The sequence below is a fragment of the Dermatophilaceae bacterium Sec6.4 genome (genome assembly GCA_039636865.1).
Lineage (GTDB): Bacteria > Actinomycetota > Actinomycetes > Actinomycetales > Dermatophilaceae > Allobranchiibius.
Map to the genome: position 1 here is coordinate 457,283 of CP144172.1, position 115,343 is coordinate 572,625.

Annotated in this window: 105 protein-coding genes, 2 tRNA genes and 1 riboswitch (2 of these 108 running past the window's edge); of the genes, 49 read left to right on the plus strand and 58 right to left on the minus strand. The window is 65.0% G+C overall.

Annotated elements, in window-relative coordinates:
* The 5 genes in view from V3G39_02290 to V3G39_02310 are tightly spaced (at most 31 nt apart) and all read right to left on the minus strand, a layout consistent with a single transcriptional unit that may run on beyond the window.
* Positions 1-365 carry the 5' end (the start) of an ABC transporter ATP-binding protein gene (locus V3G39_02290; protein ID XAS76889.1) on the minus strand. Its footprint begins 400 nt before the window's first position, so 365 of the gene's 765 nt are visible here — the first part of the coding sequence; its start codon is at positions 363-365; the stop codon falls past the left edge of the window.
* Positions 358-1,089 (minus strand): ABC transporter ATP-binding protein, encoded by a 732-nt coding sequence (locus V3G39_02295; protein ID XAS76890.1) that lies wholly within the window; start codon positions 1,087-1,089, stop codon positions 358-360. Before V3G39_02295 ends, V3G39_02290 begins: the two co-directional genes overlap by 8 nt.
* A 2-nt stretch (positions 1,090-1,091) precedes the next feature.
* Complete coding sequence (locus V3G39_02300) at positions 1,092-2,075, minus strand: branched-chain amino acid ABC transporter permease (protein XAS76891.1); 984 nt, start codon at positions 2,073-2,075, stop codon at positions 1,092-1,094.
* Positions 2,068-2,955: a branched-chain amino acid ABC transporter permease gene (locus V3G39_02305; GenBank protein ID XAS76892.1), complete on the minus strand. Its 888-nt coding sequence runs from the start codon at positions 2,953-2,955 to the stop codon at positions 2,068-2,070. Before V3G39_02305 ends, V3G39_02300 begins: the two co-directional genes overlap by 8 nt.
* 31 nt (positions 2,956-2,986) lie before the next feature.
* Positions 2,987-4,258, minus strand: coding sequence for an ABC transporter substrate-binding protein (locus V3G39_02310; GenBank protein ID XAS76893.1), 1,272 nt, complete (start codon positions 4,256-4,258; stop codon positions 2,987-2,989).
* 129 nt (positions 4,259-4,387) lie between these two features.
* On the opposite strand from V3G39_02310, the gene V3G39_02315 reads away from it, so the two are divergent.
* The 5 genes from V3G39_02315 to V3G39_02335 all read left to right on the plus strand — a co-directional run bounded on the left by V3G39_02315 (position 4,388) and on the right by V3G39_02335 (position 8,467).
* Positions 4,388-5,089 carry a GntR family transcriptional regulator gene (locus V3G39_02315; protein ID XAS76894.1) on the plus strand — a complete coding sequence of 234 codons (702 nt, stop codon included), beginning with the start codon at positions 4,388-4,390 and terminating at the stop codon, positions 5,087-5,089.
* Positions 5,090-5,164: 75 nt separating this feature from the next.
* The gene (locus tag V3G39_02320; protein ID XAS76895.1) at positions 5,165-6,034 is read left to right on the plus strand and encodes a branched-chain amino acid ABC transporter permease; all 870 of its coding nucleotides are present in this window, start codon (positions 5,165-5,167) and stop codon (positions 6,032-6,034) included.
* Positions 6,031-6,990: a branched-chain amino acid ABC transporter permease gene (locus V3G39_02325; protein XAS76896.1), complete on the plus strand. Its 960-nt coding sequence runs from the start codon at positions 6,031-6,033 to the stop codon at positions 6,988-6,990. The genes V3G39_02320 and V3G39_02325 overlap by 4 nt, the downstream gene beginning before the upstream one ends.
* Positions 6,987-7,769 (plus strand): ATP-binding cassette domain-containing protein, encoded by a 783-nt coding sequence (locus tag V3G39_02330; GenBank protein ID XAS76897.1) that lies wholly within the window; start codon positions 6,987-6,989, stop codon positions 7,767-7,769. Before V3G39_02325 ends, V3G39_02330 begins: the two co-directional genes overlap by 4 nt.
* Complete coding sequence (locus V3G39_02335; GenBank protein XAS76898.1) at positions 7,769-8,467, plus strand: ATP-binding cassette domain-containing protein; 699 nt, start codon at positions 7,769-7,771, stop codon at positions 8,465-8,467. Before V3G39_02330 ends, V3G39_02335 begins: the two co-directional genes overlap by 1 nt.
* Here V3G39_02335 and V3G39_02340 read toward each other — a convergent pair.
* Genes V3G39_02340 through V3G39_02360 form a run of 5 tightly spaced genes read right to left on the minus strand, consistent with a single transcriptional unit; the run spans position 8,451 to position 13,568 of the window.
* Positions 8,451-9,761 carry an ABC transporter substrate-binding protein gene (locus tag V3G39_02340; GenBank protein XAS76899.1) on the minus strand — a complete coding sequence of 437 codons (1,311 nt, stop codon included), beginning with the start codon at positions 9,759-9,761 and terminating at the stop codon, positions 8,451-8,453. The genes V3G39_02335 and V3G39_02340 overlap by 17 nt on opposite strands.
* A gap of 6 nt (positions 9,762-9,767) precedes the next feature.
* On the minus strand, positions 9,768-10,610 hold the full coding sequence (locus V3G39_02345; GenBank protein XAS76900.1) for an aldo/keto reductase: 843 nt from the start codon (positions 10,608-10,610) through the stop codon (positions 9,768-9,770).
* A 20-nt stretch (positions 10,611-10,630) separates the two neighbouring features.
* Complete coding sequence (locus V3G39_02350) at positions 10,631-11,542, minus strand: glycosyltransferase family A protein (GenBank protein ID XAS76901.1); 912 nt, start codon at positions 11,540-11,542, stop codon at positions 10,631-10,633.
* Between the two features lie 15 nt (positions 11,543-11,557).
* Entirely contained in the window at positions 11,558-12,517 is a 960-nt protein-coding gene (locus V3G39_02355; protein ID XAS76902.1) for an arginine deiminase-related protein, read from the minus strand.
* A 10-nt stretch (positions 12,518-12,527) separates the two neighbouring features.
* Complete coding sequence (locus V3G39_02360; protein ID XAS76903.1) at positions 12,528-13,568, minus strand: ornithine cyclodeaminase; 1,041 nt, start codon at positions 13,566-13,568, stop codon at positions 12,528-12,530.
* 213 nt (positions 13,569-13,781) lie between these two features.
* On the opposite strand from V3G39_02360, the gene V3G39_02365 reads away from it, so the two are divergent.
* A complete protein-coding gene (locus V3G39_02365; protein XAS76904.1) occupies positions 13,782-14,219 on the plus strand; it encodes an Lrp/AsnC family transcriptional regulator in 438 nt (145 codons plus the stop codon).
* 134 nt (positions 14,220-14,353) lie between these two features.
* Here the strand turns inward: V3G39_02365 and V3G39_02370 are convergent.
* From V3G39_02370 to dnaA, 12 genes are all read right to left on the minus strand, one after another.
* Positions 14,354-14,426: transfer RNA gene (locus V3G39_02370), tRNA-Ala, on the minus strand.
* A gap of 15 nt (positions 14,427-14,441) precedes the next feature.
* Positions 14,442-14,567 carry a DLW-39 family protein gene (locus tag V3G39_02375; GenBank protein ID XAS76905.1) on the minus strand — a complete coding sequence of 42 codons (126 nt, stop codon included), beginning with the start codon at positions 14,565-14,567 and terminating at the stop codon, positions 14,442-14,444.
* 57 nt (positions 14,568-14,624) lie between these two features.
* Positions 14,625-14,701, minus strand: a tRNA-Ile gene (locus V3G39_02380).
* 114 nt (positions 14,702-14,815) lie between these two features.
* Positions 14,816-15,166, minus strand: coding sequence for a DUF3566 domain-containing protein (locus V3G39_02385; GenBank protein ID XAS76906.1), 351 nt, complete (start codon positions 15,164-15,166; stop codon positions 14,816-14,818).
* Between the two features lie 227 nt (positions 15,167-15,393).
* On the minus strand, positions 15,394-17,976 hold the full coding sequence (gene gyrA / locus V3G39_02390) for a DNA gyrase subunit A (GenBank protein XAS76907.1): 2,583 nt from the start codon (positions 17,974-17,976) through the stop codon (positions 15,394-15,396).
* Positions 17,977-18,085: 109 nt separating this feature from the next.
* On the minus strand, positions 18,086-20,212 hold the full coding sequence (gyrB, locus tag V3G39_02395) for a DNA topoisomerase (ATP-hydrolyzing) subunit B (GenBank protein ID XAS78160.1): 2,127 nt from the start codon (positions 20,210-20,212) through the stop codon (positions 18,086-18,088).
* A gap of 245 nt (positions 20,213-20,457) precedes the next feature.
* The gene (locus tag V3G39_02400) at positions 20,458-21,138 is read right to left on the minus strand and encodes a hypothetical protein (GenBank protein ID XAS76908.1); all 681 of its coding nucleotides are present in this window, start codon (positions 21,136-21,138) and stop codon (positions 20,458-20,460) included.
* A gap of 66 nt (positions 21,139-21,204) precedes the next feature.
* A complete protein-coding gene (locus V3G39_02405) occupies positions 21,205-21,777 on the minus strand; it encodes a DciA family protein (protein ID XAS76909.1) in 573 nt (190 codons plus the stop codon).
* Complete coding sequence (gene recF, locus V3G39_02410) at positions 21,774-22,958, minus strand: DNA replication/repair protein RecF (protein XAS76910.1); 1,185 nt, start codon at positions 22,956-22,958, stop codon at positions 21,774-21,776. The genes V3G39_02405 and recF overlap by 4 nt, the downstream gene beginning before the upstream one ends.
* A gap of 37 nt (positions 22,959-22,995) precedes the next feature.
* Positions 22,996-23,904, minus strand: a complete 909-nt coding sequence (gnd, locus tag V3G39_02415) for a decarboxylating 6-phosphogluconate dehydrogenase (protein ID XAS76911.1) — start codon at positions 23,902-23,904, stop codon at positions 22,996-22,998.
* Positions 23,905-24,091: 187 nt separating this feature from the next.
* The gene (gene dnaN / locus V3G39_02420) at positions 24,092-25,222 is read right to left on the minus strand and encodes a DNA polymerase III subunit beta (protein ID XAS76912.1); all 1,131 of its coding nucleotides are present in this window, start codon (positions 25,220-25,222) and stop codon (positions 24,092-24,094) included.
* Positions 25,223-25,836: 614 nt separating this feature from the next.
* Positions 25,837-27,234, minus strand: a complete 1,398-nt coding sequence (gene dnaA / locus V3G39_02425) for a chromosomal replication initiator protein DnaA (protein ID XAS78161.1) — start codon at positions 27,232-27,234, stop codon at positions 25,837-25,839.
* Positions 27,235-27,718: 484 nt separating this feature from the next.
* On the opposite strand from dnaA, the gene rpmH reads away from it, so the two are divergent.
* The 8 genes from rpmH to V3G39_02465 all read left to right on the plus strand — a co-directional run bounded on the left by rpmH (position 27,719) and on the right by V3G39_02465 (position 33,184).
* On the plus strand, positions 27,719-27,856 hold the full coding sequence (rpmH, locus tag V3G39_02430) for a 50S ribosomal protein L34 (protein ID XAS76913.1): 138 nt from the start codon (positions 27,719-27,721) through the stop codon (positions 27,854-27,856).
* Positions 27,857-27,877: 21 nt separating this feature from the next.
* Complete coding sequence (locus V3G39_02435) at positions 27,878-28,240, plus strand: ribonuclease P protein component (GenBank protein ID XAS76914.1); 363 nt, start codon at positions 27,878-27,880, stop codon at positions 28,238-28,240.
* A 5-nt stretch (positions 28,241-28,245) separates the two neighbouring features.
* The gene (yidD, locus tag V3G39_02440; GenBank protein XAS76915.1) at positions 28,246-28,527 is read left to right on the plus strand and encodes a membrane protein insertion efficiency factor YidD; all 282 of its coding nucleotides are present in this window, start codon (positions 28,246-28,248) and stop codon (positions 28,525-28,527) included.
* A 47-nt stretch (positions 28,528-28,574) separates the two neighbouring features.
* Positions 28,575-29,729, plus strand: coding sequence for a membrane protein insertase YidC (gene yidC / locus V3G39_02445; protein XAS76916.1), 1,155 nt, complete (start codon positions 28,575-28,577; stop codon positions 29,727-29,729).
* Positions 29,730-29,772: 43 nt separating this feature from the next.
* Positions 29,773-30,327: a R3H domain-containing nucleic acid-binding protein gene (locus tag V3G39_02450; protein ID XAS76917.1), complete on the plus strand. Its 555-nt coding sequence runs from the start codon at positions 29,773-29,775 to the stop codon at positions 30,325-30,327.
* Between the two features lie 12 nt (positions 30,328-30,339).
* Positions 30,340-30,984: a 16S rRNA (guanine(527)-N(7))-methyltransferase RsmG gene (gene rsmG, locus V3G39_02455; protein ID XAS76918.1), complete on the plus strand. Its 645-nt coding sequence runs from the start codon at positions 30,340-30,342 to the stop codon at positions 30,982-30,984.
* Positions 30,985-31,293: 309 nt separating this feature from the next.
* Positions 31,294-32,184: a ParA family protein gene (locus V3G39_02460; protein XAS76919.1), complete on the plus strand. Its 891-nt coding sequence runs from the start codon at positions 31,294-31,296 to the stop codon at positions 32,182-32,184.
* Positions 32,177-33,184 (plus strand): ParB/RepB/Spo0J family partition protein, encoded by a 1,008-nt coding sequence (locus tag V3G39_02465; protein XAS76920.1) that lies wholly within the window; start codon positions 32,177-32,179, stop codon positions 33,182-33,184. The genes V3G39_02460 and V3G39_02465 overlap by 8 nt, the downstream gene beginning before the upstream one ends.
* A gap of 793 nt (positions 33,185-33,977) precedes the next feature.
* Here V3G39_02465 and V3G39_02470 read toward each other — a convergent pair.
* The 9 genes from V3G39_02470 to V3G39_02510 form a co-directional block, all read right to left on the minus strand.
* The gene (locus V3G39_02470; protein XAS76921.1) at positions 33,978-35,213 is read right to left on the minus strand and encodes an IS256 family transposase; all 1,236 of its coding nucleotides are present in this window, start codon (positions 35,211-35,213) and stop codon (positions 33,978-33,980) included.
* Positions 35,214-36,521: 1,308 nt separating this feature from the next.
* Complete coding sequence (trxA, locus tag V3G39_02475) at positions 36,522-36,848, minus strand: thioredoxin (GenBank protein XAS76922.1); 327 nt, start codon at positions 36,846-36,848, stop codon at positions 36,522-36,524.
* A gap of 111 nt (positions 36,849-36,959) precedes the next feature.
* Complete coding sequence (trxB, locus tag V3G39_02480) at positions 36,960-37,931, minus strand: thioredoxin-disulfide reductase (protein XAS76923.1); 972 nt, start codon at positions 37,929-37,931, stop codon at positions 36,960-36,962.
* A 115-nt stretch (positions 37,932-38,046) separates the two neighbouring features.
* Complete coding sequence (locus V3G39_02485) at positions 38,047-38,793, minus strand: hypothetical protein (protein ID XAS76924.1); 747 nt, start codon at positions 38,791-38,793, stop codon at positions 38,047-38,049.
* Between the two features lie 87 nt (positions 38,794-38,880).
* Positions 38,881-39,456, minus strand: a complete 576-nt coding sequence (gene sigM / locus V3G39_02490) for an RNA polymerase sigma factor SigM (GenBank protein ID XAS76925.1) — start codon at positions 39,454-39,456, stop codon at positions 38,881-38,883.
* Positions 39,453-41,102, minus strand: a complete 1,650-nt coding sequence (locus V3G39_02495; GenBank protein XAS76926.1) for a protein kinase family protein — start codon at positions 41,100-41,102, stop codon at positions 39,453-39,455. Before V3G39_02495 ends, sigM begins: the two co-directional genes overlap by 4 nt.
* 74 nt (positions 41,103-41,176) lie before the next feature.
* Positions 41,177-43,117: a lipid II flippase MurJ gene (locus tag V3G39_02500; GenBank protein XAS76927.1), complete on the minus strand. Its 1,941-nt coding sequence runs from the start codon at positions 43,115-43,117 to the stop codon at positions 41,177-41,179.
* Between the two features lie 24 nt (positions 43,118-43,141).
* A complete protein-coding gene (locus V3G39_02505) occupies positions 43,142-45,655 on the minus strand; it encodes a DUF6049 family protein (GenBank protein ID XAS76928.1) in 2,514 nt (837 codons plus the stop codon).
* Position 45,656: 1 nt separating this feature from the next.
* Positions 45,657-46,142 carry an NUDIX hydrolase gene (locus V3G39_02510; GenBank protein ID XAS76929.1) on the minus strand — a complete coding sequence of 162 codons (486 nt, stop codon included), beginning with the start codon at positions 46,140-46,142 and terminating at the stop codon, positions 45,657-45,659.
* A gap of 70 nt (positions 46,143-46,212) precedes the next feature.
* Between V3G39_02510 and V3G39_02515 the strand changes: the two genes are divergently transcribed.
* The gene (locus V3G39_02515; GenBank protein ID XAS78162.1) at positions 46,213-47,691 is read left to right on the plus strand and encodes a CCA tRNA nucleotidyltransferase; all 1,479 of its coding nucleotides are present in this window, start codon (positions 46,213-46,215) and stop codon (positions 47,689-47,691) included.
* A gap of 55 nt (positions 47,692-47,746) precedes the next feature.
* Here the strand turns inward: V3G39_02515 and V3G39_02520 are convergent, their stop codons facing one another.
* A complete protein-coding gene (locus tag V3G39_02520) occupies positions 47,747-47,965 on the minus strand; it encodes a biotin/lipoyl-binding carrier protein (GenBank protein XAS76930.1) in 219 nt (72 codons plus the stop codon).
* Positions 47,966-48,140: 175 nt separating this feature from the next.
* On the opposite strand from V3G39_02520, the gene V3G39_02525 reads away from it, so the two are divergent.
* Both V3G39_02525 and V3G39_02530 read left to right on the plus strand, forming a co-directional pair.
* Positions 48,141-49,121, plus strand: coding sequence for a hypothetical protein (locus V3G39_02525; protein ID XAS76931.1), 981 nt, complete (start codon positions 48,141-48,143; stop codon positions 49,119-49,121).
* A 133-nt stretch (positions 49,122-49,254) separates the two neighbouring features.
* Positions 49,255-49,890, plus strand: a complete 636-nt coding sequence (locus V3G39_02530) for a TetR family transcriptional regulator (protein XAS76932.1) — start codon at positions 49,255-49,257, stop codon at positions 49,888-49,890.
* Positions 49,891-49,966: 76 nt separating this feature from the next.
* On the opposite strand, the gene V3G39_02535 is transcribed toward V3G39_02530, so the two are convergent.
* The gene (locus V3G39_02535; protein ID XAS76933.1) at positions 49,967-51,046 is read right to left on the minus strand and encodes an inositol-3-phosphate synthase; all 1,080 of its coding nucleotides are present in this window, start codon (positions 51,044-51,046) and stop codon (positions 49,967-49,969) included.
* 2 nt (positions 51,047-51,048) lie between these two features.
* A complete protein-coding gene (locus tag V3G39_02540) occupies positions 51,049-51,726 on the minus strand; it encodes a PadR family transcriptional regulator (GenBank protein ID XAS76934.1) in 678 nt (225 codons plus the stop codon).
* Between the two features lie 94 nt (positions 51,727-51,820).
* Between V3G39_02540 and V3G39_02545 the strand changes: the two genes are divergently transcribed.
* The 6 genes from V3G39_02545 (at position 51,821) to rplI (ending at position 57,593) form a co-directional block, all read left to right on the plus strand.
* Positions 51,821-54,124, plus strand: coding sequence for a transglycosylase domain-containing protein (locus tag V3G39_02545; protein ID XAS76935.1), 2,304 nt, complete (start codon positions 51,821-51,823; stop codon positions 54,122-54,124).
* Between the two features lie 103 nt (positions 54,125-54,227).
* A complete protein-coding gene (locus tag V3G39_02550; protein ID XAS76936.1) occupies positions 54,228-55,571 on the plus strand; it encodes a hypothetical protein in 1,344 nt (447 codons plus the stop codon).
* 221 nt (positions 55,572-55,792) lie between these two features.
* A complete protein-coding gene (rpsF, locus tag V3G39_02555) occupies positions 55,793-56,080 on the plus strand; it encodes a 30S ribosomal protein S6 (protein ID XAS76937.1) in 288 nt (95 codons plus the stop codon).
* Between the two features lie 56 nt (positions 56,081-56,136).
* The gene (locus V3G39_02560) at positions 56,137-56,787 is read left to right on the plus strand and encodes a single-stranded DNA-binding protein (protein XAS76938.1); all 651 of its coding nucleotides are present in this window, start codon (positions 56,137-56,139) and stop codon (positions 56,785-56,787) included.
* Positions 56,788-56,889: 102 nt separating this feature from the next.
* Complete coding sequence (gene rpsR, locus V3G39_02565; protein ID XAS76939.1) at positions 56,890-57,126, plus strand: 30S ribosomal protein S18; 237 nt, start codon at positions 56,890-56,892, stop codon at positions 57,124-57,126.
* A gap of 17 nt (positions 57,127-57,143) precedes the next feature.
* Positions 57,144-57,593, plus strand: a complete 450-nt coding sequence (gene rplI / locus V3G39_02570; protein ID XAS76940.1) for a 50S ribosomal protein L9 — start codon at positions 57,144-57,146, stop codon at positions 57,591-57,593.
* Between the two features lie 83 nt (positions 57,594-57,676).
* On the opposite strand, the gene V3G39_02575 is transcribed toward rplI, so the two are convergent.
* Positions 57,677-58,255, minus strand: coding sequence for a TerD family protein (locus V3G39_02575; protein XAS76941.1), 579 nt, complete (start codon positions 58,253-58,255; stop codon positions 57,677-57,679).
* Between the two features lie 101 nt (positions 58,256-58,356).
* Positions 58,357-59,685 carry an MATE family efflux transporter gene (locus tag V3G39_02580; protein XAS76942.1) on the minus strand — a complete coding sequence of 443 codons (1,329 nt, stop codon included), beginning with the start codon at positions 59,683-59,685 and terminating at the stop codon, positions 58,357-58,359.
* A 349-nt stretch (positions 59,686-60,034) separates the two neighbouring features.
* Between V3G39_02580 and V3G39_02585 the strand changes: the two genes are divergently transcribed.
* From V3G39_02585 to V3G39_02600, 4 genes are all read left to right on the plus strand, one after another.
* A complete protein-coding gene (locus V3G39_02585; protein ID XAS76943.1) occupies positions 60,035-60,751 on the plus strand; it encodes an NlpC/P60 family protein in 717 nt (238 codons plus the stop codon).
* A gap of 479 nt (positions 60,752-61,230) precedes the next feature.
* Positions 61,231-62,223 (plus strand): NlpC/P60 family protein, encoded by a 993-nt coding sequence (locus tag V3G39_02590; GenBank protein ID XAS76944.1) that lies wholly within the window; start codon positions 61,231-61,233, stop codon positions 62,221-62,223.
* A gap of 484 nt (positions 62,224-62,707) precedes the next feature.
* Positions 62,708-64,078 (plus strand): replicative DNA helicase, encoded by a 1,371-nt coding sequence (gene dnaB / locus V3G39_02595; GenBank protein XAS78163.1) that lies wholly within the window; start codon positions 62,708-62,710, stop codon positions 64,076-64,078.
* Positions 64,079-64,233: 155 nt separating this feature from the next.
* On the plus strand, positions 64,234-65,562 hold the full coding sequence (locus tag V3G39_02600; protein XAS76945.1) for an alpha/beta hydrolase-fold protein: 1,329 nt from the start codon (positions 64,234-64,236) through the stop codon (positions 65,560-65,562).
* 28 nt (positions 65,563-65,590) lie between these two features.
* Here V3G39_02600 and guaD read toward each other — a convergent pair whose 3' ends face one another.
* From guaD to V3G39_02645, 9 genes are all read right to left on the minus strand, one after another.
* Positions 65,591-66,868: a guanine deaminase gene (gene guaD, locus V3G39_02605; GenBank protein XAS76946.1), complete on the minus strand. Its 1,278-nt coding sequence runs from the start codon at positions 66,866-66,868 to the stop codon at positions 65,591-65,593.
* Between the two features lie 48 nt (positions 66,869-66,916).
* On the minus strand, positions 66,917-67,756 hold the full coding sequence (xdhC, locus tag V3G39_02610; protein ID XAS76947.1) for a xanthine dehydrogenase accessory protein XdhC: 840 nt from the start codon (positions 67,754-67,756) through the stop codon (positions 66,917-66,919).
* 3 nt (positions 67,757-67,759) lie between these two features.
* A complete protein-coding gene (gene xdhB, locus V3G39_02615) occupies positions 67,760-70,228 on the minus strand; it encodes a xanthine dehydrogenase molybdopterin binding subunit (GenBank protein ID XAS76948.1) in 2,469 nt (822 codons plus the stop codon).
* Between the two features lie 58 nt (positions 70,229-70,286).
* Complete coding sequence (locus V3G39_02620) at positions 70,287-71,726, minus strand: FAD binding domain-containing protein (GenBank protein ID XAS78164.1); 1,440 nt, start codon at positions 71,724-71,726, stop codon at positions 70,287-70,289.
* Between the two features lie 283 nt (positions 71,727-72,009).
* A complete protein-coding gene (gene uraD, locus V3G39_02625) occupies positions 72,010-73,917 on the minus strand; it encodes a 2-oxo-4-hydroxy-4-carboxy-5-ureidoimidazoline decarboxylase (protein XAS76949.1) in 1,908 nt (635 codons plus the stop codon).
* A 277-nt stretch (positions 73,918-74,194) separates the two neighbouring features.
* The gene (pucL, locus tag V3G39_02630) at positions 74,195-75,094 is read right to left on the minus strand and encodes a urate oxidase (protein ID XAS76950.1); all 900 of its coding nucleotides are present in this window, start codon (positions 75,092-75,094) and stop codon (positions 74,195-74,197) included.
* 5 nt (positions 75,095-75,099) lie between these two features.
* Positions 75,100-75,438 carry a hydroxyisourate hydrolase gene (gene uraH / locus V3G39_02635; protein XAS76951.1) on the minus strand — a complete coding sequence of 113 codons (339 nt, stop codon included), beginning with the start codon at positions 75,436-75,438 and terminating at the stop codon, positions 75,100-75,102.
* Positions 75,435-75,947 carry a 2-oxo-4-hydroxy-4-carboxy-5-ureidoimidazoline decarboxylase gene (uraD, locus tag V3G39_02640; GenBank protein XAS76952.1) on the minus strand — a complete coding sequence of 171 codons (513 nt, stop codon included), beginning with the start codon at positions 75,945-75,947 and terminating at the stop codon, positions 75,435-75,437. The genes uraH and uraD (V3G39_02640) overlap by 4 nt, the downstream gene beginning before the upstream one ends.
* A gap of 113 nt (positions 75,948-76,060) precedes the next feature.
* A complete protein-coding gene (locus tag V3G39_02645) occupies positions 76,061-76,825 on the minus strand; it encodes an IclR family transcriptional regulator (protein XAS76953.1) in 765 nt (254 codons plus the stop codon).
* 182 nt (positions 76,826-77,007) lie between these two features.
* On the opposite strand from V3G39_02645, the gene V3G39_02650 reads away from it, so the two are divergent.
* The 11 genes from V3G39_02650 to V3G39_02700 all read left to right on the plus strand — a co-directional run bounded on the left by V3G39_02650 (position 77,008) and on the right by V3G39_02700 (position 90,569).
* Positions 77,008-78,255: an aldolase/citrate lyase family protein gene (locus V3G39_02650; protein ID XAS76954.1), complete on the plus strand. Its 1,248-nt coding sequence runs from the start codon at positions 77,008-77,010 to the stop codon at positions 78,253-78,255.
* Positions 78,256-78,411: 156 nt separating this feature from the next.
* Positions 78,412-79,371 carry a DUF559 domain-containing protein gene (locus tag V3G39_02655; protein ID XAS76955.1) on the plus strand — a complete coding sequence of 320 codons (960 nt, stop codon included), beginning with the start codon at positions 78,412-78,414 and terminating at the stop codon, positions 79,369-79,371.
* A gap of 160 nt (positions 79,372-79,531) precedes the next feature.
* Positions 79,532-80,464, plus strand: coding sequence for a TIM barrel protein (locus tag V3G39_02660; protein XAS76956.1), 933 nt, complete (start codon positions 79,532-79,534; stop codon positions 80,462-80,464).
* Entirely contained in the window at positions 80,461-81,345 is an 885-nt protein-coding gene (locus V3G39_02665) for a 2-hydroxy-3-oxopropionate reductase (GenBank protein ID XAS76957.1), read from the plus strand. Before V3G39_02660 ends, V3G39_02665 begins: the two co-directional genes overlap by 4 nt.
* Positions 81,342-83,120 (plus strand): glyoxylate carboligase, encoded by a 1,779-nt coding sequence (gene gcl, locus V3G39_02670; protein XAS76958.1) that lies wholly within the window; start codon positions 81,342-81,344, stop codon positions 83,118-83,120. Before V3G39_02665 ends, gcl begins: the two co-directional genes overlap by 4 nt.
* 2 nt (positions 83,121-83,122) lie before the next feature.
* Positions 83,123-84,235: a glycerate kinase gene (locus V3G39_02675; protein XAS76959.1), complete on the plus strand. Its 1,113-nt coding sequence runs from the start codon at positions 83,123-83,125 to the stop codon at positions 84,233-84,235.
* Entirely contained in the window at positions 84,232-85,593 is a 1,362-nt protein-coding gene (gene allB, locus V3G39_02680) for an allantoinase AllB (protein XAS76960.1), read from the plus strand. Before V3G39_02675 ends, allB begins: the two co-directional genes overlap by 4 nt.
* A gap of 105 nt (positions 85,594-85,698) precedes the next feature.
* Positions 85,699-86,634 (plus strand): glycosyltransferase, encoded by a 936-nt coding sequence (locus tag V3G39_02685; GenBank protein ID XAS76961.1) that lies wholly within the window; start codon positions 85,699-85,701, stop codon positions 86,632-86,634.
* An 83-nt stretch (positions 86,635-86,717) separates the two neighbouring features.
* Positions 86,718-88,973 carry a hypothetical protein gene (locus V3G39_02690; protein ID XAS76962.1) on the plus strand — a complete coding sequence of 752 codons (2,256 nt, stop codon included), beginning with the start codon at positions 86,718-86,720 and terminating at the stop codon, positions 88,971-88,973.
* Between the two features lie 95 nt (positions 88,974-89,068).
* Positions 89,069-89,971 (plus strand): oxidoreductase, encoded by a 903-nt coding sequence (locus V3G39_02695; protein XAS76963.1) that lies wholly within the window; start codon positions 89,069-89,071, stop codon positions 89,969-89,971.
* Between the two features lie 43 nt (positions 89,972-90,014).
* A complete protein-coding gene (locus V3G39_02700; GenBank protein ID XAS76964.1) occupies positions 90,015-90,569 on the plus strand; it encodes a TIGR00730 family Rossman fold protein in 555 nt (184 codons plus the stop codon).
* 16 nt (positions 90,570-90,585) lie between these two features.
* On the opposite strand, the gene V3G39_02705 is transcribed toward V3G39_02700, so the two are convergent.
* The 4 genes from V3G39_02705 to V3G39_02720 form a co-directional block, all read right to left on the minus strand.
* Positions 90,586-91,023, minus strand: coding sequence for an SRPBCC family protein (locus tag V3G39_02705; protein ID XAS76965.1), 438 nt, complete (start codon positions 91,021-91,023; stop codon positions 90,586-90,588).
* A 106-nt stretch (positions 91,024-91,129) separates the two neighbouring features.
* Positions 91,130-92,170, minus strand: coding sequence for a YhjD/YihY/BrkB family envelope integrity protein (locus V3G39_02710; GenBank protein ID XAS76966.1), 1,041 nt, complete (start codon positions 92,168-92,170; stop codon positions 91,130-91,132).
* 15 nt (positions 92,171-92,185) lie between these two features.
* Positions 92,186-92,806 carry a class I SAM-dependent methyltransferase gene (locus tag V3G39_02715; GenBank protein ID XAS76967.1) on the minus strand — a complete coding sequence of 207 codons (621 nt, stop codon included), beginning with the start codon at positions 92,804-92,806 and terminating at the stop codon, positions 92,186-92,188.
* Positions 92,807-92,869: 63 nt separating this feature from the next.
* Complete coding sequence (locus tag V3G39_02720; protein XAS76968.1) at positions 92,870-93,532, minus strand: GAP family protein; 663 nt, start codon at positions 93,530-93,532, stop codon at positions 92,870-92,872.
* An 84-nt stretch (positions 93,533-93,616) separates the two neighbouring features.
* Here V3G39_02720 and V3G39_02725 point away from each other — a divergent pair, with 84 nt between their 5' ends.
* Positions 93,617-94,522: an LLM class F420-dependent oxidoreductase gene (locus V3G39_02725; protein ID XAS76969.1), complete on the plus strand. Its 906-nt coding sequence runs from the start codon at positions 93,617-93,619 to the stop codon at positions 94,520-94,522.
* A 65-nt stretch (positions 94,523-94,587) separates the two neighbouring features.
* Here V3G39_02725 and V3G39_02730 read toward each other — a convergent pair whose 3' ends face one another.
* From V3G39_02730 to V3G39_02740, 3 genes are all read right to left on the minus strand, one after another.
* A complete protein-coding gene (locus tag V3G39_02730) occupies positions 94,588-95,313 on the minus strand; it encodes a peptidase E (GenBank protein ID XAS76970.1) in 726 nt (241 codons plus the stop codon).
* A gap of 117 nt (positions 95,314-95,430) precedes the next feature.
* Entirely contained in the window at positions 95,431-95,580 is a 150-nt protein-coding gene (locus V3G39_02735; GenBank protein ID XAS76971.1) for a GPGG-motif small membrane protein, read from the minus strand.
* Positions 95,581-95,736: 156 nt separating this feature from the next.
* Positions 95,737-96,519: a PIG-L family deacetylase gene (locus V3G39_02740; GenBank protein ID XAS76972.1), complete on the minus strand. Its 783-nt coding sequence runs from the start codon at positions 96,517-96,519 to the stop codon at positions 95,737-95,739.
* Between the two features lie 73 nt (positions 96,520-96,592).
* Between V3G39_02740 and V3G39_02745 the strand changes: the two genes are divergently transcribed.
* From V3G39_02745 to V3G39_02755, 3 genes are all read left to right on the plus strand, one after another.
* Positions 96,593-98,056, plus strand: a complete 1,464-nt coding sequence (locus tag V3G39_02745; protein XAS76973.1) for a cytosine permease — start codon at positions 96,593-96,595, stop codon at positions 98,054-98,056.
* Complete coding sequence (locus tag V3G39_02750; GenBank protein ID XAS76974.1) at positions 98,053-98,505, plus strand: nucleoside deaminase; 453 nt, start codon at positions 98,053-98,055, stop codon at positions 98,503-98,505. Before V3G39_02745 ends, V3G39_02750 begins: the two co-directional genes overlap by 4 nt.
* A gap of 156 nt (positions 98,506-98,661) precedes the next feature.
* Positions 98,662-99,906 (plus strand): hypothetical protein, encoded by a 1,245-nt coding sequence (locus tag V3G39_02755; GenBank protein XAS76975.1) that lies wholly within the window; start codon positions 98,662-98,664, stop codon positions 99,904-99,906.
* A 2-nt stretch (positions 99,907-99,908) separates the two neighbouring features.
* Here V3G39_02755 and V3G39_02760 read toward each other — a convergent pair whose 3' ends face one another.
* Positions 99,909-100,547: a nucleoside/nucleotide kinase family protein gene (locus V3G39_02760; protein XAS76976.1), complete on the minus strand. Its 639-nt coding sequence runs from the start codon at positions 100,545-100,547 to the stop codon at positions 99,909-99,911.
* A 124-nt stretch (positions 100,548-100,671) separates the two neighbouring features.
* Positions 100,672-100,944, plus strand: a riboswitch (cobalamin riboswitch).
* A 127-nt stretch (positions 100,945-101,071) separates the two neighbouring features.
* Between V3G39_02760 and V3G39_02765 the strand changes: the two genes are divergently transcribed.
* Complete coding sequence (locus V3G39_02765; protein XAS76977.1) at positions 101,072-103,495, plus strand: ribonucleoside-diphosphate reductase subunit alpha; 2,424 nt, start codon at positions 101,072-101,074, stop codon at positions 103,493-103,495.
* A gap of 47 nt (positions 103,496-103,542) precedes the next feature.
* Entirely contained in the window at positions 103,543-104,601 is a 1,059-nt protein-coding gene (locus tag V3G39_02770; protein ID XAS76978.1) for a ribonucleotide-diphosphate reductase subunit beta, read from the plus strand.
* 35 nt (positions 104,602-104,636) lie between these two features.
* On the opposite strand, the gene V3G39_02775 is transcribed toward V3G39_02770, so the two are convergent.
* The gene (locus V3G39_02775) at positions 104,637-104,960 is read right to left on the minus strand and encodes an Lsr2 family protein (GenBank protein ID XAS76979.1); all 324 of its coding nucleotides are present in this window, start codon (positions 104,958-104,960) and stop codon (positions 104,637-104,639) included.
* A 149-nt stretch (positions 104,961-105,109) separates the two neighbouring features.
* Here V3G39_02775 and V3G39_02780 point away from each other — a divergent pair, with 149 nt between their 5' ends.
* Complete coding sequence (locus tag V3G39_02780; protein XAS76980.1) at positions 105,110-106,486, plus strand: FAD-dependent oxidoreductase; 1,377 nt, start codon at positions 105,110-105,112, stop codon at positions 106,484-106,486.
* A gap of 59 nt (positions 106,487-106,545) precedes the next feature.
* Complete coding sequence (locus tag V3G39_02785) at positions 106,546-107,172, plus strand: GNAT family acetyltransferase (GenBank protein XAS76981.1); 627 nt, start codon at positions 106,546-106,548, stop codon at positions 107,170-107,172.
* Between the two features lie 54 nt (positions 107,173-107,226).
* On the opposite strand, the gene V3G39_02790 is transcribed toward V3G39_02785, so the two are convergent.
* The 3 genes from V3G39_02790 to V3G39_02800 all read right to left on the minus strand — a co-directional run bounded on the left by V3G39_02790 (position 107,227) and on the right by V3G39_02800 (position 111,112).
* The gene (locus tag V3G39_02790) at positions 107,227-107,796 is read right to left on the minus strand and encodes a dienelactone hydrolase family protein (protein ID XAS76982.1); all 570 of its coding nucleotides are present in this window, start codon (positions 107,794-107,796) and stop codon (positions 107,227-107,229) included.
* Between the two features lie 108 nt (positions 107,797-107,904).
* Entirely contained in the window at positions 107,905-109,878 is a 1,974-nt protein-coding gene (locus tag V3G39_02795; protein ID XAS76983.1) for a S53 family peptidase, read from the minus strand.
* A 211-nt stretch (positions 109,879-110,089) separates the two neighbouring features.
* A complete protein-coding gene (locus tag V3G39_02800; protein ID XAS76984.1) occupies positions 110,090-111,112 on the minus strand; it encodes an ATP-dependent 6-phosphofructokinase in 1,023 nt (340 codons plus the stop codon).
* A gap of 218 nt (positions 111,113-111,330) precedes the next feature.
* On the opposite strand from V3G39_02800, the gene V3G39_02805 reads away from it, so the two are divergent.
* The 3 genes from V3G39_02805 to V3G39_02815 all read left to right on the plus strand — a co-directional run bounded on the left by V3G39_02805 (position 111,331) and on the right by V3G39_02815 (position 114,382).
* A complete protein-coding gene (locus V3G39_02805) occupies positions 111,331-112,152 on the plus strand; it encodes an alpha/beta hydrolase (GenBank protein XAS76985.1) in 822 nt (273 codons plus the stop codon).
* A 48-nt stretch (positions 112,153-112,200) separates the two neighbouring features.
* Entirely contained in the window at positions 112,201-113,598 is a 1,398-nt protein-coding gene (locus V3G39_02810) for a glucose-6-phosphate dehydrogenase (GenBank protein XAS76986.1), read from the plus strand.
* 97 nt (positions 113,599-113,695) lie between these two features.
* Entirely contained in the window at positions 113,696-114,382 is a 687-nt protein-coding gene (locus tag V3G39_02815) for an alpha/beta fold hydrolase (GenBank protein XAS76987.1), read from the plus strand.
* 69 nt (positions 114,383-114,451) lie between these two features.
* On the opposite strand, the gene V3G39_02820 is transcribed toward V3G39_02815, so the two are convergent.
* Positions 114,452-115,343: the 3' portion of a geranylgeranyl reductase family protein gene (locus tag V3G39_02820; protein XAS76988.1), read on the minus strand. Its footprint extends 260 nt past the window's final position; the window shows 892 of its 1,152 coding nt (coding positions 261-1,152); its start codon lies beyond the right edge, outside the window — the gene reads right to left on this strand; the stop codon is at positions 114,452-114,454.

The following is a 115,343-nucleotide window of genomic DNA, read 5'->3' on the forward strand; positions in this document are numbered from 1 at the left end:
TCGAGCCGGAAAGCCCCCAGCAGGAGGTTTTCACGCACCGATAGTTCCGGGAAGATACCGGTCTCGGTCATGTATCCGATTCCACACGCGATCCGTCGGTCGGTCCGCATCGTGGTGATCGGTTCACCGCGCAGCCGGACCGATCCGCCGGTGGTCGGCAGCAGCCCCAGTATCGCTCGCAGCAGCGTGCTCTTGCCGGCACCGTTGGCGCCGAGTAGGACAACACGTTGCTGGATGGCGACGGACAGATCGACGCCCCACAGCACCTGCATGACTCCGTACCCTGCCTCGATCCCCTCAACCGCGAGCAGGGGCTCCTGCGAGATCGGCGCCGTTTCGGATGTGACTGTTCGTGATTCATCCACCGATGAACACCCTCACTACTTCGTCGTCGGAGATCGCATCGGCCAGCGATCCGGAGAAGATGACCTGACCGGCGTTGAGAACTACGACCCGGTCGGTGACCTTGCCGAGGAAACCGAGCAGGTGCTCGACGACCAGCAGCGAGATACCGCGCTCCTGCACCAGGCGACGGAGCACCGCCGCGAGGTCGTCGAGCTCGGACACCGACAATCCGGCCCCGAGTTCGTCCACGAGCAGCAGTCGCGGGTTCGTGGCGAGTGCTCGGGCCAGGTCGAGACGTTTCTGATCGGCGGCCGTCAAGGTGGCCGCTAACCGCTGCTGGACACCGACCAACCCCACGAGCTCCAACGTGTCCTCGATCGAGACGTCCGTACCGGAACGAATGGCAACCTGCAGATTCTCCTGGACCGTCAGGGTCCCGAACGGCTTCGGTATCTGGAACGTGCGATTGATCCCGCGCCGCGCAATCCGGTACGAGGAGTGACCCGATACCGTCGCGTGCTCGAAATCGACCTGACCCGAGGTGGGTTTCAGCAGGCCGGAGATCACGTTGATCAAGGTGGTCTTGCCGGACCCGTTCGGTCCCACCAGCCCGAGAACCTCGCCGGGAGCGAGCGTGAGATCGACACCGTCGAGCGCCCGGAAGGCACCGAAGACCTTCACGATCGAGTCGACGACCAGCAGGTCCTTCTGGGTGGTGGACACGGTCTTGTTCGGCGGTGTCATCACTACACATCTCCTGCCGGTAGCGGCTCACCAGGGTTGCGTCCGAATCGCTTCGTGACCCACTGCCGCCATCGCGGTCCGACCAGGGAGGCCAGCCCCCCGGGCAGGAACATCGCCACGGCGACGATCAGTGCCCCGTAGATCAGCTGGAAATACTGCGGCTGGGAGACGCCGATGGAGTTGTAGACCTCGTAGAGGACCACCGCACCGATGACCGGGCCCAGCGTGGAGCCGACCCCGCCGAACAATGCGAAGACGATCGCAAACAATGAAATCGTCGTGGCGAATACCGCGTCGGGATAGAAGACCGACAATGCCCACGCGTAGACCGCACCGGCGAAGCCGGCGATCGCCGCGCTGAGCAGCCAGGCAATCGAACGCATCAGCACCACGTTGATACCCGCCATGCTCGCGCTGGTCTGATCGGCCCGGATGGCCCGCAATGACAGTCCGAACCGGGATCGTTGCAGGAAGACGACCACTATCAGAGCGAATGCAACAAGGACCACGCCTGCGTAGTAGCTGCCGTTGACGCTGTATATCTTGCTGAGGTCGGCGCCGTACGGACCATTGGTGATCGACTTCAGATCGGGGTTACCGATCAGCGCACTGAGAACCAATGCCGCCGCGAGGCTGGCAATGGCGAAATACGCACCCTGCAGACGTAACAGTGGGATCAGAATGATCGCCACCACGACAGAGAAGAGTCCACCCAGTATTACCGCGACCAAAGCACCGACGTGCAGGTGTGCCACCGCAATGTACGTGCCGTACGCGCCGGCGCCGAAGAATCCGACATACCCGAACGGCAGATATCCGGTGAATCCGTAGATCACGTTGACACCCTGTGCCAAGGCGACGTAGACCATCATGTTCACCAGGAGCAGAGTGTTGCCCTCGAAGCTCGGCGCGAAGGCAAAGATCAGCGTCGGAACGGCGATGGCCGCCAGATCGCCGGCGCGGCGCAGCCAGATTCTGTTAGGCATATCGAACTCGCTTTCCGACCAGGCCGGTGGGTTTGACCAGCATCACGATCAACAACAGCAGGTAGGGCACGAGGTTCGCCCATGACGGTGCGTAGGTCTGGGCGAACTGGAACGTCAGCCCGTAGACAAGCCCACCGACCAGGGTTCCGGCAGGACTGCCGAGCGCGCCGATGATGATCACGGCGAACGCGGTGGTGGTGATGTCCACCCCCTGGGTGGGGTTGGTACCGCCGAGGATGAAGTTACTGAGCGCGCCGGCGGATGCGGCCAGACCGAGCGCGATCCCGAACGAGATCGCGCTGGTGCGTCCGACGTTGATACCGACCGCCATCGCATCGTCCCGGCTGCTCATCAGAGCCCGGGTGGCGAGGCCGAGGCGGCTTCGGTACAGGTAGTAGAAGACCAGGGCGATGACGGGAATCGAGACAAGGGCTGCCAGGACGTATTCGCGGGGAATTGCCTGACCCAGGATGTGCACCGGTCCGCTACCGAACGAGCTCGCGGAGATCGTTTTCTGGTTGTTGCCGAAGACGACTGTCTCCAGGGCCTCGATCACCTGCGAGATCCCGAAGAACAAGATCAGCGAGAGCATCTCCGGATCTGCTGACTTCCCGAGGGCGGGTGCGATCGCGTAATAGATCAACAGACCCAGAATCACTGCCGGAGGAACCGCGAGCAGCATCCCGAGGAGCGGATTGAGATGCGCCTTGGATGAGAGCTCGTAGGCGATATACGCCCCGAGCACGACAATGTCACCATGCGCAATGTTGACGACCTGTAGGACGCCGAAGCCGAGGTTCAGACCGAGTGACATGAGCGCGTAGAAGAAGCCGAGCAGGATTCCGGCAATCAGCGCGTAGAGAAACATTATCCGGGGCAACTCCCGTCTTTTCGAAGCCGGTTTTCAGCGATCACGGCGCCGGGTACTTGGCCTGGAAGTTCGCCGCAGAGGCCGGGTAGACCACCTTGATCTGAGTGCCGCCCCCGCCGGGGATCATCTGTGACAGCGGGAAGAACTCGCCGGTCTGAGCACCGGTCTTGTCGATCTGGAACTGGCCGAGAATTGTGCTCAACTTTCCCGACTGCGCGGTCAGCGCGTCCCGCATGTCCAGCTGGGTGAACTTCGTCGCGTTGGCCAGCGCCGACTGGACGACCAGGCCCGTGGCATAACCGGAGGTGTTCAGGAAGTTGATGTCACCGCCGTACGCCTTGGCGAACTGCGCCGTCGTCATGCCGAGGGTCACCTTGTTGTGCTCGACCTGGGGCGGGAAGCCGTAGGAATAGGTGTATTCCAGAGCCTTGGTGCCGACGTTGCTTTGCAGCAGAGTGTGCAACTGGCCGGGGAAGGCGGTGAAGACCATCTTGTATTTCTGCCCCGACGCCGACAACGCCTTCAGGAAGGCGATGTCGTTGTTCTGGTATCCGAGCTCGACAACAGCATCGGGGTGTTGAGCGGAGATGGAGTTCAGCAGCGTGCCGTACGTCGTGGTGTCGGTGGGTGTGGACTGGTAGTAGACGGGTGTGACGCCGTTCTTGGCGAGGCCCGCCTTGATGGTGGCTGCCTGGGCGCCGTCGAAGTCGTTCGCGCCGTAAACGATCGCGACCCGCTTGATTTTCTTGCTGACCATGAAGTTCGTCAGCGGGTCGGGCCACAGACTGGAGGAACGGATCCCGGACATCACGATGTACGGGTTGTCGGCGGTGAACAGTGAGGTCCCGCTGGCGGTTGCGTCGAAGAGCAGTTGCTTGTGCTCCTTCGCGATGGAGACAGCCGCGGCGGTGAGCACCGAACCGAAGTCGGGCACCATCACGTCGACGTGGTCCTGGGTGATGAGCTGGTTGTAGAGGGTTCCAGCGGTGCTTGCCGAGCTCTCGTCGTTGTAGGAGACCAGCTTCACCGGGATCTTCTTGTTGTACGCCTTGACGAAGACGCCACCGTCGGCGTTGACCTGCTTGATCCAGAACTTCAGCCCGTCGTACTGCGGTATCGACGATGCAGCGAACTGACCCGAGGACGCGTACAACGTTCCGACGGTGATCTGCTTCGGCGCTGTTTTGGCGCCGCCCGTCGGCGACGTACTCGATGATCCGGACACTCCGCACGCAGTCAGACCGAGCGCTGCCGCACCCATTACTGCGATTCCGGCGCTCCGGCGAACGCGATGCACTTGACGCCAACTCATAACGACTCCTCGGGATCCTGCACTGTGACCTTGGTTACACAAGGCTGACCGGATTCACCGTAGCGTGTGTATACACCTTCTACAAGAGCTACTAGTTATCTGCCACCATGTGGGGAATACACTCCTGAGGTGCCCACCAACTTGCGCCCCGATCAGTTGGTCACTCTGCTGCGCCGAGCGATCCGGGAGCGGATGCTGGTGCCGGGTCAGTCGCTGAACCAGGACGAGCTGGCTCGCCGGTTCGGCGTGAGCCGGATCCCGTTACGCGAGGCGTTACGCACCCTGACCGGAGAAGGCCTGGTGGTCATGCGCCCGGGAATCGGGGCAGTGGTCACAGAGCTGCATGCCCAGGAACTGACCGAATTGTTCGATCTACGGATGCAGATAGAACCAGCGCTGACCGCAGCCACCGTCGGACGCGTCAGCGCCACCGAACTGGCGGAGCTTCGACTGCTCGCGGCCCGGATCGACCAGTTGGCAGCCAGCGGCAGTGATGTCGACGCATGGTCCACCCAGCACTACGCCTTCCACCGCCGGTTGTTCGAGCTCGCCGGGCGGCGACACGCATTACGGCTGGTGATGCAGGTCGTGAACCTGATGGAGCCGTATGCGCGACTGAGCATGTCCCTGGACCAGGGGCAGGACCACGCCCACCAGGAACACAGCACGTTGCTGGACGCCATCGAGGCAGGCGACCCGGACCTGGTGGCCGACGTGGTCACGAAGACGATAGGAATGTCCCGACAACGGCTCTCAATCGCAGTGGAGTCCGATGCGGCGGCGGCGGATCCACTTGCTGCTCTGCTGGTGGACCTGCAGGACGAACGGTAACGACCTCATGCACGCGGGCAGCCGCAGGCGGCGCAGGATCTTCGCCCGTTTCGGTTATCCGCTGTGATCGCCTCGGTGCTGAGCGGTCTGCTCACCGGCGGGCTACTCGGGCTCGCGGCTGCCGGATTCACCCTGCTCTGGCGGATCACTGGTCTGCTGAACCTGGCACAGGGCGCGATGATCCTGCTCGGCGCATATGTAGCGTGGTTTGTTGCCGTTCCCCTTGGCGCCGGGCTGGTGGCAGCAGTACTCGTAGCAATCCTGTGCGGGTTGGCGCTGGGGTACGTCGTACAGCGCTTCCTACTGAATCTGCTGGTGGGCGGACCGTCGTACCTGGCGGTGCTCGCCGCATACGGCGTCGGGTTGGCGATCGACGAAGCGTTGGCACTGCTGTTCACCGACAACTACCGCACCATCCCCTCAGTACTTGCCGACACTGACCTTGCGCTCGGTCCGCTGCGGGTGCTGTGGGCGGACGCGCTGGCCCTCGCTGTATCCGTGCTGGGCGTCGTCATCCTCGGACTGGTCCTGACACGTACCCGGCTCGGCCTCGGTCTGCGCGCGATCAGCATGGACCGCGACGCCGGCCGGTTGATCGGACTGCCCGCGGCCACGTTGTTCGCACGGGCAGCAGCGCTGAGTGGGGCCGCTGCCGCAGCAGCCGGCTCAGTCATCGCCATCGGGTCCCCGTTCACGGCAACCCAGGGCAATCACCTGCTGGTTCTGGTCTCCACCGCGGCCGTCATAGGCCGGTTGGGCAACCTCTGGGGTGCCTTCGCGGGCGGAATGGCATTGGGCGGCCTGCAGAGCCTCGTGACGTTGTATGCACCCTTGCAGCTCACCGATGTCGTGGCGCTGCTCGTGCTACTCGGCCTGCTCGCTATCCGCCCCGTCCGTGCTCCGATGATGGTTCGTGGCCGCTCACAGCATCAGGCACGCGGATGACCGCCCGGCTGCGGATCGGGGTGTGCCTCGGCTCGGTGGCCGCGTTGGCGATCGGTTGGGCACTCGCGCCGTCGTCGGCGATCACTACTTTGTGCCTCTATATCGTGGTGGCACAGTCCTGGAATTTGATCGGCGGCCTGACGGGATACGCCAGTTTCGGTCAGGTCGTCTTCTTCGGTGTCGGTGGTTACGCCGTGGGCCTACTGATGGTCGAGGGCGGGTTGAGCTTCTGGTTGGCGCTGCCCCTGGGCGCATTCGTTGCGGCGCTCTACGCAGTAGTGCTGGGTCTACCGCTGCTGCGCCTGCGGGGCGACTATTTCGCAGTTGCGACGCTTGTGGCTGCCGAAGCCACTCAGGCACTGGCCGCCTGGCAACCGGCGATCCTGGGCCAAGGTGCCGGACTGACGATCACCACAGTCGGGGAACACCGCAACACCCACTACCTCGGCAGCGCAGGTTTCGCCGCGCTGTCCGCAGTGTTGGCGCTGGTGACCGTCGTGGTCGTGGCCGGGGTTCGGCGCAGCCGATTCGGCGCCGGACTGCGAGTCATTCGGGACGACGAGCAACTGGCGGGGGCCCTCGGTGTCAAAGCGGGCCGCAGCAAGCTGCTCGTTTTCGCACTGTCCGGCCTGCTCGCCGGCCTCGCGGGTGGTGTCGAGGCGTTTCGCGCCGTCGTCCTGACCCCAGGGCAGATGTTCGACCCGAAAATCACGGTCCTCACCATCGCGATGGTGGTGGTGGGTGGTGTCGGCACCACTTTCGGACCGGTCGTGGGCGCCGTCGTCCTGACGCTGCTCTCCGCCGCGATCGGCGCCGTGCTGCCATCGGCCGGTGACTTCGTCCTGGCAGTGATCATCGTCGCAACGGTCGTGGTGACCCCGCGCGGCCTGCTCGGTAACGGGCTTGCATTCCGTGCGCTCTGGTCGCCGAATCGAACTGATGGGGCGACGCCGTGACAATCGGTGCAACCCAGGTGCGACGGGAGCGCCCCAAGGCCATGCTGCAGGTCACCGACCTCTCATGCGAACTCGCTGGTCACCTGGTCCTGGAGGGAGTGTCCCTCACGGTCCTACCCGGCCAGATCACGGTGCTACTGGGTCCCAACGGCGCCGGTAAAAGCACTCTGGTCGACGTGATCGGGGGCCAGCTCCGCGCAACCAGCGGCACCGTCGTGTTCGACGGACGGGATGTCACCGCATTACCCAGCAGCGTGCTGACACATGCCGGCCTGGCCCGGACCTTCCAGGTTCCACGACCTTTGCGGCACTGCACGGTCTGGGACAACGTCTTCGTCGCCGCTACCCACGGCCGTAGCCCGAGCCGACACCGCCGACGGATGGCGGCCCGCGCCACCGATGCGGTCCTGGCCCGGGCTGGGCTGACCACGAGCGCCCGGCAGCTGGCGGGTCGATTGCCACCGGCGCAGCTGCGCCGGCTGGATCTGGCCCGCGCCATGGCGTTGGATCCGCTTGTACTCGTCGTAGATGAGCCGATGGCCGGCCTGGACGATCTCCAGATCGACCAGACGGTGCAGCTGCTGCTGCACCTGCGCGAGGAAGGGGTGAGCATCCTCGCCGTCGAGCACGTCATGCACGCAGTCCTGGCAGTAGCGGATACCGCGGTCTTCCTGCACTGCGGCACTGTCCTCAAACACGGACGCCCCGACCAGGTGCTGGCCGACGCCGATGTGATGGACGCCTACCTCGGCGCGCCACCCGGCTGGGGACCTCGCTGATGGTGCTCTCAGTACAAGCCCTGTCGGTACGACGGGGTGGATCGACGGTGTTGGACAACATCGATCTGGAGCTGCGACCTGCCGAACTCGTGGCGCTCATCGGCGCCAACGGTTCGGGCAAAACCACCCTGCTGCGAGCGCTGTCGGGCACCATCGACCCCAGCGGCGGCGCGGTGGTGCTGCTCGGCCAGGACGTCACACACGCCGCCGCCGAAGCTGCCGTCCGAGGTGGCCTCGCACACGTCCCCGAGGGCCGTCGACTCTTCGAAGGACTCACGGTCCGGGAGAATCTGATCCTGGGTGGTTGGCGAACCCGGACAGACGATATCGAACCGGCGTTGAGCATCCTGCCCGAGTTGATTCCACTGTTGGGACAGCGGGCGGGCACCCTCAGCGGCGCGCACGCGCAACTATGCGCGGTGGGCCGCGCGTTGGTCGCCGACCCTGCCGTCCTGCTCATCGACGAGATATCCCTCGGGTTGGCGCCACAAGCCATCGCGCGCCTGCTGATGCTCCTTCCCGATCTGGCGTCGCTGGGTGTCTCTGTGCTCTTCATCGAGCAGGACGTCGGACGGGCGCTGTCGATCGCGGATCGCGTCTACCTGCTGGATCGGGGGCACGTCGCTCGGAGCGGGCAACCGGGTGAGCTGCTCGCCGACCCCGATTTCGTCCGATTGCACGTCAACGGCTTGTTCTGACGTCGGGTAGTGCGGCCGGATTCAGCGCGGCTGCGGCCTGGGCGCGGTCCCCTTCGACGGCTTTCGGGGGTGTAACGATGCGCAGCGTCGTTGACTCGGGTCCATTCGGCACGATCTGCGCGACGGGTAGAGCCTCCCCGATCTGCGCGCCCTGAGCGTCGATACGGAAGGTTCCCTCCAGGGTCTGCAGGTGACCCGACAACCGCGAGAGGGCCGTACGTAGACCCAGTTGGCCGGTGGTCCGCGCCCCGGCGAGCGCAGCCTGGACAATCAGGCCGGTGTTGTATCCGGCGACGTCCAGGAAGCTGACGGTATCCGGATACTGCGGATTCAGCGCCTGCGCGAACGCGGCTGCGGTGAGTCCGGCGTTGACCACCGAGTGCTGGACGTACGGCGGGAAGCCATACGTAAATGTCCCGGTGAGCGCCGCGCTTCCCACGGACTGCTCCAGCAGTTTGTGCAGCTGGCCCGGGAAGGCGGTGAATACGAACGGCGGGTGCCCGCCGCCTTTGACGTGCAGTTGACGCAGGAACGCGACGTCGTTGGCCTGATACCCCAATTCGATCACTGCGTCGGCGCGCGACGCGGTGACCGCGTGCAACACCCCGGAGTAGTCGCTGCTCTCGGTCGGAACCACCACATTCAGCACCGGCGCCGTGCCAACTCGGGTCAGAGCCGCAGCGATTGTCTGGTCCTGAGAAGCATCGAAATAGTTGTCGCCGTAGACGAGCGCGACACGACGTAGCTTCTGCTGGATCAGGAAGCTCGTGAGCGGGATCGGCCATACCGCCGACGTGGGCACGTCGCACAACACGATGTAGGGGTTCTGACCGTTGAAGAACTGTGCGCCCGAGCCAGTTTGGTCGAAGAGCAGCACCTTGTCCCGTTGGGCGACCTGGATAGCGGGCGCCGTGAGCACCGAGCCGAAGTCCGACACCAGAATGTCGACGTGGTCCTGCTCCACCAGGCGGTGGTACAGCACCCCCGCCTGCGCGGCCGAGCTGTGGTCGTCGTAGGCGACCACTTCGACTCGTTTCCTGCGATGCAGCGCCGTTACCCACAGTCCGCCCTGGGCATTGGCGTGCGCTGCCCAGAACTGCAGGCCGGCGTACTCGGGACCCGATGAGTCAGCGAACTGACCGGACCCGGCGTACAGGGTGCCGACCTTGATCGGCCCATCCGCACTCATCCGGCTTCCAGGCGCCGCCGCGCAGCTCGTCAGGCCGGTCGTCAGAGTCAACCCGACCAGCAGGGCGCCCCGTCGAGCGCGTCGTCCTGCCGTCGTCGCAGCCATGCTGGTCTACATCTCCTCGTGACTGTCCGGGTCGCCGCCGAAAAGCCGCCCGTCCGGTCGTCCCAGTGCCGTAATCGCAGTCACTTCCGCGTCGGTGAGCTCGAAGCCGAAAATATCCAGATTGTCGCGCTGCCGCTGTGGGGTGGCTGATTTCGGGATCGGCAGGCTGCCGAGCTGGAGGTGCCAGCGCAGGATCACCTGACCCGGGCTCACGTCGTACTTCTGTGCCGGCCCACGCACCGAATCTTCGGCGAACGGCGCCTGTCTCTTGCCCATCGGGCTCCAGGCCTGTGTCCGGATACCGAGCTCGGCGTTGACCGCGCGCATGCCTTCCTGCGGGAAGTAAGGGTGCATCTCGATCTGGTTGACCGCCGGGGTGACGCCGGAGTCGTCGATGACCGCGCGCAGGTGCTCGGCCGTGAAGTTGGAGACCCCGATCGATTTCACCAGGCCCTCCCGCTGTGCATCGACCAGTGCCCGCCACGCCTCGACATACTTGCCGACACTGGGATTGGGCCAGTGGATCAGGTGCAGATCGATGTAGTCGACCGCGAGCGTTTGCAGGGACGTGCGGATCGAGGCCCGTGCGTCGTCATACCCATGGTGGCGCCCGGGGATCTTGGTGGTGACCTGTTGCTGCTCGCGCGGGACGCCGGAGCGCCGAACCGCTTCGCCGACCTCGGTCTCGTTCTCATAATTCACTGCGCTGTCGAGCAACCGGTATCCCGATTCGATCGCCGCCAACATGGCTTCGAGGCCCTCCTCATCCCTGAGAGGGTAGGTGCCGAAACCGATCACCGGCAGGGTGTTGCCGTCGTTGAGGGTGTAGGTCGGGATGTCTGCAGGCATGCCCCTCACGCTACGCGCGCTCAATGCAGCGACGCAGCGCCCGCCGCTTCGATGAGCAGAGCAGCCACCTTGCGACCGGCCTTCGGGGGAAGGTGGTTCACCGCGTAATCCGCGGGAGTACCCCACCGATGGACTGCCCGCTGCGATCGCATCGTCCCGGCAACAGTGCGCACGGCTACGTTCCAGGGTGAGCCCGTCGGCGCAGAGTCCGACAGGACCCCGGAACCATGTTTTTCCGAGAACACCGCACGGGACTCGCCTGATGCGAACGCCTTGGATGCGCGCAAGGAGGCGGTCGGTGCCGGATTGAGATGCTCGACCTCCAACTCCGGACGGAGAACGACCGGTACCCCGGCCAGGTGCAGCCGGTAGCCGTAGTCGATGTCCTCCCAGCCGTACTGGGTGAAACGTAGATCGTAGGGACCTATCTGCGACCAGAGATCCTGGGTAATGGAAACGTTGGCGCCCCATCGACGCCACATGCCCTGCTCCGGCATCGAATAGGTCAGCTGCCGCATCGAGTCGCGCGCCGTGCGGCCGTACGCGAGCGCGAAGGCCGTGTCCTCGAAGACATCCAGACACATGCCCACCGCGCCGACGGACCTGCCCTCGTGCGTCGCCACATGCTCGGCGATGAACTGGGGTGGCGGGCGAAGGTCGTCATCGCACCTGATGAGTACGGTGCCGTGGGCGGCTTCGTGCCCGGCATTGAGCGCTGCAGATCGGCCCCGGTTCTCTTCGAAGACCACTGCTCGCACTGGGATGCGGTCACTCCAGGCCTGCACAACAGCTGCTGATCCGTCCAGGTCGCCGTCAATGGCGACAATGCACTCGTAGGAGGTGTTGGTCTGTTTCTCCAGCGCCGCGAACAGTCGGGGAAGCCGCATGGCGCCGCGGAAACTGGGCACCACGATCGACGCGTCAAGTGTCATGGCGGAAGGCTAGCCTCAGCCCGCCGATCGCTTCGGCAGGTGGATCCCGGCGATCATGCAGCGCACCGACCCACCGGACAGTTCAATGGTGGGCACCGGCACCGGCAGCAGCGTCACGTGCAGTTCGATCACGTCGCGCTGCGCCTGTTGCAGGCTGTCGTAGGCCCGCTGCGACAGGGCAAGCATTGGACCTTCAGCACCTTGTAACTCGATGACGTTCCCGGCGAAGTTGTCGATCTGCTCGTGCGTCAGCTCGATCACGGTCCGCCCACTCGCCGTCAGACGTCGATGGACAGTGGCGCGCTCAGCCGCGTCGGTGACGGCGTCCAGGCCGACCATCGCGATGTCGGTACCCACCGACATCATCACGTTAGTGTGATAAATCGGTATCCCACGGACGTCGGCGGTGCTGAAGACAATGGGCTCATAGCCGAGGTCCTGGCAGAACCGTCGAGCGGTGTCCTCGTCGGCCCGGTTCGACCGCGCGATGTACGCCGTGCGCTCCAGGTGGTCCAGCACCATCGCGCCCGTCCCCTCCAGAAAGGCGCCCTGGCTCTCCAGCCCCGAATAGTCGACGACGTCCGTTACCTCGTAGGTATCGCGCAGCTGGTCCATGACGTCGGATCTACGCTCGCCCCGCCGGTTCGGGCAGTACATCGGGTAGAGCACGACGCGCCCGTCGTGGTGGGTGGAGAACCAGTTGTTCGGGAAGACACTGTCGGGAAAATCCTCGCTGCTGTCCTCGAACAGCCGAACAGTCACCCCATGGGACCGCAGGGCCTGTACGAGGTCGGTCACCTCGCGGTACGCCGAGGCGGCGACCTCGCGCGGATCGCGGTCCAGCACGCGGGCCTGAAAGGGGTTGTCATCGGCGGAGAGCGGGTTGACGTGGAATGCAACGGGCCGCACCATCACCACATCCGACGGCGCCTGACGCGATCGCAGCGCCGTCGCGCCGTCCGTCAACTCAAGCATTGCTCCCGGATCAAGCATCGACCGTGCGGTTCGCCGGAGCCACCATCCCGAACAGGTTCTTCGGGTCGGCAGGCTCGGCGACCAGGTCGAGGTAACTGACGTAGTCACTGCCCTTGACGGCCTCGTAAGCAAAACACAACGCCGTGAAGTCCTCGATCGCGAAACCGACGGAATCGAATACCGTAATCTGCTCGGCCGAATCGCGACCAGCGCTGGCCCCGGTGATGACCTGCCACAACTCGGTCACGGGGAAGGACGGATCGCACTGCTGGATCTCACCCTCGATGCGGGTCTGTTCTGGGTACTCCACAAAGACCTTCGCCCGGTCCAGGATCCGGCGATCCAATTCGGTCTTGCCGGGGCAGTCGCCGCCGATCGCGTTCAGGTGCATGCCGCTGCGGACCATGTCGTCGCTCAGCACTGTGGCATTCGCCTTGTCCGCCGTGCAGGTGGTGACGATGTCGGCACCGGTGACGGCCTCGGAGGCGCTGCTGCAGACGGTGACGTCGAAGCCGAGCGCGCGGGCGTTGCGGGAAAACTTGTCCATCGCGCCAGCGTCGGTGTCCCAGACCCGCAGCGTGTTGATCCCGAGGACAGCCCGGAAACCGAGCGACTGGAATTCAGCCTGAGATCCGGCGCCGATCAAGGCCATCACGCTGGCGTCGGGTCGAGCAAGGTAGCGGGCCGCGAGCGCAGAGGTGGCCGCGGTACGTAGGGCCGTGAGGATGGTCATCTCGGTGACGAAGACCGGATAACCGTTGTGCACCTGCGACAGCACGCCGAAGGCTGTGACCGTCTGAAAGCCGTTTGTGGGATTGGCCGGATGCCCGTTGACGTACTTGAAACCGTAGGTGACCCCGTCACTGGTCGGCATGAGTTCGATGACGCCGTCCCGGGAGTGGGCAGCGACCCGGGGTGTCTTGTCGAACGAGGGCCAACGGGCAAAATCCCGCTCGACTGCACCGGTCATCCCCTGGATGAGCTGCTCGGCACCGCGATCGGAAACCCAGCGGATCATGCGGGGCACGTCCAGGAAGGCGACAGCACTCATGATCAGATCCTCTTCGCGAGGCGAATGCAATAAGTGGCGGTGACGGGGGTCTCTCGGTCCACAACGGGTGTTCTCATCTACGTCCTCCTGAAATTAACGCGTACCCCATCAACATATCCACCGATAGAGTGCCCTTCAATCGCAATTCGTTGCGGAGAAGGCGCCAATTCGTTCGATATCTTCGCTATCACCATCGAAACCACCAGGAGTGCCGTGGACGCTGTCAACCGAGAGATCGTCGGGCATCTTCTCAAAGACGGCCGGGCGACCTACCACGACATCGGAGCGAAGGTCGGCCTGTCCGCACCGGCGGTCAAGAGGCGCGTGGATCAGATGATCGCGCGCAAGGAAATCGCCGGCTTCACGGTGCTGATCGACCCTGCATCGCTGGGGTGGGACACCGAGGCGTACGTCGAGATCTACTACCAGGGCAACGTATCGACCGATCGACTCAGGAAAGACCTGGAGTCCATTCCCCAGGTCATCGGTGTCTGGACGGTCTCCGGGGACGCCGACGCGCTCGTGCACGTCATGGCATCGAACATGGCCGAGGTCGAACACACCGTCAAACTGATGCGTGCGAGTGCCAACGTCGATCGCACCCGCAGCGCCATCGTGATGTCACGCGTGCTGCAGCGACCCAGGTCCTGAGGCGAAGAGAGCGCTGACGCGAAGAGCACGCTGACGCGAAGAGCACGCTGACGCGAAGAGCACGCTGACGCGAAGAGGCCCCGAGTCAGAGACTCAGGGCTTCTATCGCCGAGGATGAGGCGAGTCATCTCGAGTGGAGCATAGCGGGTTCGAACCGCTGACCCCCGCCTTGCAAAGGCGGTGCTCTACCAGCTGAGCTAATGCCCCGTGTTCAGTTGTCGATCAGGCGGTCGGCTTGTCGGCCGCCTGGGCCCACAGGTCCTTACCGGCCTGGTCCTGGTCACGCTTCTTCTTCACGAAGGCAACCACGGCAGCTACACCGGCCAGTACGACGATCTTCTTCAGCATCGGTCCTCCTGGACATGTGAAATTCGGGTGAGCCAGTCACCGTCGGACGATGGCTGGTGGTGGGCCTAACAGGACTTGAACCTGTGGCCTCTTCCTTATCAGGGAAGCGCTCTAACCGACTGAGCTATAGGCCCTTATCACCGCAACGCGCCCACCCGCGATTTCGCGAGACGAGCGCGTGCTGAGATTACCTCAACCTACGGCGGGCAGCCAAAACGTCGCAGCTACGGGGCCGCCCGACCGCAGGGTCACTCGTCGGTCAGGGTCAGGTGCACGCCGCCGACCAGCGAGGAGCAGATGTTGTAGAGGAACGCGCCCAGCGTGGCGATGGCGGTCATCAGGAAAATGTCGATCACCCCGATCACCACTGACAGGGACATCACCCGACCGAAGCCGATGTAGCTCATCAGATCGAAACTGGAGCCCTTGCGGTCCATTGAGCGCAGCAGGTCGTTCAAATTGGAGAAGACCCCCATCCCCGACAGCACAGTCCACAGCACGCCGACCATCACAACCAGCGCGATGGCAATCGCCACCGACAGCAGGAAGGAGATCTTGAATACCGACCATGGGTCCATCCGGGACAGCGACAATCGCACCCGACGCGGCGTGGCGCGCCCTGGACGAGCAGGCCTTGCCGTCCGCGCGGCAGCACCGGACGTCGGCCCATTGGGACGCACAGCAGTGGCAGAACTTCCGCTGGGACGCTGACCCCCGCTTGCGCCGGCGGATTTCGACGTCCTGGGTAGCTTCGCCGCCGGACTCTCGGCGACGGGACGTGCTTGGCCGGTTTCAGACCGCGTCGTGTCGTTGGGCGTATCAGTGCTCACTCAGGATCTCCAGACTCCTGCGGATCTGTAAACACAGTCCCGCCGGGCTCACTGCTTCCATGAGTCGACGCTACGGCATCATCGGCCAATTCTTCGACCTCAGCCTCCGCATTTCGGGCAACTGCCACGATCGAGTCACCCTTACCGGGGGTCGCGAACTGCACACCCTGGGTGGATCGTCCGGTGCGCCGTACTTCACCGACCCGCGAGCGCACGATCTTGCCCTTCTCCATCACCACGAGCACTTCGTCGTTCTCGGTGGTGATCAACGCGCCGACCAGGTCGCCGCCGCGTTCGGAGATGTTGGCGACCTTCACCCCGAGCGTCGCGCGACCCTTGGTGGGGTAGTCCGAGGCGAGCGTCCGCTTGGCCAGGCCGTTCTCGAAGACCACGAATACGTCCAGCGTTTCGTCCTCGCCGTTCGGGACGACATTCATCGCGAGCAGCTCATCGCCGGTGCGGAACTTCATGCCGGTGACACCCGAGGTCCCGCGCCCCATCGGTCGCAGACTCTCATCGGTGGCGCGGAACCGCACCGCCTGGCCCTTGCGCGACACCAGCAGCACGTCGTCCTGCGCTGACGCCAGCCCGGCTGCCACCAACTCGTCTCCGTCCCGCAGGTTGACCGCGATCAGACCGCCGGAACGGGGCGAGTCGTACTCCGTGAGCCGGGTCTTCTTGACCAGGCCGCGCCGCGTGGCGAGCAGGAGATAGGGGTCGGTGGTGTAGTCGCGCAGCGCCAACACCTGGGCGATCTGCTCACCGGGTTGGAAGGCGAGCAGGTTCGCCACATGCTGGCCCTTCGCCTCCCGAGAGCTTTCCGGCAACTCGTACGCCTTGATGCGGTAGACCCGACCGGTGTTGGTGAAGAAGAGCAGCCAGTGGTGCGTGGAGGTGGTGAAGAAGTGCGAGACCACGTCATCACCGCGCAACTGCGCACCGCGCACGCCCTTGCCACCGCGGTGCTGGGAGCGGTACTCCACCATCTTGACCCGCTTGGCGTAGCCGCCGCGGGTGACGGTGACGACCACGTCCTCCTCGGGAATCAGGTCCTCCATCGACATGTCGCCGTCGAAGGGCACGATCTGGGTACGCCGCTCGTCGCCGTACTTCTCGACCAGCTCGGTCAGCTCGGCGCTGACGATGTCGCGCTGCCGACCGGGCTTGGCCAGGATGTCCTGGAAGTCCTCGATCTGACGTTGCAGCTCGTCGTGGTCGTCGGTGATCTTCTGTCGCTCCAACGCCGCGAGACGCCGCAGCTGCAGGTCCAGGATCGCCTTCGCCTGCAGTTCATCGACGTCCAGCAACTCCATCAGGCCGCTGCGGGCCTCTTCGGCGGACGGGCTGCGCCGGATGAGCGCGATGACGTCGTCCAGCGCATCGAGCGCCTTCAGGTAGCCGCGCAGCAGGTGGATCTGCTCCTCGGCCTTGCGCAACCGGTATTCGGTGCGGCGACGGATGACCTCGACCTGGTGGTCCACCCAGTGCCGGATGAACGCGTTGACCGGCAGGGTGCGCGGCACTCCGTCCACCAGCGCGAGCATGTTCGCGCCGAAGTTCTGCTGCAGCTGGGTGTGTTTGAAGAGGTTGTTCAGCACCACCTTCGCTACCGCGTCACGCTTCAGGACAACGACCAGGCGCTGGCCGGTACGCCCTGAGCTCTCGTCGCGCAGGTCAGCGATGCCGGCGATCTTGCCGTCCTTGACCTGGCTGGCGATCTTCTCAGCGAGCGCGTCGCGGTTGACCTGGTACGGCAGTTCGGTCACGACCAGGCACTGACGACCCTGGATCTCCTCCACCTCCACGACAGCGCGCATAGCGATCGACCCGCGACCGGTGCGGTAGGCGTCCTCGATGCCGCGGTGGCCCAGGATCAGACCGCCGGTCGGGAAGTCGGGGCCGGTGATGCGTTGCAAGCACTCCGCCAGCAACTCCTCGCGGGTCGCGTCGGGGTGCTCCAGCAGCCAGAGTGCAGCGGAGGAGACCTCACGCAGGTTGTGCGGTGGGATCTGCGTCGCCATCCCGACTGCGATACCGGCCGATCCGTTGACCAGCAGGTTCGGGAAACGCGCGGGCAGCACGACCGGCTGCATCGTCTTACCGTCGTAGTTCGGCTCGAAGTCGACGGTGTCCTCATGGATGTCGCGTACGAGCTCCATCGACAGCGGGGTCATGCGGCACTCGGTGTACCGCGGCGCGGCAGCGCCGTCGTTCCCCGGCGAGCCGAAGTTGCCCTGGCCGTCGACCAGTGGGTAACGCATCGACCACGGCTGCACCAGGCGCACCATGGCGTCGTAGATAGCGGTGTCGCCATGCGGGTGGTACTGACCCATCACGTCACCGACGACGCGGCTGCACTTGTTGTAGCCGCGGTCGGGCCGGTAACCACCGTCGTACATCGCGTAGACGATGCGGCGGTGCACCGGCTTCAACCCGTCCCGCACGTCGGGCAGCGCGCGGCTGACGATCACGCTCATCGCGTACTCGATGTAGCTGCGCTGCATCTCCGCGTTGAGATCGATCGGTTCGATACCGATATGGCCCTCGGGGCCATCCGGTGGCAACGTCACGTCAGACATGAATTCCCTTGATTCTCAGTGGTTCGTTCTACGTCAGTGGCTGACTCGGTTGTCCGCGTTTTCGTGCGTACGGGTGCACGAAAACGCGGACAACCGGATGGAAAGTGACTCAAATGTCCAGGAACCTGACGTCGCGTGCATTGCGCTGGATGAAGTTGCGTCGCGACTCGACGTCCTCGCCCATCAATATCGAGAAGATTTCATCGGCCGCCGCCGCGTCGTCCAGCGTGATCTGCAGCAGGGTGCGGTGGTCGGGGTCCATCGTGGTATCCCACAGCTCGTGGTCGTTCATCTCGCCCAGGCCCTTGTACCGCTGGGTGGGGTTCTCCTTGGGCAGTCGCCACCCCTTGCTCTGACCCTGCGCGATCAGCCCGTCCCGCTCGCGGTCGGTGTAGGCGAACTCATGCTCATGGTTGCTCCACTTGATCCGGTAGAGCGGCGGCTGGGCGAGATAGACGTACCCGGCCTCCACCAGCGGACGCATGAAACGGAACAGCAGCGTCAGCAGCAAGGTGCGGATGTGCATACCGTCGACGTCAGCATCGGCCATCAGCACGATCTTGTGATAGCGCGCCTTGGCAAGGTCGAAGTCTTCGCCGATACCGGTGCCGAACGCCGAGATGAGAGCCTGCACCTCGTTGTTCGCCAGCACGCGGTCGATACGGGCCTTCTCCACATTCAGGATCTTGCCGCGGATCGGCAGGATGGCCTGGTTGTGCGGGTTGCGCCCCTGGGTGGCCGAACCACCCGCAGAGTCACCCTCGACGATGAAGACCTCGCTGATCGTGGGGTCCTTGGACTGGCAGTCACGTAGCTTGCCCGGCAGACCACCGGACTCCAGCAGGCCCTTGCGCCGGGTCGCCTCGCGTGCCTTGCGAGCCGCCATCCGCGCCGCGGCCGCCTGCACCGATTTACGCACGATGTTGCGACCTTCGGCGGGGTGCTGCGCCAGCCAGTGACCCAGTTCGTCGGTCACCGCACGCTGGACGAAACCCTTGACCTCGGAGTTACCGAGCTTGGTCTTGGTCTGACCCTCGAACTGCGGCTCACCGAGCTTGACCGAGATCACGGCGGTCAAGCCCTCGCGGATGTCGTCACCGGTGAGGTTGGTGTCCTTCTCCTTGAGTAACTTCTGGTCGCGGGCGAAGGTATTGATCAGGGTTGTCATCGCGGCGCGGAACCCCTCTTCATGGGTGCCGCCCTCGTGGGTGTTGATTGCATTTGCGTAGGTGTGCACCGATTCGGAGTACGCCAGCGTCCATTGCAACGCCACCTCGACGGACAGGAGCCGGTCTGAATCTTCGTGCTCGAACCAGATGATCTGCTCGTGCACCGGTTCGTTTTTCTTGGAGGAGTTCAGGTACGCCACATAGTCCAGCAGGCCGTTGTCGTAGCAGTATTCGATCCGCGTCGGCGCTCCGGTGGGCGCCTCCTTGCCCTCGGCGATGGCCTCATCGGTCGCACCCTCATCGACGTCCTCCGCATGGCCGGGACGCTCATCGGTCAACGTGAGTGTCAGGCCCTTGTTCAGGAAGGCCATCTGCTGGAAGCGTGCGCGCAACGTGTCGAAGGTGTATTCGACAGTGTCGAAGATCGTGTCGTTGGCCCAGTAGGTGATCGTGGTGCCGTGATCTTCGGGGGTGACGGTGGGACCGACATCCTCCAACGGGGCCAGCGGTACCCCGTCCGCGAACTCCATCACCCAGCGGCGGCCGGCCTGGCGCACCTCGGCGATCAGGCGGGTCGACAGGGCGTTGACCACCGAGGACCCGACGCCGTGCAGTCCGCCGGACACCTTGTATCCGCCGCCGCCGAACTTGCCGCCCGCGTGCAACTGGGTCAGTACAACCTGAACTGTGGAAACGCCTTCGGTCGGGTGGATACCGACGGGGATGCCGCGGCCCTGGTCGACAACGCGCACCCCGCCGTCCGCCAGCAGAGTGGTGTCAACGCGGTCATTGGCACCGGCGAGCGCTTCGTCCACCGCGTTGTCGACGATCTCGTAGACCAGGTGATGCAATCCGCGTTCACCCGTGGACCCGATGTACATGCCCGGGCGCTTGCGGACGGCCTCCAGGCCTTCCAACACCTGGATCGAGTCGGCGTCATACACCGATTCCTCGGCAACAGCTGCGGTAGGTGCGGCAGGTGCGGCCGGACTCGTCGCCTCGGGAGTGTCGCGTGATGTGTCGTGCGGTGTATCCAGAGCGTGGTCCTGCGGACCGTTCTCTGACATGGGGGGCTGCGACACGTCGCTCCTTCTTACGGTGACAGAACAGTGACCCCCCGACGCGACTGAATCCGACCATGAATATCGGATCAACAGGATCGTGGGATCGACTCCTTAGTCTACCCTCCGCGGGGCCCGGATGACGCCCTCCACAGCTATTAAAACGGCATTTGCGGACACATTCGTCCAGCAGATGACCACCCGTACAGCTCAGGGTGGCTGAAGCCGTGCTGACGCCGTTGGGCGTACGTCTACTTCCGCATCACATAGATGTAGGTCGGCGTCGAGCCGTTGGCTCCCGGGAGGGAACATTCGAGGTAGGCCGCGACCGTGCAGCGCACGTCGTAGCTCTTCTTGGTCGCGGCGCTCACGACCGTTATCTGGAATGCGTCGCCCGTGGCGTTACCGGCCTGCTGGGCCGCCTTGGTGGCCACATCCGCCACGAAGGGACACGTCGTACCCGAGCCCGTGACCTTGTAACCGGTGTCGGTGCCCGCGCACTGGACAAAACCCGGTGGCGGGGCGGTGGCGGGTGGCGGGGCGGACGCCGAACTACTCGAGGAGGACGGACTGGATGGCGTGCTCGACGATGAACCAGACGACGTGCTCGGGGCTGGATCGGTACTGGCGGAAACAGTCGTCACCGGCTGACTGGCGGCAGTATTGGGCTTGGTTCGCTGCCCGCGCAACAACATGAAACTGACGACCGCGATCGCCAGGACCGATGCCGCGATGATGACCCAGGGCAATAGCAAGCCGGCTCGCCGCGGTGGAGGAGGCGAGCCGACATATCCCATGCTCGCCCCGTCAGTGGCCGCCGCGCGGGGCTCAGGCGCCGCTTGGCGCGCTCGCGATCCGCCGTCGGCGGGAAAGAGTTCGTCGAAGGTGTCGTCGCCGAGAGCTGGTTTACGTCGATCGTCGTTGTCTGGCACGGTGCAAACAATCCTGCCGTCGCGTACGGGTGGCTCTACAAGGTAAACGGATCACACCGGACCAGGTCAACCGTAGGTATCGCGCGGGCCGCGTCCCGGCGCCCGGCGGAATCCATGCGACCACGACGGTGCACCCGGTCCGGTAACCCGTAGTTCCAGGACGACGTCAGCACCGACGAGCTGCTCCATCCTGCCCAACATGGTGGATGACAACAGTCGCAACTGGGTAGCCCAGGCAGTCGAATCGGCCTTGACCGTCAGGACCCCGTCGGCGTAGGTCACCGGTTCACTGTGCGCGGCGACCTCCGGCCCGACGATCTCGCGCCAGCGCCCCATCACGGTGCCTGCTGCAACATCCAGCTGCCACCCGCGCTCGGCGAGCAACCGGTCGAACTGGGCGCCGAGAAGCCCGGGATCCCTGCCGCCGTCCCGGAAATGACCGCGACCGATGTCGCCGGCCTTGGGTCGTCGTTTCGGCAGCGGTGCACCTGGCCGGAAGCCTTGTTGAGCTGCTCCGGCGCGCGCTCGCGCCAGGGCGTCGCGCGCGGCGTCGATCCGATCGATCGGGTCTGCTGACCAGCCCTCGGTGTTCTCCTGCCCACCCTCGGGCGGAAGGTCGCCCGTTGCGTCTTCGGTCATGATGTAGCGACTTTCCCTTCCGGTATCACGACGGCTCCGCGAGTGACCTCGTACACCCTGCCCGCGAGTCGGCCCGGTACGTCATCGCGCACTGCCGCCGTGATCAGAACCTGTTCGCAGTCCTCGATCAGCGCCGCCAACCGTGACCTGCGACCCGCGTCGAGTTCGGCGAAGACGTCGTCCAGCACCAGCACCGGATCCGTCGCCACATCGGCGCGCAGCAGCTGAAAGGCCGCCAGCCGCAGCGCCAGAGCGAACGACCAGGACTCGCCGTGGCTGGCATACCCTTTCGCGGGCAGTTCACCCAGCATCAGGCTGAGGTCATCTCGATGTGGCCCCACCAGGGTGATTCCACGTTCTCGTTCCCTGGACCGCAGCTGCGCGAAACCGGCGTACATCGCCGCAGTGATCTGATCGACGTCAGGCACCTGCGCAGTGCAATTCGCATCGACAGCTATTCCCTCCAGCGCCGACTCGTAGCCGATGCGTGCACCGGACACGCTGTCGCTGACCTGGTCATAAGCCTGCTGCACGTAGGGGGCCAGATCACCCAACAACCGCAGCCTCGCGTACACCAGGTTGGCGCCAGTTGCAGCGAGGTGGGTGTCCCACACCGGTAGTGAGTCAGCGACAGCCGCATCGGCGGCTGCAGATCCGCCGGCCCGCCCGGACTTCATCCCGGACTTCAGCAGCGCATTGCGCTGCTTGAGGATCTTGTCGTAGTCCGCTCGAGCCGCCGACCAACGAGGTTGCCGCGCCACCAGCAGATCATCCAGGAAGCGTCGACGCCCCGCAGGATCACCTTTGACGAGGGCGAGATCCTCCGGCGCGAAGAGCACCGTACGCAGGCTGCCCAGAACATCCCTGGGTCGCACCGGCGAACCCCTCCCGAGACGTGCCCGGTTGGCGCGACTGGGGTTGATCTCCAGCTCGATGCCCTGATCGCGACCATCGCGCACGACGATCGCGCGGATGACCGCCTGCTCGGTGCCGGCCCGCACCAGCGGGTGATCGGTCGCGACGCGGTGCGACCCAAGACTCGCCAGATAACCCACGGCCTCGACAAGGTTCGTCTTGCCTTGCCCATTACGTCCGACCAGAGTGGTGATGCCCGGCTCGAAATCGAGCTCGACCTGCTCGTACGACCGGAAGTCGCTCAAGGTCAGCCGCCGCAGGTACACCAGGGAAGTCTAGGGAGCACCGAAGCCGTCTGAACCCTCAGTGGTCGGTGACAATGCCCTTCTCGCCCTTTTTGGTGACGGCGTGACCGCCGAACTCATTACGCATCGCCGCGACTGCTCGCATGGCGGGGGAGTCATCCTGACGCGACACGAAACGCGCGAAGAGCGACGCTGAGATGACTGGCATCGCCACGCCGTACTCGACCGCTTCCTGCACAGTCCAACGGCCCTCACCGGAGTCGTTGACGAAACCGGAGATGTCGTCGAACCCCGGGTCCTTTTCCAGCGCACTGGCCATCAGTTCCTGCAGCCAGGAACGCACGACGGTGCCGCGGGTCCACGCCTTGAATGCGGCGGGGACGTCGGTCACGATCTCTTTGGCGGCCAGCAGCTCGTAACCCTCGGCGTAGGCCTGCATCATTCCGTACTCGATGCCGTTGTGGACCATCTTGACGTAGTGACCAGAGCCGACATCGCCGGCGTGCACCCAGCCCTCGTCGCGCGGTCCCTCGGGTCGTAGCGCGTCGAAGATCGGCAGGACGCGCTCGATGTCCTCGTCGCTGCCCCCGCACATCAGGCCGTACCCCTCTTCTTTGCCCCACACCCCACCGGAGACGCCGCAGTCCACAAAGGCGATTCCCTTCTCATGCAGCTCTGCCGCATGCCGCTGGTCGTCGGTGAACTTGCTGTTGCCGCCATCCACGATCAGGTCACCCTCGGCGAGCAGCTCGGACAGATCGTTGATCACTGCATCGGTGACCCGGCCGGCCGGCACCATGACCCAGACGGCTCGCGGAGCGTCAAGTTTGGCGACCAGGTCTGCCAGATCCTTGGTGTCGCTGACCTTCTGGTCGGTGTCGTAGCCAACAACCTCATGGCCGGCAGCGTGCATCCTGTCGCGCATGTTGCCGCCCATTTTGCCCAGCCCGATCAAACCAATCTGCATGCGAACTCCTCAAACATCGTGACGTTAGCGGGTGCTTCAGGCACCCGCAGATTCTTCTCCCGACGCTACTCCCGTGCGCAGCTGCGCTGTACATCACTCAGTTCGCTGCACTTTCGTTCGCTACCTTCGATCGACTTCGCTGCGGGCGCACCTCGCTGCGCTCAGCACACCCTGCGCGCCGTCTCTCTCAGTTCGCGAAGCGAACGGGCATCAGGACGTAGCGGTAACTTTCGTCCGCGTCGCTGTCCTCCTGCGCCTGCCCTGACAACACTGCGGGCCGACTCGGCTGGGTGAAAGACAGGCGTGCGTAAGGCGTACCGATGGCTCCCAGTCCGTCCAACAGGAACTGCGGATTGAACGCGATTTCCAGCTCCGGTCCGGTCAGGTTGCACTCCACAGCCTCACTGGCCTGGGCGTCGTCGCCCTGACCGGCCTCGATACCTACCTGACCCTCGCTGAACCGCAGCCGGACGGCGGCGTTGCGCTCGGCAACCAGCGCTACCCGCTTGACGGCCTCGGCCAGGGTCGCTGTCGACAACACCGCGACCGAATCGACGCTGGTCGGGAAGATCGCCGTCACCTTCGGGTACTCCCCGTCCAGTAGCCGACTCGTACTGCGACGCCGGCCCGCCTCAAAACCTACGAGTCCCTCACCACCGGCAGCGTGACCCAGCGCGATATCGACGGTTCCGGACGCTCCCAAGGCCTTCGCGGTGTCGGACAACGTGCGGGCCGGGATGAGAGCGACATGTGCTGCATCGGAGGTCGCCGGGTTCCAGGTCAGTTCCCGCAAAGCGAGGCGGTAGCGGTCAGTGGCCAGCAGGCTGAGCTTGTCGCCGTCGATCTCCATCCGCACACCGGTCAGGATCGGCAGGGTGTCGCCCTTGTCCGCAGCGATAGCAACCTGGGCAACGGCCTGGGTGAACACATCACCCTGCACCGAACCGCTGGGTTCGGGGGAGATCGGCAGGGTGGGGTAGTCAGCTGTCGGCATCTGCTGCAGAGCGAACCTGCTGGATCCACACGTCACCGTCAGTTTGGTGCCGTCAAGTGCGAGGTTGACCGGCTTGGAGGGCAACGAACGGGAGATCTCCGACAACAACCGACCCATTACCAGCGTCTTGCCCGGTTCTTCCACCTGTGCCGCGATGGTGATACGCGCCGATACCTCGTAATCGAAGGCGCTCAAGGTCAGCGAGTCTTCCGAGGCTTCGAGCAGCACACCGGCCAACACCGGTACCGGCGGACGGGTGGACAGGCCACGGACCGCCCAGGTCACAGCTTCGGCAAGCACATCGCGTTCGACCTGGAGTTTCACGACACGGACCGTCCTTGATGGCGATTTGTGATGGGTGGTTGATTGTGAGGGAGAGCAACTGCCCGTTCTAATGCTCGACAAGTCTGTCGTGCTGGGCGCAGAACGACCCTAGTCGGCGACGGCGCGACCGCCAACCACTTCGAAAGTTGTCGTTCTCCCCAGGCTGTCGGGGCTGACCTGAATTCTAGGAGACGTTCGTAGTAGTAGTAGGGGCTGTGGATTCTGTGGACAACTGACCCGATCGCCCGGATCGGCGGCCTCTCGCGCGGGATCCGGATGTGGACCAGTTGTGGTCAACGGCTGGGGACCGATTGCTCCACCGGTGGACAAACTAATCGTCCCCACAGGTTGTGCACCGGCGAGGGTGCCGCAACAGCCGGTTGTCCACCGTTTCGGTGGATCTGTGCACAGCTCGGTGGATAGTTTTTCGCGCCGGACCTGATCGCAGCAGGGAATCTTCGAACGTAGTTACCCACAGACTTGTCCACCGATTGTGGATAACTACTCGGCAGGAAGATGCCCAAATGTCCGCTGAGCGCGTTGAGTCGACGGATTCAGGGTTCTGGACGGCCGGTTATCCCCAGAATCTGTGGACAACCATGTGGATAACCGACTCAGTTGGTGGCGCGTCGAATCTGCAGCGTGAGTTCGCTGATCTGGTCGTACAAGTGACGACGATCGCCCATCTGGGTGCGAATCTTGCGGTCCGCGTGCATGACGGTCGTGTGGTCGCGACCGCCGAACTGCTGACCGATCTTCGGCAGCGACAGGTCGGTCAGCTCACGGCACAGGTACATGGCGATCTGGCGGGCATTGACCAGGGTGCGACTACGCGAGGACCCGCACAGATCGTCGATGGTGAGATCGAAATATGCCGCCGTCGTGGTCATGATCGTGGACACACTGATCTGACCGGCGTTGGCCCCGGGCATCAGATCCTTCAGGACATGCGAGGCAAGGTCCATCGTGAGGGGCTGACCCGACACGGACGCGTAAGCCGTCACCCGAATGAGCGCGCCCTCGAGCTCACGGATGTTGCTGGGCGCTTTGCTCGCAATCAGGCTCAGGACCTCATCCGGAATGGCCATCCGGTCGGCCACTGCCTTCTTACGAAGAATCGCGATACGCGTCTCCAGATCCGGCGGGGTGACATCGGTGGTCAGTCCCCACTCGAAGCGCGACCGCATCCGGTCCTCGAGCCCGCTGAGCATCTTGGGCGGCTGATCGCTGGTCAGCACGATCTGCTTCTCGCTGTTGTGCAGAGAGTTGAAGGTATGGAAGAACTCCTCCTGGGTACTCTCTTTACCTTGCAGGAACTGCACATCGTCGATCAGTAGAACGTCGACGTCATCGCGATAGCGCTTTTGGAAGCGGCTGGCATTGTCGTCGCGGATGGAGTTGATGAAGTCATTGGTGAACTCCTCGGAGTTCACATAGAGCACGCGAAGATGTGGATAGTAGCTGCGCACATAGTGACCGACCGCGTGCAGCAAATGGGTCTTTCCCAGACCCGAGTCGCCGTAGATGAACAGCGGGTTGTAAGACCTGGCCGGCGTCTCGGCAACTGCCTGAGCGGCCGCGCAGGCGAATCGATTGCCGGCGCCGATCACGAACGTGTCGAAGGTGTATTTCGGGTTCAGCCGCGGATCGTTTGTCGCGACCGGGCTGGCGACCGTTGAGCGCGGTGCGGGCGGGAGGTGTCCGATCTGCGGTCCGCCCGGCTCGAGCGCTTCGACAGGAAAGAGTTCTGCAGCCTCGGCGCTCTGGTCCGGTGGCTGCAGGGACTCATCGACCGTCACCGCCAGCGTGACGGTTCGATTCAGCTGCTCACTGAGCGCAGCTGACACCGAACCGATCAGATCGGTCTCGACGATCCGTTTGGTGTGCTCGAACGGTACGGCCAGTACCGCGGTCTCACCGACGATCCCGATCAGCCTCGCCAACCGCAGATAACCGCGGTCACGTTGGGCGATTCCCGAATCTTCCAGGGTGAGGAGCGTGGAGTGCCACACGAAAGCAAGGTCGTGTTCGGAGTCACTCACAGTTGGCCCACTCCTTGTTGCCTGGTCAGCTGCACGGTGCTGGACCGGAGCAGTGTCGATGAGGGGCGATGAGATGTCACAGGGCAGCGTATCGGCGTTCGTCCACAGGTTTCTCCACAGGCTGTGAATAAGATGCACCTCGGAGCGGTGACGACCGTAACAAGCCCTATTGCGATGAAGCAACCTCACAGCCGAACAAACTTGGTAACGCTGCGGCGTGTCGGCTGGAATACCGGTGAAAAATCAGATCAAGTGAGCGGCTGGCGTATTGCCGCTGGCGCCGGTGTACACACCCCACGTGGTGAGTTTGACCGGCATTACCGTCCGAACGTAAGCTCTCCAGTGTCTCGTGCCCTGCGGCTGCCGATGGGTGGCGCGCACTGGAGACCATCCGACCAGGTAACACCACGCACTATCTGGGCCATCCGGCTCAGGCATCCGACCGGAGTGACACGTGAGCAAGCGCACCTTCCAGCCGAACACCCGCCGACGGTCCAAGACGCACGGCTTTCGCCTGCGCATGCGCACCCGCGCTGGCCGCTCGATCATCGCCTCTCGCCGCCGCAAGGGCCGCGAGAAGCTGACGGCCTGATTAGGCTCGTATCCGCAGCTCATGTTGCCGGTGGCGCATCGGCTGCGCCGACCGGCGCAGTTCACTGCAGTGCTTCGCAACCGGCGTGCCGGTCGCAGTGGCAGTGACCTGCTTGTGGTGCATGCCGCGCACGTTCCCCGCCCGGCTGGCATTTCGCCAGTACCCAGGGTGGGTTTCGTTGTTTCCAAAGCAGTCGGCAACTCGGTCATCCGGTCGCGGACTGCTCGGGTCCTGCGCCACCTTGTCGCACAGGAGTTACCCGTCATTCCCGTCGACGTCGATGTCGTGGTCCGTGCCGGGCCTGCTCTCCCGGCGGCGACGAGCCAGCGGGTACGAGTTGCCCTCCACGCGCAGTTGCGTGATGCCATCTCGCGGGCCCGGTGACTTCGATGAGGTCAGTACCCGCGAGGTCACTGAACCAGTGGTTGGCATGGCCGCTGGTCACGCTGGTGCGGCTCTACCAACGCTTCATCTCCCCGCTGTTCCCGCCGTCCTGCCGGTTCACGCCGTCCTGCTCGGCGTACGCACTGACAGCACTGCAACGCTTTGGTCTTCTCAAAGGCACCTGGCTGGCCGGCCGTCGACTGCTGCGCTGCAACCCCTGGAACGACGGGGGCGTGGACCACGTTCCACAGAAGAGACCATCGGACGACCTTCGCCACGCGGCGTAGTCGCCCGGCTGCACTGACCAGCTCACCCGAGACACACCGAGGACATCATGTTGGACACCCTGCTCTTCCCGCTCGAGTGGTTCGTTGCTCTGGTGATGGTGGGCTTCCACGACGGGCTCACCGCGATCGGTCTGAGCGCGACCTCAGGGCTGACCTGGGCTCTCGCGGTCGTGGGCCTGGTCGTGGTGCTACGGATTCTGTTGATTCCGCTGTTCGTCAAGCAGATCAAGACATCACGGCGGATGCAGTTGATCCAGCCGCAGATGCAGGCGATCCAGAAGAAGTACAAGGGCAAGAAGGACGCCGAATCCCGTCAGAAGATGACGGAAGAGACCATGGAGCTCTACAAGCGGACGGGCACCAACCCGTTCAGCTCGTGCTTGCCGATCCTGCTGCAGGCACCGTTCTTCTACGCGTTGTTCCGGGTGCTGAATCACCTGGGGGACATTGCAAACCTCAAGAAGGACCCCGTCGGTCTGATGACTCAGGCCGCGGCACGGCAGGCTGAGCAGTCGTCTCTGTTCGGCACCCGGCTGTCGGACTCGTTCCTGCACACGAACGGATCGGGTTCGGCGAAAGTCGTGGCCATGGTCCTGATCGTGGCGATGGCCGGAACGATGTTCCTCACGCAGCGTCAGCTGATGCGCAAGAACATGCCTGCTGCGGCCTTGGACAACCCGATGGCCAAGCAGCAAAAAATCATCATGTACATCATGCCGCTGTTCTTCTTCGTCACCGGCCCGAGCTTCCCCATCGGTGTGCTGCTCTACTGGCTGACCACAAACGTATGGACCATGGGACAGCAGTTCTATGTCATCCGTCGGATGCCCGCACCCGGCTCGGAGGCCGAAAAGGCCTTGGAGGAGCGCCGTCGTGCCAAGGGCAAGTCACCCCTGGGTGAGGCCGTGAGTCTTGACAAAACGGCCGCGATCGCGGCGGCCGACCTTGGAAATGACAGTGAATCGGACACCAAGCAGAGCCGCCAGCGGGTGCAGCCCAAGAAGGGTCAGCGTCGATCCCCAGCAGCGTCATCGCTGGTCGATGACCTGAACGGCGTGGCGACGAGCGGTATCGACCTGAACAGGTCATCGCCGGCTTCAAGGGCTCCGGGAGCCCCCGTCAAGAAGAACGGTGCCGCTAAGAACGGCGTCGCTGCTGGGAACCTCTCGCCCTCTGCAGCCAAGAACAAGCGCAAGCGGTGATGCCGACCGTGTGCGACCACCTCGCAGTAGATCTGGAGTTTTGATGACCCACGACACCACCCAGCCTGAGGCGCTCATCGAGGACGTCGCGGAGGCGTCCGACGAGGCACCTTCGACCACCAGCAGGGCATCCGGACTGGACCGTGAGGGGGAGATTGCGGCCGACTTCCTGGAAACGCTGCTGGACATTGCAGATCTCGATGGCGACATCGATGTAGACGTCGACGGTGGTCGCGCAGCAGTTGCCATTGTGGACTCTGAAGAGGGGCGGGTGCCACGCCGCCTGGTGGGCCAGGACGGCAAGGTGCTGGAGGCGTTGCAGGAACTCACCCGGCTCGCCGTGCAGGCGCAGACCGGCGAGCGCAGCCGGTTGATGCTGGATGTGGCGGGACATCGTGCCGCTCGTCGGGTAGAGCTGACGGTCATTGCCAAGGAGGCAGCCCAGACTGCGCAGCAGACCGGCGAGCCGCAGCCGCTGGATCCGATGAGCGCCTTTGAGCGCAAGGTCGTGCATGACGCGGTGCTGGCTGAGGGCCTCGGTTCAGAATCTGCTGGAGTGGAGCCGCGGCGTTACGTCGTGGTGTTACCGAAGGCTTAGGTTCCGTTTCACGTGGAACCGTCCGCACGGAGTGAGCTACCTGCACCGCCACTGGTAGCCGAGTCGCTCTTCGGTGATCGTCTCCCAGCTGCGGAGCACTACGCGTACCTGTTAGCCACCACGGGTGTGGACCACGGACTCGTGGGTCCGCGCGAAGTGCCGATCCTGTGGGATCGGCATATTCTCAACTGTGCCGTCCTCGGCGAGGTGATCGCGCCCGACGCCAGAGTTGCTGATGTGGGTAGTGGCGCGGGCTTGCCCGGGTTGGTCCTGGCGGTACTTCGCCCCGACCTGGATCTGGTCCTCGTTGAGCCGCTGCAGCGACGGGTTACCTGGTTGGAGAATGCCATCCACGAGCTTCGGCTGCCGAACGTGCAGGTGCGCCGGGCTCGTGCACAGCAGGTGGTCGGACTCGAAGCTGACGTCGTGTGTTCACGTGCGGTAGCAAGGTTGTCGAAATTGCTGGGTTGGAACCTCCCACTACTTCGGCCCGGTGGCCAGATCCTGGCTCTCAAGGGTGCTTCCGCACAGGAGGAGCTCGATGAAGCCAGTGCGCAACTTCGACGCGCACGCGTTGTATCGAGCGATGTCCTGCGGTGTGGCGTGGGCGTTGTCGATCCGCCCGCAACAGTGATCCGGGTCGTCACTGCCGGGTAATCGAGCACGTGCATCCAACGACGACGGCACACCACAAGGAGAGATGCAGTGACCGAGACCGGCCACGACACATTGGCGTCCCCCACCTTCGAAGCTCCTACCGGCTGGCCCCTGCGGACGACGTCGAGCGGGGTGAATGAGCCAACTACTCACTGCCCCACTGCAGTTGGCTGGCATGGATTAGTGCACACAGTCGCAGACCCGCCTGCCGCCAGCATCCTGGTGAGCGCTCATGCTGTAGATGTTGGTGACGCTGCACCGGTTGATTCTGCGCCGACATCGGAGTTTTCACTGGACGAACTGAAACTGATGAACAGTCCGATCGCGGCCTCCCTGGCGAGCACCACGCGTCGGCGCGATGTCGTGGATGCAATGGCCGTTCGTCGGCCGGCGAAAACGCGCATTTTTACGGTCGCGAACCAAAAAGGTGGTGTCGGGAAGACGACGACGACGGTCAACGTGGCAGCTGCATTGGCTCAGTCGGGCCTGCGCGTTCTGGTGATCGACATCGACCCGCAGGGAAACGCCTCGACTGCGCTCGGCATACCGCATCACTCCGAGATTCAAGGCACCTACGAGATGGTCGTGGATGGGCTCGCGCTGAGCGAGGTCCTCCAGCCGTGTCCCGATGTCGAGAACCTGTGGTGCGTGCCGGCCACCATTGATCTGGCAGGCGCGGAGATCGAACTGGTCTCGATGCCGTCACGTGAACATCGCCTACGAGCGGTGCTCCAGGACTACTTCGACAACTGCACGCCCGATGAGGTGTTCGACTACGTACTGATCGACTGCCCGCCGAGTCTCGGGCTACTCACGGTCAATGCATTCGTGGCGGCGAATGAAGTCTTCATCCCGATCCAGTCTGAGTATTACGCGCTGGAAGGTCTGTCGCAGCTCGTCCACAACGTCGAACTCATCAAGGAGCACCTCAACCCGTCATTGCAACTGAGCACGATTCTGCTCACAATGTACGACGCGCGCACCCGACTGTCGGCCCAGGTCGCCCAGGAAGTACGCAACCACTTCCCCGACCAGGTACTGAAGGTATGGATCCCGCGATCGGTGCGTATTTCAGAGGCTCCAAGCCATAGTCAGACAGTGATGACGTATGAGCCATCCTGCACCGGCGCTCTGTCCTATCTGGAAGCCGCCAAGGAATTGGCCGGTCGCGCTGACGGGTACCGTTCTGTCCATGACTGACAAGCGACGTGGCCTAGGCCGGGGTCTGGGCGCGTTGATTCCACCGGCTCCCAGCGACACCGCCATCGGGCGGCCCTCCGATGTTTTCTTTGCGCAGCGCACCGAAGGTTTCACGGGAAACACTGGACTGGACAACGCGGTCGATGCGGACACCACGATGTTACGAGCGGTGCCTGGTGCGCAGTTCGCTTTTTTGAACGTCGCAGAGATCACCCCCAATTCGCGTCAGCCCCGCCAGGTGTTCGACGACGATGACCTCGCCGAGCTGACGCACAGCATTGCTGAGATCGGTGTGCTGCAACCCATCGTGGTTCGCGAGATTGCGGCCCAGGATCGCGTCGAGGGTGGACCAGCATATGAACTGATCATGGGCGAGCGGCGGCTCCGCGCGAGTAAGGCTGCCGGCAATGAGGCAATCCCATCCATTATCCGCAGCACAGCGGATGATGACATGTTGCGCGACGCTCTCTTGGAGAACCTGCATCGCGCCGCACTGAACCCCCTCGAGGAAGCGGCGGCGTACCAGCAACTACTCGATGATTTTGCGTGTACGCATGAACAACTCGCCGCAAAAATCGGACGATCCCGCCCGCAGATCTCGAACACGATCCGACTGTTGCGATTGCCTCCCCTCGTCGCACGTCGCGTTGCGGCGGGAGTGCTCAGTGCGGGTCACGCGCGCGCGCTGCTGTCCCTACCGGATCAGAGTGCGATGGAAAGCCTGGCACAGCGCATCGTTGCCGAAGGCCTGTCGGTGCGCTCAACAGAGGAGGTAGTCGCGCTCGGTGTCAGTGACACCGTCGGTATCCGATCCACGCCGACGGCTGGGAACCGTCATCCGGCCCTCGATGACATTGCATCGAGCTTGTCGGATCATTTGGACACTCGAGTCACAGTTCAGCTGGGTAAACGTAAAGGCCGCATGGTGGTGGAATTCGCGAGCATGCAGGATCTTCAGCGCATCATGCAGACGTTGGGCGTAGCCGCTTCTGACCAGTAATCGAATATGGTGAACGACCGGCTACCTCGCCGTTTCACGTGAAACATATCGTCGGCCAGTTTGCTGCCGGAATGGTACCCAGGGGCGAGAGCTTCGAGGCTGGGATCGGGCGTGAGGTGGCCCAGTCGTTGACGCCGAGGCTCCCCCGAGGTGTGTCTGTGGGCCAGTGACTTCTAACTTGACGGGTTTCAGGTCGGGCTGCGCTTCGCCCAGCCGCGTTCGCCGCTCACTGAAAGAATTGTGCCCAGATGCCGCCCACGGTCATGGTCAAGCAGGTGGAATGGTCGGGTTCGAGGGACGTTAGCCACCAGTCGTCGACAACTCAAAGTTCACAACCGTGCGTCCAAGTGCATGGCCGAGCGCGCCGACTACTACCTTGAAATGTCGTTCAAGGCGGGGTGGCGCTCACAGCGATCTTTGGATGGTCAGGTCGTTTCGATGCTGCCTGGGCGACCTGCACATGTCCGATAGTGCGGCGGAGCTCAGGTGGCCTTCGATCGCTGCCGCTGGTTTGTTGGACAGCGGGGTCTGACGGCTGGGTGACCGCCTGGTCAATCCATGCGCGATCGGACAAATGGTGCAGCTGAATCCGACCTCGAATACGCCAGGATCACACGCCAGCGCCGCCTCACCGACGTCACGTTTCACGTGAAACGTCGAGCCGCTCCTGCAGTGCTGACGCGGCTGCTCTTGTTGCGTTCGCTGATCGGCGACTTGGGGGCCGGATTCCGGTAGGGTGACGCCCCGCTGAGTGGTGGGGTTTCGTCACACCGTGCGGGTTAGTGGGTTCAGGTTATGCGGCGTTGATTTCTGGGGCGGTGGTGGCCTCCTTGTCGGGGTGGCGTGGGGCGGTCAGTTCGGTCATTGAGGCGGCGGAGAAATAGCGGCGGTCGGCGGCTTCCCATTCGTCGTGTTGCTCGACCAGAACAGCGCCAGCCAGGCGTAGTAGGGCGGCGGGGTTGGGGAAGACACCGACGACGTCGGTGCGGCGTTTGATCTCTTTGTTGACTCGTTCCAACGGGTTGGTGGACCAGATTTGGCGCCAGTGTTTCATCGGGAAATCGGTGAATGCGAGCAGATCGTCTTTCGCGTCGGTGAGCATCACGGCGACCTGGGGGTGAGACCGGGCCAGCATCCGGGTGACTTCTTCGAACTGGGCCAGCACGTGCTTGGCGTCCGGTTGAGCGAAGATCGTTCGGATAATCGAGGCGACCATGTCCTGGTTATTCCTGGGCACGACGGCGAGCACGTTGCGCATGAAATGGACCCGGCACCGTTGCCACGCCGTTCCCTGCATGACCGTGGAGATGGCCTTCTTCAACCCGGTGTGAGCATCAGAGATGACCAGCTGCGCCCCGTGCAGCCCTCGGGCTTTCAGCGACCGAAGGAACGCGGCCCAGAACGGCTCGGACTCGGTGTCCCCGACGTCGAACCCCAGTACTTCGCGGCGCCCGTCCGCCGCGACACCGATCGCTACGACGATCGCTTGGGACACCACACGGTGGTTGACCCGGGCCTTGCAATAGGTCGCGTCCAAGAACACGTAGGGAAAGGCCATCGCGGACAGGTCCCGGCCGGTGAACGCACCAACTTCCAGATCCAAGTCAGCGCAAATCCGTGACACCTCGGACTTGGATATCCCGGTATCGGCGCCGAGAGCTTTGACGAGGTCATCAACTTTCCGGGTCGAAACCCCGTGTAGGTAGGCCTCCATCACCACCGCGAACAACGCCTGATCCACTCGGCGCCGTCGTTCCAGTAGCGAGGGAAAGAAGCTCCCACGTCGCAGTTTCGGGATCCGCAGTTCCAGGTCACCGGCCGTGGTCGACAACGTCCTGGGCCGGGTCCCATTGCGTTGGGTCGTGCGCTCATCGCTGCGTTCATACCTGCCCGCGCCGATCACGGCCGCGGCCTCGGTATCGATCAGCTCCTGGTAGAGCGCTTCGGTGATCGAACGGATCCGATCCGAGACATCCGTCAGTTTCAGTTGGGCCAACAGGTCAAGCAGGGCAGACTGGTCAAGAGCCATCGTGCGTGTGTCCTCTCGTGAGATTCCTAGACAGTTCTCACTGACCATCGCACGATGGCTCACCTCATTCAGGACAAGCCCGGAACTACACCACTCGACGGGACGTCACCTTCCGGTAGATGACCCACTGCGGTGGCAGTCGTGCTCCAGGAGCAAGCGGAGCTTTTGATTCGCACCACCGTCGAAGCGCTGGTGGGGCCAGCTTTAGCGCTGGTCAAAGGGGTGTTGTCCGGCTGAATGACAGGCCCCGGGCGCGCGTTCGGTCAGTTTGCGAGAGGTTGCGCCCGAAGTACGTCGGGATGGCGCGGTATGGCTGAGCTGCGCACTGATGGCGATGGCGGACAGCACGTTGTATGTCGAAGCCGAAGGCGAGCACGCGTTGCGGGAGGTGGGGTTCCCCAAAGAGCGCCGTGTGCACTGACGAGTCGTGGTCAGGCTGCTCGTCAGCCGGCACGGGGCCCCCTCAAAAATAGGGTGCATCGAACGTAACAAAGTTTAGAAGCGGGCGAGGGTGCCGATCGCGACCCAGGTCATTTACCGGCATAACCTGGCAGACCGGGTTTGATGCGGACGCGCACGCAGAGATGGTCTCTACAACCGGAAAGCGTTGGGCCAAGGGAACCTGCGGCATGGTGTCGGATCCCGGAGCACGAGGCACCGATTGACCTTGGGTCCTATGTGCGGTGGTACGGCGACGCCTTCGACGATGGCTCCGAACCTTCGCCTCGCTCCGTAGCGTGGCTCCAGTGGGATCGACACGGTGACGCCGAAGTTCGGACGTCACCGGGGGGACAACACCAACTCGAGGCCGAGCCGATGTAGGACCCGACGAAGCATGAGGTGTCCCAGCGGGCGGTGTGGGCGTACTGGCACATGGGCCCGGTTCGCGACTACAGAATCCTGGGGTTGCAGGAGGAGAAGGGACGGGGTGGTCGTCGCGGGCAAAAGGGCCGCACAAGCCGAGATCCGTCACAACCGCGGCCAGGCACGTGTGCTGGACGAGGCATCTATGGCTGGGGCGACCGGCTGGTCGGGTTGAGCAGATACGTCATCACCATGCCCGCCGAGTGCGCGTCATCGATGTGTCGTTTCACGTGAAACATGGAGTGGCTGCCACAGTTCCGATGCGGACGCGCTCCGCAAGTTTGCCGATCAAAACCCCAAGCCCGCCCGTTGGCGGACACTCCATCCCTGGGGCGTTAGCGCTACCGCAAGGGTGCGCACAATTTCGACTAGTCGACGAGCACACGCAAAACGGCCGCTCCATCTGACGATGGGGCGGCCGTTTCACGTGAAACATGACTGACGTCAGTTGAGGAACGGCTCCAACTCACGCAACAGCTTGGGCTTGGGAAGTGCGCCCACAAGGGACTTCACAACTTCGCCGTTGACGTAGACGTTCAGCGTCGGGATCCCGGTGATGCCGTACTTTGCGGCGATCTTCGGGTTCTCGTCGGTGTTGAGCTTCACGACGTCGATCTTGTCGGCATGGGCAGCAGCGACCTCTTCGAGGATGGGAGCCACGGCTTTGCACGGCCCGCACCAGGGTGCCCAGAAGTCGACGAGAACTGGTTTGGTGTTCTGTAGGACGTCGGCCTCGAACGAAGCGTCGTTGGTTTCCTTGGTTGCACTCATGTGTTCAGCCTTTCTGTGGGTGCTGACGAAGGCGACACCGGCAGGTGCCGGTCGCCATTGATTCAGCGAGATCGTTGGTAGGTAGTGAAATCGACGATCCGATGAGATTCACTACGCTGTGGCCAGCTGTGCACCCTGCGACGCAGCATCGTGGTCGGCGAGGAAGCGTTCGGCGTCCAGACTGGCAGCGCAGCCGGAACCCGCAGCGGTGATCGCCTGCCGATAGGTGTGGTCCACCAGATCGCCGCAGGCAAAGACACCCTCCACGTTGGTAGCGGTCGAACCGTCCTGGGTGAGCACGTAGCCTTCATCGTCGGTATCGACAACCCCGAGCACGAGCTCGTTGCGCGGTAGATGACCGATGGCCACGAAGATGCCAGTGACCGCTAGTTCCCGCTCGGTGCCGTTGACGGTGTCGCGCAACGTCACGCCGGATACCTTGGCATCGCCGTGAATTGCGACGACCTCACTGTTCCATGCATAACGAATCTTGGGGTTGGCAGCTGCCCGATCAGCCATGATCCGGGAGGCTCGCAGTTCGCCGCGTCGATGGATCAGGGTGACGGTTGACCCGAAACGGGTCAGGAAGGTGGCCTCTTCGATGGCTGAGTCTCCGCCGCCCACTACAGCAATGTCCTGCTCGCGGAAGAATGCCCCATCACACGTCGCGCACCAGGAGACTCCGTGTCCGGATAGTCGCTGTTCATCGGCCAACCCCAGCTGACGGTAGGCAGACCCCATGGCGAGGATGACGGAATGGGCTCGATGCACCACTCCCTCGCCATCGGTCACAGATTTGACGGCGCCGCCCAGGTCGACGGCAGTGACGTCGTCGCGGATGAGTTGCGCGCCGAACCGCTCGGCTTGTGCGCGCATGGACTCCATTAGATCCGGGCCCATCACACCGTCGGTGAACCCAGGGAAATTCTCGACCTCGGTGGTGTTCATCAAGGCGCCACCCGCTGTCACAGAACCCTCAAAGATAACGGGGGCCAGGTTGGCTCGTGCGGCATAAATAGCTGCGGTGTAACCGGCTGGGCCGGACCCGATGATGATGACATTGTGGACGGTTTCAGCGGTCACAGAACGAGGTCCTCGCAGCAGGGGAGCGCCCGGTCGGGTCGCTTCATAGTCTCAACCGATACTAGATGAGGCTTGTTCCCCTGCGGTCTGGATCGTGGTGCTCGCCGACGCGAACTCAGGTGGTGACGCTGGCGGGGCCGGCCAACGGTGTGGACGTACTACTGCAACTACGGCTGACTACCCAGGCCGTGTTCGTGGTGCCTTTGGTGAGCACGACGGCTACTGCCGGCGACCCGTTGTACCGGGCGAAGTCGACGACGATGCGATCCGGGTTGCCCGCAAGTGCCGAACCCAGGGACCCCAGACAACCGATGATGCCTTCCGAGGTGGCCATTGCACCGTACTGCTGTACGACGCGAGGAGGTACGTTCGTTCGCAGTGGACTGTTGAGTAAGGTCACCGCCTGAGTGGGTAACCCGGCGCGCGTGTAGTCCTGTCCGGTCTGGGCTACCGATATCCGGTTTGCGAGATTGCCGACCTGCACCGGGGCTTGGGCAACCGGCGCGTGCGGGGTGTCCAATGCGGCGTAGCCGACCGCACCTGCGCCCAGCAGCACCACGGCCGCAGATGCAGCAATCACCATTACTCGCAGCGGATTTCGCGATTTTCTGCGGCGAGCTCGATGCGCGGCGAGCTCGTCGACATGTCCCGGGGCGCGGCGACGCTGTTCATCAGCCAGTACAGCCTGAATGCGGTCCGCTACGGACGTAGGCATCGGACCCGGATCGTCCACCCGTGCCAATAGGGCGCGGATACGCTCTTGCTCCTGCTTCGTGCTCGTCCGGTCCTGACCGTGCTGATCGGCCGATTCGTCGCCGTCGTGGGAGTCACCGGTAGACCCCTGCGCATCATGAAGCGTCATCGGGCCCTCCTGTCATTTCAGTTATGACGTTCCCCGACGTGACGCGGTTCCCTGAACCTGACAATGAATCGAGAGGGCAGGCCGATGTCAACGCCGCGCCCCGTACCCGTTGTTGTAGCCGCCGTCATTGCGGTCACGCAGCAACTCGGCCAGTGCGCTGCGGCCACGCGCACAACGGGACTTCACAGTTCCCTCTGCCACTCCCAGTAGCTGCGCGGTTTCACTTACCGACATGCCTTCCATGTCCACCAACGTCAGGGCCAGCCGCTGACCCTCCGGTATCGCACCCAGGGCCTGCTGCACATCGAGCTGTACCTCCAGGCTTGAGTGGCGATCGTGCCGATCGACCAACTCGTACTCGGGCAGCTCGCTGGTCGGTTTGATACGGCGCAGCCGGTCCAGGCAGGCGTTGACAACGATCCGATGCAACCAGGTGGTGACTTTCGCATCGCCGCGGAACGACTCAGCGCGCCGGAACGCCGAGATAAAACCATCTTGGACCGCATCTGCGGCCATTTCCGGATCACGGGTGGTGCGCAGCGCCACGGCCCACATCCGGTCCCTGTGTCGTCGGAACAACTCGCCGAAGGCGTCGACGTCACCGCGCACATGGGCGGCCAGCAGCTGCTCATCGCTGACGGTGTCGTCGTCGGAGACGCTCACGACGTGACCTTGACCTGCGCGATCTGATCGCGGTACCCGTTGGTCAGGAACTGGCTCAGCGACGTGATCCAGACGATCACGTAGCGCCCGGTGGTCGGCGTGCCGGTCACCTTCTGATTTCCGGAACCGTTGTTCAGCGTGCCGAACGGGGTGGCCCCGGTGATGCTCTTCTTGTCCGTGACGAAGACCTGCAGCGTGGTCGGGTTGCCGACGACGTTGATTTCGACGCTTCCGACCTGTTTGCTGGCGCCGAGGTCGAGCAGTAGTCCGGCGCCCTTCTTGATCCCGCTGAACTGGGCGGTCCGGTAGATGTGGGTCACCCACATGGTGCTGTCGTTGCCGTCGATCACCAGCGGGGCGAGCTCGTTGTGCTCGTTGTTGTTGCCCTCAGGATCGAAGCCGGTGGCCGAGACCACCTTGATCGGGGTCCCTGCGGGCGTCGTACTGCTGGTGGCTGCGGCGGATGACGCGGGCGCCTTCTTCGACGAAGTGACGGCAGAGGTGCTGGACGTAGGCCCAGCTGTGGGCGAGCTGCCGCCGCCGAGGCCGCGCAGCCCGTAGAAGGCCGCAACCACCGTCAGTACCAGCAGTAGAGCGACGATTCCCAACGCCAATCCGCTGGTACGACGATCAGGCTCGTCCAGCCCGGAGGGTAGGTAGGGAGCCGGTGGTTCCAGCGCTACATCGCTGGGGTCACGTTGTGAGCGCAGGATGGGCACGTCGCCTGCGTCGTGGAACTGGGTCTCGTCGCCATCGGAGTCCACCAGTCCTGCTGATGCGCCCGCACTCTCGAAGTACCGCACTGTCGACGTGGTGGGGACGGGTTCGGCCTGCTTCTCCCCATGACCGGTGGCCCCGATATCGCGCCCACCGGCACCGTGCACCCGCTCGGCGGACCACGGCGACAGCAACCTCGCCAGATCACCGGGCGTGCTCGGTCCGGAACCGTCGATGAGTACCTGGCGGCAGACGGTGTCCAGGTCGGACGGGACCCGGGTAACGACGGCGGCAGGGGCGGCCAGGACACCCTTGGCATCCCTCGTGGCCGCGGGTAGGTCAGGCACTGCGTCAGGACCTGGCCACCGTCCGGTGAGGGCGGTGTAGAGAATCTGGACCAGTGCCTCGGCATCCGTACGCGACGCCTGCCCGGCCGGGACGTCGTCGAGGCCGGTCAGGGCACTGTCGGTAGCCACTCCGAGGACGGTGACCGAGCCGTCGCGTGAGCGCACGATGTCGTGTGGGGTCAGGCACAGATGATGCAGGCCACGCGCGGCGGCGGTGTGCAGACCGGCGGCTGCCTCACCGACGATGCGTCGTGCCTCCTCGGGGGGCAGGGTCTGGAACTGCAGCAGCTCGGTGACCGACTCGGCATCGTGCAAACGCTCGGTGACCACGTAGGACCAGTCGCCCTCGACGCCGACGTCCAGGATGCGTAACAGGTGGTGATCATCGACGCCTGCTGCGCGACGGGCGCTGTCCAGCGCCGCCTCGGCGTACGGATCGTCGGAGGGGAACGTGATCGCGGTCACCGAGCGGTCCAGGGTGCGGTCGGTGGCGTGCCACTGGCGGTGGTCACCGACCGTGCCGACGCACGTGACCAGCTCGTACCGCTCAGCGAGCGCGACGCCCTCGCTCAATTCCTGCACACCTGCTCCTGCTTCGTCGTGGTCGGTCGTGATCCGGCGTTGATCGGCGCAGAAACCGCGCGTTCCGGGGAAGTCTAGGCGCGACCACCGCTGAGGCGACCCAGGCGGCTGGTGACAGGGGCCAACAGGGCCTCGATCTCACCGACCCGGAGCAGGCGGGCCACGATCAGGTAGGTCGCGAGGAAGGCTATGAAGCCCACCGACAGCCCTGACAGAGCGGCTGCCCGTTCACCGGAGATCATCCTCCCGACCACCCATCGCGCGGCGAACGCGGCCACGGTCGCGGCACCCGCAGCGACCGCAAGCCGACCGTAGGTACGCGCGACTCCGGGCATCGGTAGTCCGCCGAGGCGTCGACTCAGCCAGTAGTACCCCGCGCCGGCCTGGGCGCAGTAGCTGATCGACTGCACGAGAGCTACTCCGGCGCCGACCCACTTGTAGGGCAGCAGCAGGCACAGCAGTGTCAGCGGCACGGCGACGGCAGTGCCCCATACCTGCATCAGTAACGGTTTCTTGGCGTCCTCGTACGCGTACAGGGTGCGTTGCACGATCACATTCAGCGCCAGGGGGAAGCTGCCCAGCATCATCGCGATCGTCGCCGTGGAGAACGCGCTGACGGCGTTGGGACCGAGCCCGTTACCGAGCAGAATCGCGACCGGCGGGATGAGCGCGAACGCGCCGATCGTCACCGGGATCACCGCCACACCGCACAACCGGACGGCGGTCGCGACGTCATCGGTGACCCGCTTGGTATCGCGCTCATGGGCGGCTGTGGAGATGCGGGTATAGAGCGCAGTGATCAGGCTGACCGTGATCAGTGAGTGCGGGAGCATGAACAGCAGGAACGCAGTCGACTGCACGAGGCGTCCGCCGTACTGCCCCGGAACGCGCATGAGGACGTTGGTCGTGACCACCAGCCCGCCCTGCTGGATCAGGATCGCCGCGAAGGCCAGGACCGCGATCTTGCTGGTCGAGCGCAACCCGACACCCCGGAAGTGCATGTTCGGGTGGTAGCGGTAGCCGATCCGGCGCAGCGGGAGGATCAGGACCAGAGCCTGCGCCATGACCCCGAGCGTCGCGCTGCCGCCGAGGACGAGAACCATCGACGTGGTCCAGTTGCCCGGAGCCGTATTGGGAGCGAAATGGGCCAGGAAGTAGAGCAGACCGCTGATGGAGGCGACGTTCGCCAGCGCAGGAGACCACATGAAGGCGCCGAACTTGCTGCGGGAGTTCAGCACTTCGCCGAAAACCGTGTAGACGCCGTAGAACAGGATCTGGGGCAGACAGATGAGACTGAAGAGCCAGCCCAGGTGCAGCGCTTCGGAGTTACCGCTGAGGTCGTACACGCGGTACAGCGGATAGGCGAAGACCACGCAGGTCAGCGTGATGCCGCCGAGGATCAACAGCGCAAGGGTGACCAGCCGGTCGGTGAAGGCCTTTCCACCGTCCGGGTCCTTCAGAGCACGTGTCAGTTGCGGTATCAGGACGGCGTTGAAGACTCCGCCAGCCAGCAACAGGAAGACCATGTTCGGCAGCGTGTTGGCGGTGTCCCAGATATTGCCGGCGTTGGCCTGCCCTTTGGCCCGGCCGATCGGGTTCACCGCGCCGACGGCCGCGATGAGCATGACCTGACGAACGAATCCGAGCCCTCGCGACACCAACGTCCCGGCGGCCATGATGGCGCTGGACCGGGCGACCTGAGCGTCCGACCCGTCTTTGGCTACGGTCCGGGAAACGCTGGGGTCCGGCTGCGCGTGCTGCCCACCAGAGGACGCGGGCAGAAGAGGTGGTGTGGACGGACCGGCTGCCTGGCGTACAGCGCGCGCCGATCGGGTGTCGACCAGGCGCGGCTCCAGGATGACGGTGCCGGAGAAGAGATCGAGGGAGGATTCGTCCGTGCGGGCGTGGGAGTAGAGCCCCCCCAGGGTGGCGGCCGGCGCCCGCTCGTCCTGCTGGTGGTGACCGGTGGCCGCGTCGTACTGCCGACCGAGGCTCCCGCCGCCGTGCTCACTCATGTCGGTGTTCACTCATCCCGGTATTCATTCGTCGTGGTCATTCTCATTGATGCCCGGATCGGGCGACGGCTCGCGGGTAGGACCGGCTACGACGGTATCCGGCCCGGTGCTGCCAGCGGGCTCGACATCCTGTTCGGCTCCACGCGGACCACGGCGGATGCTGCGGATGACGCCGAGCAACAGGATGAGGGCGGCCACCCCGCCGAGGACCCAGTAGATCCACGTCGCGGTGGGCCGCACGTTGACCTCCAGGTTGGCCTGACGAACGGGGGGTTTTCCCAGGCGGACCCCGTTCGCGGTCTCCACGAGGACGTCGACGGCCACCGCGCCGGACCCGGCCGCAGCCAGTTGCGGTCTGACAAGGCCACGGGAGGAGGCGCCGAGGGACACCGGCGCGGGTTGACGCTCTACTTTCAAAGCGATCGCCCGGGGGCGCAGCAGCACCTGGACTCCCTGGACCCGCCGGCTCAGCGTGTTCACCACGGTGATCGCGATGCTTCCTCGATCGGTGAAGAAGTTGACCGGGGACGGTGCCACCGAGACCGATTCCAAGATCCTGCTCATAGCATCGCTGCTGAAACGAGAGGCATTCCGCGCACCCGCCACGTGGTCGCGCCAGCGCGTCGAGCCCAGATTGTCGACGAGGTGCAGCCGGTCCGAGACCACGTCGAGGGAGTCGACCAGTAGCGAGTTGAGGCCTGACAGCTGGCCGCGTTGGGCAGTGATCCGGCTCAGGGATGCAATGGTGACGGCGGTGGCTCCCGGGCTCGGGAAGGTAACGCTGCCGCGGTCCGCCCGAACGGAGGCGCGCGGCGAGCCGGCAGCGACCCGCACAGCATCGACACCGCTGCGATCGGTCAACCAGGGAGCGGTGCGTCCTGCGGAGATGATGGTGGACAGGACCGCTGCGGTCGCGCCGCCCGCACGGGGTACCGCGATCGCCAGCGAACGCCGGACAGCGGGACGCTCGTCGTAGATGGTCAGGGTCTGCGCCAGGAACTGCTGCGCCCGCAGGCCTGGATCTGCGGTGTCGGAACCGACCAGGGCGCTCAGTGACTCGTTGTAGAGCAAGGCGCCCGACGTACCGGCGATGCTGCGCTGGGCCGAGCCGGTCGCGCTCTGGGCGCCCGTGATGCCGGAGGTGGGCAGCACGAGCACCGGGGCGGGGCGGTCCGCGCGCGACCACGCGCCGGTGATCTCGGCGACATCGCCAGCATTGACCCCATTGGCAGGCCAGGCCACCTCGGTGGAGCTGATGGCGGCCATGTCCGGTCGTAGCGTCCGGGCGACCTCCTCACGCAGCACTCGCGCACCGCCGGCACCGGATCGGACCAGCCCGGACAGATCGGGATCGTCATGGGCGGTCCACAGGACCGATTGACTCCTCGGCAGGGTGCGCAGCCGCTCGCGCAGCTGGGCGGTCAGAGCCTCCACGGGATCGGCCCGCACAGTTCCGCCGGTGCTACTGGGACTGCTGGGACTCGAACTCGGCGACCCGGAGCCGGTGGGTACCTGACCGGTGGACGAACCGGTGCCGGTGGGGCTGGTTGAGCCGCTTCCTGGTGTCGGTGCCGAGGTCGTCGACGTGGGCGACGCAGGAGTGCCGGAAGGGGTTGCGCTTGCAGTGGAGGCCGTTGACCCGGACGTCGGGCTCGAAGGGGGTGGCGTCGAACCGGCCGGCGAAGTCGAAGCAGGCGAGCTCGAGGGAGGCGGGGTCGAGGGAGGCGGGGTCGAAGTGGTCGAGCCGGGTGGGGCGGCACCCGGTCGAGGGGCTCCGGCGCTGGGCACTGTTGGATCGGCAGCCGGAGCAGGCACGGTGATGGCGGGATCGACGACCCAGGTGATGGGCTGGCCCGACAACGTGCTCAGCAAGGTGTCGATACGCGAACCCGGGCCGATTGCGCGGGCCCACGCGCGGTCCCGTGCTGCGCCGCTGGGTCCGAACAGGGCCGAATCAGCCGGGAGCGTGAGTGGCACCAGCCAGGTCACCGGCAGTGGGATGTTCGGCGCTTTGCCGACGAAGGAGATGGTGGTCCGCCAGATACCTTTCGGCGCGGTGCCGCGCCCGTCGAGCAGGCTCAGTAGCAGCGGCAGATTCGCGGTGCGGTACCCGTTGGGGAACGCTGACGCCGGGATGGTGAGCGCGAACGGTTGCCGACCGCCCGCAGCCAGGGGCGCAAGGCTGGTGGCAGTGCGTGTGACGGTCTGAATGCCGGAGGTGCCCGCGTTCCACTGCTGCAGCTTGCTGGACGTGTCCAGACTTGTGGTGCTCAGTCCGGCGGTCAGTTTGGGCGTCGACAACGCGGCCTGCCCTGCTTGCAACATGCCGGTGATGAAGACCGGACGATTCGGTCGAGCGATCGTCGGTGTCACGGAGGTGATCGCGATGGTCGGCACCTTGGACACCGTGGAATTTGTCGCCGTGGCTGATGCGTAGGCGGGCGGCGGCGCTGCCTGCACGGGTGCCACTCCGACGGTCCAGGCCAGGGTGAACAGGGCCGTGATGGCGGCGACCCACCGGGTGAGCACGCGCCCCAACTCAGGCGGTCCCTGCGAGGTGCTCCCAGGCGGTGTGCGCGATACGACGTTCGTTGGGGAAGGTGAGCCGGGTCGAAACATCGTCCAGCAGGAACCACCGCGCATCGATGGCTTCGTGATCGGGGTCGTTCTCGATGGAGATCTCTCCACCGAGTGCCTCCAGCAGGTAGTGGTGCACGCGCTTGTGGATCCGAAATTGCGGCGTGCTGAACCAGTAGTCGATTGTGCCCAAAGTGAGAAGGGCGCGCCCCATGATGCCGGTTTCTTCCGCCACCTCGCGCACGGCGGTCTCCGTCAGGGTCTCCCCGGGCTCGACATGGCCCTTCGGCAGACACCATTCCAGTCGCCCCGCACGGTTGTGCCGAGCAATCAGCGCGATCCAGGCGCGTCCTTGGGCGACGTCGATCACGACACCGCCGGCAGAAATCTCCTCGACCGCGGGGAGCCGACGCGGATGCCGGTTCGCGGGAAAGGTATACAGCGTCATCCATGCACTGTAACCAGCCGGCCTGCCCGAATTCGATCATTGTCTCCCTTCGCCTACCCTGACCCTCGTGGTGTCGCCGGATCCGTCCCAGATCGCCCGACTTCGGGAAAGTGCCGTGCGTCGGCTGGCTCCGGTGTTGGCGACGCTGCGTGAACTGGGCGATTTGTTCGAAGCTGACGGTCACGAGTTGGCACTGGTGGGCGGGCCGGTACGGGACGCTTTCCTGGGCCGCGACCTCACCGATATCGACCTGACGACGTCCGCCTCCCCCGATCAGACCCAGGCGTTGTTGGACCAGTGGGGGGCAGCAACCTGGGACATCGGGCGCGCGTTCGGGACCATCGGCGGGATGCGGCACGGCGTACAGGTCGAGATCACGACCTACCGGGCCGACATCTACGACCGGGCGAGTCGCAAACCGCAGGTCACCTTCGGCGACTCGTTGCAGGAGGATCTGCTGCGCCGCGACTTCACCGTCAACGCGATGGCGCTGCGACTGCCCGGCCTGGAATTCATCGACCCCTCCGACGGGCTCTCGGCGCTCGCGGCGCGCGTGCTGGACACCCCAGCGACGCCGGAGCAGTCTTTCGGTGACGACCCGCTGCGGATGATGCGCGCGGCGCGGTTCACTGCCCAGTTGGGTTTCGAACTCGCACCGAGGGTGGCGGCCGCAATAGCTGTATCCGCCCAGAGCCTGTCGATCATCTCGGCCGAGCGGGTGCGCGACGAGCTGGTGAAGCTGCTGCTGGCGGTTGACCCGCTACCGGGTCTGCGAGTGCTGGTGGATACCGGACTCGCTGAGGTGATGTTGCCGGAGCTGCCCGCCCTGCAGTTGGAGGTCGACGAGCACCACCACCACAAAGACGTCTACGAACACTCCCTGACGGTCTTGCGTCAGGCAATGGCGCTGGAGGGTGCGCGCGACGTGGCGGGGCTGGGTGCGGTGCCGGAAGTCTCCCCGCCGGATCTGACCTTGCGGCTGGCCGCCCTGCTGCACGACATCGGCAAGCCTGCGACGCGAAAATTTGAGAAGAACGGCGGCGTGTCGTTCCACCATCACGAGATGGTGGGAGCGTCGCTGACCCGCAAGCGGATGAAAGCGCTGCGATTCTCCAAAGACGAGATCAGGGACGTCACCCGGTTGGTCGAGCTGCATCTACGTTTCCACGGATACGGCGGCGGTGAATGGACCGATTCGGCGGTTCGCCGGTACGTCACCGACGCCGGCCCGTTGCTGTCCAGGCTGCACCTGCTCACCCGGGCCGACTGCACAACACGCAACCAACGCCGCGCCGCCGCGCTCGCTCGCACCTATGACGGTCTGGAGATCCGGATCACCGCAGTGTTGGAACGAGAAGAACTGGACGCGGTCCGCCCGGAACTGGACGGCAACCAGATCGCGCAGATCCTTGACATCCCGCCGGGTCGGGTGCTGGGGCGGGCCTACAAACACCTGTTGGCCTATCGCCTCGACCAGGGGCCGGTCGGGTACGAGCAGGCAGCGCAGGAGCTGCGTCGTTGGTGGGCGCAGCAACCCGAAGCGCAGTAGCAGCGTCGCATCGGCTGAGCGCTGTCAAGTGAACACGCATCAGCTCAGGACGGCATCAGCTCAGGACGACGAGGATCTCGCCTTCCTGCACGACGTCTCCGGGCGCCACGCGCACGGCGGCCACGGTGCCCGCGACCTCGCTGAGCACCGGAATCTCCATCTTCATCGATTCCAGGAGCACGAGCTCCTGGCCGATTTCTACCTGCTGGCCCACCTGCACCTGCACCTGAGCGACATTGGCGACGAGGTCGGAGACGATTTCCTGAAAGGCCATTCGCCGATGATGCCACCCGCCCCGCCCTACCCGCGCGTAGGTGCCGCATCCGGCATCGGGTCCGCATCCTGCGCACATGACAAATGACCCTGTCCACGCGGTGTGCGGCGGCGTACGGTGAGGAGCAAGCCGCCGACAGCCAGAATCGGGCGGGTGAAGTGAGAGGGGTGCCGAGATGCTCGGTCTCATGTCCGGTCTGAACGCCTCCGGCACAGAACTGTCGACTCACGCGGTGCACGGACCCGCGCTCGTCGCGGTGCAGGTGGCTGCGGCGGTCTGTGTCGGGACGTACGCGCTGAATGCCTACGGCCGAAGCAGTCGTTCGGCGCGGCGCTCGATGATCCAGCTCGCAGTGCTGGTCGCACTTGCCGGGCTCGGGGCCGCATGGGTGGTGCAAGCAGGCGCAGGCATCTCCATCTTCGCGTTCAGCAGCGTGGTGTTCGGGCGGCTGCCCAAAGTGCGGCGCCGACTGCTGGTCAGCGCCGTCGCGGTGCTGGTGTTCGCCCTGTTGGGCGCGTCGTGGGTGCTCTTCCCGTTCGCTGCACTGGTCGCTGTGCGGGCAATGAATCTACTGGGGTCCGGCTCCTGCTCGACCCGCTCGGGCCGTGGGCGCCCCAAAGCGCGGGGCTGGGAAGGACAGTGCTGGCAGGGATGGGGTGGGGATGGACAGGGCCGGATGTGCTCTTCGGAGCCGGTCGACCTGCGCAAGTCGGCGTCCACGTCGGATCACACGGCGTCCCCCGTACCGGGCCAGCCTGATATCTCGGCCTACGTCCAGCACAGCGGGGTGCCGCCCGCAGCCGCTGCTCTGGTGCGGGAGATCGACGAACGGTCGACCGCTGCGACCGCGTATCTGGCGCAGCAGGGTCGCTCCAGCGGCACCGAGGCGATTGAGGTCGAACGTATTCGGGACGACTACGCGCCGGAAGCGGTCCGTGCCTACCTTTCGCTGCCGCCGTGGTCGGGCGACGACACGGTCCTGGCCGACGGCAAGACAGGCACCCAGCTGCTGGTCGGTCAGCTTCAGCTGCTGACGCAGAGGCTGCGGCAGATCCAGGATTCAGTCGCGCTGACCGGTGGCGAGCAGCTACGTACCCACGGAGCATTCCTGCGTGACCGGTTCCCCACGGATCGGGATGACTCCCTGTCGTTGTAGGCCACCGCAAGGCCGTCCCAGACGGTTGCCGGACCGGACCAGATCTGATGCCGGTACGCATTATGGACACGAGAAACCTCGTTGGGCCCCTACGATCAGGGCGTTCCAGTGAGGTATCTCGGAAGGTAGTTCCATGACGCGCACCCGTCCCGCCCGCGCGGAAACCCGCCGCAAAGTGCTCGACGCGGCATATCTGGTGTTCGGCGAGCGCGGCATCGTCAATACCTCGTTGGAAGAAGTAGCGGCCGCGGCCGGGCTGACCAAGGGTGCGGTCTACTCCAACTTCCGTTCCAAGGACGAGATGGTCCTGACCCTCATGGAGGAGCGCGCAGCCGGTCGGGTTGCCAAGAGCCTGCAGGCCGCCCGGGGTGCCACGACACCGGCACAGGTCGCCGAACACATCGGCGGTGTCCTGGTGCACGAGATGCGCGCTGACCCCATCTGGCACCGGTTGCTGGTCGAGTACGCCGCGATGGCTCGGCGAGACCCGGACATCGCGGACAGGCTGCGCCGCAGCCGACGGGAAATGCGCGCAATGCTCACGGAAGTACTGGTCAGCCTTGCCGATACGTTCGACGTCAGGCTGCCGATGCCCGCAGCTGACCTGGCCGTCGTGCTGCTGGCCGTGAGCAACGGGTTGGCACTGGAGGCCGACATGGAACCCGAGGGGGTGCGCGACGACCTCTTTGCGCGGGTTCTGAGCACCCTGGCCGGTGAGGCCGTGACCACGGTCGTCGGCGCGAGGCTGCCGGCCCCGGTCGACGGCTGACATCGCGTGTTGATCGCGCCGAACAGGCCGCCTTCCCTGGTGGGGAGGCGGCCTGTTCGGTATTACGCAAGCAGACTCAGCGAGCCTCGGTGCCTGCGATGAAGCCCTCGAGCTTGGCGCGACCGACCTCATCACGACGCTGCTCGGGCGGGGACTTCATCAGGTAGGACGAAGCGGACAGCAGTGCGCCGCCGATGCCACGGTCCTTGGCGATCTTCGCGGCGCGGATCGCGTCGATGATGATGCCGGCGGAGTTGGGGGAATCCCAGACCTCGAGCTTGTATTCCAGGTTCAACGGCACGTCACCGAAGGCGCGGCCTTCCAGGCGCACATAGGCCCACTTGCGGTCATCCAGCCACTGCACGTAGTCGCTCGGACCGATATGCACGTTGCGGGCGCCGAGGTCGTGCTCGAGGTTGGAGGTGACGGCCTGGGTCTTGGAGATCTTCTTGGACTCCAGGCGCTCACGCTCGAGCATGTTCTTGAAGTCCATGTTGCCGCCCACGTTGAGCTGAAAGGTGCGGTCCAGCACCACTCCGCGGTCCTCGAACAATTTGGACATGACCCGGTGGGTGATGGTCGCGCCGACCTGGGACTTGATGTCGTCACCGATGATTGCCACACCCGCGTCCTCGAACTTCTTGGCCCACACGGGGTCGGAGGCAATGAAGACGGGCAGCGCGTTGACGAAGGCCACACCTGCGTCGATGGCGCACTGCGCGTAGAACTTGTCGGCAGTCTCTGAACCCACGGGCAGGTAGGACACCATGACGTCGGCCTTGGAGTCCTTCAGTGCCTGCACGACGTCGACGGCCTGCGCGTCGGATTCTTCGATGGTCAATGCGTAGTACTTGCCGATGCCGTCCATCGTGGGACCGCGCTGCACGGTGATGCCGGTAGGCGGCACGTCTGCGATCTTGATGGTGTTGTTCTCCGAGGCGCCGATGGCCTCGGACAGGTCGAAGCCGACCTTCTTGGCATCCACGTCGAACGCGGCGACGAATTCGACGTCGTTGACGTGGTACTCACCGAACATCACGTGCATCAGTCCGGGCACGGTGTGGTCCGGCGATGCGTCCTTGTAGTACTCGACACCCTGCACGAGCGAGCTCGCGCAGTTACCGACGCCAACGATGGCGACGCGGATGGATCCCATGATCACTCCTTCTTGTCCTGCGCCGGTTCGGCCAGCAGGTCTTGGTGGTTCGCGGCCGGGGTGGCCTCAGTTGCGGTGACAGCAGTAGTTGCGGTGGAGCTTGGTGCAGGCCTGGTAGCGGTGTAGACCGAGCGTTCGGTCTCGATGAGCTCAGACAGCCACCTGACCTCGCGCTCGGTGGAGTCCAGGCCGTGGCGGTGCAATTCGGTGGTGTACGTGTCGACACGTTGGCGTCGCGCGGCGTTTGCCACCCGGGCGTCATCGAGGCGCTCCTCCAACCGACTGCGCCGACCTTCCAGGATGCGTAGCCGCACATCGCTGCTGGCGCGTCCGAAGAAGGCGAAGTGAACGTCGAAGTTCTCGTCTTCGAAGGTTGCCGGCCCGGTCTGCGACATCAGCGACTGGAACTGCTCTTTGCCTTCTGCCGTCAGCTCGTAGGTGATGCGGGTGCGCTTGTTCGCGGCTGCGGCCCGCAACGGACTGTCTCCGTCTTCGTTCCGCTCATCGATCCAGCCGCGCTCGACCAGCGAGCGCAGACACGGATAGAGCGAGCCGAAGGACACGGCGCGGAAGGCGCCGAGCACTCCGGACAGTTGCTTGCGCAGCTCGTATCCATGCAGTGGGGCGTCGTTGAGCAGGCCGAGAACGGCCAGCTCGAGAATCGCACCACGTCGGGACATATATGCGACGGTACACCCGCGATGTATCGGTTCGATACATCGCAATCCTGCACGACACCGCTGACGTGATAGCTGGGACCGTTACTCTGCACCGATGAGCGACGAGGGGCCGATCGGCGACGCACCTGAAGATGGACCCACCGGACAGCGGTCCCGTCGGCGCGGCAGCAGCCCGGCATCCGGGCGCTCGCGGCGTCGTTCCGGGCGCAAGCAGCACGGTCTGCTCTTCAAGGTCATCACCCGCTCGATCGCCGGACTTCTTGCGTTGTTCCTGATCGGTGTGGTCGCGCTGGTGGTGTTGTATCAGCGCACGACCATCCCTCAGCCCGGCCAGGACGCGGAGAAGCAGGTCGCCGTCGTCTACTACGCCGACGGGAAGACCGAGATGGGCCGGATCGGGCCGGTCAACCGGCAGAGTGTGCCGCTGTCCAAGGTGCCGCAGAAGGTGCAGTACGCGTTTCTCTCGGCGGAGGACCGCAATTTCTACGACAACAGCGGCGTGTCACCGACCGGTATCGTCCGCGCGGCGTGGGCCGATGTGCGTGGTAGCGCGCAGCAGGGCGGCTCGACCATCACGCAGCAGTACGTGAAGAACTACTTCCTGACGCAGGACAAGACGGTCAGCCGTAAGGTCAAAGAGATCATGATCTCGATCAAGATCGACCGGAAATACACCAAACAGCAGATCCTGGCCGATTATCTCAACACCATCTACTTCGGGCGCAACGCCTACGGCATCCAGGCGGCGTCCCAGGCCTATTTCGGGGTTGACTCCAGCCAGCTGACTGTTGCCCAGGGTGGTTACCTCGCCTCGGTGATCAATGCCCCCGCTATTTTCGACCCAGCCAACGGCACCGACTCGGCCAATCGCGCACGAGCGCGGATGACGTACGTGTTCGACGGGATGGTGAAGAAGGGATGGCTGACCCAGGCTGAATCGTCGGCCCTGACGTTCCCGAAATTCGCCGCGCGTAAACCCGCCAACAGCCGTACCGGTTCCAACGGTTTCCTGGTGGCAGCCGTGGAGCAGGAGTTGTCGAACAAGCTGAAGCTGTCCGAGCAGGACATCGGTCGTAGTGGCTTACGCATCACCACCACGATCGATAAAAAAGACCAGGCAGCAGCGGTACAGGCGGTGAAAAACAGCGTCGACAACACCGGTAGGAGTGCCAAAGATCAGGTCAACACCGGTCTGGTCGCGATGAAGCCGGATGGCGCAGTGGTCGCGATGTACGGCGGCGCCGACTACCAGAAATCACAGTTCAACTCCGCGACGATGGCGGCGGTGCCAGGCGGTTCCAGTTTCAAGGTATTCGCGTTGACGGCCGCACAGGAGAAGGGGATTGCCCTCTCCACCAGGGTCAGCGGGGCGAATTACCTCAAACTACCCGGTGTCAAAAAGCCGCTCACGAACTCCGGCAACGAATCGACGGGGTTCATCACGCTTCGGACGGCCCTCACGCAGTCGATCAACACGGCCTTCGTGCGGTTGAATCTGCAGCTCGGAACGGGCAGGACACTGGCTGCGGCCAAGCAGTTGGGCATTCCGGCCAGTGATCGGGGGATGAACTCGCCGAGCGCCATCGACACTCTCGGAGTCGCAGACGTGCACCCGATCGACATGGCGACGGCGTACAACACTCTCGCCGCCGACGGCAAGCGTGCCGATGCCCACTTCGTGCAGAAGGTCACGAGCGAGACGGGCAGCTACAGCTACACCGCCCCGTCGGCCACGCCACAGGTTGTGAGTAAGAAGATCGCCAACAACGTCGCCAATGCAATGGGGGGGCCGGTCTCGGACCCCAATGGCACCGCCTACCAGACGTTGCGTGACTTCGGTCGTCCCGCAGGCGGCAAGACCGGGACCACGGACAACTTCCGGTCAGCGTGGTTCACCGGTTTCACACCAGGTCAGCTGACCACCTCGGTCGGTATGTACGCCGGGGACGGCGGCGCCAAGACGTCACTGGCCAAGGCGGGCAAGACCTTCTACGGCGGCGAGGTCCCGACGCAGATCTGGAAAGATTTCATGACCCTCGCGCTACAGGGTCAGCCGGCGCCGAAGCTGCCGGCAGCCACCGATCTCGGAGGTGGTTTCACCAGCGGTGGAGGATCGAACGTACCGCCGCCGGCCAGCACGACGACGCAGGGGCCGACCAGTTCGTCCCCGTCGTCTTCGTCCTCCTCCTCGTCGTCGAGCACGACGTCGACTCCCTCATCGACCAGTTCCAGCACTGCCCCGACCACCTCCACGCCGCCGCCGACCCCGACCAGCCCGAGCACCACGGCGCCAACTCCGTCGGCGACCCGCACCGTGGTGCCACCGGTCCTTCCCTCGGCGCCCAACACGCCGGGGGCCCCACCGAACCCGGGAGCGTCTGGGAGTAGCAGTGGCTGAATAACCCCGTCCAGATGTCAGGTTCGGCGGGTCTGGTGGCCTCCGGACCCGGCACAATCGACATTTCGCCGACCTTCGAGCATGGGCGCGTAGCCTTCCGCCCATGACCCAGGACGGACAGCGACTCCGCGTGCCGAGTCGAGGGGATGGCGTCGCACGAGTGGCGACCGAGGTGATCGGGGGACCGGTCGGGCGGTTCGCGAGGGTCGGCGCCCGAAGCTGGCTGTACGTCGGCGCGGTGTTGTCCTCGCTGGCCAGCGTACTGATCGCGCTGGGCGTCGTGCAGAAGAACCACTGCGAAACAGTCGGTTGGGGCGGACCGGGCGCCTTCTGGCGGGCCTGCTACTCCGACCTGCCGGTGGGAGCGGGTGGTTCGGCCGGCGCTACCCCCTGGAGTGCGGGCGGGCCCGGACAGACCCAACCAGCGCTGACCGCATACATCACGTGGGGATTGCAGCACCTGGTGCCAAGCGGCGGAACGATGCTGCATCGCCAGCAGCTTTTCTACGGAATTTGCGCGGTCGTCATCACCGCCCTCGTGGCCGCCACGACCATCGCCACGGCCTCAATGCTGCGCGGATCGCCATGGCAGGCCGCGCATGTCGCGCTGAGCCCGGTCCTGATCACCGCGTCGCTGCTGTCACTGGACATTTTGGGGGTCGCGCTCGCAACCGTCGGGATGGCCCTGTGGATGCGTCGGATGCCAGTTGCTGCAGGCGTGCTGCTCGGTGCGGCGGTGATGGCCCGTACCTACCCGCTCATCATCATCGCCGCGATCGTGCTGTTGGCGCTGCGCGAACGACGTGGGTCGGCTGCCCTTCGCATGCTCGGTGCTGCCGGCGTGGTGATCGTCTTCTTCATGGTGTCCGCCGTCGCGGTGGGCGGTGACCCGCTCGCGCCCTACCGCGCCTGGGGTGCCGCAGGCGCGTCGTACGGATCGCCGTGGCTGGTCGCCGCGATCCTGCACGTCAAACTGCCCGCCACGGCTCTGACGATCGTGGCGCTGCTCGGCTGGCTCGCGGCGCTGCTCGCCGGGATGCTGCGGGTGAGCATGCCGCATCCGGTGCGCCTGGGGCCTCTTGCGCTGATGATGCTCGTGATCGTGATGGTGACCGGGCGCTCGTTCACCCCGCAGCAGTGTCTGTGGGTGCTGCCGCTGCTCGCGGTCAGCGCGATGCGATGGCGTGAGCACCTGGCGTGGGCGATGGTCGAGGTCGTCTACTTCGTGATGGTCTGGATGTACGCCGGGAGTGCGTCCAACCCTGCGAAGGCGCTCGCACCCGCCGGGTACGCGGTGTTCTGCGTGGTCCGGCTCGTCGCCTACGGCGGGTTGGCCTTTGCGGCCTGGGAGTCCGCGGAGGATGTGGATGAGCAGATGCAGCCTGTCGTGCGTCGACCTGCGCCGCGGACTGACGCGGATTTCCGCGCGAGCCGCACCCCCGCCTAGACTTGGCCACCGTGCGTCACGCACGCCCTGTGGACAAACCCCACCGGCTGTCGGTGCTTTCGGGCACAGTGGCATCCCAAGGTAGGCCAACGGGTGACATCCACCGGCAGCACCGGTTCGTAACGAAATGGTGCTCCGGGTGATGGCGTGGCGACGACGCTGCAACCCTCCTGTCACGGAGAGACCGTGACCGCTTGAGACCAAAGGAGGTGGGTTCACTTATGCGTCAATACGAATTGATGATCATCCTCGACCCCGAGCTCGATGAGCGCACCGTCCAGCCCTCGCTGGACAAGTTCCTCACCGTTGTCACCAAAGACGGCGGCACCGTCGACAACATCGACCTGTGGGGCCGACGTCGGCTTGCCTACGACATCTTGAAGAAGTCCGAAGGCATTTACGCCGTTGTCACCATGACGGCTGAATCCGCGACGGCCAAGGAGCTGGACCGTCAGCTCGGCCTGAACGAGTCGATCCTGCGCACCAAGCTCCTGCGCGCCGACGCCTGAGACGACTCCTCGTAACCAACTCGATGAGTTAGACGACAGGAAGCAGAGAACACACCATGGCTGGCGAAACCGTTATTACCGTCATCGGTAACCTGACCGCTGATCCCGAACTGCGTTTCACTCCCTCGGGCGCTGCCGTAGCGAACTTCACCGTGGCTTCTACGCCCCGGCAGTTCGATCGGCAGAGCAACGAGTGGAAGGACGGCGAAACTCTGTTCATGCGTTGCGCCATCTGGCGAGACGCGGCAGAGAACGTGGCAGAGTCGCTGACCCGTGGTTCGCGGGTCATCGTCTCTGGTCGGCTGAAGTCCCGCTCGTGGGACGACAAGGAAAGCGGCCAGAAGCGCACTGCAACGGAGTTGGACGTCGAAGAAGTCGGCCCTTCGTTGAAGTACGCAACGGCAAAGGTCAACAAAACCCAGCGCGGTGGCGGCGGCGGGGGTGGCGGCTTCGGCGGCAACTCCGGCCAAGGCAACTCCGGTGGCCAAGGCGGTTTCGGCGGTAATTCAGGTCAGGGCGGCGGCAGCGATGCGCCGGCCAATGACCCATGGGCAACCGGCGGCAACTCGGCTCCATCCGGAGGCCAGCCCAACAACGGCGGCAACTCCGGTCAGGGCAACGGCGGCAACTCCGGTAACCAAAATGGTCAGGGTGGTCAGGGCGGCGGCTGGAACACCGGCCCGTCGTACGACGAACCACCTTTTTAGACCGCTGGATTCGATTCCTGCACCACCTGTCACACCAGTTCATTCACTTCAACCATCCCGAGCGCTGATGCGTTTCGGGCTCTCACGAAGGAGAGCACCACGGTGGCTAAGCCAGTAGTACGCAAGCCCAAGAAGAAGGCCAACCCGCTCAAGGCGGCGAAGGTCGAGAACATCGACTACAAGGACACCGCGCTGTTGCGCAAGTTCATCAGCGATCGCGGGAAGATCCGCGCACGTCGGGTGACCGGAGTGTCCGTCCAAGAGCAGCGCCTCATCGCCACGGCCGTCAAGAACGCCCGTGAGATGGCATTGCTGCCCTACTCCAGCTCAGCACGCTGAGCGGAAGGGAAACGGATATGAAGCTCATCCTCACTCATGAAGTAACCCAGCTCGGCGTGGCCGGCGACGTGGTGCAGGTCAAGGACGGCTACGGCCGTAACTACCTACTCCCGCGTGGCCTCGCAATGCAGTGGACCAAGGGCGGCCAGAAGCAGGTCGACTCGATCGTGCGTGCCCGGGCGACCCGTGCGGTCAAGACGCTCGAGGACGCGCAGACGATGAAGACCCGTCTGGAGTCGGCGACCGTCACCGTCCCGGTTCGCGCAGGTAGCGCTGGTCGGTTGTACGGCGCTGTCACCAGCGCCGACATCGCGGACGCGGTCAAGGCCGCCGGTGCGGGCCCCATCGATCGGCGCACCGTCTCGGTGACGTCGCCGATTCGCGCGTTGGGCGGTCACGAGGTGCAGGTCCGTCTGCACCCCGAGGTTCAGGCACAGCTGCGACTGGACATTGTCGCGGCCAAGTAACACGCTCATCAACGAGTCAGCCCCGCAACCGTCACGGTTGCGGGGCTGACTCGTTTTCAGTAATTGCGCAGGGGTGAGCGAACTCAGGCGACGGTGAGACCGAAGCTCTTGATAACGGCCGCCAGGCCGCCCGCATAGCCCTGACCGGTGGCGCGGAACTGCCAGTCGGTGCCTTCGCGCACGAGCTCACCGAAGAGCATTGCGGTTTCGGTGGAGTAGTCCTCGGCGAGGTCGTAGCGGACGATCTCGCGGTCGGACTTCGCGTCGACCATTCGGATGAACGCGTTCTGCACCTGTCCGAAGTTCTGGCCGCGTGCCTCGGCGTCGTGGATCGACACGACGAAGACGATCCGCTGGGCGTTCGCGGGCAGTGCCCCCAACTCGACCTTTACCGACTCGTCGTCCCCTTCGCCCTCCCCGGTGCGGTTGTCGCCCTCATGGACGATGGCGTCGCCTGGTGAGCGCAACTGACCGTAGAAGATGAACCACGAGTCGTCGATGCAACGCCCGCTGGCGTCACATACGAGGACCGAGGCGTCTAGGTCGAACTCGGCACCGGTCGTGGTGCGCGGATCCCATCCCAGCCCCGCCAGAACGGTGGTGAGTGTGGGGGCTTCCTTGGCGAGTGAAATCGCCCCGCCCTTGTTCAGTGAAATCGACATGTGTAATGGATCTCCTTCGGCGATCAACGGAATCAACTCACCCTAGCTGTCAGCCCTGGGTGCCGTTGTTCGGGCGCCCGATGCACCAGGGCCGGTTACCTTCAGACCCCGGCGACCAGCCAGCGGTCGCTGCGTGCCCGGATCGACAGCAACGCGAGGCGGGCGAGCATGAAGAGGGAGAACCCGGCCCACAACACCATGACCGCTACGCGCGGCCCGTGTCCGGCCAGCGCGGCTGCCTGCTCATGGATGGCCACCGCCAGCGGGATGTACAGAGCGAGCAGCACGGTCTGAACGATGGCCAGCGCCCGCCCGTCGCCCGCTCCGATGAGGACGCCGTCCAGCACGAACACGACGCTGGCGATCGGGGCTTGGAGCGCGATGACGAGAAGTGCCCCGCCGAGCGCGCTTCGAACCTGTGGTGCTGTGGTGAAGAGCAGCGGAAGCACCGTATGTGTCACGGCGAGCAGAGCTCCGGCGCCGACGCCTGCCGCGATGCTCCAGCGCACCATCAACCGGGTGCGGGAGCGAACCAGTGCGGTGTCCCCAGCCCCCAGGGCCGCGCCGGTCAGCGACTGAGCGGCGATCGCCAGGGCATCCAGCACGAACGCGAGGAACCCGAAGACGGTCATCGCGACCTGGTGGGCAGCCAGGGACGGAGGTCCGAGAGCGGCCGCGCACCAGGTCGTCAGGAGCAGGACAGCACGCAGCGACAGCGTGCGGATCAGCAGAGGCACGCCGTGCCGGGCGGCGCGCAGCACCCCGGCAGCCCTGGGGGACAGGTGCGCACCACTGTGCATTGCCCGATGTAGGACCACAGCGCTCAGACCTGCGGCCATCCCCCACTGCGCGATGACCGTGCCCCAGGCCGACCCGGCGATCCCGAGCCCGACCGGATAGACGAGCAGCAGGTTCAGGACCAGGTTGGCGGTGAAGCCGATCGTGGTCGCGACCAGGGGCGTGATCGTGTCCTGGAAGCCACGCAGGACCCCGGTAGCTGCCAGGGCGACCAGCATGGCCGGGATGCCGAGCGCGCTGATCCGCAGATACACGGTGCCCTGTTGCAGGATCGCGGCGTCTGCGCCGAACACTCCACACAGCGGCCCAGCGAAGATCGCGACAGGGGCGGCCGTGAGGAGGCCGACGCCGACAGCGAGCCACATCCCGTCCAGACCGGCGCCGAGAGCATCGTCCGGCCGCCCCGCTCCGACCCACCGCGCGACGAGAGAGGTGGTTCCGTAGGCGAGGAAAACGAAGATGTTGGCGGCGGTCAGTAGTACGGCGCTCGCCACCCCCAGGCCGGCCAGTGGGTCGATACCGAGGTGACCCACGATGGCGGAGTCGGCGAGCAGGAACAACGGCTCAGCGATCAGGGACAGCAGCGCCGGAACTGCCAGGCGCAGAATCGTCCTGGTGTCGCTGGACTGCATGAATGACAGCCTACGAGACTCCAACTGTCCACAATGTAAGACGATCGGGTGAGCCAATATCAAATGGTCGAAGTGAGATGCTTTGAAAACCAATATAAATGGCTGTGGGCCCGCTATTCCAGGGATTGGTAACGGAATGATCACGGCGAGTTGGTCTACTCAGCCGCGGCTCAGCGTTGGTGAGATATGCCTCACCGACCTGGGTAGATTTCCCTCTGGCCCGATCTGGTGCATAGTCGTTGTGCCGCGGTTCAGTACGGGGGTTCTGAGCACGGCACACCGGACGCCCACGGGCGTAAGTGCGTGATCGTCCGGCCGCCTGTCGCCGACCGTTGAAGGATTGTCCTCCATGGGTTCCTACGCCCCCCGCCACTTGCAGAACGAGCCGAACCGAGTGTTCGCCGCCATCTCCCGCCGCGGTGCCGCCATCGGCATCGGTGCGGCCGTGATCGTGCCGAGTCTGGTCGCAGCAGACCTGGTGACCGCCACCTCCGCCTCTGCGTCCACCAACGTCGTCGTGCTGCACAGCGGTTCGACCGGGTACTACGTGAAGGTGGTGCAGAAGCGGCTGAACATCCCGCAGACCTCGCGGTTCGATGCTCGAACTCTGCACGCCGTCAAGAACTTCCAGCGGATGAGGCATCTCGCGCGCGATGGTTACGTCGGGCCGAATACCTGGCGGGCGCTCGGCGGCTTCCCGGGCGCACCGACCGCGAGCAAGCCCAGTAGTCCGGCCGCCACCTCGAATGTGGTCACCATTGCAAAGCGTTACACCGGTGTTCCCTACGTCTGGGGTGGTTCCACCCCCCGAGGCTTCGACTGCTCCGGATTCACCTCCTATGTCTACCGCCAGGTCGGGCGCTCGCTGCCGCGCACCGCTGACCAGCAGGCAGGGGCCACCAAACGCGTCTCCACCCCCAGGCCCGGCGACCTCGTCTTCTTCGGCTATCCCGCTCACCACGTCGGTATCTATGTCGGAAACAACCAGATCATCGACTCGGCGAAGCCGGGAACGCGCGTTCACGTGCATCAGATCTGGGGCTCGCACTACTTCGGTCGTGTCTGAGTCACAGTTCTTCACACTCACCGAAAAGCCCGACCCTCACGGGGGTCGGGCTTTTTTCGTGACGTGCTGTGGGGTAGCGCGGGGCGCTACTGGTGGGGTTCTGTCGTGGTTCATCTCACGATGCGGACATCTTCCACATCGAATTTCGCTCGGCGTTTTGTTCGAAAAGGACTCGTTCCGATTGCGTGGCTATTTTTTCCATCAACCGCAAAGCGCCGCAATATGGGCAAATGTGACGAAGCACACCCGTGTAAGTCACATCGACGTAATTTAACCCTCGAACATATGTTTTATGAGTCCCAGATTTCTCATCTTTCGCACCAGCCCCAAATTCGGCATAGTCCAGGTGTCGCGCTCGCAGGCGACCGCCAGCGGTGAGCGATATCGCGCAGAGAGTTGCTTGCTGCCGCGCGGCGTCCCCGACGCGTGGTCCGATGCCATGAGAGGTACCGATGACGACGACACTCAGCCCGAGGCACATGAAGCGCCGGCCAGGAATGGCCGCCACGCTCCGCCCCGCCCTGACGTCACGCACGACGATGGTTGTCGGGGGTGTGGCGGTAACAGTCGCTTCCGTGGGTGGGGTGGCCCTCGCCGGTCCCGCCATGGCAGCACCCACCCAGACCGATGTGGTTGTTCTGCAGTACGGCTCGAGCGGGTCGCTGGTGAAGGTGGCGCAGCAGCGCCTCGGCGGACTCACGGTCGACGGACAGTTCGGCCCCGCCACCCAGCAGGGCGTCACGTCGTTTCAGGCGCGTAAGGGGTTGGCGACCGATGGTGTCGTGGGACCGCTGACCTGGGCCGCCCTAGGTGGCTTCCCCGGTACCTCTGCCGGGCCCACCCCGCCGCCCCCGCCGCCCCCGCCTACCTGCAGCGTGAAGGTGCTGCGTTACGGCGCATCGGGGCCGCTCGTCAGCGTTCTGCAGCAGCGGGTCGGAGTTTCCAGCGACGGACAGTTCGGACCGGCAACCCTCGGCGCCGTCAAGTCTTACCAGACCAGCAACGGCATCACCGCTGACGGCAGTGGTGTCGTCGGTGCAGCCACCTGGCGCGCTCTCGGCGGGATGCCCTGCAACGTCGCACCCACCCCGCCGGCACCGCCTGCGGGCGGTAGTGGGCCATCGACGCCGACCACCGCGAAACTCGCCGAGGTGGTGCGCGTAGCCCAGCAGTACCTCGGCGTGCCCTACGTATGGGGCGGTACCACCCCGAGTGGTTTCGACTGCTCTGGTCTGACCCAGTACGTCTACGCCAAAGTCGGACTGACCCTGCCCCGCACGTCGCAGGCACAACAGGCGTATGCGACACCGACGACGTCGCCCGTGCCAGGTGATCTCATCTTCTTCGGCTACCCGGCCTCCCACGAGGGGATCTACATCGGTGGTGGCAAGATGATCGCCGCACCGAGACCTGGCCTCCAGGTCCGCATCCAGGACTACTACAACCCGACCGGGTTCGGCACCCTGCGGTAGAGCTCCCTGCGCGATCGGCAGGTACACCCGGTCCCCGACACGTCCACAGCGGTCGTGCGCTCTCAGTGAGCGTCCGGCCGCTGTTCGGTTCTTGTGGACAGTGATGCTCACAACCTGGACGAAGCTGGAAGAACTTCTTATCCACCTGCGGTGGACGGCATATCCGCTGGTCCTCCTGGTTTCAAAGGATTCGCCGCACCTTGTCCACAGGGTCATCCACAACCTGTGCACATCCAGTTGCTGCTGTTTCCCCAGGTTGCCCACACGTTGTCCGCAGGAGCGTCGTCAGCGCTTTGGCATGTCGCGACGTAGCGATCTAGCGTAGGGCAACCGCGCCGCATTCGATGGCGCACATCCGGTCCTCGAATGCAGCACAACGCTGTTGTGCTGCAACCATGCGCGTCGCGTCCACGCTGCGTTGTCGGTGCCGAGTGCTGTGATCAGGGTCAGTGCATGACTGCCGAGAGAAGGGGTGCGAGTGTCGATCGCAGAGCTCGAGGGCGCGTTCAGCGGTGGCCGCAACGGGTCGCAGGACGGTCTGGTGCCACCGCAGGATCTCCATGCCGAGCAATCGGTGCTGGGCGGCATGATGCTCAGCAAGGACGCGATCGCTGACGCCGCTGAAGCAGTGCGTGGTACCGATTTCTACCGGCCCGCTCACGAGGCCATCTACGAAGCGATCATCGATCTGTACGGTCGTGGTGAACCGGCTGACGCGATCACCGTCGCGGATGAGCTGGGCAAGCGTGGCGAGTTGAGTCGCATCGGTGGACAGGCCTACCTGCACGAGTTGATCCAATCGGTCCCTACGGCCGCCAATGCGGGCTACTACGCCGCGATCGTGGCCGAGCGCGCCGTCCTGCGTCGGTTGGTCGATGCGGGCACCCGCATCACCCAGATGGGGTATGCCAGCGGCGGCGGGTCAGTGGTCGATGTCATCAACGAAGCCCAGGCCGAGATCTTCAAAGTCACCGGCAGCAAAGAGAAAGAGGACTACGTCAAGCTCGGCGCGGTCATCGAGGACACGGCCGATGAGATCGAGGCCGCCAGCAGCACAGCGGGCCAACTGACAGGCGTACCGACGGGGTTCACCGATCTGGACCAGCTGACCAACGGTTTGCACGGTGGTCAGATGATCGTCATCGCCGCGCGGCCTGCTGTCGGCAAGTCCACCCTGGGTCTGGACATCGCGCGCGCAGCCTCGATCAAGCACGGCATGACGTCGATCGTCTTCAGTCTGGAAATGAGCCGCTCAGAGATCTCGATGCGGTTGTTGTCGGCCGAGGCGAACATCCAGCTGCAGCACATGCGCAAGGGATCGATGCGCGATGAGGACTGGACCAAGATGGCCTCCACGATGGGCCGGATCGCCGATGCGCCCTTGTTCATCGACGACTCGCCCAACATGTCGTTGATGGAGATTCGTTCCAAATGTCGCCGGCTCAAGGAGCGCGAGAATCTCAAACTCGTGGTTATCGACTATCTGCAGCTGATGAGCAGCGGTAAGCGGGTCGAGTCACGCCAGCAGGAGGTCTCAGAATTCTCGCGTGCGTTGAAGTTGCTCGCGAAGGAGCTGATGGTGCCGGTGATCGCCATCTCGCAGCTGAACCGTGGACCGGAGCAGCGGACTGACAAGAAACCGATGATGAGTGACCTGCGTGAGTCCGGATCGATCGAGCAGGACGCGGACATGGTGATCCTGCTGCACCGCGACGATGCTTTCAATCGTGACTCGGACCGGCCCGGTGAGGCCGACCTGATCGTGGCCAAGCACCGAAACGGTCCGACCGACACGATCGGTCTGGCGTTCCAAGGTCATTACAGTCGCTTCACCAATATGGCCAAGGAGTTCTAAACACTCCCGCTGGCGATATATACACACGGCCGCCGACACGATGTGTATCGACAACCTGCGCTCTCAGGGAACCTCCAGCCAGTCTCAAGATCTACTCAGGCTCTCGCGGCAGCATGATCCTTAGATGCAAGGACGCGTCGGGGAGCTGGGAACAAGTGTTTGAACCAAATAGCACGGTAGTGGTGTGGGCGTTGTGGGGCCTCGCCGTTCTGGGGGTTATCGGGATTTGTTGGCTCTGGCCGCGGTTGGCAAACCGTGGAGTGACACCCGTACTGGGTAGAGCGCTCTCTCAGGTTGTCGCATCAACGCTCGTGGTGCTGGCCGTCGGGGGCTTGTTGAACCAGCAGAATGGCTGGTACGGCAGTTGGACCGACCTCGGGAACGACATCCTGGGCAATCCACCTGTCATAGCCCACCAGGCACTCAGGGGTCATCTGCAGTACACCCAGCACTTCGATTCTCAGGCCGCTCGTAGGACAGACCAACGGGCGCAGCAGAGGTTCGGGGTGGAACGCGCAACGTTCCAACGCACCCTGGGTCTGCACACCAAGTCCAACGCGCAAGGTCAGGCGCAAGGTCAGTATGTTTCCGTGGTGGTGCCCGGACTCGGACTCACCGGGCGAAAGGATGCGGGCAAGGTCACAGTGTGGCTTCCGCCGTCCTACGCCACCGGCTCGCAGAGCACCACCTACCCGGTGATCGAGGCGTTTTCTGGTATCTCTGGAAGCCCTCGCGACTATCAGACGAAGGTCAAGTTCCAGGACATCATCGCAATGGAGCACCAACGGTTCGGATTGGTCGAACCGATCGTGATCATCCCTGACTACAACCCCTCGGCCCTGGACACGGAGTGCGTCAACTCCCCTGGGGTCCCGATGGAGACCTGGGTGACCCAGACCATCCCGACCTGGGTGCTGCATCACCTGCGGGCCCGGCCGGACCGGGGATCATGGGCGGCGCTGGGGTACAGCGCGGGCGCGTTCTGCGCAGAGGTGAGCGCCGTGCTGAACCCACAGCAGTACGGTGCGCTGCTGATCTTCGGTGGATACAACCACCCGGAATGGGGCAGTTGGTTGCCGTTCGGCAAGCTGTCCGCGTGGCCGGAGAGGTACAACATCCTGAAGGATCTGCGGGTGTCGCCGCCACCTATCGACGTATGGATCGAACAGTCGGAAGCGGATCCGGAATCGTTGGGGGAGGCGAAGCACTTCATCCAAGCCGTGCGTGCGCCGACCTCGGTCACGACGATCGCGCTGAAAGGTGCCGGGCACCGGTTCGATGTGTGGAGAGGTGTGATGCCCGACGCCCTGAAGTGGTTGGCGAAGTCCGAACCGGCGTTCCAATCCCGCGTCGTGCCCCCTGACGTACGACTCCCCTCCGCCAGCCCGGTGCACCCGTCGGCTACGGCGCCACCTGCTCCCCCCAGTAAACCCGGTCCCACTCCGAGTAACGACCCCACGTCGTCGGCGCCCTATCCGGCCTGAGGTACGAGGCGAAAACAGTATTGCGGGGTCAGCCTTTGACGCTGTTCCCGTTGATCCAGACCTTTTTGACGGTTTCTTCGGTGCCGAGTGCGAAGGCTTTGGCCAGCGCGTTGTCGATGTCGAGCGCATTGCGCAAGTTGACCTGCAGGGCGCTGTCGTCAGCGCCGCGCAGCCACACCGCATCGAAGTGTTTGCCGACGCTGAAGTCGCCGACCTCATCGCGTTGCAACATGGCTGCGCCGGCTGAGGTGGCCAGGTGCAGCAGGTGTGCCGGGGTGAGCGGGGCGCCGTCCTGGCCCTGCAACTGCTGGATGAAGTAGCTCTGCAGGCCCTCTTTGAACATCGAGAAGCCGGTGCCGCCGCCGACGTCGGTGCCGAACGCAACGCGCACGCCGTGTTCCAGGTGCCGTTTCAATGGGAACATCCCGCTGCCCAATGCCGAGTTGCTGGTGGGGCAGTGCGCGACGCCCGTATCGTGGCGGCTCAGCATCGCCAGCTCCTCATCGCTCGCGTGCACATTGTGCGCCAGCACGCTGCGCCGACCGAGCAGGCCGTGTCGTTCGTAACTACCCACGTAACTGGTACCGAAGAGCTGTTCGACCTGGGCCACCTCGGCGGTGTTCTCGTTGACATGGCTGGTGAACCACGCGTCCGGGATCTCGTTCATCAGTTGCCCGGAAGCGGCCATCATGTCGTCGGTGCAGGACAGCGAGAAGCGGGGCGTGACGGCGTATCGCGCGTACCCAGTGCCGTGCCAACGCTTCGCCAACTCGTGACTGCCGGCCAGCGCGGCCTCGATCGTGGTGAGCAGGTCGTCGCGCAGAATGCGGTCGCTGAGCACCAGACCGGTGGTGATTCGTAGCCCACCGCTCGCCGCGCGGGTGAAGAGCGCATCGACGGCCGGCACGAAGTGCGCACCGAAGACGAGTGCGCTCGTCGTCCCGGCATGCACCAACGAACGGACGAAATCGTCGGCAGTGCCCTGCGCGTATTCCGGGTCGGCGAGCCGGGCCTCCTCGGGTAACGCGCACCGCTCCAACCAGTCCAACAACGGCATGCCGAGTCCGCCGATCGCCCGCACCTGCGGGTAGTGCACGTGGGTATCGACGAAACCAGGCAGCAGCAGTCCGCCATTCAGCTGCTCGACCGGCTCATCCGGGTGCTCACGCCGAACGTCGGCGAAGTTGCCGCGAGCGGTGATGACGCCGTCCTGCACGAGCAGCCCGCCGTCCTGCTCACTGCGCAGAGTCCCCCCGTCAAAGGGGTTCTGCGGGGTGTCGAGCACGGTGGCGCGATAAATCGTCACGGGTCAGTCCTAGAGATTTGTAGGCAGATGTTCGGGAGGTATGCGTGTTCAGGAGGTGTGCGGGGATGAAACGTGGGCAGCTGCGGTGGCCCGCTCAGCTGCGATCGTGTGCAGCAGAGCGGCGGCGGCAGAGACGGCGATGGTGGCCGGCTCTTTGCCGACCAGCTCGGGGACGCCGATCGGGCAGCTGATGCGCGCGAGCGCCTGCGGGGAGTGCCCCTCTTCGCGGAGGCGCTTGTCGAACCGGCGCCATTTGGCGCGCGACCCGATCACCCCGATCGTGCCCAGTTGCGTGCACCGCAGCGCGGTATCGCACAGAGCCGCATCTTCGGCGTGATCGTGGGTCATGATCAGCACGTGCGTTCCGGCCGGCACCTCACCGAGCACGAGCTCGGGCACGGGCGAATGGTGCCAGTGCAACGTTGCCAGCGAATCGTCGTACACGGCAGGAGATGCCGGGCTCGCGTAGGCCGATCGTGAGTCGATCAGGTGCAGCTCCAGATCCTGGCGGGACAGAATGCGCGCCAGCTCCACACCGACGTGACCCATCCCGAAGATGGCCACTGACGGCACTACCGCCAACGGTTCGAGGAGTACCTGAACCTGCCCGCCGCAGCACTGCGTGCCGTGTTGGACCGGTGCCCGCTCGTTGAGTGCCAGCTCGAAGGATTCCGGGCCTGAGGCAGCGGCGGACAGCATCGCGCGAGCCCGCACCACGGCGGTGGCTTCCAGGTTGCCACCGCCGATCGTGCCGAACTCAGCGGTCGCCGAAACGACCATCTTCGCGCCGGCTGCGCGGGGAGCGTGGCCGCGCACGGAGGCCAGGGTCACGAGAATCCCGGCCTCCCTGCGCTCACGCAGTTGGGCAACAGCGTTGAGCCAGTGCATGGTTCAGGCCTTTACCGAAGTAGCAGCAACCGGCTCGTGGGATAGCTGCTCAGAGACCGGGTGCATTGCGTGAGCGCCGGGGCCCGGTTGATCGGGCACCTGCCCGGCGGCCTGGGAATCACGCTCCATGTCACCGTCGGCGAGGCCGGAACGGGCCGACTCCACGGCCCAGTAGACCGCTTCCGGTGTTGAGGGCAGGCCCAGGTTGACGCTCGCGCCGGGCTCGCCGAAGGCGGCAGCAGCCTGACGTAGCGCCTCCCGTACGGAGAACGCCAGCATCAAGGGGGGCTCACCGACAGCTTTCGAGCCGTAGACGGCGCCTTCCTCGTGCGCGTGCTCCAGCAACGCCACGTTGAAGACCTCCGGCATTTCGGAGAAGCTCGGTAGCTTGTAGGTGCTCGCTGCCTGCGTCGACAGCTTGCCGCGCGTCGGCCGATCGCTCTCGTCCCAGACCAGCTCTTCCAACGTCATCCAGCCCGCACCCTGTACGTAACCGCCCTCGATCTGGCCCAGGTCCACCAACGGGGAGAGGCTGTCGCCGACGTCGTGCACGATGTCGACCCGGCGGGTGCGGTAGGCGCCGGTGAACCCGTCGACCTCCACCTCGGTCGCGGCAACTCCGTGCGCGAAATACTTGAACGGCTCACCCTGCATCACCGAGGAGTCCCAGTGCAGCCCCTCGGTGCGGTAGTAACCGGACGCCGACAACTGCACGCGATGGAAGTACGCGCGCATGGTCAGGTCCGACCAGTTCATTGCCTCGGCCTTGCTGCCGATCGCGGTGACCATTCCGTTCTCGAAGCGCACGTCGGCTGCGTTGACGCCGAAGTGCTGGGACGCAACCCCGGCCAGCCGCTCGCGTATCTGCTCACACGCGTTCTTCACGGCGCCACCATTGAGGTCAGCTCCTGAACTCGCAGCAGTAGCTGAGGTGTTGGGCACCTTGTCGGTCCGCGTCGGCGCGAGCCGCACCATCGACAGCGGGACGCCGAGTGCGGTCGCGGCGACCTGCAGCATCTTGGTGTGCAGGCCCTGACCCATCTCGGTGCCACCGTGGTTGATCAGTACCGACCCGTCCTTGTAGACCAGCACGAGCGCGCCGCCCTGGTTGAACGCCGTGAGGTTGAAGGAGATCCCGAACTTCACGGCCGTCATCGCCAGGGCGCGCTTGACGTCGGTGTGCGCCTCGTTGAATTCGGCGATCTGCGCCTGGCGAGCCTGCACGTCACCGGAGGTGATGACCTGGTCCCACGCATGCTGCACGCGGTCCCACTGGGTCACCGGCTGACCGTAGGGCGTGGTCTGACCGGGGCCGTAGAAATTCTGGCGGCGTAGCTGCGCAGGATCGATGCCGAGCAGCGGCGCACACCGGCCGAGGATGTCCTCGATCACCAGCATGCCCTGGGGGCCGCCGAATCCGCGGAATGCGGTCTGTGACGTCTTGTTGGTCTTGGCGATGCGGCCGTTGACCCGCACATTCGGGATCCAGTAGGCGTTGTCGATGTGGCAGACCGCGCGGGCCAGAACCGGCTCGGACAGGTCGATACTCCAGCCGCCGTCAGCGGTCAGCGTTGCATCGAGCGCGACCAGCCCGCCGTCCGCGTCGAAGCCCACCCGCCACTGCGTGTGGAACCCGTGGCGTTTACCGGTCATCGTCATGTCCAGGGTTCGGTTCAGGCGCAACCGGACCGGGCGACCGGTGAGGATCGAGCCGAGCGCGGCGATCGACGCGAGGCCATGTGGCTGCATCTCCTTGCCGCCGAAACCGCCACCCATCCGTAGGCACTGCACGGTGATCTCATGCGCCGGTCGACCGAGGACGTGGGACAGGATTTCCTGGGTCTCACTCGGGTGCTGGGTGCTGCACTGCACGAAGATCTGACCGTTCTCGTCCACGTGAGCCAGCGAGCAGTGCGTCTCCAGGTAGAAGTGCTCCTGACCCTTGAACTCGAATTCGCCGGAGAAGACGTGGGCGGCCTCTTCGAAACCGGCGCCGACATCGCCGCGCTCCATGTGGGGCTGGGCACCCTGGAAGCTATCGGCGGCGATGGCCTCACGCGCGGTCATCACCGACGGCAGTGGCTCGTAGTCGACCTCGACTGCTGCTGCGCCGAGACGGGCCGCTTCGAGGGTCTCGCCCAGCACCCACACGATGGCGTGGCCGTAGTACATGACCTCGGTCGGGAAGAGCGGCTCGTCGTGCTTGGTGCCCGCGTCGTTCACGCCGGGCACATCGCTCGCCCCGAGCACGCGTACGACGCCCTCGACCTCGAGCGCGGGCGCCGTGTTCAGTCGGGTGACGGTGGCGTGCGCGTGCACCGACTGGACGGGCCAGGCATGCAGGCAGTCCTTGGTGCGACCGACGAGGTCGTCGGTGTAGAGCGCGAGCCCGGTGACATGCAGATCGGCCGCCTCGTGCGGAATCGTCTGCCCGACAACGGAATTACTGGGACGCTCGGATAGAGAACTCATGCGGGGACCTCGCAAAGTATCGAAGTGACGAAGGAGCGGAGAACTTTGTGGGACACCGTCATGCGCCGACCTCCTGTACTGCAGTCTGTGAATGGAACTTGAGCAGTGCGGTGCGCAGCATCGCCGCTCGATATCGGCTACTCGCCCGGTGGTCATCCATCGGGGTGCCGGTGGCGCCGAGCACCCGTGCGGCACTCTGCGCCGTCGCCAACGTCCATGGCTTGCCCTCGAGGGCTGCCTCGGTGTCCAGGGCGCGTAGCGGGGTCGCCGCCACCCCACCCAGACCGATGCGGGCACGGCGTACGACGCCGTCCTCGATATCCATCGCGATCGCGACGGCCACGCTGGAGATGTCATCGAAGCGTCGTTTGGCGATCTTGTGGAATGCGGTGTGCCGGCCCAACGGCAGGGGGACGCGGACGGATCTGATCAGTTCGTCGGCGTCCCGGATGGTCTGGCGGTAACCGGTGAAGTAGTCGGCCAGGTCGACGACCCGCTCGCCGCGAGTGCTCGTGAGCACCAGTTGGCACTCCAGCGCGAGCAGCACCGGCAAGCTGTCGCCAATGGGGGACCCCGTGCCCAGGTTGCCACCGAGTGTCGCGCCGTTACGGATCAACCGGGAGGCGAATTGGGCAAAGAGCTCGGCCAGCAACGGCACTCGGCCATCGAGGCGTCGTTCGATCTCCGACAGCGTGAGAGCGGCACCGATCTCGACGAAGTCTTCGCCCTCACGCAGCTCGCGCAGTTCGGCCAGACGGTCGATGGCGACCAGCACGGGGGAGCGCGCCATCAACAGATTGGCAGCGACTCCCCAGTCGGTGGAGCCGGCGACGAGTAGCGTGCCGGGACCGCTGGTCAGCAGCTCCAGCGCCTCGGCCAGATCGGCCGGGCGGATGAACTCGTGGACCCCATCGCTGACGCGGGTCGGCACGGCCGCCGGGGCGGGCTTGGACCGGCGCTGGGCCAACGGGTCCTCGGCGGGAGGCCGACCCAGCGCGTACGCAGCGTCCCTGATGGGCCGGTAGCCGGTGCAGCGGCACAGGTTGCCCGACAGTGCATGCAGGTCGAAACCGTTGGGACCGTGCTCGTGATCGGTCTCACCATGATCGGAGGCATCGAGCCCGCTGCTGTCAGCAGGTGCGCGGTCTGACCGGTAGTACTCCGAGGCCATGCTGCACACGAATCCAGGCGTGCAGTAGCCGCATTGCGAACCGCCGCGGTGCGCCATCTCCTCCTGCACCGGGTGCAGGTTGCCGGGCGATCCGAGGCCTTCGGCGGTGATGACCTCCTGACCGTTGTAGCCGACGGCGGGCGGCAGGCAGGCGTTGACGGCGACCCATGACGACCCGTCGCCGGTTGTGTCGTCGGGGCGGGAGACCAGCACCGAGCAGGCGCCGCACTCACCCTCTGCGCAGCCCTCCTTGGCACCCGTCAGGCCCTGCCCACGTAGATAGTCCAGCAGGCTCATATAGGAGGGGGTGTCGGCGAGCGAACGCATCGCGCCGTTGACCGTGATCTGGGGACTCGGAGTATCCGAGGTGATGCGGGTGTTGCTTGATGTCCCTGAAGAGGCGGTGATCGTCATCGCGTCGACTCCTTGTTGCATAGTCGCGAAAGCTGCGCCCCTGCTGGGGGCGGCATGGTTCGACGGCAATGCCTCGGCCTGGTTGTCCATGCAGAACAAGCCGATCGGTGATATGAGTTTAAGCACATCACCGGCATGCCGGGCGCCGAGTCGCGGGTGCATCTGTGCGGCGCATCCCACGACTCGGCGGGTTTTTTCAGAGGTTCCGAAGCGCCCGGGCCGATGCGATCGGGTTCGCATCTGCGACCAGGTGATCGAAGCGGTAACCGGCGATCTTGGCGATCTCGACCAGGGCGATGTTGTGCTCCTGGATCGAGGAGTTACGAAGTCGCGCCTCACCGTGCTTGATGATGTCGTCGAAGCCGCCCTCATCACGCACGCAGACCACCATCGGGAAGCCGAACTGAGCTTCGTAACTATTGGTGAGTTGGTCGAGTTTTTTCTGGTCCTCTTCGGCCAGATGGGTCAATCCGCGGGTGCCCTGATCCTGCATCGACTCCATCCCAGCGGTGTCCATCTGCCCCAGACGGGGGTATGCCCGGATCAGTTCGCTCTGCTCGTCGCCCGTCGCAGCGAACAATGCCTCTTGGAAGGCTGAGCGTAGATCGGCGGTGTCCTGGAAGGGTCGCTGGCCGAAGGCCCGCTGGGCCATCCACGACGGACCCTGGAACAGGCCACCGAAGGACTGGACGAAGTCCGCCTCGGTCATGGCATTCACATCATCCAACCGAATGGTCTTACCCGACTGGTCGGAGATGATCGGCTGCAGGCCGCCGCCCACGTGGTAGAAGACCATGTAGAGCACGAAGGCAGTGATGCTGCCGATGGTGATACCGCTACCGAGCAGCACTTGAGCATCCTGCGGCAGGGCCTTGGCCACGTCGGGCTGTGCGGTGACGAACCCGGCGAGACCGACACTCGTCGCCACGATGATGGTGTTGCGCTGATCGTTGAAGTCGACCTTGGTCAACGTCTGGAAGCCGACGACTGCGACGGTGGAGAACATTGCAAGACCTGCGCCACCCAGGACCGGGGAGGGGATGCCCGCTGCGATCGCCGCGGCCTTGGGGATCAGCCCCAAGATGATCATGAACACGCCGGCAGCCGCCACAACGTAGCGACTCTTGACACGAGTCAGTCGCACGAGGCCGACGTTCTCGGCAAAGCAGGTGTAGGGGAAGGAGTTCAGGACGCCACCGATGAGAGTGGCCAGACCGTCGGCGCGTAGTGCCTTCGACACATCCTCGCCGCCGACCCGCTTCTCGACGATCTCTGCCGTGGCGAAGACGTCACCGGTCGTTTCCACGGCGGTGATCAGCATCACGATGACCATCGCGATGATCGCACCGAGCGCGAATTTCGGTGCGCCGAAGTAGAACGGAGTGGTCACCCCGATGACCTCGGCCTTGGCCACGCCGCCGAAGTTCGCGTCCCCGAGCGCCCACGCGATCAGGGTGCCGACAACCAGGCCGATCAACACGGCAACGGTCGCGATGAAGCCGCGGAAGAGACGCTGGAGCAGCACGATGAAGAGCACAGTGCCCAGCGCGTAGAGCAGATATTTCCCGTTGCCCGGGTCAGCCTTGCCGTCCGGGCCGCGCACGGCGTCGCCGGCTGCGACGGGTAGCAGCGACAGGCCGATGATCGTGATGACCGATCCGGTGACCACCGGTGGGAAGAAGCGGACGAGCTTGCCGAAGAACGGGGCTATCAGGAAGGTGAAGACACCGGCGACGATCGTCGCGCCATAGATATACAGCAGACCATCGGTGCCACCACCGTTACTCGTACCGATCAGGATCATCGGGCCGACGGCGGTGAAGGTCACGCCCTGCAGCAGCGGCAGCTTGACGCCGACCTTCCAGAATCCGATGGACTGGATCAGGCTGGCGATCCCGCAGGTGAACAGGTCGGCATTGATCAGGTGGATCAACTGTTCGGTGCTCAGCTTGAGAGCGCCTGCGAGCAGGATCGGGACGATCACTGCGCCGGCATAGAACGCCAGCACGTGCTGGATGCCGTAGATGGCCAGCCGCGGTACCGGCAGAAGTTCGTCGACCGGATGGACGGGGGGTTTGGACTTGGGTGCCGCAGTCGCGGTCATCGGTGCTCCTAGGTTCAGCCTGCATTCCGACATACGCAATATGAATTCCGTATGTCGGAATGTTAGGGAGTGACTCGGGTCACGTCAAGAGGTTGGAGATATCGGGTATATCTGGCCTGAGACGTACTGATGTGCACGACGAATAGCGTTGTAACGCTGCGACATTCGCGCTTCGTATGGGACGATGATGAATAGTTTGTGGATGTTGTTTTTGCCCAGAACGACGCCGCCGGCACTATGAGAGGTGCCGGCGGCGTCGGGTCCGAGACGGGGTGGGTCAGCTCCAGGCTTGGCCGGGCTCGTAGGAGCCGGTCATGTCCACATCGGCGGAGCGTTGGATGGTGGCCTCGATCAGGCCGTACGGCCGGTCGGCCGCGTAGAGGACCTCGTTGTCGTTCTCGAGACCGAACGGCGACAGGTCGACCAGGAAGTGGTGCTTGTTCGGGGCGCTCATCCGGATCTCGGCGACTCCGGGCTCTGCGTCCAGTACCTTCTGACCCATCTCCCAGATGGTGTGCTGCAGCGCATAGCTGTAGGCGGCGCCGAAGGTGGTGGTCATCGCGTCGACGACATTGGCGAACGAACCGTTCCAGTCCGCGTTCTCGTTCGAGGTGTGCGCCCACTGGGCGGTGACGGCGGTCGCCATCACGCGGTCATTGGTCGGCTGCAGGGTCGTGTACTTGTCCTGGTAGAAGCCGTGGAATTCCGAATCCGTGGTCTTCAGGACGACGTAGTCCTTCAGGCCGCTGACCACCGTGGCCGCCTCGTCACCATGGCGGCGGACGGTGACGGTGCGGATGTAGTCGTTGATGCGGCGGAAGCCGTGGTTCTCTTCGCCGATTCGCGCCCAGGTGAAGGCCTCGACGTTGATCTTGACGGAGGAGACCTGCGGGACATCATCGACGAAGTGGTTGGCGAGGGCGAGGGCGAAGGACTCCGGCGCGCGGACGGCCTCACCGGCCTCCTTGGCGAACGCGTTGACGGTGTTCTTGCAGGCATCGGTCGTGAGGACCTTGGCCTGGTCGCCGGTGATGTGCGCATCGTCGAAGTCACCCGAGAGGGAGACGCTCACGTTGTAGTCGACCATGTCGTGACGACCTTCACGGGTGTCCCGGAAGACCCTGACGACGTGGACTTCAGCCTTGCCGTACTGGTTGTGACCCAACACATATGACATGTGATTCAGCTCCCTCTATAGGTGGAAAATGCGAACGGACTGAGCAGGACCGGGACGTGGTAATGCCGCTCGTCGGCGACCACGAAGGTGATGGTGACTTCCGGGTAGAACGCTGCGACACCCTGTGCGGCGAAGTAGTCGCCGGTGCCGAAGGTGATGCGGTAGGTGCCCGGTGCGAGCGCGTCGGCGGCGACGCGTGAGATGCGGCCGTCGTCGTCCGTGACGCCCGAGCCGATGCTGGTCCAGCCAGCACCGTCAGTGGCCTTCGCGAAGGCTTCGACGGGAATACCGGCTGCGGGGGTGCCGCTGACGGCATCCAGCACGTGGGTGGACAAGGTGCTCATCGGAGCATCGCCTCCAGGCGTAGGTGGGTGATCTGACGAAGTTGTTCGGTGACCTCACGCAGTTCTGCGTGCTCGTCGTTGTCCATCCGACGTACGAGCTCGGTGAGGATCTCCTGCGGCTGGCGGCCGGCGGCCCGAATGAGGAATACGCGGTCGAAGCGCTGTTCGTAATCGGCGTTGCCGGTGAGCAGGTCGCGGCGTACTTGGTCGTCGGCGTCGCCCATCGCCGCCTGCTCGGAGCGGGAGAACGACGCGGACTCCGATGAACCCTGCACTTTTTCACCGATGCGGGGGTGGTCGCCCAGGGCGGCGGCGATGTCTGCGGCATCCAGGTGGGCAAACGCGGCGTCCGCGGCTACGAGTGCGGCGTCGCGGTCGGCATACGGGCGACCGTCGGTGACCCGGGTCACCCACCCCGGTGCTGCACAGCAGGCCCGCAGCAGCTCAGCAGCCTGCTGCGCCGAAAGCGCGTCGAACGCTTCGGTCGTGATCGGGAGGTCGGCGGTCACTGTTCCTCTTTCGCCTGATCGTCATACTTTCATGATGCGGAAGATGTATTCCACAATGAGAAATATGACAGGAATCACAGCCCCGGTCAAGGGGGTACTGCGATATATGTGAATCAGGCTGAGGCGCTGTCCAGTTCGCGACCCAACTGGGCGGCTACCTCCTGCAGGAACGGTATTGCACGCTTGCGGACCTCGCTGGTCATCCGGGCGGCCGGGGATGACATAGAGATGGACATCAGCGCGGTCTTGCTGGGAATCGCAACAGCTATGCAGGTCACGCCGAGCTCCATCTCGCCTTCCTCGATGGCAAACCCGACCTTGCGGATACGGGCGAGTTCGGTCAGCATCGCGGCCGGATCGGTAATGGTCCGCTCCGTCATCGCAGGCATGCCCGTGCGGTGCAGAATGTGCACCACGTCGGCGTCGGGCAACTGGGCGAGCATGGCTTTTCCGGCGGCGCGGCAATGCGGCAGTACCCGCCGACCGATGTCCGTGAACATTCGCATCGCGTGCGGGGAGGGCACTTGGCCGACGTACACCAGTTGATCGTTGTCGAGGGTCGCGAGGTTGGCGGTCTCGCCGAACTCGCGCACGATGCGGCCCAGTTCCGGTGCACTACGCGAGCCGAAAGCGATCAGGGCCGTCGCGCCGAGCGGAATCAGTCGCGAGCCCAGGGCATACCGTCGATCCGGTAACTGGCGTAGGTAGCCGCGATCAGCCATCGTGCGCACAATGCGGTGGATTGTCGGCATCGGCAGGCCGGACACCGCGCTCATCTCGACCAGAGCCATCTCACCACCTGCAGCATCGATCGCCTCCAGGATGTCCAGGGCGCGCCCCACAGATTGCACGCCACCGGTTCGCGGGCTGTCGGCCATGGGGTCTCCTCGTAGCGTGCACTTGAATCGATGCTGAGGCATGCGCTCGATGATCAACGCATGACTACCCAGTGACGGGCCCGTCGATGTGGCGGCTGCATCTTCTCATCCGGAGATGGAAGCTGGTACTTTCCGCCATACGGAATCTTACTTCCACATGGCAAACTTTTGAAGGAGAACGTATGTCCGAAGGCGTCACTGAAGCTCTTATCGCCGAACTGGATCGCGAACTGGCGCAGGCGGACCTCGACCTGACCCGTCGATACCCTGGTGACCGGGTGGACCGTGCGCCGATCCACACCGTCTACGTTCCCGCCGATCGGTACGACGCCGGAACACCCGCCGCCTGGGGCAACGAGGCCCTGAGCCTGCTGGACCGTTATGCGCCCTCTGCCGATGACCTGGCCGGGTTGGTCGGGATGGCACCCGAACGCGTCGCTGACGTCTACGACCGGTTGCGCGCCAAATTGGAACGGGAGCCCATCGAAGACCTCCGGGTGGACTTCGAGGACGGCTACGGCCGCCGCGCCGACGACGTGGAGGACTCCGACCTGGCGGCTGCGCTCGCCTCCTACGGGAGCCAGCACGCCGATGGCACCCGACCGGCGTGGTGGGGCATCCGCTTCAAGGCGTTCGAGGGTCCCACCCGCGAGCGTGGAGTGCGCACGCTGGTCGCCTTCCTGGAAGCCACCTGCACCGGCGGGCAGGTGCCCGCCGGGCTGACCCTGACGTTGCCGAAGGTCACCTCTGTTGAGCAGGTCGCCGCGATGGCGCTCGCGCTGGATCGCATCGAACCAGCCCTCGGCCTGGCCGATCACGCGCTTGGTTTCGAGATCCAGATCGAGACCGCCCAGGCAATCCTCGCGGCGGACGGACGCGCCGCCGTCGCCCAGATGGTGCATGCATCCGACGGCCGGGCGACCGCTCTGGTCTACGGCACCTTCGACTACAGCGCCGGGCTCGGCGTTGCCGCGCCGTACCAGTCTGCGGATCACCCGGTCGCCGACCATGCGAAGGCCGTCATGCAGGTGGCTGCTGCGCAGACCGGCGTCACGGTGTCGGACGGCTCTACGAACGTCGTGGATTTCTCATCCGTCGAGGCGGCCGGGGCCACCTGGACGCTGCACAGCGAGCTGGTCACGCGCTCACTGGTGCAGGGGATCTACCAGGGTTGGGACATGTGCCCGGGTCACCTGGTTTCGCGCTATCTCGCGACCTACCTGTTCTTCCGCGAGGCGATGCGTCCGGCGGCGGCCAGGCTCGCGGCATACGTCGGCAAGGTCGAGGGTGGCGTGATGGATGAGCCCGCTACCGCGAGGATGCTCGCCTTCGCATTGTTGCGCGGGGTGCGCTGTGGCGCTGTCGATGAGTCCGAGGTGCTCGAGCTCGCCGGGCTGAGCGTCGAAGAACTCGCCGCGATGACCCGCTGAGGGAGCCTCTAACGAAAGTTGTGTGAACGGGTGCGCTCCATCGAGCGCACCCGTTCACACAACTTTCGTCGTTCCCGTTGTCCACACCCCTAGACATCATCCACACCTCCGGTGGTTCACGACGACGAAACTCGGCGCGGTGAGCAGGGTGCGTAGATGAGCACATCTGAGCGCATCGTGTCGACACCGCTTTCACTTCCGCTCCCGGGCTGTGGTCGCCGAAAGTTTCGCGCCGAGGTGACCAGGCAGCTGGCAGAACTGCAGGATGGCGTGTGCTCGCGGACACAACTGCGCGCCCTCGGGGTCACGCGCGACGATGTACGTCATGAGGTAGCTGCCGGACGATGGGGCATCGCGGGCGCTCAAACGGTCCAGTTGAGCACGGGTGGCGCGACGGCAGGTTGGCGAAGCGCGATCTGGGAGACGCGCGGGGATGCGCGGTTGGATGGAGTGACGGCGTTACTGGCCGCAGGCCTGACCGGTTGGAACGAAGATGTCGTGCACCTCAGTGTGATGGCCGGAAGTCGTGTTCGGCCAGTGCCCGGAGTCCACATCCATCAGCTTCGATCTCGCGAGAACGACGTCGTCGGGGACCCACCCCGCACGAGCATCGACTGGGCAGCGCTGCGGGCAGCATCCTGGGCATCAAGTGACCGAGCGGCAACGACACTGCTGGCGATGGCGGTTCAGCAACGTCTCACCACCGCTGCGCGGTTGCGCCGACTGCTCGAGGAAGCGCCCGCCATCCACCGCGTCGCGCACCTGCGTGTCGTCGTGCGGGATATCGCGGGTGGCGCGCAGGCCCTCTCCGAGATCGATTTTGCTCGACTCTGTAGGCAGCATGGACTCCCGGAACCGAGCCGGCAAGTCCCGCGAAGTGGGCCGGGTGGTCGGATCTACCTGGATGCCGAATGGCCGACATACGGGGTGGTCGTGGAGATCGACGGTTCCCAGCATCGCGCGGGTCTGGCGACGGTGAGTGATGCGCTGCGCGATAACCACCTCACGATCCACGGCTCCAGAGTGCTGCGAATTCCGGTGCTCGGGCTGCGAGTGGAACCGGAAGCATTCTTGGCGCAACTCGGGGAAGCGCTGCGGCGGGGCGGTTGGAGTTGACCGCACACGAAGTTGTGTGAACGGGTGCGCCGTATTGAGCGCGCTGGTTCACACAACTTCGGTTGGGATATATGCAGGCAGGGGTTTACGTGTGGCGCTGGCCACGCTATTCTGAATCGCGGAATACAAATTCCACGATACGAAAGTTTGAGGACTGCCGATGGCGACGACCCGTTACGCGGTGAACATCTCGATCCTGTTCACCGAACTGCCCTTTCTGGAGCGCCCGGCAGCCGCCCGCGCGGCCGGGTTCGATGCCATCGAGAGTTGGTGGCCGTGGAGCACTGCGACGCCGACACAGGAAGAGCAGGACGCGTTCGTCACCGCTGTACAGGACGCCGGCGTCCAGCTCATCGGGTTGAACTTCTTCGCTGGTGACATGCCCGGTGGGGACCGCGGTCTGGTCAGCTGGGTAGAGCGGCAGGACGAGTTCGCCGAGAACATTCCTGTCGTGGTCGACCTCGGTCGACGACTGGACTGCCACGCGTTCAATGCGCTGTACGGCAACCGCATCGATGCGGGCGGACCCAATGACGGCTCTGCTCTCGAAGCAGACGAAGCCGCAGTGTTGGCGCTCGCAGCGGCCGGTCGCGCTGTCGCAGAGATCGATGGCGTCGTGCTGATCGAGCCGGTCAGCGGGACCCCGGCCTACCCGCTCAAGACCGCCGACGACGTCTTCGCGGTCATCGACCGGGTCCACTCCGAGACCGGTGTGGACAACCTGGAGTTCCTCTGCGACCTCTACCACCTTGCGGTCAACGGCGACGATCTCGACGCCGTCATCGAGAAGTACGGCGACCGCGTGGGTCACGTGCAGATCGCCGACAACCCCGGCCGCGGCGAGCCCGGCACCGGCGGCCTGGACCTGCCGGCCTATATCTGGCGCCTGCAGGCTGCGGGCTACGACGGATATGTCGCTCTGGAGTACAAGACGACCTCCACCACCGAAGCCGGCTTGGACCAGTGGCTGCCCCGCGCGGCCCGCAGCAGCATCGCGACCGGCCTCGAGGGTGGCGCGACGGGCAGCAGCTCCGTAACCACAGACAACACAGACAGCAACAGCACCGACAACAAGGAAGCGAGCTCCGAATGAGCACCCGTATTGCCTTCATCGGCATGGGAATCATGGGCAGCCCGATGGCCGTCCACCTGCAGAATGCAGGACACCAGGTCACCGGTTTCGACCACAACCCGGACAAGATCCAGCCCCTCGTCGACGCGGGCGGCAAGGCCGTCACCTCGGCTGCCGACGCAGTGCGTGACGCTGAAGTCATCGCCGTGATGGTGCCGGACAGTCCGCATGTCGCTTCTGTGCTGCAGGACGAGGGGGGCGTCTATGACAGCGCTCCCGCCGGTGCGTTGATCATCGACTTCTCTTCGATCCGCCCCGATGTCACCGTCGATCTGGCAACGGAGGCCAAGGGCAAGGGCTTCCGCATCCTGGATGCTCCCGTGTCCGGTGGCGAGGCCGGCGCCAAGAACGCCGCGCTGTCGATCATGGTCGGCGGTTCTGCTGAGGACTTCGCAACCGCCAAGCCGCTGTTGGACGTGGTCGGTAAGACCGTCGTGCACGTCGGCCCGTCCGGCTCCGGCCAGACCGTGAAGGCTGCGAACCAGCTCATCGTCGCCATCAATATCGAGGCCGTTGCGGAAGCGCTGGTCTTCCTCGAGGCCTACGGCGTCGACACCGAAGCCGCGCTCGACGTCCTCGGTGGCGGACTGGCCGGCAGTGCCGTGCTGAATCAGAAGCGCGGCAACATGACCTCGCGCAGCTTCGACCCGGGGTTCCGGATCGACCTGCATCACAAGGACATGGGCATTGTCACCTCCGCTGCACGTGAGGCCGGTGTGGTCCTGCCGCTCGGCGCACTCGCGGCCCAGTTGGTCGCCTCGGTGCGCGCCAACGGTGGCGGCAATCTTGACCACTCCGCTCTGCTCAAGGGCGTCGAACTACTTTCCGGAGGTTCCAAATGACCCTTATGCGTGCGGTTGACGCCGCCTGTCTGATCATGGAGAAGGAAGGCGCCACTCAGCTGTTCGGGTTGCCCGGCGCCGCGATCAACCCCTTCTACAGCGCGGTCCGTGACCACGGTGGCTTCCAGCACGTGCTGGCCCGTCACGTCGAGGCTGCGTCGCACATGGCCGAGGGGTACACCCGCGCTGCCGCCGGCAACATCGGTGTGTGTGTCGGCACCTCGGGTCCCGCGGGCACCGACATGATCACCGGTCTGTACTCCGCCTCCGCGGACTCGATCCCGATCCTGTGCCTGACCGGTCAGGCACCCGTCGCCAAGCTGGCCAAGGAAGACTTCCAGGCCGTTGACATCGCTTCGATCGCCGCCCCGGTCACCAAGTGGTCGGTGACCGTCATGAGTGCAGGACAGGTGCCCGGCACCTTCCAGAAGGCGTTCCACCTGATGCGCTCCGGCCGTCCCGGTCCCGTCCTGATCGACCTCCCGATCGATGTGCAGATGGCGCAGATCGAGTTCGATATCGACACCTACGAGCCGATGGTCGTCACTCCGCCGAAGGCCACCGCCAAGCAGGCGCAGCACATCCTGGACATGCTGGCTGCAGCAGAGCGTCCGCTGATCGTCGCCGGTGGTGGAATCGTCAACGCCGATGCTGCCGAGGAGCTCGTTGCATTTGCCGAGCTGACCGGTATCCCGGTCATCCCGACCCTGATGGGCTGGGGCACGATTCCCGATGACCACCCGCTGATGGCCGGCATGGTCGGGCTGCAGACAAGTCACCGTTACGGCAACGAGACGATGCTCGCCGCCGACTTCGTGCTCGGTATCGGCAACCGGTGGGCCAACCGCCACACCGGTGGCATCGACACCTACACCGAAGGCCGCAAGTTCGTACATATCGACATCGAGCCGACGCAGATCGGGCGGGTCTTCTCGCCCGACTACAGCGTCGTGTCCGACGCCGGCGCCGCATTGCGTCAGCTCGTCGAGACCGGCACGGGCGCCCAGCTGCCCGACCGCTCGGCGTGGGCGAAGGAGTGCCGTGAGCGTCGCGCTCAGGGTCAGCGCAAGACCAACTTCGATGTCATGCCGATCAAGCCGCAGCGCGTCTATCAGGAGATGAACGCCGCATTCGGCACGGACGCGACCTACGTCTCGACCATCGGCCTCTCGCAGATCCAGGCGGCGCAGTTGCTGCACGTCTACCACCCCCGGCACTGGATCAACGCCGGTCAGGCCGGCCCGCTGGGCTGGACGCTGCCCGCAGCGCTCGGTGTCGCCACCGCGAGCCCGAACGCCAACGTGATCGCCCTGTCCGGTGACTACGACTTCCAGTTCCTGATCGAGGAACTCGCCGTCGGCGCGCAGTTCAACATCCCCTACATCCATGTGGTCGTGAACAACGCCTACCTCGGCCTGATCCGGCAGAGTCAGCGCGGATTCAGCATGGACTACTGCGTGCAGCTGGCCTTTGACAATGTCAACGCCGATGACGAGGAAGCCACCCACAACAGCTACGGCGTGGACCACATCAAGGTCGCACAGGGCATGGGCTGCAAGGCGATCCGGGTGACTGAGCCCGACAAGATCGCCCAGGGTCTGGAAGATGCGAAGAAGCTGCGCGACGAGTACCGGGTGCCGGTGATCGTCGAGATCATCCTGGAGCGCGTCACCAATGTGTCGATGGGCACCGAGCTGGACAACGTCGTTGAGTTCGAGGAACTCGCCGCCCGCGGCGAGGACGCGCCCACCGCTTCAGTGTCGATGCTGGACTGAGCATGCGCATCGTCGTCGCCGTCGACAAGTTCAAAGGGTCCCTCTCCGCGCAGGAAGCTGCGTCCTACATCGCCGCGGGTCTGCACAGCGTGGACCCTGCGATCGAGGTGGTCACCGCACCGGTGGCCGACGGCGGCGACGGCACGGTGGACGCGGCTGTCGCTGCCGGGTTCGAGCGGCGTGAAGTCGCCGTCTGCGGCCCGACCGGCGAAGCCGTGCAGGCGCTGTACGCCCGACAAGGCGGTACGGCAGTGGTCGAGCTCGCGAACTCCTGCGGCATTCAGCTACTGCCGGGTGGCGTGCTCGTCCCGATGACGTCCTCGAGTCGCGGACTGGGTGAGGTCATGGCCGCGGCCCTCGACGACGGGTGCACGCGGCTCGTAGTCGGTGTCGGCGGAAGTGCCAGCACCGACGGTGGCGCGGGCATGCTGACAGCCCTCGGTGCACTCATCCTCACCGCGTCCGGTGAGCCTGTAGCGGCCGGTGGAGCCGGGTTGGCGAGCGTGCACAGCGTGGATCTGTCCGGTGTGCACCCGCGCCTCGCGCAGGTCCGTCTCGAGTTGGCCAGTGATGTGGACAATCCGTTGACCGGCGAGCATGGCGCGGCAGCGACGTACGGCCCACAGAAGGGTGCGAGCGCCACGCAGGTGCAGGACCTCGATGCTGCCCTGACCCACTTCGCGGCGGTCGCGGACCCGGCACTTGCCGATCTGGCCGGTGCCGGCGCAGCCGGGGGTGCGGGATACGCAGCGCTGTTGCTCGGAGCGCAGTTGCGGTCGGGGATCGCGGTGATGCTGGAGATCAACGGTTTTGCCGGGAGGCTGGTCGGGGCCGACCTGGTGATCACCGGCGAAGGGTCGTTGGACGCGCAGAGCCTGCGCGGGAAGGCGCCGATGGGCGTGGCGCAGGCGGCTCACGCCGAACGTATCCCCGTCGTGGCGCTCGCCGGGCGGGTGGTCGTGACGGCGCAGGAACTGCACGCCGCCCACATCGACACCGCGTACGCGTTGACCGATATCGAATCCGATGTGCAAGCGTGTATGACCAATGCCGGGCCGCTGCTGGAGCGACGCGCGGCCGATCTCATGACAGACCTGCGACGGAGAACACAATGACCAACGGTGCCAACCACTTCGATCGGATCTTTGTCGCGCAGCGGGTAATCACCGGCGGTCGCGAACAGGCGGCTGCAGTCGGCGTTCGCGACGGCTGCATCGCTGCCGTCGAGCAGGGCGATGCTCCCGCCGACTGGAGCGGTGAGCGTATCGAGCTGGCCGACGACGAGGTGCTGTTGCCGGGCATGGTCGATACCCATGTACACGTCAATGAGCCCGGCCGGACCGACTGGGAGGGTTTCGAGTCCGCGACCAGCGCCGCGCTGACCGGCGGTACCACCACGCTGCTGGACATGCCGCTCAACAGCCTGCCCCCGACCACGACGCTCGAAGCGCTGCACATCAAGATGGATGCGGCACGAGGCCAGTGTCGGATGGACGTGGGTTTCTGGGGTGGCGCGGTGCCCGGCAATATCGAGGATCTCAAGCCGCTGCACGAAGCGGGTGTTTTCGGTTTCAAGTGTTTTCTGATCGACTCCGGGGTGCCGGAGTTCCCGCCGCTGTCGCGCGATGAGCTGATTGCCTACCTGCAGCGCCTGGAGCCGCTCGGTGCGTTGATGATCGTGCACGCCGAAGACCCGGACGTCATCGCTGCCGCACCCCAGCTCGGCGGCCGCAGGTACTCCGACTTCGTGGCCTCCCGACCGGACCAGAGCGAGGTGTCCGCCATCGCGACGGTGATCGACGCCGTCCGCCGCACAGGTGCTCGCGCGCACATCCTGCACCTGTCCAGCGCGGCGGCACTGCCCCAGTTGCGGGCCGCCAAGGCCGAAGGTCTGCCGATCACCGTCGAGACCTGTCCGCACTACCTGACGTTCGCCGCCGAGACGATCCGCGACGGCTCGACTGCACATAAATGCTGCCCGCCGATCCGCAGCGCAGCCAATCAGGCGCAACTGTGGGAAGCGTTGCAGGACGGCACGATCGACATCATCGTCAGCGACCACTCACCCTGCACCATCGACCTCAAACAGCTCGAGACCGGTGATCTGGGCACCGCCTGGGGCGGGGTTGCATCGGTCGAGGTCGCGCTGCGTGCCGTCTGGAGCGGTGCCCGCGAACGCGGTATCGACCTCGCTCAGGTGGTGGCCTGGATGAGTACCCGCCCCGCCGAGATCGTCGACCTGACCGACCGGGGCGCCATCGAGGTCGGGCGCCGCGCCGATCTGGTTGCGTTCGCGCCGCGGGACAGCGTCGTCATCGACGCGCAGCGGCTGCTGCACAAGAACAAGCTCAGCGCCTACGACGGTGTCACGCTCTATGGCGCGGCCCGGCGGGTGTGGTTGGGCGGTCAGGACTGCAGTACCGACGCCGCGGAGGGTCAATTCGTGGCACGCGGCGCAGGTACGGCCGACTGAGCACTGAACGGGAGTGGTCGGCGCTCTCAGCCAACGCTCGGTCGGTGCTGGTACTTTCTCCGGGTGAATCAGAGTGCCGGGGGGCGAAACTTCGAAGGTTTGAGCGTGGCGGCCATCGTGCCGTGCTACAACGAAGAGGTCGCGGTCGGCCAGGTGGTCAGAGATCTCATTGCGGCCGTGGACGGCATCACCGTGTACGTCTATGACAACAACTGCACCGATGAGACCGCCCGGGTCGCGGCCGAGGCAGGGGCGGTCGTGCGCACGGAGTCCCGCAAGGGCAAAGGCAACGTGGTGCGCCGGGCCTTCGCCGATATCGACGCAGATGTATATCTGTTGATCGACGGTGACGACACCTACGACGCCAGCGCCGCCCCGCAGCTCATCGAGACGCTGTTGTCCGGTCCCTACGACCACGTCCTGGGCGTGCGTACCGACAACCCCGACGCAACGGCCTACCGGCCAGGTCATGCCTCCGGCAACCGGCTCTTCAACCGGTTGATCACCGCGTTGTTCGGAGAGCCGGTCACCGACATGCTGTCGGGGTACCGGGTGTTCTCCCACCGATTCGTGAAGTCGTTCCCCGCCTTGGCTCGCGAGTTCGAGATCGAGACCGAGCTCACGGTGCACGCGGTCAACCTGCGGGTCCCTCAGATCGAGGTTCCGGTGGGATTCAAAGACCGCCCCGAGGGCAGCGAATCCAAACTACGCACCTACCACGACGGTTTCCGGATCCTGCGTCTGATCGGCGGGCTGCTGCAGTACGAACGACCATTGGCCCTCTACTCCGGTATCGGCGCGCTCTTCATGTTCATCGCGCTCGTACTGGGAGTGCCGTTGGTGATCACCTTTGCGCGTATCCGCGAGGTACCTCGACTACCGACCGCCGTGTTGGCGACCGGGATGATGCTCGTGGGTTTTGTGAGTATCGCGATCGGGCTCATCCTCAACGGAATCCTGCGGTCACGACAGGAAAATGCCCGGCTCAGCTACCTGCGGTTGCCGTCGGTGTCCCAACCCGACTCCCCGGCCGCGCAGTGACCGCGGCCCGAAGTCCGAGAGCGTCGCGCCGGGACCGGGCCACCTCGTTCCTCACAGCTCCGGCATTTTTGTCGTCGCTGGTGGTGACGGTGGTCATCCTGGCGGCCAACGCGGTCTATCTGCTGCGCATCCGAACCAACAACCCCCTGCAGTACTTTTCGGGGGTCGCCTTCCACACGCCGGGATTACTGAGCGGTGGGCACACCATCGACGGCAACGAGGGCTGGACCGCCCAGGCGCTGGGCCGCCTCGCTGCGCAGATGTGGCAGCACGGCCAGCTACCGCTGTGGAATTACTACGAAGGCCTCGGCCAGCCACTCGCAGGTGAGATGCAGTCGGCGGCGTTGTTCCTGCCGTTCATCCTGTTGCAACTGCTACCCAACGGCATTTTCGTGATGCACCTCGCGTTGGAGTTCGTTGCAGCCTTCAGCACGTTGATGTTTGTGCGCTCGCTGCGGCTGTCCTGGGTTGCCGCATCCTGCGCCGCGTGTCTCTTCGGCCTCAACGGGGCCTTCTCGGTGATGACGAACGCGCCGTTCAACCCGATTGCGTTCCTGCCGATGGCGCTGTGGGGGGTCGAGCTGATCGGGCACGCCGTGCGGGATTCACGGCGCCCGCGGGCAGGGCTCTGGGTAACGGCGCTGGCTATTGCCTTCATGTTGTTCGCGGGATTTCCCGAGACAGCGCTGCTGGAAGGGCTGTTCGTCGCCGGATGGGCGGTCGTGCGACTGGTGGCTCTTCCCGGACACCGTCGCTCGTTCACGGTGTGGACCATCGTGGGTGCAGTGCTGGGAGTGGTCATCGCGGCACCGGTACTGGTCGCCTTCAAGGAATTCCTGGATTTCGGCTACACCGCCTATCACCTGGGTGCCGCGAACATTTACTCCTACAAGGCCCGGATGGTGGCTGCGCTCGGATTCCCCTACGCATCGGGCCCGATGACCAACAAACCTTTCAATGGTCTGGCCGGCTACGTCACCCTTCCGACCGTTTTCGTCGCAATCCTCGGTTTTCTGGGCGGACGTCGGCGGGCGTTGCGGATCTTCATCGGCATCACACTGTTTGTCTTGGTGATCAACGCGTTCGGTGGGCTGACGGTCATCCCGGTCAAGGCGTTCCTGAACATCATCCCCGGAGTGCGCAATGTCCTGGTCGCCAAATACGGCGTATCCCTGATCGAGTTCGCTGTCATCGTCTGCGCGGCCTACGGCATCGATGACCTTCGCAGGGCGCGGGTGCGTCGGCCCGCAGTTCTGATCTCGGCGGCCTCGGTGGCGCTCTACCTGGTGGGGGTCGTAGCTTTCGACAAGCACCGCAACTTCCTGTCCCACCCGCGGTGGACCATTGCGATGGTGACGTGGACCGTTCTCGCGTGCGTGGTGCTTGCGATGATCGCAGTGGCGGTCAGGTCCGGACCACGCAGGGTGGGCCTGCTCGCGCTGATCGCAGCTCTGATCGTGATTGCGGACGGAGCCGGCACGTACGCGGTCCCGCAGTTGTCGGCGAGCACGCGCAACCCGGTGGATCTGGCGCCCGTGCGGTACCTGCAGACCCACCTGGACACGTCCCGTTTCTACACGCTGGGGCCGATCGCGCCGAACTACGGCTCCTACTGGGGTATCGCGTCGGTCAACGTCAACGATCTGCCGGTGCCGAAGAAGATGAGCACGTTCGTCTTCGATGAACTGCGACCGCGGCCAGGAACGCCGGGCGCCAAGGGCACCGGGCGTGCGTTCATCCCGTATTGGCTCGGCGGACAACTGCCCAACGCGCGCATCCAACGCGTGGTTTTGCAGGCCTACGGTCAGCAGCAGTCGGCATTCCGGAGGGCGGGTGCCGAATACATCGTCATGACGCACGGCGTCGCGACCGAAGTCACCGGTGCGAAGTACGGCCTGACCCGCGTCTTTCAAGATGCCAAGATCGAGATCTGGCGTGACCCCAAGGCCGCGCCGTACTACTCGACCTCCAAGAACGGGTGCAGCATCCGCACGCAGAGCCTGAGCGGCGTCACGCTGGACTGTGCCCAGCCGACGACCCTCCTTCGTCGCCAGCTGTCCAGTCCCGGATGGACCGCGACGGTCAATGGCACGACATCGACCGTGGTCGACACCCCGGATCGGTTGTTCCAGTCGATCCCGGTGCCCGCCGGGGTTTCGACCATCTCCTACTCGTATATGCCCAAGTACTTCGTGGCGGCGTCGGCGTTGTCGCTGGCAACAGTGGCTCTGATGCTCCTGGACGGTGGGGTATTCCTGGTCCTGCGTCGTCGTTCTGCGAGGCCGGCGGCCAGGCAGCCAGACCAGGCGCGCGTCGGCTCCGAATCGCCGAACGCATAGATTGCGAGGGCATCGATCTCGCACAGCTGTGCGAGATCGATGGAACCTGACGCTATCTGACCCGGCACGGCGACGTAGGAGAAAGTGGACTGGCGATGAGTTGGAATCCTGCAGAGATCGGCGATCTGAGCGGACGCACAGCGATCGTGACGGGCGCGAATTCCGGCATCGGCCTGCACGAGGCGACGCAGTTGGCTCGGCATGGCGCCCGGGTCATCCTCGCGGTTCGCAACACGCAGTCCGGCGCGGAAGCAGCCCGTCGGATGGGGGGCACCACCTCGGTGCAGAAGCTCGATCTGGCGTCGCTGGACTCGGTGCGCGAATTTGTTGACCGTATCGACGGACCGGTGGATCTGCTGGTCAACAACGCCGGGCTGATGGAGCCGCCCAGCTATCGCGAGACCCAGGACGGGCACGAGCTGCAGTTCGGAACCAACCACCTCGGACACTTCGCACTGACGGCGCTGCTGCTGCCCCAACTGCTCCAGGCGGCTGCACCCCGCGTGACGACAGTGTCGTCCATCGCACACTTCCGCGGCAACGATGCTGTGCTGGAAGGAAATCCGCCGCAGACGTACAAGTCGGGCATGGCCTACGGGCAGTCCAAACTCGCCAACCTGCTCTTCGCGCTGGAGCTGCAACGACGCGCGACCGCGGCTGGGCTGGCGCTGACATCGACGGCGGCGCACCCGGGCGTTGCATCGACCGGTCTGGTGGCCGACCCCGACGGGATGGGCAGCAACCCCGTCGTACGGATGGTCCTGCCGATTGCCATGCGGGTGGTGCTGCCCGGCGGCGCCGGTGGTGCGCGCCCGGTGCTGTTCGCGGCGACCGACGCCGATCCAGGCTCCTACTCCGGCCCCAAGGGACCGTGGGAGGTGCGCGGGCCGGTGGGCGAGGCGAAGCAGAGCCGCTACGCCAAGGATGCCGATCTGGCCGCGAAGTTGTGGGCGGTCAGCGAAGAGCTCACCGGCATCCCGTTCGCCTTCCCCTCCTGACACCACTCGAAGGGCTGTCAGGTCAACGGTTTACGGTGATCCGATGCGCGTCGCAATATTCATCGGATCCTCCCCGGGCAACGACTCTGCGTACGCCGAGGCGGCCGCCGGATTGGCAACCCGGCTGGCTCAGCAGGGCATCGGGATCGTCTTCGGCGGGGGGCACGTCGGGCTGATGGGCGTCGTCGCTGATGCGGCCATGGCAGCCGGGGGTGAAGTAATCGGGGTCATACCGCGCTCGCTGGCAGACGCGGAAGTCGCCCACCACGGGCTGACCAGGCTCGAGATCGTCGAGACGATGCACGACCGCAAGGCCAGGATGGCGCAATTGTCGGACGCGTTCGTGGCGCTGCCGGGCGGTATCGGCACGATGGAGGAGTTCTTCGAGGTCTGGACATGGCTGCAGTTGGGCATTCACGCCAAACCTGTAGCGCTCTACGACGTCGCAGACTTCTGGAAGCCGATGCGCGCATTGCTGGCCACCATGGTGGAAGGAGGCTTTCTACGCGCAGCGGTTGCCGATGCGCTGATACAGGTGCGGGACCCGGACACGTTGTTGGACCAGATCACCGCCTGGCGGGCACCGCGGACCCGCTGAGTCGGCTTTCAAGCTCTCAGAGCTTCTCCAACGCCGCGGTCAGGTCGCGGACGGTCCCTTTGGCCAGCTGCAGGAAAATCAGTTTCATGACCGGATCGGTCAGGGCGGCGACGCCGTTGAACTTAACCGTCGCCTCGTAGGTGACCTTCGCGCCGGCGCCCGACGGCTCGATGCGGATGTCGTCGTAGGACGTTGCGGTCTTGTTGGTGCCCCGGAAAAGCACACGATCGGCATGCAGCTCCTGTAGTTCGTACTCCAACTCGGTATTGATGAAGATCAGCTTCGAGGTGTTGTGCCACTTCGCGCCGACCTCGATCGGTGCGCTCGCGTCACCGATGCGCTCGCAGGCGACGGTGCCGGGGTCCCACTCGACCGAGTGAGTGAAATCCTTCAGGTAGGCGATGGCGACGGACGGATTGACCTGCACCTCGAAGGTGCGGACGACGTTGACCATGGGAGTCCTTGTCAGGTTTTGTTGGTTCTTGCTGGGCCGCGGCGTGCGACAGGCGTTGCGCACACTCTACGAGCGGTGACGCTTCCCGCCGACAGCTGATCTGCGCTCAGTTGTCGTTGCTCCGATCCCGCTCGCGTTCCGCCGGCGGGCGTTCGTCGAAGCTGACGTCGATGCGCTCAAACCCTTTGTGCCGGTTGGCCTGGGCGATCGCTGTATAGGTGCGCCGGTCACCGCTGGTGAGCACGACGTTGTCGGTGAACGGGGTCAGCAATGCGCGTGGGTACAGTTTCTTGTCCAGCACCACGTTCACCTCGACGCAGAAGACAGTAATGATGCTGGCGAGGTAGATGAAGGCCAGCAGACCGAGCACCGTGGCGAAGATCAGGTTGGTGCCGCTGGCATCGGTGGCGCCGGCACGGCGGATGACGTGCGCCACGTACTTGAAACCGTACGTCTGCAGCAAGGCCCAGGCGAGCGCCGCAAGGATCGAGCCGGGCAGCACCTGCAGGGGGCTCAGTTTGCGGGACGATCCGTGCCGATAGATACCGATGAAGATGAGGGCATTGACCACGACAATGACAACGGGTATGAACCACGCCATCACCTGAGCCGTGTCGCCGGGCAGGAATCCACCCAACGCCGACACCACAGTCGTGGTCAGCAGGACCAGTGCCGCGCAACCGACCAGCAACAGGCTGCGAAAGCGCGCGAAGATCGGGTTGGGTCTGGAGTTGCGCGGGACCGCCCAGGCCGTGTTCATCGCGTACTGCACGGCCTGGCCGACACCGAGGCCACCGTAGGTAGCGAAGGCGAGTCCTGCGAGCACCCCACTGACGCCGCCGCTGAGGCTTTTCGGATTCTTCAGCTGCTGCCCGACCACGGGGAACTGGCTGGCCGCCGACTCCACGATGTGCCTCTGCAGATCGGGGTTGTTGCGCAGCAGAATGCTCAGCACCGTGCTCAACAGCAGGAGCAACGGGAAAAGCGAGACAAACGCGTAGTACGTCATCAACGCAGCGAGATAGGCGCCGGAGTCATCGAAGAACTTGTAGATGACGGCGATCGGGAAACCGAGCACCCGGTGCTCACGTTGGTAGTCGTCAATCGCCAGCGTGCGCCGGCTCGCGGGCTTGCTCGGCGTGCTCACCTGCTTATCTCGGCACTACTGGTGGCGCAGGACGAAGACGGCGTAGTCGTCGCTCTCCCCGACCGGTTGCAGATCGTAGGAGGCGAAGCGTGCCTGCACCTCTAGTCCGGCAGTGCGGGCATCGGCAGTGAAGTCGGCTGCCGGGTAGGTCCGTGAGCTTTCTGGTCTGGCTTCGAGGTGGAAGCCGACGAGCAGCCGGCCGGCCGGCGCGAGCAGAGCACGCAGGCGCTGCAGCACCTCCACCTCGGAGTCGGGGGCGAGCAGAATCATGACATTGCCGACACACACGACGAGGTCATATTCAGTGGGGTGGCCCTGCGCCGCAAGCGTTTCGGGGGCAAGTTCGTCCAACCGGGCAGAGACGACCGGCAGGTGCGGGAAGGTACGGCGTGACTGGGCGAGCAGTGCCTCATCCAAATCAACGCCCACGACGTGATGTCCGCGGTCCTGCAGCGCGGCCCCGACCCGGCCCATCCCGCTTCCGGCGTCCAGGATGCTCGCGTTGCGGGGCGCGAGCACATCTGCCAACCGTGCTTCCCCGGAGATGTCCTCACCGTTGGCATGCAGATCGGCGAACTTGGCGCCGTATCCGCGGTCGACCAACGATTCCCAGCGAGTGGTGCGGTGTGCGTGCATGGCCCCAGTTTGCCAGCAGTCCCGCCCAACTGACGCAGCTGAGCCAGCTGAGCCGGTAACGAGTCAGTTGAGGACGGCGTGCCCGACCAGGACCGCGCCGCCGATCACGCAGGCGGCAATGGAAGCAATCCGGGTGCCGGCCGCGACGCGGGCGCGGGACCGCTCGCTGACCCGGGTGTGCGTGGGCGCAATGCGCAGCAGCAGCAGCGGAATCCAGGCCGGCGTGAGCACCACAGCGACGGCCCCGGCGAGAACGATGGCCTGCCAGAACACATTGAGCCGCGAGGCACCGATGTGCCCGCAGATGGACAGGTAGAGCGGCAGGGTCGTGAAGTTGGTGGCCATCCCCAGCGCACCCCACGCGATGAGACCACGGCGCGCGGCTTCGCTGGCCTGGTCGTTTTCGGAGGTGGTGGCTCGCGCTGTGCGAGTCCGCGAACGCCACAGCCAACCGCCGTATGCCAGCAGCACCAGGCCGAGGATCCCGTCGACGACCTGAGAGGCCAGTTCGCGCCGGGTGAAGGAGGCGGCGGCATCTCCGAGCAGCCCCAGACTCGGGACGCCGATAAGGATGAGCACGATCGCATTGCCTGCGAGGAAGCGTCGTACGCCGGATGCGCCGTAGTTGGTCGCGACCGTCGAGGCGTTGAGGAAGACGATCGGGCTGATCGCAGCGAGCACTGCCAGCGGCAGGACGAACGTCAACAGTCCGCCCAGGTAATCCACTCCTCGAGGGTATCGAGGCGACCTGGGTCCTCCTGGCGGGCGCCCTGAGCTGCCCGGTTCGCGGGTGGGGTGCAGGATGACCGAATGCGACTCGGACAGCAGATCTCCTCCTTCTCATGGGTCGATGCGCCCGCCTCCATCGGCAGCACGTTCGGGCGGATTGCGCGCGACAGCGAGGATGCCGGGCTGCACAGCCTGTGGGTGATGGACCACTTCTTCCAGATCGAGATGAACGGTCCCCCTGAGCAGGAGATGCTGGAGGGCTATCTTGCGCTCGCCTTCGCCGCGGCCCAGACCTCGACGATCCGACTGGGCACCCCGGTCACCGGCGTCACCTACCGCCATCCGGGTCTGCTGGTGAAGACGGTCACGACGCTGGACGTGTTGTCCAGTGGCCGCGCGATGCTCGGCATCGGAGCTGCCTGGAACGAGCAGGAGCACCGCGGTTTAGGGGTGCCCTTCCCGCCGTTGAAGGAGCGGTTCGAGCGCCTGGAGGAGACGGTGCAGATCGCGCTACAGATGTGGGCCGGTGACGAATCGCCCTATGAAGGAGCGCATTACCAGCTGGAACGACCGATCAATTCGCCGCAGTCCATCAGCCGGCCGCACCCGCCCATCATGATCGGCGGAAGCGGTGAGAAGAAGACGTTGCGGATGGTGGCGCAGTATGCCGATGCGTGCAACATCTACGACTTCGGCCCGCAGGGTGTGCAGGCGAAGTACGACGTACTCGCGGCACACTGCGAACGGCTGGGCCGGTCTTACGACGACATCTCCAAGACAGTGATCTCGGCATTACCGCTGACCGTCGGGAGCGCAGCGGCTGGGTCGGGCAGCTCCCGGTCGATGTCGGTGGATCAGGCGGTGGACAAGCTGGGCGAGCTGGCCCGGATCGGCACTGACGAGGTGATTCTCAGCGTTCCCGGGAACGAAAGCCCCCGGATGTACCCGTTGCTCGCCGAAGTCGTGCGCCAGGTCGAGCCGCTCTGACACGACGAGGATTCACGTGAAACCAGCCGGACCCGCGGCAGCTCACCGATATGCGGGTGCTGCCCTCAGGGCAGCCGGCGCACGGCGAACGGGTCTTCCTGGACCCGGTCACCGTCAAGGTGGACGAGGTAGGCACCGCCGTCTGATTCGGCGACTGCCTCGCTGAGCTGAGTGCCGCGGTACAACAGTCCGACGCCGTCATCGGTGCAGTGTGTCGTCCCTAGCGTGCCGTCGGCCACAAGTCGGTGGATCAGCGGTCGGCGACGCAGCTCGGTGTCGTAGTGCACCCCGTTGCCGTACGGCAGGAATCCCAGACCGTCGGTGATCGGCTTCAGTTGCGGCCCGAAGGAATCCGTCGCGCCACCCTGGAACCAGCAGATCGAGCCCGCGCTGACGCCGGTCAGCACGACACCCGACTGCCAGACGCGGTGCAGGATTTCATCGAGACCGTGAACCCGCCACACGGCCAGCAGATTCGCGACCGATCCGCCCATCACCCAGACGACGTCCTGGGAGAGCAGGTGGGATTCGATATCGGCGACATTGGGCATCCCGAAGAATTCCAGGTTGCTGTGGTCGTAGCCCGCGATCCGCGCAGCCTCACCGAGGCCGGCGACGACATGCGCAGCGTCGCCGAGCGCTGTGGTGATGGTGCAGACCCGCGGCGCCCGCCCGGTGACCCCGGCCAACTCGACCGCGAAGTCGGTCAGGGCACTGAACTCGAAGCGGGATCGCGCACCGGGGCGCAGTCCGCCGGAGGTCGCCAGAATGGTCGGCTCAGCAGTCGTCATACGGATGAGTATGGTCAGCCGCTCCGACTCGGCGCCGCCTTCCGTCTGCGGACAGCGCGATGGCCGGGCCCGGGGTGTTGTCTGCCGTCGGGCCCGGCCATCGCATCAAAGTTTCGGCTACTTCTTACTCAGGACGCTCCAGCCACCGGGGCCGACGGCCAGGCCCACGACGATCAGCACGATGCCCAGGATGATGCTGCCCTTGAGCAGCGTGACGATGCCGGCGATGACCAGGATGACGGCAAGGATCCACAGTAGAAAGCCCATGTTCTTCGCTCCTTAATGTTTGACCTGCGCTGACGTTCGCGACAGGTAGTTTCGTATCGAACGAGTGAACTCTATCCAGCAAATAGACAGATTGCAGGTGTAGTACCCGCGACGACAGTCGCCAAACGTACCGGGTGGACACGGGTCCAGCGAGCGCTACGCGAAGGGCCACCCGGCGGTCATACCGGTGGCGCGCCCGGGCTCGATGAAGTACTCGTGTCCGAACCCGGCGGTGAACATCTGCGGCGGCATCGCCAGCATCATGCCGATATCGCTGGTCTGACTGCTGTGGGCCTGCATCGCGGCGCGCTTCTGGGTGAGGTAGTCCGATACATCCACGTCCCAGTGCAACTCCGCTTCGGGTGTGCCCATCGGATTGCCGTCGTCGGCAGGTCCGTCCACGTCGAAGCGGGCACCGTCGGGGGCGGTGGCCATCATGACGCGCATCGCGTCGCGGTTGAGGGTGACCTGCAGGGTGCGCGGGGTCCGCTGCGCGAGTTGCGCAGCGCGGTCGGCCACCCGATGCACCTGGACGTGATCGGGATGCCCGTAGGTGCCGTGCCAGTCGTAACCGATCAGCACGTCGGCCTCTTCCTCGTCGAGGATGCGCACGAAGGCCCGCGCCGCTTCATCCACCTCGGCACGCGCGAACGCGTGCTCCTCCCCGTTCTGGGCCCACCCGGTCATCCCGGAGTCGGCGTACCCCAGCCATTCGATGCGGTGGGTACCGAGCGCGGCAGTGGACGCGGCAGCCTCCTTGCGCCGTCGGTCCACGACGGTCTCGCCCTCGGCGAGGTCATCCGCCGCCTCACCGTGATCACCGTTGGTGGCGTAGACGATGACCACCCGGTGTCCGACGGCCACCGCGCGGGCAATGGTGCCTGCGGTGGAGCTGGCTTCGTCGTCGGGATGGGCGTGTAGAAAGACCAGTGTGCTCACCGGGAAAGTATGCCCGGCGAATATTTACCTGAACGAAACCTATTGACAGCCAATTGAGGTCACACTTTCAACTGTGACCTCTCTGACCTCCCCGCCCCCATCGGGTATTGCTGAAAACCCCATCGCGCAGGAGCACTACGGCGCCAAAACCGTTGCCGTCGAGCCCGGTGGGGTCGAGTTCATCCCCGACAGCGAGCGGCACGGCACCCCGCGGCAGCTGCTGTGGACGTGGACCTCGCCCAACCTGGAGTTCGCGACCATCGCGGTCGGCATCCTGGGACCGGTCGCCTTCGGGCTGACGTTCTGGCAGACGGCTGTCGCAGTCGTCCTCGGGGCGGGCCTGGGGTCGCTGAGCCACGGTGTGCTCTCCAGCTGGGGGCCGCCGAACGGGTTGTGCCAGATGGTGCTCAGTCGGGCCGGATTCGGCTACCGCGGGAACATCCTGCCGGCCGGCTTGAACGCCGTGGTCGCGGGCGTGGGGTGGTTCGCCGTCAACAGTGTCAGCGGAGCGCTCGCATTGCACGCGCTTTTCAACGCGATTCCCAGTTGGCTGTGCCTGCTGATCATCGTGGTCGCGGAGTTCACGGTCGCCGCGTTCGGGCACAACCTCGTGCATACCTTCGAGAAGATGGCCCTGCCGCTGCTCGGAGTCGTATTCGTCGTGGGTGCGATCATCATCTTCGGCAAGGCCAACCTGTCAGCGCCGGCTCTGCACCCCACTGGTTCAGTGCCCGGATCGTTCATCATCGAGGCGGCTGCGGCTTTCGGTTACGCAGCCGGTTGGAACCCGTACGGAGCAGACTTCACCCGCTACCTGCCGCGCACGACATCGCGTCGGGCGACGGGCCTGTACGCCGGGGCGGGCGTCTTCGTGTCCTGTGTCATTCTGCAGTGCGCCGGTGCGGCGATGGCCTTCGCGGTCGCCAAACCCGATGTCCTGCCCGGGATCTACACCGAGGTGCTGCCGACCTGGTTGGGCAAGCTGACCCTGCTGTGTATCGCCGTGGGCGCCGTTGCGGCGAACGCCCTCAACATCTACTCCGGCGCCATGTCCGCCTTGTCGATGGGTATCAAACTGCCGCCCCACCGGGCGCGGGTGATTGTCGCCTCGGTGTTCGGGGTCGCCGGTTTCATCCTGGCCCTGAACGGGCTGAACGACGCGGGTACGAAGTTCGAGAACTTCTTGCTCGTGATCGCGTACTGGATCGCACCGTGGCTCGGTGTGGTCTTCGTCGATCGCGCGTTACGTCGCGGGCAGGACATCAGCAACATGGTGCTGCGCACAGACCATCGGAACTTGGCGGGGCCGATCGCGATGGTCGTTGCCGGAGTCGTCTCGGTGTGGTTGTTCTCGAACCAGACCGAGTATCTCGCTCCGGTGCCCAAGGCACACCCGATCGTCGGTGACCTGACACCGCTGGTCGGATTCATCCTGGCTGCGGTCATCTACGCCGTTCTCTACAAGCCGCTTGCCGGTCAGCCCGAGGCCGCTACCGAGTCGGTCGACTCCCGCGACTCGGTCGGAGAGAGCGCGTGACGCGGCCATCGGATCGTGCGTTGTTGGCACTCGCGGTCCAGGAGGCTCGGCACGGTCTGGCGCAGGGCGGTATACCGATCGGTGCCGCGTTGATCGGCCCTGACGGTGAGGTGCTCGGGCGCGGTCACAACCGTCGGGTGCAGGACGATGATCCGTCGATGCACGGGGAGACGTCGGCGTTCCGGGCAGCCGGCCGGCAGCCGACCTATCGGGGCACCACGATGGTCACCACGCTGTCGCCGTGCTGGTTCTGCAGCGGTCTGGTGCGTCAGTTCGGCATCTCGCGAATCGTGATCGGGGAGGCGCAGACGTTCTACGGCGGACATGACTGGTTGGCCGAGCACGGGGTCGAGGTCGTCGTCCTCGATGATGCCGAGTGCATCGCGATGATGGGTGATTTCATTGCCGAGCACCCGGCACTCTGGAACGAGGACATCGGGCAGGATTGAGACAGACCCCGCCCGTCCGCGCCGAGGCCGCTGTGCGACCTCGGAGTTGTCGGCGAGGCGAGCCGCTGTAGTAGCTCCACCCCGTGTATAACGGGCAGTTCAACGTCCGGAACGGTGTGAGGCGTTGAATGTTCTCGGTTGTAGGGGGTTTGTCAGATGTCCAGTGGTGACGCGAACGTCTCGCGGCGTGGTGTGCTGGGTGCTGGTCTGGGGATTGGTGCCGCCGGTCTGTTGGCGGGCTGCAGCACCGGAAGCAGCAAGGATGCGGCCAGAGCGACCGCGGGTGCGAAGTCGTCAACACCAGGTGCCTCGCCCACGACCTCGGCCCGGACTGTCAAGACCATCGGTGACGGGTCGATGTCCGACACGGGCCCGCAGCCCAAGCAGCCCAAGTTCAGCGCGCTGAAGGCCGGACAGAAACCGCCCCAGTTCGTGGTGATCTCCTGGGACGGTGCGGGTGAGACCAAGTCGAAGTTGAACTCGCACTTCCAGCAGGTGGCGGCCGAGCTCGGTGCATCTATGACGTTGTTCACCACGGGTATCTATCTGCTGCCGGAGTCCAAGAAGTCGTTGTACCGCCCGCCGCAGCACCGGGTCGGTGCCTCGGATATCGGCTACTTCCCCGATTCGGCCATTCATTCCACGATCGAACAGACCGGGAAGGCCTGGCTCGCCGGGCACGAGATCGGTACCCACTTCAACGGCCACTTCTGCGGGCCGACCGGGGGTAGTAGGTGGTCGGTCGGGGACTGGAAGTCAGAGATCGAGCAGGCCGTTTCGTTCTTCGCGAACTGGCGCACGAACACCGGATTCACCGATCTGCCATCGCTTCCTTTCGACTACCGCAAGGAACTCACCGGTGGTCGGACCCCGTGCCTGGAGGGTTTCGACAACCTACGTAAGGCGGCTGCCGATCTCGGCTGGCGCTATGACACCAGCAACGCGCGCTACCCGATGTGGCCGCTGAAGGTGCCGGGAACGAAGGTCTGGGACATCTCGATGCAGACCGTGCCGATGCCCGGCCTGCGCAACGGGGTGTTGTCGATGGACTACAACTACATGGCCAACCAGTCGACCGTGACCAACGGCCCCGCGGCGAAGCGACCAGGGTGGCGTCAGCAGATGGTCACGTCACTGATCGCCGGTTTCGACCGCTCGTTCAACGGCAATCGGTCACCGCTGGTGATCGGTAACCATTTCGAGCACTGGAACGGCGGCATCTACATGGAGGCCGTCGAAGAGGTCATGCGCACCCTTGCCAAGCGGCCCGACACCAAACTCGTGTCGTTTCGGCAGTTGTGCGACTGGATGGACGCGCAGACCCCCGCGGTCACCAAGCGGCTGCAGCAGCTGCCCGGTGCTCCGCAGGGTGGCTGGGACGAGTACCTGCAACTCACCTGATGTCAGGCGGTTTCGACCAGGACGTCGGCGAAACTGCGGCGGGCCTCGACCCGGCGAGCATTGGCCTCATCGGAGCCGTTGGCGCGCGCAGCGGCTTCTCGGTGGGATCGTCCGAAGCCCTCGTGGCGCGCGGTCAGTCGCGCCCGACGTACCTCGTCCGGCAGGTCCAGATACCAACACTGGTCCACGAACGACCGAGCCACCGGCCACGGGTCCTCCTCGAGCAGTAGGTAGTTGCCCTCGGTGACGACCAGTCGATCCTGCGGTGTCACCGCAATGGACCCGGCGATAGCGTTCTCGATGGATCGCTCGAAGTGCGGCGCCCAGATCGTGGCGTCGTTTTCGCGCTGGTTACGTACCCGGCGCAGCAGGTCGGCATACCCGTGCCCGTCGAAGGTGTGCGGGGCGCCTTTGACTGCGGCGTGGCCGCGCTCGTCCAACACGCTCTGAGCAAGATGAAAGCCGTCCATCGGAATACAGACCGCCTGCCACCCGGTGCTCGCGGCCCACTGCAGCACGGCGGCCGTCACGGTGGATTTGCCGACACCGGGCGGCCCGGCGATACCGAGCATCACCCGTCCGCTCTGCAGGCGCGTGCCCAGGTGCAGCAGGGCCTCGTCCAGAGTCAGCGAGAGTGGCACCGGCTCAGGTTAGGCCCATCCTCCGCAACTCGCTGATTGCGGTGCTGTTGACGACGCATCCGGCACCGACGCCGCGCGAGAGTATCCGCAGATGTAGTGGTGTGCAGCAGAGTCATTTCTATATATAGTGGTGAGCGCAGCTGGTTCGATGCACTTCGGGAACTTCCGGAGTACACCGAGGCAACAGGGAACCCGGCGAGAATCCGGGACTGCCCCGCAGCGGTAAGTGGGAACGACCGCCGTCCATCCAAGCCCTCGGGCCAGGATGACAGCACTGAGTGAGGCGCGCGATCAGCGTCTGCACACGCTCGGGAAGCGATGGCCAGTAGAAAAGCGTCCGGCGCGAAGGACGCACCGCCCACGAGTCCGAAGACCTGCCAGCAGCCCGCGGCCCCGATCGGTGCCGAGGTCTCCGCATGGCCTCGTGGGAGGGTCCGGCGGGCGTTGGGCCTGCCGTGTCAGCGGCGATCCCTGCGACCCCGTGCCACCCGCGTTGCCGAGCAGGTTCGCGAGGGAGTGAACGGATGTCGATCAACGAGGTAGTCGAGCAGGACGTCGACCGGGCAGCAACGGATGGGGTGATCCAGCCCCCCAGACGGCACACCATGGCTGTCAAGAAGCGCAACGGCGATACCGAGTCGGTTGACGTGAACAAGATCGTCCGCGCCGTCGAGCGGTGGAGCGAGGATCTGGAGGACGTCGATCCGCTGCGGGTCGCCACCAAGACGATCAGCGGGTTGTACGACGGCGCCACTACCGCCGAGCTGGACCGGCTCTCGATCCAGACTGCCGCCGAGATGATCAGCGAAGAGCCGCAGTACTCCCGCCTCGCCGGGCGACTGCTCGCTGCGTATGTCGACAAGGAGGTCCGGGGCCAGGGCATCGCCTCCTTCAGCCAGTCGGTCGCGCTCGGTCATGCCGAGGGTCTGATCGGTGCGGAAACCGCCGACTTCGTGGCGCGCAATGCCCGCAAACTGGACTTCGCGATCGACGAGAGCGCGGACCGACGCTTTGAGTATTTCGGGCTACGGACCGTAGCCGACCGGTATCTGCTGCGGCATCCCTCGCGCCGCTTCGTCATCGAGACCCCGCAGTACTTCCTGCTGCGCGTCGCGTGTGGATTGTCGCGGACACCGGCCGAGGCCATCGAGTTCTACCGGCTGATGAGCTCGCTGACCTATCTGCCCAGCTCACCCACGCTCTTCAACTCCGGCACCCGACACACTCAGATGTCCTCGTGTTATCTGGTCGACTCCCCGCGCGATGAGCTCGGATCGATCTACGAGCGTTACGCCCAGGTCGCACAACTGTCGAAATTCGCCGGCGGCATCGGCATTGCCTTCTCGCGAGTCCGTAGTCGTGGCGCGCTGATTCGTGGCACCAACGGCCAATCCAACGGCATCGTTCCCTGGCTGCGGGTGCTGGACAGCTCGGTCGCCGCCGTCAACCAGGGTGGGCGGCGCAAGGGCGCCGCCTGCGTCTACCTGGAGCCGTGGCACCCGGATGTCGAGGAGTTCCTGGAGCTACGCGAGAACACCGGTGAGGACGCCCGGCGTACCCATAACCTCAACCTTGCGAACTGGATCCCCGACGAGTTCATGCGCCGCGTCGAGGCCGACGCGATGTGGTCGCTGATCGACCCACACGAGGTGCCGGAGCTACCCGACCTCTGGGGCGACGCCTTCGATACGGCCTACCGGCAGGCTGAGACCGATGGCCGGTTCGTGCGCCAGATCAAGGCACGCGACCTCTACTCGAAGATGATGCGCTCCCTCGCGCAGACCGGTCAGGGTTGGATCACCTTCAAGGACGCGTCCAACGCGAAGGCCAACCAGACCGCCGACCCGAAGAACGTCGTGCATCTGTCCAACCTGTGCACCGAGATCATCGAGGTCTCCTCCGATGACGAGACCGCGGTATGCAACCTCGGGTCGATCAACCTCGCCCAGCACCTGCTCGGCGACGGCATCGACTGGGCCAAGCTGCGGCGCACCGTGCGGACTGCTGTGCCGTTCCTGGACCGGGTCATCGACATCAACTACTACCCGTCAGCACAGGCCGCGAATTCCAACCCGAAGTGGCGCCCGATCGGCCTCGGCGTGATGGGCCTGCAGGACGTGTTCTTCGCGCTGAAACTGCCGTTCGACTCACCGATGGCGATGGAGCTGTCGACCCTCATCGCGGAAGAGATCTACCTGACTGCGCTCGAGACCTCGGCGCAGCTGGCGCAGGAACACGGCGCGCACCCGGCGTTCGCCTCGACACGGGCCGCGGATGGCGATCTGCAGCCCGACCTGTGGGGCGTCACCCCGACGCAGACGCAGCGGTGGGACGCGCTCCGCGCGCAGATCAGGGAGACCGGATTACGTAACTCGCTGCTGATCGCCATCGCTCCGACGGCGACGATCGCCTCGATCGCCGGGTGTTACGAGTGCATCGAGCCGCAGGTGTCCAATCTCTTCAAGCGCGAGACGCTGTCGGGGGAGTTCCTGCAGATCAATGCCGCGCTGGTGCGGGAGCTGAAGGCCCGCGACCTCTGGACGGCGCAGGTCCGGTCGGCGATCAAGGCGGCCGACGGGTCGGTGCAGGGCATCACAGCGCTGCCTGCAGAGGTGCGCGAGCTCTACCGCACGTCGTGGGAGCTGCCGCAGCGGGCGCTGATCGACATGGCTGCCGCCCGGTCTCCGTACATCGACCAGAGTCAGTCGCTGAACCTCTTTCTGATGTCGCCGACCATCGGCAAGCTCAGCTCGATGTATCTGCACGCCTGGAAGTCCGGGTTGAAGACGACCTACTACTTGCGCTCACGCCCGGCGACCCGCATCCAGCAGGCGACCGTCGCGATCGAGTCGAAGATCGCCGCTGCTCCGAGCGTGCCGGCCAGCACCGACGAGGAGGCGCTCGCGTGCTCGTTGGAGAACCCCGACTCGTGCGACGCCTGCCAGTGATCACCACTTTCACCCTTTTCCCACTTCTGCAAGGAGCTGAACCGATCATGACCACGAGTACCGACACCACCACTCAGACGACACCCACCCCGACGCAGCAGGCCAGAAAGGCGCTGCTCGATCCGGGCATGGACCTCACACTGCGCCCGATGCGTTACCCACACTTCTACGACCGGTTCCGCGACGCGATCAAGAACACCTGGACCGTCGAGGAGGTCGACCTGCACTCGGACCTGAAGGATCTGGCCAGGCTCTCACCGGCCGAGCAGCACCTGGTCAGCCGGTTGGTGGCGTTCTTCGCGACCGGTGACACGATCGTTTCGAACAACCTGGTGCTGAACCTCTACCAGCACGTGAACTCCCCCGAGGGCAGGCTCTACCTCTCGCGGCAGCTGTATGAAGAGGCCGTCCATGTGCAGTTCTACCTGACGCTGCTCGACACCTACGTGCCCGACGAGGCGCAGCGTGCCGAGGCGTTCGATGCAGTGGACAAGATCCCGTCGATCAAGCGCAAGGCGGACTTCTGCTTCAAGTGGATCGACTCGATCTACGAGATGCGGGAGTTGAAGACCCAGCAGGACCGGCGCGAGTTTCTGCTCAACGTCATCTGCTTCGCGGCCTGCATCGAGGGGTTGTTCTTCTACGGCGCGTTCGCTTACGTGTACTTCCTTCGCTCGCGCGGCCTGCTGAACGGCCTGGCCAGCGGCACGAACTGGGTATTCCGTGACGAGTCGATGCACATGGCGTTCGCGTACGACGTCGTCGAGACCGTTCGCGCTGAGGAGCCGGACCTGTTCGACGACGCGATGGTTCAACAGGTACGGGACATGCTGTCCGAGGCAGTGGAGTGCGAGGTGCAGTTCGCCGATGACCTGCTGGAGCAGGGTGTCTCCGGGATGTCACCGACCGACATGCGCAGCTACCTCGAACACGTCGCGGACCGGCGGCTGGCCCAGCTGGGGATCGAGCCGATCTACGGCTCGGCCAACCCGTTCGCCTTCATGGAGTTGCAGGACGTACAGGAACTGTCGAACTTCTTCGAGCGACGCGTGTCGGCCTACCAGGTGGGCGTGTCCGGTGAGGTCGGTTTCGACGAGGAGTTCTGAGTCGGCGTCCTCCACGTCATTCAGGTCGGTGCGGTTCAGTTACCGGCCGTGTGGAACTGATCGACCACGTCCTGGGGGATGCGCCCTTTCGATGGAAAGGTGATCCCTCGGGCCGTGGCCCACGCACGCACCGCACGCGGATCGGCCGCTACTTGCACCTGACGAGGAGCCGCGCGCGGTGCGGTTCCGGCCGGTCGGGCAATCGCCAACCAGGGCTGCAGCGAGGTGCGCAGCGCATTGGCGTGGGCATTCGACACATCGATCTCGTAGTGCTCGCCGTCCAGGCCGAACACGATGGTTTCGTCGCCGGGGCCGCCATCGAGGTCGTCCGTCAGTATCGTCACGACGCGTTCTGCCATGCGGTGATCATCGCAGGCCGGCGCGGCGCCCGGCGCCGAGTCTCGGTCACCACCTGGGCCATGTGAGCTGGGTCCTTGGTGGACGACTTGCCGGTCCTGGTTTCTGAGCGCACCGTGCACCGCGTGTCGGGACTGCGAGGATGAGGCGTATGACGATCAACGGTTCGGTGTCGCACTGGTGGACCGACCTGGGTGGTGCTCCGGCGCCGCGGCCGGTCCTGCCCGGGCCACGGGAGGTGGACGTCGCCATCGTCGGCGCCGGATACACCGGACTGTGGGCCGCCTACTACCTCAAAATACTCCGGCCGACTCTGGAGGTCGTTGTCATCGAGCGGGAGTTCGCGGGCTTCGGAGCCTCCGGGCGCAATGGTGGGTGGCTCACTGCGGCGTTGCCCGGCTCGCGGGCCGTGCTGGCCAAGCGGCCCACCGGGCGGCAGGGCGTCATCGATTTCGAAGCCGAGCTGCGTGGGCAGGTCGATGAGGTCATCGCCGTGTGCGCGGAGCACGGGATCGACGCGGACATCGTCAAGAGCGGCGAGCTGACGGTCGCCACGAGCGACGTCCAACGAGCGCGGTTGCGAGCGGGATACGACGCCGATATCGGCTGGGAGGTCCCCGATGCAGAGTGGTTGGACGCGGCCGCCGCCGGGCAGCGGATCGCGGTTGCGGGTCTTCGAGCTGCGACGTGGACACCGCACTGTGCCCGCATCCACCCGGCCAAATTGATTCAGGGTCTCGCGAAAGCTGTCGAGCAGCTGGGTGTCTCGATCTTCGAAGACACCAGCGTGACATCGATCGAACCGCACGTCGTCAACACCGACCGTGGCACCGTGCGCGCCGAACACGTGCTGCGCTGCACCGAGGGATTCACGGCCAGTCTGCCGGGGGAACGGCGCACCTGGTTGCCGATGAATTCTTCGATGATCGCCACGGACCCGATCCCCCCGCTCATCTGGGAGCAGATCGGGTGGCAGGGCGCCGAGGTGCTCGGCGACGAGGCGCACGCCTATATCTACGCCCAGCGCACCGCCGATGACCGGATCGCGATCGGTGGACGCGGCGTTCCCTACCGCTACGGCTCCAAGACCGACAACGACGGCACGACCCACGAAGCGACAGTCAGCCAACTGTCCACCGCACTGCATCGACTGCTGCCACCGACCAGGGGCGTGCCGATCGCGCACGCCTGGTCCGGGGTGCTCGGCGTGCCGCGGGACTGGTCGGCCACGGTGTCCTACGACGCGGGCACCGGCCTGGGGTACAGCGGTGGGTACGTCGGTCACGGAGTGACAGCGGCCTCGCTGGGTGGGCGCACCCTGGCCGAGCTCGTCACGGGCGAGAGGACTGAGCGCACCCGGCTGCCATGGGTCAACCGCACCGTGCAGCGCTGGGAACCGGAGCCGTTGCGTTGGATAGGGGTCCGCAGTCTCTATGTGGCATACCACCAGGCTGACAAGCGGGAACTCGCCACCGGGAAGTCCTCTGCCATCGCCAAGGCCGCAGATCTGATCTCCCGCAAACCGTGACGTCGGCACCAGGCGAAGGAGCGGGGCTCCGGAGCACGCACCGCAGTAGCCTCGAGAGCGTGCAGGTGAAGACGACGACATTGCGGATGACCCAACGACCGGCGAACTCGCCCCGCGCTCTGCCGGACGGTGCACGCATAGACCGGATCGATACACCGACACCGGAGTTCATCCGATGGCTCTACGCAGCAGTCGGCGGCCCGTGGCGTTGGACCGATCGCCTCTCATGGACACGTGAACAATGGGCGCGGGACCTGGCCCGGCCAGGCACTGAGGCGCATGTGCTGTATGTCGGCGGCGCACCGGCCGGATACGTGCAGCTGGACGCTGTGCCCATCTCTGCATCCGAACCCGAAGTCCTACCGGGGGCACGATCCGGGGGAGCCAGTGCCGCGATGTTCAGTCGCACCGAAGTCGTCTACTTCGGTCTGATGGAGCACGTCATCGGGCGCGGTCTCGGTGGCGTACTGCTGCACCACGGTATCGAAATGGCCTGGAGTCTGGGTGGGCGATGTGACCTTCCCCCAACCGCTGAGGTGTGGCTGCACACCTGCGATCTGGACGGCCCGCATGCACTCGCCAATTACCAGGCACGCGGCTTCGAGATCACCGGGGAGTCCAGCGGGCAGCAGGACTACCCCCGCGAGCCACTCGGAGCATGGGCCTCCACCGGTGGTCCGATCTGAAACGACACTCGACGTGCCGTCCGGGAACTGTCCTACCGGACGTACAACGATCGATCAGACCGGCGCACGATCCAACAGCTCGAGGATGTGCTGTGCCGACGCATCCCGCGCACGGCGGTCACCATCCGGACTGTCCAGATCGGTGAAGAGGTGGCCCCGCCCCGCCACGACGATGTCCTGGAACGATGCCCCGGACGCCCGGACCGCGGCGCCCAGCGTCTGCACGTCCGCCTCGTCGATGAACGGGTCCGTCTCATAGCGGTGCAGCTGTACGGGTTGGCCGGACCACCCCCCGCGCGGCGCCGCGACCGAGTGCATCAGGACTACGGCACGTGCCTTCGGTCGGTCCCCCGCCAACCGTTGCGCGAACGCGGCACCCAGGGAGAAGCCCGCAAGCACAGCGTTGTCCGGCGCCTGGCTCAGGCCGACTCGGACTCTGGCGAACAGCTCGCGGGCACCTACCTCGTCCCGGTGCGCCAGTCCCTGCGCGGAGTCTTCGAAGACGATGCCGTGGTAGAAGTCCGGCGTATACACGGTGTGCCCACCCGCGCGAAGCAGGTCGGCGAACTGCGTCACGGCCGGGCGCAGACCGAGGGCGGAGTGCAGCAGCAGGATGTCGCTCATCGTCCCACTTTGTCACTGTGCGGGCGGCGCTCGGCAACGGCGCCAGGACATGAGTCAGGCGGGACCCCCCCGAGGGATCCCGCCTGACGTCGATCAATCGGTGCTGGGTTACTTCCTCAAGGCCGTGAGGAACGCACTGGTTGAGGTGGGCACTCCGAATCCGGTGAGGTTGTCGTACCCGCGGTCAGAAGTCAGGCTCTGATCCTGCAGGTTCTGGCTGTTCACCGACACGGTCGTCAGCGCTGTGAAGGGCACGCCCGCCTTGTTCACGAAGGTTGCCTTCACCTCGAAGCCGTACTTCAGTTGATTACCGGCGATGTCCTTCAGCCCGGCGTGGCCCTTGGCGTAGATCAGCGGGTTCAGGAAGCCGACCCGTTTGCCGGCCAGCGCGATGGTGCCGGCCGTCCAGGGTGAAGACCAGCTCGTGCCGCCGATCTTGCTCAGTCCGAAGTTGCCGGAGTTGGCCTCTTCGTCGTGGTACCCGATCAGGTAACCGGTGTACGGGTCGGCCGCGCCTGCGAGGTCGGGGTAGGCCCGGTGCGGGTCGACGCCGGCGAAGCGGGTCGGTACGACACCCTTCTGGTAGTAGGGCTGCGGGTGATAGTTGCTGACGCCGCCACCGCCGCCGTACCGGTAGGTCCACGAGCCCCAGGTGTCCTTGTTCAGGACGCTGCGGTCAGTGTTCCAGGCCTGCTCCCAGCCGACCTTGGAGCCGGACACGTTGGTGGTGCCGAGCGAGGTGCCGCCGACTGCGGTGACCCAGGGGTTGGCTGCGGGGTAGTCCGGGGAGGGCGGGGTCTTCTTCTGATTGCCTTTGCTGTTGTCGCCGGAGTCACCGGATGAGAAGAGCACCGGGATGCCCTGCGCCGCGGCCTGGATGAAGACGGCGCTGTACGCGTCGTTGGTTGCGGCGTCGTCGGTCTCGCCGCCACCCCATGAGTTGGTGATGACGTCGACCTTGTTGCCGTCGACCAGTGCGTGCAGGGCCGTGATCAATCCGGCATCGGTCGGCGCGGACGCCGAGGAGTAGACGATCTTGGCGTCGGGGGCCGCGCCGTGGATCGACTGGACGTCGAGGGCCTGTTCGGCGTTGACGCCGCCGGAGTCCTTGTTGTCGCAGTACTCGGGGTCGTACCCGCCGGCCGGTGGGAGCACCTGGTACTGGCTGGCCTTCAGCTTCGCGAAGCCCAGATCCTTGGCCCACGTATTGGTGTCGTTGAAGATCCGCGGGTCGTTGCACCAGAGCGTGATGCCGACCTTCATGCCCTTACCAGTCTTCTGCGTCGCGTCGATGCCACGGGCCGCACGCATCTGCTGCGGGGTGTAGCCACACATCGCGCCGGGCAGTTTCTTGGCCAGTGGTGCTTTGGCCTTGACGATGTAGGGCAACGTGTACTGCCCGTAATACTGCGAGCAGGCGTCACTGACGGCCGAGGTGGCCGCTTTTCGCGACGACGTGAGACCAAGTGCCTTCATGCTCGTGGTGCTCTTGGCACGCACCTCATCCGTGCGCACGTTTGTGGTGTGCAGTACGCGGGAGTGGTCCAGCCCGACGACACCCGCAACGAGGTTGCCGATGCTCGCAGGAACGGTCAACGCGGTCGCGGGCGCGGTGAATTGACGCGCGCCGGAGCGGTAGGAGTGGATCGTGGTGGCGAAAGCCTTCTGGATTGCGGCAGTCGAGCCGCGCACCTCGATGTAGCTGCGCGTCGGCGAGACCTTTCCCGGGGTCAGGCCCTGGCTGACCAGCCATGCCTTGACCTGGGCGACGTCCTTCGTGCTGGCTGCGAAGCGGCCGGTGAACTGCGCCGGGGTCAGGAATTTGCGGTAGGACGCGCCGCTGGGGTTGGACACTGCCTCGGCGAAGGCCTGCATGCCGGCCGCGTCGCGGGGCCGCAGCGTCACCATGAAGGAGGTCGCAGCGCTGGCGCTGGGCGCGCCGACCAGAACGCCCGGTTGCGTGACCGCATTGGCCACGACTTTACGGGTGGAGTTGTGAGTTGCTGCAGATGCGGGGAGCACGCTGCTGGCGGTGCCTACGGCAAGCGCGACAGCGCCGACCAAGGTGAGTGCCTTCTTCAATGGAGTGACCTTCCGGAAGGGGCTCTCGGGTCGGGGTGTGACCCGAAGGAGCCGAACGGATTCACTGTCCTGCCGGGCAGGCGTCATCGCAATGAGCAGGCTCGGATACTGACAAGAGTTTTACCGGCCGCAGGCCCAACGCAGGCAATGGAGGCTCTGCTGCCTCTCGAACGGGAGAAATTGGCGCTGCTGATCGCGAGACCCGCTGGAATCAACCGAAAAGGATCGCCGCCTCGTCCCATCGGGCTCGTGGCACCGTCTTCAAAACGGTTGTTGCAGCGTGCAGGTCGACGTTGACGATGGATTCCCCGGACAGCGACACCATCGAGCCCCAGCGTTTCTGGATGACCGCGTCGATGGCTGCCGTACCGAAGCGGGTCGCAAGCACCCGGTCGTAGGCGGTGGGTACGCCGCCACGCTGCAGGTGACCCAGGCGCGCGGTGCGGGTCTCGATACCGGTCTGGTCCTCGATCATCGGAGCGAGCGTCTCGCCGATGCCGCCCAGCCGCGGTCGACCGAACGCATCCAGTCCGCGTGGGGCGGTCGCCTGCTCTTCCCCCGCTGGGATGAAGCCCTCAGCCACCACGACCACCGGGGCGCGACCGCGGTCCCGGGCGCTGCGCACCCATCCGCAGATCTGCTCCAACGTCACCGGGAACTCCGGAACTAGCACCGCGTGAGCTCCGGACGCCAGGCCCGCGTGCAGCGCGATCCACCCCACGTGCCGCCCCATGACCTCCACCACCATGCAGCGGTGGTGCGACTCGGCAGTGGTGCGCAGCCGGTCGATCGACTCGGTGGCAATCGCTACTGCTGTGTCGAATCCGAAGGTGTAGTCGGTCGCCGACAGGTCGTTGTCGATTGTCTTGGGCACCCCGACCACGGGTACGCCGTCGTCGGAGAGTCGCCGCGCGGCGGTGAGCGTGCCCTCACCGCCGATGGCAATGAGCGCGTCCATCGAATGCCGGGCCATCACCTCTTTGACGCGCTCGGAACCGCCGTGCTCGAACGGATTGGTCCGAGAGGTACCCAGGATCGTGCCGCCCTGCTTGGCCAGTCCGCGTACGTCATGGCGGGGCAAGGTGATGATGTCGTCCTCCATCAGTCCCCGCCAACCGTCGCGAACCCCGAGGAACTGCTCCTGGTAGATCCGGTCGCCTTTGATGACGGCCCCACGGATCACCGCATTGAGGCCGGGGCAGTCGCCGCCACTGGTCAGGATTCCGATGGTCACGGATCTGGTTGCTTTCTGTCGATCAGACGTCAGGCGCGGTCGCCCGAGGACGATGTACGCCCGATGTGAAGCGCCCATGATGCCGGATTACGGAAGGTCCGGAGCCGGTGAAACCCATTCCGAGACAAGTTACCCCGGGGTAGGGTCGATGGATCTTCGCCATCAGTCCCGACAAAGTCGCCACAGTGTCGCCAACCGAACCACCACAAGGAGCAACCGTGCCCAGCAGCATTGCCTATTCACGTGTCGGGTCCGGCGAGCCGATCGTCCTGATCCACGGCATCGGACACCGCCGCGAGGCGTGGGCCAGCGTGCCGCAGTTACTGGCCCCGCACTACGACGTCATCGCGATCGACCTGCCCGGCCATGGGCTGTCGCCGGTGCCCAGCAAACCCGGCAGTTACACGATGACCAGCTACGCGGAGCAGGTAGAAGAGCTGATCGCCGACCTGGGGCTGCAACGGCCGCACGTGGCAGGCAATTCGCTCGGCGGCGTCCTCGCCCTGGAGTTGGCGGCGCGAGGTAGCGTGCGTAGTTGCGCGGCGTTCTCCCCGGCCGGCTTCTGGTCCAAACCGGAGCTGGCCCTGCTCGGGGCCAATCTGGTCCTGCTCAAAGTCTCCGCCCACTCCCCGCGCGCCGTGGTTGAAAAGGTGTGCGGCAACCTCACGCTGCGCTCACTGCTGATGCGCTCGCTCTATATGCACCCCGAGAACCTCTCGACGCAGCAGGCGGTCGGCGACTCGATCAATCTGCGCCGCTCGAAAGGTTTCTGGCCATGTTTCGGCAGAGGAATCCTGTTGTCCTACAAGCAGGTCCCTGTGGTGGCGACCACCATTGCCTGGGGCGAACACGATCGACTGCTGCTGCCCAGCCAGGCTCGCCGCGCGGCCGTTGCGCTGCCGGATGCCACGCACGTGCCGTTGCCGGACTGCGGGCATGTGCCGATGGTCGACCACCCGGAGCTGGTGTGCGAGGTCATCGCAGCGGTGACCGCGCGCGCCGAACCGGTGCATGAGATGGTCACTGACGCCGTCTCCTGACCGGTCTTTCATGCCTTGATAGTCAGGGCGGCATGTAATGCTGCACATATGGCGAATTCGGACGGTCCTGTCACTCTGCTCATCCTCGGTGCGAGCGGTGATCTGACCCGTCGGCTGCTGCTGCCGGGGCTGGGCAGCCTGCTGCACATCGAACCCGACCGCCGTGTCGAGTTGTTCGGCGTCGGACGCTCGGGACTGAATGACAAAGAGTGGCAAAAACGCATTCGCGAGGCGTTCCAGGAGACTGACGTCACCAAGAAGCGGACCGAGGAGATCGTCAAACACGCCCGCTGGCTGACCGCCGACGCGACGACGGGTGACCACCTCAAATGGGTGCTCGAGCAGTGCTCAGGTGGCCCGGTCGTCATCTACTTCGCACTTCCGCCGGCCGTCACGATCAAAATTTGCGCCTTGTTGGAGACGTTGGACACGCCGGCCGATCTGCGCCTGGCACTGGAGAAGCCGTTCGGGGAGGACGAGAAGAGCGCTCACGAATTGAACCTGCAACTGCAACGGGTCGTGCCCGAGCACCAGATCTTCCGCATCGACCACTTCATGGGCACCGCCACCGTGCTGAACCTCATCGGTCTTCGCTTCGCGAACCGCATCATGGAGCCCATCTGGAACCACCACCACATCGAGCGGGTCGAGATCCTCTACGACGAAGCGCTGGCGCTGGAGGGCCGGGCCGGTTACTACGACACGGCCGGTGCGTTGCGCGACATGCTGCAGAGCCACCTCCTGCAGGTGATGGCGATCTTCGCGATGGAGCCGATTGCTCAGATCAACTCCCAGGAGTTGTCCGACCTGAAGGCCCAGGTACTGCGCTCGACACACTTGTGGCAGAACTCTCCGAAGCGGTCGAGCAGGCGGGCTCGATACACCGCCGGCATCGTGAACGAGAAGAAGATCCCGTCCTATGTCGACGAGGACGGTGTCGACCCGTCGAACATGACCGAGACCCTCGCTCAACTCAAGCTGGAAGTGCGCACCTCCCGTTGGGCCGGGGTGCCCATCACCTTGCGCAGCGGCAAGGCACTGGGCGAGGCACGCAAGGAGATCGTCTGCTACTTCCGGCCCGTCGGGCATGTGCCCGAGGGCTTCGGTGGTGACGCCACCCCGGACCGGCTGATCATCAGACTCAAACCCGGTGCCGTGTCCCTGGAGCTGACGATGAACGCCGAGGGCGACCCGTTGTCGTTGGAGCGCAAGGAGCTGACCGCCGAGCTGGGTGCCGGGCGGATGACGGCCTACGGCGAGGTCCTGCGCGAGACGTTGGACGGCAGTCCGCTGCTGTCGCTGCGGAACGATGTGGCCGAGCTGGGCTGGCGCGTCGTGGACCCGGTCCTGGCGGCCTGGGCCAGGAACGACGTACCGCTGGAGGAGTACGCAGCGGGCACCGCCGGCCCCGAAGGTTGGCTGCCGGCGAGCTCCGTCGTGCACTGACCCCCGAGTGGCATAAGAAACCCTCGACCGGCGTAGGAACAACTACGCCGGTCGAGGTGTTTCCCTGCCACTGGGGAGTTCGTGAGGAAGGTATTTCGTGCAATTGGAACCGCATCTGATCGATGTTGACGTGCCGGCCGACCAATCGAAGGTGAGCGGCGTCGTGATCGTGCTGCACGGCGGGGCAGGTCGGCGGGGTGAGCGGGCGGTCAGTCCGAACCAGCTGTCGGTCCTGCGGATGATTCCGATCGCCCACCGGGTCGCCCGTGCGGACGGGGAGCGGTTGGCAGTGTTCCGGCTCCTCAACACGCGCCGCGGCTGGGACACCGAGCACACCCCGACGCAGGACGTGGACTGGGCGATGAATCAGGTACGCGAGCGCCTGGGCGGTCAGCTGCCCACCTGCCTGATCGGGCATTCACTCGGAGGTCGGGCGGCGTTGCTGTCCGCGGGTGCGGATGGGATCCGCAGCGTGGTGGCGTTGGCGCCGTGGGTCTACCCCGATGATGCGCACGAAGTGGACGCGACCGGCCGACGGGTCCTGTTCGTGCACGGCGACGGCGACCGGATCGCCAAACGCGCGAGCGCACAGACGGTAGCGGCGACCATGGCGCGGACCGCCGCCGACGTCCGGTTCGTGACGGTGGCCGGCGGAAAGCATGCAATGTTGCGGCACGGGCGACGGTTCGAGCAGCTGGCCGCTGAATTCGCCGTGACGACATTGCTCGGCGAGCGCCTCGAGGCTCCCCGCGTTTGCGTCGCCGGCGACTCAGAATTGGGCTAAAAGCCCTTTCCAGGCGCCGTTTGCGTCGCTGGCGACCACAACGCGAAAGCGCTGCGGGAGCCGGCGGGTTCAGCGGGCGATTGCCTGCAGGCCCCAACGGATCGGACGACGTTCCAACTCGCGCGCCAGAGTGGTCTCGCCGCTCGTCAACCGTTCGAATTCACCCCAGCCTCGTCGGGTACGCGCAACGACCTGGTGCATGATCGCCGGGCTCCGTTCGAAGGCACGCAGCGCGAGACGCCCCGCAGCCATCTCCGGGACCAGGTCGACGCCCACCGCGTGGTCGTACGCCGTCCGGACACCGAGCGGGTCGTTGAGGTTTCTGCCGACCGCAGACCCGGCGAGCTTGCCGGACCGTACTGCGTAGGAGATACCTTCGCGGGTCCAGGGCTCGAGCAGTCCGGCGGCGTCCCCGGCGACCAGCACCCGACCCCGCGACAACGGGGAACCCGCGGCGCGCGTCCGGGTGAGGTGCCCGGAGGACCGCAGCTCGCGTAGTGACGACAACCCCAGCTCATGGATGAATCGCGCCAGGTATGCGCGGGTGGCAGCAGCGTGGCCACGTGACTGAATGACGCCGACTGTCAAAGTGTCACCTTTGGGGAAAACCCACCCGTAGGTGCCGGGATCGGTGCCCCAGTCGAGGTGAACCCGTGATTCCCATCGAGCTGACTGCGCTCCTGTCTCCAGTTCCACCTCGAGGCCGAGGTCGACAGTGTCCGCGGTGACGCCGACGTGCCGGGCTATCCGACTCGCGGATCCGTCGGCGCCGATCACGTAGCTCGCGGTCAGCGGCCCTTCGGAGGTGGTCAGGGTGACCGTTCCGGTGTCGCTGTGCGCGTCGGGACCGGAGGGCTGCTCGATACCGGTGACCGTGACGCCCTGCTGCACGTGCGCACCGGCCTTCTTCGCACTGTCCACCAGCGCGGCGTCGAACTCGGCCCGGTTGACCAGTGCGATC

Excerpts from the sequence above, each read along its gene's own strand:
- V3G39_02355 (XAS76902.1), bottom strand. The coding sequence starts at position 12,517 with ATGCTTGAGTTGACGGACGGCGCGACGGCGCTGCGATCGCGTCAGGCG.
- V3G39_02510 (XAS76929.1), bottom strand. The coding sequence starts at position 46,142 with ATGACGCTGTATACCTTTCCCGCGAACCGGCATCCGCGTCGGCTCCCC.
- V3G39_02700 (XAS76964.1), top strand. The coding sequence starts at position 90,015 with ATGCGCGTCGCAATATTCATCGGATCCTCCCCGGGCAACGACTCTGCG.
- V3G39_02540 (XAS76934.1), bottom strand. The coding sequence starts at position 51,726 with ATGTCCCGACGTGGTGCGATTCTCGAGCTGGCCGTTCTCGGCCTGCTC.
- V3G39_02545 (XAS76935.1), top strand. The coding sequence starts at position 51,821 with ATGAGCGACGAGGGGCCGATCGGCGACGCACCTGAAGATGGACCCACC.
- V3G39_02465 (XAS76920.1), top strand. The coding sequence starts at position 32,177 with ATGACTGACAAGCGACGTGGCCTAGGCCGGGGTCTGGGCGCGTTGATT.
- V3G39_02585 (XAS76943.1), top strand. The coding sequence starts at position 60,035 with ATGGGTTCCTACGCCCCCCGCCACTTGCAGAACGAGCCGAACCGAGTG.
- V3G39_02345 (XAS76900.1), bottom strand. The coding sequence starts at position 10,610 with ATGCCTGCAGACATCCCGACCTACACCCTCAACGACGGCAACACCCTG.
- V3G39_02580 (XAS76942.1), bottom strand. The coding sequence starts at position 59,685 with ATGCAGTCCAGCGACACCAGGACGATTCTGCGCCTGGCAGTTCCGGCG.
- V3G39_02375 (XAS76905.1), bottom strand. The coding sequence starts at position 14,567 with ATGCTGAAGAAGATCGTCGTACTGGCCGGTGTAGCTGCCGTGGTTGCC.
- V3G39_02310 (XAS76893.1), bottom strand. The coding sequence starts at position 4,258 with ATGAGTTGGCGTCAAGTGCATCGCGTTCGCCGGAGCGCCGGAATCGCA.
- V3G39_02550 (XAS76936.1), top strand. The coding sequence starts at position 54,228 with ATGACCCAGGACGGACAGCGACTCCGCGTGCCGAGTCGAGGGGATGGC.
- V3G39_02295 (XAS76890.1), bottom strand. The coding sequence starts at position 1,089 with ATGACACCGCCGAACAAGACCGTGTCCACCACCCAGAAGGACCTGCTG.
- V3G39_02665 (XAS76957.1), top strand. The coding sequence starts at position 80,461 with ATGAGCACCCGTATTGCCTTCATCGGCATGGGAATCATGGGCAGCCCG.
- V3G39_02695 (XAS76963.1), top strand. The coding sequence starts at position 89,069 with ATGAGTTGGAATCCTGCAGAGATCGGCGATCTGAGCGGACGCACAGCG.
- gyrA (XAS76907.1), bottom strand. The coding sequence starts at position 17,976 with ATGTCTGACGTGACGTTGCCACCGGATGGCCCCGAGGGCCATATCGGT.
- V3G39_02520 (XAS76930.1), bottom strand. The coding sequence starts at position 47,965 with ATGGCCTTTCAGGAAATCGTCTCCGACCTCGTCGCCAATGTCGCTCAG.
- V3G39_02405 (XAS76909.1), bottom strand. The coding sequence starts at position 21,777 with ATGACCGAAGACGCAACGGGCGACCTTCCGCCCGAGGGTGGGCAGGAG.
- gnd (XAS76911.1), bottom strand. The coding sequence starts at position 23,904 with ATGCAGATTGGTTTGATCGGGCTGGGCAAAATGGGCGGCAACATGCGC.
- trxA (XAS76922.1), bottom strand. The coding sequence starts at position 36,848 with ATGAGTGCAACCAAGGAAACCAACGACGCTTCGTTCGAGGCCGACGTC.
- V3G39_02655 (XAS76955.1), top strand. The coding sequence starts at position 78,412 with ATGAGCACATCTGAGCGCATCGTGTCGACACCGCTTTCACTTCCGCTC.
- V3G39_02435 (XAS76914.1), top strand. The coding sequence starts at position 27,878 with ATGTTGCCGGTGGCGCATCGGCTGCGCCGACCGGCGCAGTTCACTGCA.
- V3G39_02560 (XAS76938.1), top strand. The coding sequence starts at position 56,137 with ATGGCTGGCGAAACCGTTATTACCGTCATCGGTAACCTGACCGCTGAT.
- V3G39_02650 (XAS76954.1), top strand. The coding sequence starts at position 77,008 with ATGTCCGAAGGCGTCACTGAAGCTCTTATCGCCGAACTGGATCGCGAA.
- V3G39_02765 (XAS76977.1), top strand. The coding sequence starts at position 101,072 with ATGTCGATCAACGAGGTAGTCGAGCAGGACGTCGACCGGGCAGCAACG.
- V3G39_02500 (XAS76927.1), bottom strand. The coding sequence starts at position 43,117 with ATGAGTGAGCACGGCGGCGGGAGCCTCGGTCGGCAGTACGACGCGGCC.
- V3G39_02715 (XAS76967.1), bottom strand. The coding sequence starts at position 92,806 with ATGCACGCACACCGCACCACTCGCTGGGAATCGTTGGTCGACCGCGGA.
- V3G39_02810 (XAS76986.1), top strand. The coding sequence starts at position 112,201 with ATGGCGAATTCGGACGGTCCTGTCACTCTGCTCATCCTCGGTGCGAGC.
- V3G39_02335 (XAS76898.1), top strand. The coding sequence starts at position 7,769 with ATGGTGCTCTCAGTACAAGCCCTGTCGGTACGACGGGGTGGATCGACG.
- V3G39_02575 (XAS76941.1), bottom strand. The coding sequence starts at position 58,255 with ATGTCGATTTCACTGAACAAGGGCGGGGCGATTTCACTCGCCAAGGAA.
- V3G39_02705 (XAS76965.1), bottom strand. The coding sequence starts at position 91,023 with ATGGTCAACGTCGTCCGCACCTTCGAGGTGCAGGTCAATCCGTCCGTC.
- pucL (XAS76950.1), bottom strand. The coding sequence starts at position 75,094 with ATGTCATATGTGTTGGGTCACAACCAGTACGGCAAGGCTGAAGTCCAC.
- gcl (XAS76958.1), top strand. The coding sequence starts at position 81,342 with ATGACCCTTATGCGTGCGGTTGACGCCGCCTGTCTGATCATGGAGAAG.
- V3G39_02755 (XAS76975.1), top strand. The coding sequence starts at position 98,662 with ATGTCCAGTGGTGACGCGAACGTCTCGCGGCGTGGTGTGCTGGGTGCT.
- uraH (XAS76951.1), bottom strand. The coding sequence starts at position 75,438 with ATGAGCACCTTGTCCACCCACGTGCTGGATGCCGTCAGCGGCACCCCC.
- V3G39_02675 (XAS76959.1), top strand. The coding sequence starts at position 83,123 with ATGCGCATCGTCGTCGCCGTCGACAAGTTCAAAGGGTCCCTCTCCGCG.
- V3G39_02325 (XAS76896.1), top strand. The coding sequence starts at position 6,031 with ATGACCGCCCGGCTGCGGATCGGGGTGTGCCTCGGCTCGGTGGCCGCG.
- V3G39_02485 (XAS76924.1), bottom strand. The coding sequence starts at position 38,793 with ATGACGCTTCATGATGCGCAGGGGTCTACCGGTGACTCCCACGACGGC.
- V3G39_02770 (XAS76978.1), top strand. The coding sequence starts at position 103,543 with ATGACCACGAGTACCGACACCACCACTCAGACGACACCCACCCCGACG.
- V3G39_02470 (XAS76921.1), bottom strand. The coding sequence starts at position 35,213 with ATGGCTCTTGACCAGTCTGCCCTGCTTGACCTGTTGGCCCAACTGAAA.
- V3G39_02775 (XAS76979.1), bottom strand. The coding sequence starts at position 104,960 with ATGGCAGAACGCGTCGTGACGATACTGACGGACGACCTCGATGGCGGC.
- allB (XAS76960.1), top strand. The coding sequence starts at position 84,232 with ATGACCAACGGTGCCAACCACTTCGATCGGATCTTTGTCGCGCAGCGG.
- V3G39_02525 (XAS76931.1), top strand. The coding sequence starts at position 48,141 with ATGCTCGGTCTCATGTCCGGTCTGAACGCCTCCGGCACAGAACTGTCG.
- V3G39_02340 (XAS76899.1), bottom strand. The coding sequence starts at position 9,761 with ATGGCTGCGACGACGGCAGGACGACGCGCTCGACGGGGCGCCCTGCTG.
- V3G39_02590 (XAS76944.1), top strand. The coding sequence starts at position 61,231 with ATGAAGCGCCGGCCAGGAATGGCCGCCACGCTCCGCCCCGCCCTGACG.
- V3G39_02450 (XAS76917.1), top strand. The coding sequence starts at position 29,773 with ATGACCCACGACACCACCCAGCCTGAGGCGCTCATCGAGGACGTCGCG.
- V3G39_02660 (XAS76956.1), top strand. The coding sequence starts at position 79,532 with ATGGCGACGACCCGTTACGCGGTGAACATCTCGATCCTGTTCACCGAA.
- xdhC (XAS76947.1), bottom strand. The coding sequence starts at position 67,756 with ATGCACTGGCTCAACGCTGTTGCCCAACTGCGTGAGCGCAGGGAGGCC.
- V3G39_02790 (XAS76982.1), bottom strand. The coding sequence starts at position 107,796 with ATGAGCGACATCCTGCTGCTGCACTCCGCCCTCGGTCTGCGCCCGGCC.
- uraD (XAS76949.1), bottom strand. The coding sequence starts at position 73,917 with ATGACCGCGACTGCGGCACCCAAGTCCAAACCCCCCGTCCATCCGGTC.
- V3G39_02350 (XAS76901.1), bottom strand. The coding sequence starts at position 11,542 with ATGACACTTGACGCGTCGATCGTGGTGCCCAGTTTCCGCGGCGCCATG.
- V3G39_02300 (XAS76891.1), bottom strand. The coding sequence starts at position 2,075 with ATGCCTAACAGAATCTGGCTGCGCCGCGCCGGCGATCTGGCGGCCATC.
- V3G39_02530 (XAS76932.1), top strand. The coding sequence starts at position 49,255 with ATGACGCGCACCCGTCCCGCCCGCGCGGAAACCCGCCGCAAAGTGCTC.
- V3G39_02735 (XAS76971.1), bottom strand. The coding sequence starts at position 95,580 with ATGGGCTTTCTACTGTGGATCCTTGCCGTCATCCTGGTCATCGCCGGC.
- gyrB (XAS78160.1), bottom strand. The coding sequence starts at position 20,212 with ATGTCAGAGAACGGTCCGCAGGACCACGCTCTGGATACACCGCACGAC.
- V3G39_02360 (XAS76903.1), bottom strand. The coding sequence starts at position 13,568 with ATGAGTGCTGTCGCCTTCCTGGACGTGCCCCGCATGATCCGCTGGGTT.
- V3G39_02535 (XAS76933.1), bottom strand. The coding sequence starts at position 51,046 with ATGGGATCCATCCGCGTCGCCATCGTTGGCGTCGGTAACTGCGCGAGC.
- V3G39_02460 (XAS76919.1), top strand. The coding sequence starts at position 31,294 with ATGAACAGTCCGATCGCGGCCTCCCTGGCGAGCACCACGCGTCGGCGC.
- V3G39_02780 (XAS76980.1), top strand. The coding sequence starts at position 105,110 with ATGACGATCAACGGTTCGGTGTCGCACTGGTGGACCGACCTGGGTGGT.
- V3G39_02645 (XAS76953.1), bottom strand. The coding sequence starts at position 76,825 with ATGGCCGACAGCCCGCGAACCGGTGGCGTGCAATCTGTGGGGCGCGCC.
- V3G39_02730 (XAS76970.1), bottom strand. The coding sequence starts at position 95,313 with ATGACGACTGCTGAGCCGACCATTCTGGCGACCTCCGGCGGACTGCGC.
- yidD (XAS76915.1), top strand. The coding sequence starts at position 28,246 with ATGAGGTCAGTACCCGCGAGGTCACTGAACCAGTGGTTGGCATGGCCG.
- rplI (XAS76940.1), top strand. The coding sequence starts at position 57,144 with ATGAAGCTCATCCTCACTCATGAAGTAACCCAGCTCGGCGTGGCCGGC.
- V3G39_02620 (XAS78164.1), bottom strand. The coding sequence starts at position 71,726 with ATGCGTTCGCTCGCCGACACCCCCTCCTATATGAGCCTGCTGGACTAT.
- rpsF (XAS76937.1), top strand. The coding sequence starts at position 55,793 with ATGCGTCAATACGAATTGATGATCATCCTCGACCCCGAGCTCGATGAG.
- yidC (XAS76916.1), top strand. The coding sequence starts at position 28,575 with ATGTTGGACACCCTGCTCTTCCCGCTCGAGTGGTTCGTTGCTCTGGTG.
- xdhB (XAS76948.1), bottom strand. The coding sequence starts at position 70,228 with ATGAGTTCTCTATCCGAGCGTCCCAGTAATTCCGTTGTCGGGCAGACG.
- V3G39_02725 (XAS76969.1), top strand. The coding sequence starts at position 93,617 with ATGCGACTCGGACAGCAGATCTCCTCCTTCTCATGGGTCGATGCGCCC.